The organism is Xylanimonas oleitrophica (genome assembly GCF_003244315.1).
Classification (GTDB): domain Bacteria; phylum Actinomycetota; class Actinomycetes; order Actinomycetales; family Cellulomonadaceae; genus Xylanimonas_A; species Xylanimonas_A oleitrophica.
Map to the genome: position 1 here is coordinate 1 of NZ_QKWH01000011.1, position 112915 is coordinate 112915.

Annotated in this window: 108 protein-coding genes and 5 tRNA genes (1 of these 113 cut by a window edge); 50 read left to right on the forward strand and 63 right to left on the reverse strand. The window is 74.0% G+C overall.

All coding sequences use genetic code 11. From position 1 onward, the window contains the following. Positions 1-121 precede the first annotated feature (121 nt). The 5 genes from DNL40_RS12320 to DNL40_RS16230 all read left to right on the forward strand — a co-directional run bounded on the left by DNL40_RS12320 (position 122) and on the right by DNL40_RS16230 (position 6186). Positions 122-2605, forward strand: a complete 2484-nt coding sequence (locus DNL40_RS12320; RefSeq protein WP_111251566.1) for an ATP-dependent DNA ligase — start codon at positions 122-124, stop codon at positions 2603-2605. A 79-nt stretch (positions 2606-2684) separates the two neighbouring features. Continuing rightward, positions 2685-3155: a VOC family protein gene (locus tag DNL40_RS12325; RefSeq protein WP_111251567.1), complete on the forward strand. Its 471-nt coding sequence runs from the start codon at positions 2685-2687 to the stop codon at positions 3153-3155. A gap of 52 nt (positions 3156-3207) precedes the next feature. After that, the gene (locus tag DNL40_RS12330; RefSeq protein ID WP_111251657.1) at positions 3208-4131 is read left to right on the forward strand and encodes an NADP-dependent oxidoreductase; all 924 of its coding nucleotides are present in this window, start codon (positions 3208-3210) and stop codon (positions 4129-4131) included. Between the two features lie 82 nt (positions 4132-4213). Next, positions 4214-5383 (forward strand): aminopeptidase P family protein, encoded by a 1170-nt coding sequence (locus DNL40_RS12335; RefSeq protein WP_111251568.1) that lies wholly within the window; start codon positions 4214-4216, stop codon positions 5381-5383. 191 nt (positions 5384-5574) lie between these two features. Next, entirely contained in the window at positions 5575-6186 is a 612-nt protein-coding gene (locus DNL40_RS16230; protein WP_245885896.1) for a DUF2599 domain-containing protein, read from the forward strand. A gap of 19 nt (positions 6187-6205) precedes the next feature. On the opposite strand, the gene DNL40_RS12345 is transcribed toward DNL40_RS16230, so the two are convergent. The 4 genes from DNL40_RS12345 to DNL40_RS12360 form a co-directional block, all read right to left on the reverse strand. Then, a complete protein-coding gene (locus tag DNL40_RS12345) occupies positions 6206-7198 on the reverse strand; it encodes an NAD-dependent epimerase/dehydratase family protein (RefSeq protein WP_111251658.1) in 993 nt (330 codons plus the stop codon). 75 nt (positions 7199-7273) lie between these two features. Beyond that, positions 7274-7624, reverse strand: coding sequence for a MerR family transcriptional regulator (locus tag DNL40_RS12350; protein ID WP_245885897.1), 351 nt, complete (start codon positions 7622-7624; stop codon positions 7274-7276). A gap of 61 nt (positions 7625-7685) precedes the next feature. Then, the gene (locus DNL40_RS12355) at positions 7686-8420 is read right to left on the reverse strand and encodes an SDR family oxidoreductase (RefSeq protein ID WP_111251570.1); all 735 of its coding nucleotides are present in this window, start codon (positions 8418-8420) and stop codon (positions 7686-7688) included. Positions 8421-8471: 51 nt separating this feature from the next. Beyond that, on the reverse strand, positions 8472-9764 hold the full coding sequence (locus DNL40_RS12360) for an MFS transporter (RefSeq protein WP_111251571.1): 1293 nt from the start codon (positions 9762-9764) through the stop codon (positions 8472-8474). Positions 9765-9827: 63 nt separating this feature from the next. Here DNL40_RS12360 and DNL40_RS12365 point away from each other — a divergent pair, with 63 nt between their 5' ends. Next, positions 9828-10280 carry a GNAT family N-acetyltransferase gene (locus DNL40_RS12365; protein ID WP_245885898.1) on the forward strand — a complete coding sequence of 151 codons (453 nt, stop codon included), beginning with the start codon at positions 9828-9830 and terminating at the stop codon, positions 10278-10280. 26 nt (positions 10281-10306) lie between these two features. Next, entirely contained in the window at positions 10307-10870 is a 564-nt protein-coding gene (locus DNL40_RS12370; protein WP_111251661.1) for a GNAT family N-acetyltransferase, read from the forward strand. 9 nt (positions 10871-10879) lie between these two features. Here DNL40_RS12370 and DNL40_RS12375 read toward each other — a convergent pair whose 3' ends face one another. Continuing rightward, entirely contained in the window at positions 10880-11425 is a 546-nt protein-coding gene (locus DNL40_RS12375; RefSeq protein ID WP_218926062.1) for an isochorismatase family protein, read from the reverse strand. 66 nt (positions 11426-11491) lie between these two features. On the opposite strand from DNL40_RS12375, the gene DNL40_RS12380 reads away from it, so the two are divergent. The 3 genes from DNL40_RS12380 (at position 11492) to mqo (ending at position 15111) form a co-directional block, all read left to right on the forward strand. Continuing rightward, positions 11492-12766 carry a GNAT family N-acetyltransferase gene (locus DNL40_RS12380; protein WP_179951070.1) on the forward strand — a complete coding sequence of 425 codons (1275 nt, stop codon included), beginning with the start codon at positions 11492-11494 and terminating at the stop codon, positions 12764-12766. Positions 12767-12782: 16 nt separating this feature from the next. Beyond that, entirely contained in the window at positions 12783-13448 is a 666-nt protein-coding gene (locus DNL40_RS12385; protein ID WP_111251574.1) for a pyridoxine/pyridoxamine 5'-phosphate oxidase, read from the forward strand. Between the two features lie 127 nt (positions 13449-13575). Continuing rightward, the gene (mqo, locus tag DNL40_RS12390; protein ID WP_111251575.1) at positions 13576-15111 is read left to right on the forward strand and encodes a malate dehydrogenase (quinone); all 1536 of its coding nucleotides are present in this window, start codon (positions 13576-13578) and stop codon (positions 15109-15111) included. Positions 15112-15183: 72 nt separating this feature from the next. Here the strand turns inward: mqo and DNL40_RS12395 are convergent, their stop codons facing one another. Both DNL40_RS12395 and DNL40_RS12400 read right to left on the reverse strand, forming a co-directional pair. Then, positions 15184-15792, reverse strand: coding sequence for a DUF6891 domain-containing protein (locus tag DNL40_RS12395; RefSeq protein WP_111251576.1), 609 nt, complete (start codon positions 15790-15792; stop codon positions 15184-15186). Between the two features lie 108 nt (positions 15793-15900). Continuing rightward, positions 15901-16305 carry a winged helix-turn-helix transcriptional regulator gene (locus DNL40_RS12400; protein WP_111251577.1) on the reverse strand — a complete coding sequence of 135 codons (405 nt, stop codon included), beginning with the start codon at positions 16303-16305 and terminating at the stop codon, positions 15901-15903. 160 nt (positions 16306-16465) lie between these two features. Here DNL40_RS12400 and DNL40_RS12405 point away from each other — a divergent pair, with 160 nt between their 5' ends. Next, the gene (locus DNL40_RS12405; RefSeq protein ID WP_111251578.1) at positions 16466-17041 is read left to right on the forward strand and encodes an NADPH-dependent FMN reductase; all 576 of its coding nucleotides are present in this window, start codon (positions 16466-16468) and stop codon (positions 17039-17041) included. A gap of 97 nt (positions 17042-17138) precedes the next feature. Next, entirely contained in the window at positions 17139-18170 is a 1032-nt protein-coding gene (locus DNL40_RS12410) for an LLM class flavin-dependent oxidoreductase (RefSeq protein WP_111251579.1), read from the forward strand. 18 nt (positions 18171-18188) lie between these two features. Here the strand turns inward: DNL40_RS12410 and DNL40_RS12415 are convergent, their stop codons facing one another. Continuing rightward, the gene (locus tag DNL40_RS12415) at positions 18189-19067 is read right to left on the reverse strand and encodes a LysR family transcriptional regulator ArgP (protein ID WP_111251580.1); all 879 of its coding nucleotides are present in this window, start codon (positions 19065-19067) and stop codon (positions 18189-18191) included. Between the two features lie 80 nt (positions 19068-19147). Between DNL40_RS12415 and DNL40_RS12420 the strand changes: the two genes are divergently transcribed. Together DNL40_RS12420 and DNL40_RS12425 are read left to right on the forward strand one after the other, a co-directional pair. Beyond that, the gene (locus tag DNL40_RS12420; protein WP_111251581.1) at positions 19148-19786 is read left to right on the forward strand and encodes a LysE/ArgO family amino acid transporter; all 639 of its coding nucleotides are present in this window, start codon (positions 19148-19150) and stop codon (positions 19784-19786) included. Positions 19787-19878: 92 nt separating this feature from the next. Beyond that, on the forward strand, positions 19879-20304 hold the full coding sequence (locus DNL40_RS12425) for a VOC family protein (RefSeq protein WP_111251582.1): 426 nt from the start codon (positions 19879-19881) through the stop codon (positions 20302-20304). A 15-nt stretch (positions 20305-20319) separates the two neighbouring features. On the opposite strand, the gene pntB is transcribed toward DNL40_RS12425, so the two are convergent. Continuing rightward, positions 20320-21726, reverse strand: coding sequence for a Re/Si-specific NAD(P)(+) transhydrogenase subunit beta (gene pntB / locus DNL40_RS12430; RefSeq protein ID WP_111251583.1), 1407 nt, complete (start codon positions 21724-21726; stop codon positions 20320-20322). A gap of 1 nt (position 21727) precedes the next feature. Continuing rightward, positions 21728-23356, reverse strand: a complete 1629-nt coding sequence (locus DNL40_RS12435) for a Re/Si-specific NAD(P)(+) transhydrogenase subunit alpha (RefSeq protein ID WP_111251584.1) — start codon at positions 23354-23356, stop codon at positions 21728-21730. A 209-nt stretch (positions 23357-23565) separates the two neighbouring features. Between DNL40_RS12435 and DNL40_RS12440 the strand changes: the two genes are divergently transcribed. From DNL40_RS12440 to DNL40_RS12455, 4 genes are all read left to right on the forward strand, one after another. After that, complete coding sequence (locus tag DNL40_RS12440; protein ID WP_111251585.1) at positions 23566-24339, forward strand: TetR/AcrR family transcriptional regulator; 774 nt, start codon at positions 23566-23568, stop codon at positions 24337-24339. Between the two features lie 94 nt (positions 24340-24433). Continuing rightward, on the forward strand, positions 24434-26977 hold the full coding sequence (treY, locus tag DNL40_RS12445; protein ID WP_111251662.1) for a malto-oligosyltrehalose synthase: 2544 nt from the start codon (positions 24434-24436) through the stop codon (positions 26975-26977). Further along, a complete protein-coding gene (gene treZ / locus DNL40_RS12450; protein ID WP_218926064.1) occupies positions 26974-28794 on the forward strand; it encodes a malto-oligosyltrehalose trehalohydrolase in 1821 nt (606 codons plus the stop codon). The genes treY and treZ overlap by 4 nt, the downstream gene beginning before the upstream one ends. Before the next feature lie 40 nt (positions 28795-28834). Continuing rightward, on the forward strand, positions 28835-29425 hold the full coding sequence (locus DNL40_RS12455; protein ID WP_111251586.1) for a pyrimidine dimer DNA glycosylase/endonuclease V: 591 nt from the start codon (positions 28835-28837) through the stop codon (positions 29423-29425). On the opposite strand, the gene DNL40_RS12460 is transcribed toward DNL40_RS12455, so the two are convergent. Next, entirely contained in the window at positions 29416-29898 is a 483-nt protein-coding gene (locus DNL40_RS12460) for an Lrp/AsnC family transcriptional regulator (RefSeq protein ID WP_111251587.1), read from the reverse strand. The two genes, DNL40_RS12455 and DNL40_RS12460, sit on opposite strands and share 10 nt — an antisense overlap. Positions 29899-30040: 142 nt before the next feature. On the opposite strand from DNL40_RS12460, the gene DNL40_RS12465 reads away from it, so the two are divergent. Continuing rightward, on the forward strand, positions 30041-30556 hold the full coding sequence (locus tag DNL40_RS12465; RefSeq protein ID WP_111251588.1) for a DUF2000 domain-containing protein: 516 nt from the start codon (positions 30041-30043) through the stop codon (positions 30554-30556). Positions 30557-30577: 21 nt separating this feature from the next. Here DNL40_RS12465 and DNL40_RS12470 read toward each other — a convergent pair whose 3' ends face one another. The 3 genes from DNL40_RS12470 to DNL40_RS12480 form a co-directional block, all read right to left on the reverse strand. Further along, positions 30578-31690, reverse strand: coding sequence for a hypothetical protein (locus DNL40_RS12470; protein ID WP_111251589.1), 1113 nt, complete (start codon positions 31688-31690; stop codon positions 30578-30580). 38 nt (positions 31691-31728) lie between these two features. Continuing rightward, positions 31729-32337: a DedA family protein gene (locus DNL40_RS12475; RefSeq protein ID WP_245885899.1), complete on the reverse strand. Its 609-nt coding sequence runs from the start codon at positions 32335-32337 to the stop codon at positions 31729-31731. 211 nt (positions 32338-32548) lie between these two features. Then, entirely contained in the window at positions 32549-33346 is a 798-nt protein-coding gene (locus tag DNL40_RS12480; RefSeq protein ID WP_111251591.1) for an NAD(P)H-dependent oxidoreductase, read from the reverse strand. 81 nt (positions 33347-33427) lie between these two features. On the opposite strand from DNL40_RS12480, the gene DNL40_RS12485 reads away from it, so the two are divergent. Further along, positions 33428-34369 (forward strand): AraC family transcriptional regulator, encoded by a 942-nt coding sequence (locus tag DNL40_RS12485; protein ID WP_111251592.1) that lies wholly within the window; start codon positions 33428-33430, stop codon positions 34367-34369. A gap of 134 nt (positions 34370-34503) precedes the next feature. Here the strand turns inward: DNL40_RS12485 and DNL40_RS12490 are convergent, their stop codons facing one another. Next, positions 34504-35238, reverse strand: a complete 735-nt coding sequence (locus DNL40_RS12490; protein ID WP_111251593.1) for an SDR family NAD(P)-dependent oxidoreductase — start codon at positions 35236-35238, stop codon at positions 34504-34506. A 2-nt stretch (positions 35239-35240) separates the two neighbouring features. After that, entirely contained in the window at positions 35241-35867 is a 627-nt protein-coding gene (locus tag DNL40_RS12495) for an NADPH-dependent F420 reductase (RefSeq protein ID WP_111251594.1), read from the reverse strand. A gap of 230 nt (positions 35868-36097) precedes the next feature. On the opposite strand from DNL40_RS12495, the gene DNL40_RS12500 reads away from it, so the two are divergent. After that, positions 36098-36760, forward strand: a complete 663-nt coding sequence (locus DNL40_RS12500; RefSeq protein WP_111251595.1) for a TetR/AcrR family transcriptional regulator — start codon at positions 36098-36100, stop codon at positions 36758-36760. Between the two features lie 778 nt (positions 36761-37538). Here DNL40_RS12500 and DNL40_RS12505 read toward each other — a convergent pair. The 8 genes from DNL40_RS12505 to DNL40_RS12535 all read right to left on the reverse strand — a co-directional run bounded on the left by DNL40_RS12505 (position 37539) and on the right by DNL40_RS12535 (position 42084). Further along, positions 37539-37614 (reverse strand) — tRNA-Ala (locus DNL40_RS12505). Positions 37615-37652: 38 nt separating this feature from the next. Next, positions 37653-37725: transfer RNA gene (locus DNL40_RS12510), tRNA-Ala, on the reverse strand. Between the two features lie 133 nt (positions 37726-37858). Then, on the reverse strand, positions 37859-38566 hold the full coding sequence (locus DNL40_RS12515; protein WP_111251596.1) for a histidine phosphatase family protein: 708 nt from the start codon (positions 38564-38566) through the stop codon (positions 37859-37861). Positions 38567-38574: 8 nt separating this feature from the next. Further along, positions 38575-38973 carry a ribosome silencing factor gene (gene rsfS, locus DNL40_RS12520; protein WP_111251597.1) on the reverse strand — a complete coding sequence of 133 codons (399 nt, stop codon included), beginning with the start codon at positions 38971-38973 and terminating at the stop codon, positions 38575-38577. Beyond that, the gene (locus tag DNL40_RS12525; protein ID WP_111251598.1) at positions 38970-39908 is read right to left on the reverse strand and encodes a hypothetical protein; all 939 of its coding nucleotides are present in this window, start codon (positions 39906-39908) and stop codon (positions 38970-38972) included. The genes rsfS and DNL40_RS12525 overlap by 4 nt, the downstream gene beginning before the upstream one ends. Next, complete coding sequence (gene nadD / locus DNL40_RS12530; protein WP_111251599.1) at positions 39901-40512, reverse strand: nicotinate-nucleotide adenylyltransferase; 612 nt, start codon at positions 40510-40512, stop codon at positions 39901-39903. Before nadD ends, DNL40_RS12525 begins: the two co-directional genes overlap by 8 nt. A gap of 2 nt (positions 40513-40514) precedes the next feature. Further along, positions 40515-40664 carry a hypothetical protein gene (locus DNL40_RS16490; RefSeq protein ID WP_179951071.1) on the reverse strand — a complete coding sequence of 50 codons (150 nt, stop codon included), beginning with the start codon at positions 40662-40664 and terminating at the stop codon, positions 40515-40517. A 64-nt stretch (positions 40665-40728) separates the two neighbouring features. Then, complete coding sequence (locus DNL40_RS12535) at positions 40729-42084, reverse strand: glutamate-5-semialdehyde dehydrogenase (RefSeq protein WP_111251600.1); 1356 nt, start codon at positions 42082-42084, stop codon at positions 40729-40731. 107 nt (positions 42085-42191) lie between these two features. Here DNL40_RS12535 and DNL40_RS12540 point away from each other — a divergent pair, with 107 nt between their 5' ends. Further along, positions 42192-43583 (forward strand): MFS transporter, encoded by a 1392-nt coding sequence (locus DNL40_RS12540; protein WP_111251601.1) that lies wholly within the window; start codon positions 42192-42194, stop codon positions 43581-43583. 30 nt (positions 43584-43613) lie between these two features. On the opposite strand, the gene proB is transcribed toward DNL40_RS12540, so the two are convergent. From proB to rplU, 4 genes are all read right to left on the reverse strand, one after another. Beyond that, complete coding sequence (gene proB / locus DNL40_RS12545; protein ID WP_425450781.1) at positions 43614-44768, reverse strand: glutamate 5-kinase; 1155 nt, start codon at positions 44766-44768, stop codon at positions 43614-43616. A 253-nt stretch (positions 44769-45021) separates the two neighbouring features. Continuing rightward, positions 45022-46539 carry a GTPase ObgE gene (gene obgE, locus DNL40_RS12550; RefSeq protein WP_111251603.1) on the reverse strand — a complete coding sequence of 506 codons (1518 nt, stop codon included), beginning with the start codon at positions 46537-46539 and terminating at the stop codon, positions 45022-45024. Positions 46540-46612: 73 nt separating this feature from the next. Continuing rightward, entirely contained in the window at positions 46613-46870 is a 258-nt protein-coding gene (rpmA, locus tag DNL40_RS12555) for a 50S ribosomal protein L27 (RefSeq protein ID WP_111251604.1), read from the reverse strand. A 79-nt stretch (positions 46871-46949) separates the two neighbouring features. After that, entirely contained in the window at positions 46950-47258 is a 309-nt protein-coding gene (rplU, locus tag DNL40_RS12560; protein ID WP_111251605.1) for a 50S ribosomal protein L21, read from the reverse strand. Positions 47259-47676: 418 nt separating this feature from the next. Here rplU and DNL40_RS12565 point away from each other — a divergent pair, with 418 nt between their 5' ends. The 4 genes from DNL40_RS12565 (at position 47677) to DNL40_RS12580 (ending at position 52406) form a co-directional block, all read left to right on the forward strand. Continuing rightward, positions 47677-49659: a BCCT family transporter gene (locus DNL40_RS12565; protein WP_146252099.1), complete on the forward strand. Its 1983-nt coding sequence runs from the start codon at positions 47677-47679 to the stop codon at positions 49657-49659. A 176-nt stretch (positions 49660-49835) separates the two neighbouring features. Further along, complete coding sequence (locus DNL40_RS12570) at positions 49836-50414, forward strand: protein-L-isoaspartate O-methyltransferase family protein (protein WP_111251606.1); 579 nt, start codon at positions 49836-49838, stop codon at positions 50412-50414. Between the two features lie 199 nt (positions 50415-50613). Beyond that, complete coding sequence (locus DNL40_RS12575) at positions 50614-51690, forward strand: fatty acid desaturase family protein (protein WP_111251607.1); 1077 nt, start codon at positions 50614-50616, stop codon at positions 51688-51690. A 2-nt stretch (positions 51691-51692) separates the two neighbouring features. Further along, positions 51693-52406 carry a GNAT family N-acetyltransferase gene (locus DNL40_RS12580; RefSeq protein ID WP_245885902.1) on the forward strand — a complete coding sequence of 238 codons (714 nt, stop codon included), beginning with the start codon at positions 51693-51695 and terminating at the stop codon, positions 52404-52406. A gap of 36 nt (positions 52407-52442) precedes the next feature. Here DNL40_RS12580 and DNL40_RS12585 read toward each other — a convergent pair whose 3' ends face one another. Together DNL40_RS12585 and DNL40_RS12590 are read right to left on the reverse strand one after the other, a co-directional pair. Beyond that, positions 52443-53024: a thymidine kinase gene (locus DNL40_RS12585; RefSeq protein WP_111251665.1), complete on the reverse strand. Its 582-nt coding sequence runs from the start codon at positions 53022-53024 to the stop codon at positions 52443-52445. A gap of 119 nt (positions 53025-53143) precedes the next feature. Further along, positions 53144-56359, reverse strand: coding sequence for an Rne/Rng family ribonuclease (locus DNL40_RS12590; protein ID WP_245885903.1), 3216 nt, complete (start codon positions 56357-56359; stop codon positions 53144-53146). Positions 56360-56834: 475 nt separating this feature from the next. Here DNL40_RS12590 and DNL40_RS12595 point away from each other — a divergent pair, with 475 nt between their 5' ends. From DNL40_RS12595 to DNL40_RS12615, 5 genes are read left to right on the forward strand one after another with little or no spacing between them, the layout of a single operon-like run. Beyond that, positions 56835-58343 carry a cytochrome ubiquinol oxidase subunit I gene (locus DNL40_RS12595; RefSeq protein ID WP_111251609.1) on the forward strand — a complete coding sequence of 503 codons (1509 nt, stop codon included), beginning with the start codon at positions 56835-56837 and terminating at the stop codon, positions 58341-58343. Between the two features lie 27 nt (positions 58344-58370). Continuing rightward, positions 58371-59459, forward strand: coding sequence for a cytochrome d ubiquinol oxidase subunit II (cydB, locus tag DNL40_RS12600; protein ID WP_111251610.1), 1089 nt, complete (start codon positions 58371-58373; stop codon positions 59457-59459). Between the two features lie 19 nt (positions 59460-59478). Next, a complete protein-coding gene (cydD, locus tag DNL40_RS12605) occupies positions 59479-61218 on the forward strand; it encodes a thiol reductant ABC exporter subunit CydD (protein ID WP_111251611.1) in 1740 nt (579 codons plus the stop codon). Next, on the forward strand, positions 61215-62969 hold the full coding sequence (cydC, locus tag DNL40_RS12610; RefSeq protein ID WP_111251612.1) for a thiol reductant ABC exporter subunit CydC: 1755 nt from the start codon (positions 61215-61217) through the stop codon (positions 62967-62969). The genes cydD and cydC overlap by 4 nt, the downstream gene beginning before the upstream one ends. Positions 62970-63013: 44 nt before the next feature. Beyond that, complete coding sequence (locus tag DNL40_RS12615) at positions 63014-63970, forward strand: NAD(P)-dependent oxidoreductase (RefSeq protein ID WP_111251613.1); 957 nt, start codon at positions 63014-63016, stop codon at positions 63968-63970. A gap of 6 nt (positions 63971-63976) precedes the next feature. Here DNL40_RS12615 and mutM read toward each other — a convergent pair whose 3' ends face one another. The 9 genes from mutM to DNL40_RS12660 all read right to left on the reverse strand — a co-directional run bounded on the left by mutM (position 63977) and on the right by DNL40_RS12660 (position 72209). Then, complete coding sequence (gene mutM / locus DNL40_RS12620) at positions 63977-64900, reverse strand: bifunctional DNA-formamidopyrimidine glycosylase/DNA-(apurinic or apyrimidinic site) lyase (protein ID WP_111251614.1); 924 nt, start codon at positions 64898-64900, stop codon at positions 63977-63979. Next, positions 64893-65636, reverse strand: a complete 744-nt coding sequence (gene rnc, locus DNL40_RS12625; RefSeq protein ID WP_111251615.1) for a ribonuclease III — start codon at positions 65634-65636, stop codon at positions 64893-64895. The genes mutM and rnc overlap by 8 nt, the downstream gene beginning before the upstream one ends. A gap of 1 nt (position 65637) precedes the next feature. Further along, on the reverse strand, positions 65638-65832 hold the full coding sequence (rpmF, locus tag DNL40_RS12630) for a 50S ribosomal protein L32 (protein WP_111251616.1): 195 nt from the start codon (positions 65830-65832) through the stop codon (positions 65638-65640). 2 nt (positions 65833-65834) lie between these two features. Beyond that, positions 65835-66389, reverse strand: coding sequence for a YceD family protein (locus DNL40_RS12635; protein ID WP_179951075.1), 555 nt, complete (start codon positions 66387-66389; stop codon positions 65835-65837). A gap of 142 nt (positions 66390-66531) precedes the next feature. After that, positions 66532-67083, reverse strand: coding sequence for an ATP synthase subunit B family protein (locus DNL40_RS12640; RefSeq protein WP_111251617.1), 552 nt, complete (start codon positions 67081-67083; stop codon positions 66532-66534). 19 nt (positions 67084-67102) lie between these two features. Next, on the reverse strand, positions 67103-67609 hold the full coding sequence (gene coaD / locus DNL40_RS12645; RefSeq protein ID WP_111251618.1) for a pantetheine-phosphate adenylyltransferase: 507 nt from the start codon (positions 67607-67609) through the stop codon (positions 67103-67105). 4 nt (positions 67610-67613) lie between these two features. Further along, entirely contained in the window at positions 67614-68210 is a 597-nt protein-coding gene (rsmD, locus tag DNL40_RS12650; protein WP_111251667.1) for a 16S rRNA (guanine(966)-N(2))-methyltransferase RsmD, read from the reverse strand. Between the two features lie 16 nt (positions 68211-68226). After that, positions 68227-70473 (reverse strand): ATP-dependent DNA helicase RecG, encoded by a 2247-nt coding sequence (recG, locus tag DNL40_RS12655; protein ID WP_111251619.1) that lies wholly within the window; start codon positions 70471-70473, stop codon positions 68227-68229. Then, complete coding sequence (locus DNL40_RS12660; protein ID WP_111251668.1) at positions 70470-72209, reverse strand: DAK2 domain-containing protein; 1740 nt, start codon at positions 72207-72209, stop codon at positions 70470-70472. The genes recG and DNL40_RS12660 overlap by 4 nt, the downstream gene beginning before the upstream one ends. Before the next feature lie 189 nt (positions 72210-72398). Between DNL40_RS12660 and rpmB the strand changes: the two genes are divergently transcribed. Both rpmB and DNL40_RS12670 read left to right on the forward strand, forming a co-directional pair. Next, positions 72399-72590, forward strand: coding sequence for a 50S ribosomal protein L28 (gene rpmB / locus DNL40_RS12665; RefSeq protein WP_111251620.1), 192 nt, complete (start codon positions 72399-72401; stop codon positions 72588-72590). A 220-nt stretch (positions 72591-72810) separates the two neighbouring features. Continuing rightward, on the forward strand, positions 72811-73344 hold the full coding sequence (locus DNL40_RS12670; RefSeq protein ID WP_111251621.1) for a GNAT family N-acetyltransferase: 534 nt from the start codon (positions 72811-72813) through the stop codon (positions 73342-73344). A gap of 64 nt (positions 73345-73408) precedes the next feature. Here DNL40_RS12670 and DNL40_RS12675 read toward each other — a convergent pair whose 3' ends face one another. After that, the gene (locus tag DNL40_RS12675; RefSeq protein ID WP_245885904.1) at positions 73409-74476 is read right to left on the reverse strand and encodes a thiamine-phosphate kinase; all 1068 of its coding nucleotides are present in this window, start codon (positions 74474-74476) and stop codon (positions 73409-73411) included. Positions 74477-74513: 37 nt separating this feature from the next. Between DNL40_RS12675 and DNL40_RS12680 the strand changes: the two genes are divergently transcribed. Continuing rightward, positions 74514-74981 carry a DUF3515 family protein gene (locus DNL40_RS12680; RefSeq protein ID WP_111251623.1) on the forward strand — a complete coding sequence of 156 codons (468 nt, stop codon included), beginning with the start codon at positions 74514-74516 and terminating at the stop codon, positions 74979-74981. An 18-nt stretch (positions 74982-74999) separates the two neighbouring features. Here DNL40_RS12680 and DNL40_RS12685 read toward each other — a convergent pair whose 3' ends face one another. Next, positions 75000-75413: a VOC family protein gene (locus tag DNL40_RS12685; RefSeq protein WP_111251624.1), complete on the reverse strand. Its 414-nt coding sequence runs from the start codon at positions 75411-75413 to the stop codon at positions 75000-75002. 41 nt (positions 75414-75454) lie between these two features. Next, a complete protein-coding gene (locus tag DNL40_RS12690) occupies positions 75455-76627 on the reverse strand; it encodes a D-alanine--D-alanine ligase family protein (protein ID WP_111251625.1) in 1173 nt (390 codons plus the stop codon). A gap of 110 nt (positions 76628-76737) precedes the next feature. On the opposite strand from DNL40_RS12690, the gene DNL40_RS12695 reads away from it, so the two are divergent. From DNL40_RS12695 to DNL40_RS12705, 3 genes are all read left to right on the forward strand, one after another. Further along, positions 76738-77889 carry an acyl-CoA dehydrogenase family protein gene (locus DNL40_RS12695; RefSeq protein ID WP_111251626.1) on the forward strand — a complete coding sequence of 384 codons (1152 nt, stop codon included), beginning with the start codon at positions 76738-76740 and terminating at the stop codon, positions 77887-77889. Positions 77890-78018: 129 nt separating this feature from the next. Next, on the forward strand, positions 78019-79149 hold the full coding sequence (locus tag DNL40_RS12700) for a trans-sulfuration enzyme family protein (protein WP_111251669.1): 1131 nt from the start codon (positions 78019-78021) through the stop codon (positions 79147-79149). Positions 79150-79235: 86 nt separating this feature from the next. Continuing rightward, positions 79236-79910 (forward strand): AMIN-like domain-containing (lipo)protein, encoded by a 675-nt coding sequence (locus DNL40_RS12705; protein ID WP_111251627.1) that lies wholly within the window; start codon positions 79236-79238, stop codon positions 79908-79910. Between the two features lie 55 nt (positions 79911-79965). Here DNL40_RS12705 and DNL40_RS12710 read toward each other — a convergent pair whose 3' ends face one another. Genes DNL40_RS12710 through murA form a run of 3 tightly spaced genes read right to left on the reverse strand, consistent with a single transcriptional unit; the run spans position 79966 to position 83086 of the window. Then, positions 79966-80973 (reverse strand): NAD(P)H-dependent glycerol-3-phosphate dehydrogenase, encoded by a 1008-nt coding sequence (locus DNL40_RS12710; RefSeq protein ID WP_111251628.1) that lies wholly within the window; start codon positions 80971-80973, stop codon positions 79966-79968. Further along, positions 80970-81725 carry a lysophospholipid acyltransferase family protein gene (locus DNL40_RS12715; RefSeq protein ID WP_111251629.1) on the reverse strand — a complete coding sequence of 252 codons (756 nt, stop codon included), beginning with the start codon at positions 81723-81725 and terminating at the stop codon, positions 80970-80972. Before DNL40_RS12715 ends, DNL40_RS12710 begins: the two co-directional genes overlap by 4 nt. A 44-nt stretch (positions 81726-81769) precedes the next feature. Continuing rightward, positions 81770-83086: a UDP-N-acetylglucosamine 1-carboxyvinyltransferase gene (gene murA, locus DNL40_RS12720; protein WP_111251630.1), complete on the reverse strand. Its 1317-nt coding sequence runs from the start codon at positions 83084-83086 to the stop codon at positions 81770-81772. Between the two features lie 265 nt (positions 83087-83351). Between murA and DNL40_RS12725 the strand changes: the two genes are divergently transcribed. Continuing rightward, positions 83352-84731, forward strand: coding sequence for an MFS transporter (locus DNL40_RS12725; RefSeq protein WP_111251631.1), 1380 nt, complete (start codon positions 83352-83354; stop codon positions 84729-84731). A 183-nt stretch (positions 84732-84914) separates the two neighbouring features. On the opposite strand, the gene DNL40_RS12730 is transcribed toward DNL40_RS12725, so the two are convergent. Both DNL40_RS12730 and lpdA read right to left on the reverse strand, forming a co-directional pair. Next, on the reverse strand, positions 84915-86333 hold the full coding sequence (locus DNL40_RS12730; RefSeq protein WP_111251670.1) for a PP2C family protein-serine/threonine phosphatase: 1419 nt from the start codon (positions 86331-86333) through the stop codon (positions 84915-84917). A 277-nt stretch (positions 86334-86610) separates the two neighbouring features. Then, the gene (gene lpdA, locus DNL40_RS12735) at positions 86611-88014 is read right to left on the reverse strand and encodes a dihydrolipoyl dehydrogenase (protein ID WP_111251632.1); all 1404 of its coding nucleotides are present in this window, start codon (positions 88012-88014) and stop codon (positions 86611-86613) included. Positions 88015-88164: 150 nt separating this feature from the next. On the opposite strand from lpdA, the gene DNL40_RS12740 reads away from it, so the two are divergent. After that, positions 88165-89040, forward strand: coding sequence for an LLM class flavin-dependent oxidoreductase (locus tag DNL40_RS12740; protein ID WP_111251633.1), 876 nt, complete (start codon positions 88165-88167; stop codon positions 89038-89040). Between the two features lie 40 nt (positions 89041-89080). On the opposite strand, the gene leuD is transcribed toward DNL40_RS12740, so the two are convergent. Together leuD and leuC are read right to left on the reverse strand one after the other, a co-directional pair. Next, the gene (gene leuD, locus DNL40_RS12745) at positions 89081-89722 is read right to left on the reverse strand and encodes a 3-isopropylmalate dehydratase small subunit (RefSeq protein WP_111251634.1); all 642 of its coding nucleotides are present in this window, start codon (positions 89720-89722) and stop codon (positions 89081-89083) included. Between the two features lie 25 nt (positions 89723-89747). Next, positions 89748-91223, reverse strand: coding sequence for a 3-isopropylmalate dehydratase large subunit (gene leuC / locus DNL40_RS12750; RefSeq protein WP_111251635.1), 1476 nt, complete (start codon positions 91221-91223; stop codon positions 89748-89750). Between the two features lie 82 nt (positions 91224-91305). Here leuC and DNL40_RS12755 point away from each other — a divergent pair, with 82 nt between their 5' ends. From DNL40_RS12755 to DNL40_RS12765, 4 genes are all read left to right on the forward strand, one after another. After that, complete coding sequence (locus DNL40_RS12755; protein ID WP_111251636.1) at positions 91306-92025, forward strand: IclR family transcriptional regulator; 720 nt, start codon at positions 91306-91308, stop codon at positions 92023-92025. A 111-nt stretch (positions 92026-92136) separates the two neighbouring features. Beyond that, a complete protein-coding gene (locus DNL40_RS16495; RefSeq protein ID WP_179951072.1) occupies positions 92137-92304 on the forward strand; it encodes a hypothetical protein in 168 nt (55 codons plus the stop codon). A 12-nt stretch (positions 92305-92316) separates the two neighbouring features. Next, the gene (locus DNL40_RS12760; RefSeq protein ID WP_111251637.1) at positions 92317-93258 is read left to right on the forward strand and encodes a PH domain-containing protein; all 942 of its coding nucleotides are present in this window, start codon (positions 92317-92319) and stop codon (positions 93256-93258) included. Between the two features lie 53 nt (positions 93259-93311). Then, positions 93312-93758 (forward strand): GNAT family N-acetyltransferase, encoded by a 447-nt coding sequence (locus DNL40_RS12765; RefSeq protein WP_111251638.1) that lies wholly within the window; start codon positions 93312-93314, stop codon positions 93756-93758. A 76-nt stretch (positions 93759-93834) separates the two neighbouring features. On the opposite strand, the gene DNL40_RS12770 is transcribed toward DNL40_RS12765, so the two are convergent. From DNL40_RS12770 to DNL40_RS12815, 10 genes are all read right to left on the reverse strand, one after another. Next, positions 93835-93910: transfer RNA gene (locus DNL40_RS12770), tRNA-Glu, on the reverse strand. Between the two features lie 32 nt (positions 93911-93942). Next, positions 93943-94015, reverse strand: a tRNA-Glu gene (locus tag DNL40_RS12775). A 90-nt stretch (positions 94016-94105) separates the two neighbouring features. Continuing rightward, a tRNA-Gln gene (locus tag DNL40_RS12780) sits at positions 94106-94177 on the reverse strand. Between the two features lie 165 nt (positions 94178-94342). Continuing rightward, complete coding sequence (locus DNL40_RS12785) at positions 94343-94705, reverse strand: hypothetical protein (RefSeq protein ID WP_111251639.1); 363 nt, start codon at positions 94703-94705, stop codon at positions 94343-94345. Positions 94706-94828: 123 nt separating this feature from the next. Next, positions 94829-95587: an HAD family hydrolase gene (locus tag DNL40_RS12790; RefSeq protein WP_111251640.1), complete on the reverse strand. Its 759-nt coding sequence runs from the start codon at positions 95585-95587 to the stop codon at positions 94829-94831. Beyond that, positions 95584-97008 carry a glutamate--tRNA ligase gene (gene gltX / locus DNL40_RS12795; protein ID WP_245885905.1) on the reverse strand — a complete coding sequence of 475 codons (1425 nt, stop codon included), beginning with the start codon at positions 97006-97008 and terminating at the stop codon, positions 95584-95586. The genes DNL40_RS12790 and gltX overlap by 4 nt, the downstream gene beginning before the upstream one ends. A 36-nt stretch (positions 97009-97044) precedes the next feature. Next, the gene (locus DNL40_RS12800; RefSeq protein WP_245885906.1) at positions 97045-97941 is read right to left on the reverse strand and encodes a L,D-transpeptidase; all 897 of its coding nucleotides are present in this window, start codon (positions 97939-97941) and stop codon (positions 97045-97047) included. A gap of 76 nt (positions 97942-98017) precedes the next feature. Then, positions 98018-98683: an NADPH-dependent F420 reductase gene (locus tag DNL40_RS12805; protein ID WP_111251642.1), complete on the reverse strand. Its 666-nt coding sequence runs from the start codon at positions 98681-98683 to the stop codon at positions 98018-98020. A 25-nt stretch (positions 98684-98708) separates the two neighbouring features. Next, a complete protein-coding gene (locus tag DNL40_RS12810; protein WP_111251643.1) occupies positions 98709-99494 on the reverse strand; it encodes a fumarylacetoacetate hydrolase family protein in 786 nt (261 codons plus the stop codon). 16 nt (positions 99495-99510) lie between these two features. Continuing rightward, on the reverse strand, positions 99511-100401 hold the full coding sequence (locus DNL40_RS12815) for a methyltransferase domain-containing protein (RefSeq protein WP_245885907.1): 891 nt from the start codon (positions 100399-100401) through the stop codon (positions 99511-99513). Between the two features lie 80 nt (positions 100402-100481). Between DNL40_RS12815 and DNL40_RS12820 the strand changes: the two genes are divergently transcribed. Continuing rightward, the gene (locus tag DNL40_RS12820) at positions 100482-101678 is read left to right on the forward strand and encodes a heparan-alpha-glucosaminide N-acetyltransferase domain-containing protein (protein ID WP_111251644.1); all 1197 of its coding nucleotides are present in this window, start codon (positions 100482-100484) and stop codon (positions 101676-101678) included. On the opposite strand, the gene DNL40_RS12825 is transcribed toward DNL40_RS12820, so the two are convergent. Continuing rightward, positions 101656-102540, reverse strand: a complete 885-nt coding sequence (locus DNL40_RS12825; RefSeq protein WP_218926065.1) for a PhzF family phenazine biosynthesis protein — start codon at positions 102538-102540, stop codon at positions 101656-101658. The genes DNL40_RS12820 and DNL40_RS12825 overlap by 23 nt on opposite strands. A 22-nt stretch (positions 102541-102562) precedes the next feature. On the opposite strand from DNL40_RS12825, the gene DNL40_RS12830 reads away from it, so the two are divergent. From DNL40_RS12830 to DNL40_RS12840, 3 genes are read left to right on the forward strand one after another with little or no spacing between them, the layout of a single operon-like run. Next, a complete protein-coding gene (locus DNL40_RS12830) occupies positions 102563-103573 on the forward strand; it encodes an aldo/keto reductase (RefSeq protein ID WP_111251645.1) in 1011 nt (336 codons plus the stop codon). Between the two features lies 1 nt (position 103574). After that, a complete protein-coding gene (locus tag DNL40_RS12835; RefSeq protein ID WP_179951073.1) occupies positions 103575-104660 on the forward strand; it encodes an FAD-dependent monooxygenase in 1086 nt (361 codons plus the stop codon). 20 nt (positions 104661-104680) lie between these two features. Further along, positions 104681-105586: a 3-methyladenine DNA glycosylase gene (locus DNL40_RS12840; protein ID WP_425450782.1), complete on the forward strand. Its 906-nt coding sequence runs from the start codon at positions 104681-104683 to the stop codon at positions 105584-105586. Positions 105587-105644: 58 nt separating this feature from the next. Here the strand turns inward: DNL40_RS12840 and DNL40_RS12845 are convergent, their stop codons facing one another. Next, complete coding sequence (locus tag DNL40_RS12845; protein WP_111251647.1) at positions 105645-106406, reverse strand: dienelactone hydrolase family protein; 762 nt, start codon at positions 106404-106406, stop codon at positions 105645-105647. Positions 106407-106428: 22 nt separating this feature from the next. Then, the gene (locus DNL40_RS12850; RefSeq protein ID WP_111251648.1) at positions 106429-106878 is read right to left on the reverse strand and encodes an acyl-CoA thioesterase; all 450 of its coding nucleotides are present in this window, start codon (positions 106876-106878) and stop codon (positions 106429-106431) included. 148 nt (positions 106879-107026) lie between these two features. Between DNL40_RS12850 and DNL40_RS12855 the strand changes: the two genes are divergently transcribed. Both DNL40_RS12855 and DNL40_RS12860 read left to right on the forward strand, forming a co-directional pair. Then, positions 107027-109741 (forward strand): DEAD/DEAH box helicase, encoded by a 2715-nt coding sequence (locus DNL40_RS12855; protein ID WP_111251649.1) that lies wholly within the window; start codon positions 107027-107029, stop codon positions 109739-109741. Positions 109742-109744: 3 nt separating this feature from the next. Continuing rightward, positions 109745-111220, forward strand: a complete 1476-nt coding sequence (locus DNL40_RS12860; protein WP_111251650.1) for a DUF2809 domain-containing protein — start codon at positions 109745-109747, stop codon at positions 111218-111220. A 67-nt stretch (positions 111221-111287) separates the two neighbouring features. On the opposite strand, the gene DNL40_RS12865 is transcribed toward DNL40_RS12860, so the two are convergent. Further along, positions 111288-112784 (reverse strand): MFS transporter, encoded by a 1497-nt coding sequence (locus tag DNL40_RS12865; RefSeq protein WP_111251651.1) that lies wholly within the window; start codon positions 112782-112784, stop codon positions 111288-111290. A 102-nt stretch (positions 112785-112886) separates the two neighbouring features. Here DNL40_RS12865 and DNL40_RS12870 point away from each other — a divergent pair, with 102 nt between their 5' ends. Beyond that, positions 112887-112915: the beginning of a TetR/AcrR family transcriptional regulator gene (locus tag DNL40_RS12870; RefSeq protein WP_111251652.1), read on the forward strand. It continues 529 nt past the right edge of the window; the window shows 29 of its 558 coding nt (coding positions 1-29); its start codon is at positions 112887-112889; its stop codon lies off the right edge, out of view.

Sequence of the window (112915 nt, forward strand, 5' to 3'; positions counted from 1 at the left end):
GGTCTCCTGTCGTGAGGCGGGCACGGACCGTCACCCTAGGGGCAACGCCCAGCCGGCTGCCAGGAGCCCTGTGGACGACGGGCAGGGAGCGAGCCGGGCGCCGCCGCGCCACGATGGGGCCGTGACCGCACCGCAGACCGTCACCGTCGAGGGGCACCGGATCCAGCTGACCAACCTGGACAAGGTGCTGTACCCCGCCACGGGCACCACGAAGGGCGAGGTGCTGGACTACCTCGCCCGGATCGCGCCGGTGCTGATCCCGCACGCCCGGCGCCGCCCCGCGACGCGCAAACGGTGGCCGAACGGCGTCCAGGGGCAGGTCTTCTTCCAGAAGAACGCCGACGCCTCCACGCCGTCGTGGGTGCGCACCCGCCGCATCGAGCACAAGCACTCCACCAACGACTACGTGCTGGTCGACGACCTGGCCACGCTGACGTGGCTGGGTCAGACGGCGACGCTGGAGATCCACGTGCCCCAGTGGCAGTTCGGCCGCACGGGCGACCACCTGCCCCCGGACCGGCTGGTGCTGGACCTCGACCCGGGCGAGGGAGCGGGCCTGGCGGAGTGTGCGGAGGTCGCGCGCCTGGCCCGCCCGATCCTGCAGGGCATGGGCCTGGAGCCGGTGCCGGTCACGAGCGGCTCGAAGGGCATCCACCTGTACGCGGCGATCGACGCCGGAGGGTCGGACCAGGGCGCGCGTCCGTCGTCGGCGGAGCAGGTATCCGCCGTCGCGCACGAGCTGGCTCGGTACCTGGAGGCCGAGCACCCCGACCTGGTGGTGAGCGACATGAAGAAGTCGTTGCGGGGCGGCAAGGTGCTGGTGGACTGGTCGCAGAACAACGGGAACAAGACCACGATCGCGCCCTACTCCTTGCGCGGGCGCGACCACCCCACGGTGGCGGCGCCGCGGACGTGGGACGAGCTGGACGACCCGGACCTGCGGCACCTGTCGTACACGGAGGTGCTGGAGCGGGTGGAGCGCGACGGCGACCTGCTCGCCGGCCTGGCGGCCGGTCACCTGTCCCAGCTCGAGCCGACGCCGGAGCACATGGCCCGGTTCGAGCGCCTGGAGACGTACAACGCCAAGCGCGACCCGGGGAAGACGCCGGAGCCGTTCGACTCCCCCGAGGTGGCCGCGAGCGCCGATGAGCCCTCCTTCGTGATCCAGGAGCACCATGCTCGCCGGCTGCACTGGGACTTCCGGCTGGAGCACGAGGGGGTGCTGGTGAGCTGGGCACTGCCGAAGGGCGAGCCGACGGACCCGAGGCAGAACCACCTGGCGGTACAGACGGAGGATCATCCGCTGGCGTACGGGAGCTTCGAGGGGACGATCCCGAAGGGCGAGTACGGGGCGGGCGAGGTGACGATCTGGGACTCGGGCACGTACGAGAAGGAGAAGTGGCGGGAGGGCAAGGAGGTCATCGTCACGCTGCACAGCGAGCGGCGCGGCTCGCGCCGTCTGGCGCTGATCCGTACGGGGCGGGGTGAGGACGAGAGCTCGTGGCTGATCCACCGCACCAAGGACCAGCCGCAGGGTGGGCAGCCGGTGGGCGAGGAGCCCCAGGAGGGTTCGACGGCGCCGCCGGAGGAGGCGCAGGTCTCCGCACCGGGGGTGACGGTGCGCCTGTCCCCGATGCTGGCGTCGCTGGCGGACCGGGGCGAGCAGCGCCAGCTCGCCGCGGACGGCACAGGCTCCGACGCCGAGTGGGCGTTCGAGATGAAGTGGGACGGTTACCGGGCGCTGGCTGTCGTCGAGCCGGGGCCTGACGGCGCTCCGGCGGTCCGGCTGCTGTCGCGCACCGGTCAGGACATGACGGCGACGTACCCGGAGCTCCAGGCTCTGGCGGGACAGGTCGGCGACGACCTCCCGGTGGTGCTGGACGGCGAGATCGTGGCCCTGGACGCGCAGGGCCGCCCGGACTTCCGGCGTCTGCAACGCCGCACCGGCGCCGTCGACCTCATGGTGTTCGACGTGCTGCAGGTGGGCTCGCGCTCGCTGGTACGGGTCCCGTGGGAGGAGCGCCGGCAGGTGCTGGAGAAGGTGGTGGAGGCGGCGGCGCCCGTGCACGTGCCGCCCGTGTTCGACGGCGACCTGGACGCGGCGATGTCGACGTCGCGGCGCCTGGGGCTCGAGGGCGTGGTGGCCAAGCGGCGCGAGTCCACCTACTCGACGGCGCGACGCTCCCGGCAGTGGCTGAAGATCAAGCACACCCGCATGCAGGAGGTGGTCGTCGTGGGCTGGCGGCCGCTGCACGCGGGCGAGCCGCGCGAGGACGAGCGCCGCGTGGGGTCCCTGCTGCTGGCGGTTCCGGGGCCGGACGGCGAGCTCCGTTACGCGGGCAAGGTGGGCACGGGGTTCAGCGACGCCGACCGGAAGGCGGTGGCGAGCCGCCTGACCGCCGCGGCGCGCAAGACGCCGCCGCTGGACGGTGTGCCCCGGGTCGAGGCGCGGTACGCCCGCTGGGTGACGCCCAAGCACGTGGGCGAGGTGGAGGCGGCGGAGTGGACCGCGGACCCGACGACGGACCCGGACGCCCGGCTGCGCGCGCCGTCGTGGCGGGGCTGGCGCGAGGACAAGGCCGCGGAGGACGTCGTGGTCGAGTGAGCGCCGGGTACCGATGAGTCCGGGGCCGAGGCGCCGTCGTACCGGTGACAGCACGTCCGCCCCGCCCGAGGAGCCCGCGATGACCAGCGAGACCACCACCCCGACCTTCCCTGACACGCCGGTGCCGCCGCGCCCGGCGACGCAGATCTTCGTCAACCTCCCGGTCGCCGATCTGGACGCCGCGAAGGCGTTCTACGAGGCGCTCGGCTTCGCACCCCACCCCGCGTTCACCGACGAGAACGCGGCAGGGATCGTGCTCGGCGAGAACCTGTTCGTGATGCTGCTGCGCCCCGAGTTCTTCACCACGTTCACGCACCGACCGGTCGCCACCGACGGCATCGAGGCGATCAACGCGCTCAGCTATGCCAGCCGTGAGGAGGTCGACGCCGTCGTCGACGCCGCCCTCGCGGCGGGCGGCACGGAGACCCGCGAGCCGCAGGACCTGGGCTTCATGTACTCCCGCGGCTTCGCCGACCTCGACGGCCACCACTGGGAGGCCGGGCACATGGACATGACCGCCGCGGCCGAGGCGCTCGCCGCCGCCGGCTGACCCGCCGGCCGGCCGCGGAACAATCGCGGCCGGCCGCCACGTTGCCGTGGACATGCGAGCCATCACCTACTCCCGTTACGGAAGCGCCGACGTCCTGGAGCTCACGGAGGAGCCTGACCCGCACATCGGACCGGACAGCGTCGTGGTCCGCGTCAGGGCGGCCTCCGTCAACCCCGTCGACTGGAAGATCCGCGAGGGCTACCTGGAAGGTCTCGTCGACGTCACGTTCCCGGCGATCCCGGGCTGGGACGTCGCCGGGGTGGTCGAGCAGGTCGGCCTGGACACCCCCGAGCTGCAGGTGGGCGACGAGGTGTACGGGTACGTGCGCAAGGACTGGGTGCAGCAGGGCACGTTCGCCGAGCTGGTCGCCGCGCCGGTGCGCACCCTCGCCCGCAAGCCCCGCAGCCTGAGCTTCGAAGAGGCCGCCGCGGTGCCGCTGGCCGGGCTCACGGCCTACCAGTCCGTCGTGCGGTCGAACGTCACCGAGGGCCAGACGGTGCTGGTCCACGCCGCGGCCGGCGGCGTCGGCTCCTTCGCCGTGCAGGTGGCGCGCAGCCTCGGCGCCCGCGTGATCGGCACCGCCAGCGAGCGCAACCACGAGTGGCTGCGAAGCCTCGGCGTCGAGCCGGTGACGTACGGGGACGGGCTGGTCGAGCAGGTGCGCGCCCTGGCCCCCGGCGGTGTCGACGTCGCGCTCGACTACGTGGGTGGCGACGCCGTCGCGCAGAGCGCCGCGCTCCTGGCGCCAGGCGGGGTCATCACCTCCATCACGGACGCCGCCGCGCGCGACGAGCACGGTGGCGGCTACGTGTGGGTGCGTCCGTCGACCACCGATCTGGAGGCGCTCGGCCGCCTGATCGACGACGGCAAGGTCAAGGTCGAGGTCGCCCAGGTGTTCGACCTCGTCGACGCCGCCGGCGCGCACCGCGCCAGCGAGGACGGCCACGTGCGCGGCAAGGTCGTCGTCCGGGTCTGAGCCGCCACGACGGCGGGGCGCCTGCCCGGCGCGGGCGCCCTGCCGTCTGGGACGGTGCCCCGCCGTCTGGGACAGTGGAGGCATGACGCCGTTCGCCCCGCACGTCTACGCCGACCGCCGCCGTCGCGCCGCCGCACAAGCGGCTCACGCCGGCCTCGACGGCCTGCTGGTCACCCCCGGCCCCGACATGACGTACTTCCTCGGCCACACTCCCGTGACCACCGAGCGGCTCACCCTCATGGTCGTCCCCGCCGCCGCCGGGACCGGTCAGGCCGTGGGCACGCCCGACGGCGGACCGGACGGCATCGTGCAGGCGCTCGCCGTCGTGCCGCGCCTGGAGGAGCACGACCTGCGGCTGCGCGCCGTCGGGCCGGTCGAGACGGTCGCGTGGGCCGACGGGGACGACGAGCACTCGGCGGCGGCCCGGCTGCTGCGCGCCGGGGGGCGCTACGCCGTCAGCGACTCCGCGTGGGCGCTGCACGTGCTGGGCCTCCAGCGCGCGCTGCCGGGCGCCACCTTCGAACCGTTCACGCGTGCGCTGCCGATGCTGCGTGCCGTGAAGTCGCCGGAGGAGGTGGCCCGCATGGCCGCAGCCGGCGCCGCGGCCGACGCCGTCTTCGCCGAGATCCTGCGCCGCCCGTTCGCCGGGCGCCGCGAGGCCGAGGTCGCCGCCGACCTCGAGGCGCTGCTGCGCGAGCACGGCCACGAGCAGGTCGACTTCACGCTCGTGTGCGCCGGACCGAACGGCGCCGACCCGCACCACGAGCCCGGTCAGACGGTGATCCGCGAGGGCGACACGGTGGTGCTCGACTTCGGTGGTCTCGCCGACGGCTACGGCTCCGACACCAGCCGCACCGTGCACGTGGGAGAGCCCACCGCGCTGGAGCGGGAGGTGCACGACGTCGTGCGGGCGGCGCAGCAGGCCGGTGTCGACGCGGTGCGCCCGGGCGCCACCTGCCAGGACGTCGACCGGGCCGCTCGCCGGGTGATCGAGGACGCCGGGTTCGGCGAGCACTTCATCCACCGCAGCGGCCACGGCATCGGGCTCACCACCCACGAGCCGCCGTACATGGTCGAGGGCGAGGAACGCCCGGTCGAGCCCGGCATGTGCTTCTCCGTCGAGCCCGGCGTCTACCTGCCCGAGCGGTTCGGAGTGCGCATCGAGGACATCGTGGTCGCGTTCCCGCAGGACCTGCCGGGCGAGGCCCGCCGCCTGAACGTGTCCTCGCACGAGCTGCAGATCGTCGGATGAGCGGCCGCTCACGACGCCGCCTGGTCCCGTCGGCAGTGCTGGCGAGCGCGCTGGCTGCCCTGATGGCCGGCGGGTGCGGGCTCGGGTCGGGGTCGGACGGCGCCGTGCAGGCTTCGCCACCGGTCACCGCGGCCCCGGAGACGGCCCCGGACGCACCGAGCGAGCCCACGGCACCCGCGGATCAGGCCCGCGTGCCCGTCGCCGCCGGCCCGGTGCTGCTCGAGCTCGCCGTCCCGCCCTCGGCCGTGCCCGGTGTGACGGTCTCCCCCGAGGACGACGGCGTGACCACCGTGACGATCGACCCGTCCGGGATCCCGCCCGGTCAGCCGGTCCTCATGGCGCTCGGCACGCCCGGGTCGCTCGCCGAGCAGGCCGACGGCAGCGTGACCGTGCGCGACGTCGACGGGACGGTCGTGGCCGGGCTGACCGCTCCCACCGGCGAGGCGAGCATCAGCGTCGTCGACGACGTGCACGCGCAGCTGCACCTGCCGGCCGCGGCGGGCCCGGTGGAGACCACGCTCGGCACCCGAGCCCTCGCCTCCACCGACTGGGGTCAGCGCGAGGGTGGCCGCTCGGTCGCCGTCGTCCCGACCGACTGGGCCCGCACGGCGGGTGCCGCGGGGTGGGAGCTCGTGTGGGCGCAGCTCGTGTCCGCCGAGCCCGAGGTGGACTCGACGACGATGCACGACCAGCTCGTGTGCCACGCCGTCGGCGCACCTGACAAGGCCGCCTGGAACCTGGAGCCGTGGCGTCCCGCCGTCGGGCTGCTGGAGACGATGGCGGCCCGCTGCAACCCCACCTGACCGGCCGCCCGGGACGGGGTCACGCGCCGCGGACCGCGGCGAGCACCTGTGCCTCCTCGGCGGCGGTCAGCCCCGTGACGGCGGCGTCCGGAGTCGCCCGCAGCCACGCGAGGGTGTCCCGGGCGGTCTCGGCGACGGAGCGGGTCACGAGCCCCGCAGCGGCGGCGGGGGCCGGGTCGTGCGCGAGCATCCCGTCGAGGTCGGGCCGCGGCAGCCACAGCGGCACCGAGCGCTCCCCCGCCCACGGCCGCACGTCGGCGGCCTCGAGCGCCGCCCGTGGCGTCCACCACCAGGTCGGTTCGGCGCCGACGCCGGCGGCGACCTCCCCGAGAAGGTCACCGACCGGCGTCACCGGTCCGACGCCGTCGAACGTGCCGGCCGTGCGCCGCTCGGCCAGCGTGACGATCCAGGCGGCCAGGTCGCGCACGTCGATCACCTGCACGGCGTCGCCCGGGGCGCCCGGGGCGAGCACGTCCGCCTCACCCTCCCGTACCCGGGCCATCCGCGCCGGCCAGTAGGCGAACCGACCGCTCGGGTCCTCGGGGCCCACGACCAGCCCGGGCCGCACGACCGCGGCCCCGGCCGCTGCGTCGCGCACGATCTGCTCGCACGCCACCTTCATCGGCCCGTACGCCTCCGGCGAGACGGCCAGGTCGACGTCCTCGGCGGCGGGCTCGTGGACGGGCCCGGTCTGCGGCGTCTGGCCTGGCGTCGCGCCGTCGGCGTACACGCTCACCGTCGAGACGAAGACCCAGTGCGCGCCGGGCCACGCCGCCACCGCGCGGCGCACGTGCGAGGGCGTGCCCGAGACGTCGACGACGGCGTCGAACGTCTCCTCGATGAGGGCCGCGGGGAGCGCCTGCGCCCGGTCGGCCACGACATGTCGCACGCCGTCGGGCACCGTGCCGGAGACGCCACGGCTCACGGCGACGACGTCGTGACCCCGCGCCACCGCCTCCACGGTCACGGCGCGGGAGAGGAACACGGTGCCACCCAGCACGAGGAGCTTCACGAGCACCACCCTGGCCGCTCCCTGGGTCCCGGGCGAGCGCTTCCGCTCAGGGCGGAGACGCCCGCCCGGGAACCGTCAGGGGTGGCCGTCGGTCGCGGCGATGAGGCGGTCCAGCCGTTCGACGACGGACCGGAGCTCCTCCAGCCGGGCGCGCAGCCGCTCGCGCTGCTCGTGGAGCATCCGCCTCTGCTCAGCGTCGGTGTGCCCGGAGTCGATGCACGGCATCAGCTGGGCCACGTTGCTGCTCGTGAGGCCGGCGGCGAAGAACGCCCGGTAGACCCGGACCCGCTCGACGTCGGCCTCCTGGTACACCCGTTGACCGCCGGGGGTGCGCTCGGCCCGCAGCAGGCCCTGCTCCTCGTAGTAGCGCAGGGCGCGCACGCTGACGTCGGCACGTTCGGCGACCTGGCCGATCTTGAGGGTCACACCTGGCCTCAACCGCGCGCCCGGTGCGCCGATTCCGTGGCAGCCCACGCGCGTCACCGGCTCAGTCCTGAGGAGCGGCCGGCCGCAGAGCCTGGGGGTACAGGGACTCTGCCGGCTCCCCGAGCCTGGCGTGCCACTCGCGCGTCATCTCGTCGCCGTACACCTCGAAGGCGCCGGCCTCGACCCCGTCGAGCGCCGTACGGGCCATGACCGCCGGGTCGGTGAGCGACCAGCCGTCCTCCGGCTTGGCCCAGGCCGCCATGTCGGTGTCCACGAGCCCCATGGCCAGCCCCGTGACCTGCGTGCCCTGGGCCGCGAGCTCCAGGCGCACCCCGTTCGTCAGGTGCCATGCCGCAGCCTTGGAGGCCCCGTACGCGTCGGCGAGCCCGAAGGCGCGGAACGCGGTCTGCGACAGCACGTTGAGGATCGCGCCGCCGCCGTTCGCCCCGAGGATCGGGGCGAACGCCCGCACCGTGCGGAGCGTGCCCCAGTAGTTCACCTCCATCTCGTGCCGGATGGCCTCGATGTCGCCACCGGTGTAGGAGCCGAGCGACGAGAACCCGGCGTTGTTGACCAGCAGGGTGACGTCCGACGCCTCGGCGGCGGCCTGCTCCACGGAGGCGTCGTCCGTGACGTCGAGACGCAGGGGCACGGCGCCCGGGACGTCGACCGACTCGGGCCGCCGGGCCGCGGCGTAGACCTTCGACGCCCCGCGGGCCAGCAGCTCGGTGACGAGGTGCCGACCGAGCCCACGGTTTCCCCCGGTGACCAGGGCGATCTGGTTCGTGATCTCCATGTCGGCGACGCTAGGACCTGACGCCAGCGTGAGCTTCAAGGGTGATCCCCGTCACGCCGGCGCCGGGTCGGCGACCTCGTTCCCCACGCCGTTGACCTGGGGGCTCACCCGCCTCTCCAGGGCCAGCGCGAGGCCAGTCAGCGCCAGGCACCCGGCCACGATCACCGCGACGAACACCCACGAGAGACCGTGCTCCAGGAGGAACCCGGCCACCACCGGTCCCGCGACGGTGCCGGCCTGGAAGGCTCCGGAGGAGACGGCGTTGTACCGGCCGCGCAGGTGGTCGGGCGCCATGTCGTTGGTGATGGCGGGCAGCGCGGACTGCAGCAGGGTCTCGCCCAGGCCGAAGACCGCGTGGAAGACCAGCACCCCGGCCGCCGCGGCGAGACCGCCGGGCACGAGGCCCGTGGCGCCGAGCACCAGCCACGCCACGGCCCAGATGCCGCCCATCGCGGCGAGCACGCGGGTGCGGCGGCGCCCCTGGGCCCGGTTCATCACCCAGAACTGGAGCCCCACGATCACGGCGGTGTTGACCACGAACGCGAACCCGATGACGCGGGTGGAGACCTCCGCGGCCTGGCGGGCGAAGGCCGGGAAGCCGCCCTCCATCTGCCCGTACCCGACGAAGGACGCGAGCAGCGCCAGCACCGTCAGCCACAGCACCTCAGGGCGGCGCAGGATCTGCAGGTAGCCGGCCCCCGGCCCTTCGCCGGGGACGACGTCGGGCCGTGCCGCCCGGCCGTGCAGGCGCCGCAGCGGGCCGAGCAGCACCACGACCGGCACCGCGAACGTGGCGGCGTTGGTGAGGAAGGCCGCCATGAACGTGCCCGGGCGGTCGACGTCGACGAGGAAGCCGCCGACGATCCCGCCCACGCCGATGCCGAGGTTGAGCAGCGCGAAGTTCACCCCGTAGTACCGCTGGCGCAGAGGGCCGTGCACCACGGTGGCGACGAGCGCGTTGATGGCGGGCCAGGCCACGCCGAGCTGGACGCCGAACAGCGCGAGGGCGACGCCGGCCACCACCGGCGTCGTCGCGAAGGCGAGCAGAGCCAGGCCGCTGATCCCGCACGCCAGGCCGGCGAGGATCACGCGGCGAGCACCGTACCGGTCCACCAGGGCGCCGGCCGGGCCGGTCACCGCCAGCCCCACCACGGCGATGAGCCCCATCAGCGTGCCGGAGAGCCCCAGGGGGATCCCGCGCACCTCGTGCAGGTAGATGATCGTGAACGGCAGGGTCAGGCCGCGGCCGAAGAACTGGACGACGACGGTGGACAGCAGCCATCGCCCGTCGCGGGGCAGCTCGTCCCAGAACGCGAGGGCGCCGGAGCGCGAGAGGGTGGGCACGGCAGGATCCTGCGCCTCGGCACCCACACGGCGCTAGCGGATACCGGACGCTACGGTGCGCGGGTGAGCAGCACCGTGACCTTCCGTACCGCCACCTGGGACGACCTCGGGCGCGTCGTCGAGCTCATCGCCGACGACGCCGTCGCCGCCTCTCGCACCGGCGCGTACGGCGCGGCGCACGAGGCCGGGTTCGCGGCGATCGAGGCGAGCCCCAACGACGAGCTGGTCGTCGCCGAGCTCGACGGGCAGGTGGTGGGCTGCATGCAGCTCACCTTCGTCCCCGGCATCTCGCGGAACGGGGCCACCCGCCTGCTGGTCGAGGCGGTGCGTGTGGACGCGCGGCTGCGGGGGCAGGGCGTCGGGCGGGCGATGATGGAGCATGCCCACGCCCGAGGCCGGGAGCGGGGCTGCGCCCTCGCCCAGCTGACGAGCGACAAGCAGCGGCCCGACGCCCACCGCTTCTACCGGTCCCTCGGGTACGCCCAGTCCCACGAGGGGTTCAAGCTCGCGCTGTGACAGCCGGCGCGCGTACGGTGCGGCGCGTGAGCTCCTCTACGACGGTCCGGGACGCCCGGCTCGACCCCGCCGGGCTGGCGGCGGACGCGGCGGCCTGCGCTGCCGTCTACTTCCCGTACGTCACCGGTACCGCTGCGACGTTCGAGGAGGTGCCGCCCTCGGGCGCACAGATGGCCCAGCGCGTGGAGGCGTACGCCGCGAGCCACGCGTGGCTCCTGGCGGAAGCAGACGGCATGGTGCTCGGCTACGCGTACGGGTCCTCCTACCGGCCGCGGCCCGCCTACCGGTGGACCGCCGAGGTCAGCGTGTACCTCGCCGTCGACGCCCCCCGACGTACCGGCGCAGGGCGCGCGCTGTACGCGGCACTCCTCGAACGGCTGGCGCAGCGCGGCTACCGCACGGCGATCGCTGGCATCACGCTGCCCAACGATGCCAGCGTGGGGCTTCATCAGGCGTTCGGGTTCACCGAGGTGGGCGTCGAGCGGCACGTCGGCTGGAAGCTCGGTGCCTGGCACGACCTGCTGCGGATGCAGCGCACGCTCGCCCCCGACACCGAGCCGCCCGGCAGTGCCCCGGCGGAACCGGCCTGACATCGACGGTCAGACGAGCGCGACCTCTGCGTGGCCGGCGACGTCGAAGCTGCCGCCCGGGTAGCGCAGACCGGCGAAGTAGTGGTTGGTGTGCGCGACGATCTGCTCGCCGGTCATCGACACGCCGCCCCACGAGGATCCGGTAGTGGTGTGCGCGTCCGCCACGAGCGTGACGTCGTACCCGAGGGCTGCCGCGGCCTGGGCCGTGGTGCGCACGCAGTAGTCGGACTGCGCGCCCGCGACCACGATGCGCTGGACGCGGCGCGTGTCGAGCACCTCCTGGAGGTCGGTCGCGGCGAAGGCGTCGCGGTAGGCCTTGCGGACCACCGGCTCGTCGCCCGACGCCTCCAGGCCGCCGGCGAGCCGCCAGGCGTCGGTGCCCTCCTCCAGCCCCGGCTCCGAGTGCTGCACCCACACGACGTCGGTGCCCGCCGCCCGGGCGCGCTCGACGAGCGTGCGGGTGCGTCGCAGCACGCCGTCGGCGTCGTGGCAGCCGGCCACCACTCCTTCCTGGAGGTCGATCACGAGCAGGGCGGAGCGCGGCACGACGGGCATGGCCTCCATCCTGCTCGACGGCGGTGTGCCGCCACCAGGGACCACCGGCCCGTTAACCTCGGGACCGTGAGCCTGCCCACACCGGCGGTCGTCCGCCGTGCCACGTTCGACGACGCCGAGGCGGCGCGCCGCCTGGGTCACGAGGGGTTCGGCGTCCCGGCCTCGCCCCTGCCGGGCCCGACGGCGGACGCCTTCCCCGGCCCGCACACCCGCCCGTGGGTCGCCACGGACGGTGACGAGGTGGTGGCCACGCTGCGGGTGCGGTCCCACACCACGTGGTTCCACGGCGCACGCCTGCCCACGGCGGGCATCGCCGGGGTCACGGTCGCCGCCGAGCACCGCGGCCGGGGGCTCCTGCGGCCCCTGTTCGAGGCGGTGGTGGGCGAGGCGCTGGAGCAGGGCGAGGTGGTCTCGACGCTGTTCCCCAGCTCGGCCGGCATCTACACCGGCCTCGGGTACGCGGGCATCGCCTCGCACGACACCGTGCGCATCCCCCTGGCGGCGCTGGACCGCGTGCCCCGCCCAGGGACGACCACCCGGGCTCGCCGGGCCACCGTCGAGGACCTGCCGGCGATCGTCGCGGTGTACGACGCGTGGGCCTCGGCGCAGAACGGCACGCTGACACGCCAGGAGGACCCGTTCCGCCTCACCGCCGAGGAGCTGTTCGGGCCCGACGCGGAGAGCACCGCGGTGACGGTGGCGGTGCAAGGCCCGGCGGACGGTCCAGAGGCCGGCCAGGTGGTGGGTTTCTGCACGTGGGCGCGCGGCACGGGTGGCTACCGTCACGAGGCTCCGCCGCTGCAGGTCTCGGACCTGGTGGCGCTGACGCCCGACGCCGCCCGCGCCCTGTGGCGCGTCCTGGGGTCCAGCGCGTCGGTGGTGCGCGAGGTGGACCTCCAGACCTCCGGCTCCTGGACGCACCCGGACCCGGCGAGCCTGGTGCTGCCCGACCGGACCGCCGCCCTCGTGGACGCCAACCCGTACATGCTGCGCGTCCTCGACGTCCCGGCGGCGCTGGGCGCCGCCCGGGTCGCGCCGGTGGAGGCCCGGGTCCGGTTCGCCGTCGCCGGGCCGGGCGACGACCTCGGGCCGGGAGGGGCGCGGCTGCGCGGTGCCTGGCTGCTCGAGACCTCAGGCGGGGCCGTGCAGGTGGTCCGTGACGGCGACGACCTGGACGGCCGCCCGGTGCTCACGCCCGCGGGTCTCGCGGCCTCGTACGCGGGGGCGACGTCGACGGCGAACCTGCGCGTCGCCGGGCACCTGAGCGGCCCGGACACCCACGACCTGCTCTGGGACGCCCTCTGGGGCGGCCGTGACGTCCATGTCCGCGACGCCTTCTGAGCCTGCGAGGAGAACCATGAGCCTGCGCGACCGCCTGCGCTCCCTGCCCGCCTTCCCGCCCGGGCTGCCGGCCCTCGACCCCGCGACCACGCCGCCCGAGCCGCTCGCCCTGTTCACCACGTGGTTCGACGAGGCGGTCGCGGCAGGTGCGAGCGCCCCGCACGCCACCACGCTGTCGACGGCGGACGCCGCCGGGCGGGTGCACGCGCGCACGCTCCTGCTCAAGGACGTCACCGCCGACGGGTTCTGGTTCGCCTCGCACGCCCGCTCCCCCAAGGGCCGGGACCTCGTGGAGAACCCGAACGCGTCGATGACGTTCTTCTGGCCGGTGCTGGGCCGGCAGGTACGGGTCACGGGGGCGGCCCGCCGTGGGTGCGCGCAGGACAGCGCGGCCGACTTCCTGGCTCGCCCCGAGGCGTCCCGGGCGTCGGGGCTCGTGGGCCGTCAGAGCGAGCCGCTCCCCCACCTGGACGACCACGCGGCCGCGTTCGCCGGCGCCCTCGACCGGGTGCGGCAGGACCCAGGGCTGGTGGCACCGGACTGGACGGCCTACGTGCTGGCCCCGCGCAGCGTGGAGTTCTGGCAGGCGCGGGAGGCCGCGGGGCCGGTGCGGCTGCGGTACCGCGCCGGGCGCGGCGGGGGTGGTGCCACCACGTGGGAGCGTGGCCTCCTCTGGCCATGAGCAGGGCCGACGTCGCTGAGCAGGTGACGTTGGTCCCGCGGAACGAGGGCCTCGGCCTCTGTGATGTGCGCCATAGATGGGCCCGTGGCTTCGTGAGGGTTTTCACGCAGTCCTAGACTCGGGGCTCATGACTGCCGTTTCGAACAGCGCCTCGGACCAGGTCGACGTCGTCCTGATCGGCGGCGGCATCATGAGCGCGACCCTCGGCACGCTGCTCCAGCAGCTCGAGCCGAGCTGGAGCATCCGCCTCTACGAGCGCCTGGACGACGTCGCGCTGGAGTCCACCAACGCGTGGAACAACGCCGGCACGGGGCACGCCGCGCTCTGCGAGCTCAACTACACGCCGGAGCGCAAGGACGGCACGATCGACATCACCAAGGCGGTGAAGATCAACGAGCAGTTCGAGGTGTCCCGCCAGCTCTGGCAGCACCTGCAGGCCAAGGGTGAGCTGAAGGACACCTCGTTCATCAACCGCACCCCGCACATGACGTTCGTGCGTGGGGCCGAGAACGTCGACTACCTGCGCCGCCGCTTCGAGACGCTCTCGGCGCACCCGCTGTTCAAGGGCATGGAGTTCTCCACCGACCCGGCGACGATCGCGCGCTGGTCGCCCCTCCTGGTCGAGGGCCGTGACCCCTCCGAGCCGGTCGCCGCCACCCGCGCCGCCGCCGGGACGGACGTCGACTTCGGCGCCCTCACCCGCCAGCTGGTCGACGCGATGGTCGAGCGCGGCGCCCAGGTGCGCCTGCAGCACGAGGTCAAGAGCCTCAAGCGCACCAAGGACGGCCGCTGGCGCCTCAAGGTCAAGGACCGCTCGTGGAACGCCGAGCAGCGCACCCACCACGTCTCGGCCCGGTTCGTGTTCGTGGGCGCGGGCGGCGGCGCCCTGCCGCTCCTGCAGTCGGCCGGCATCCCGGAGATCAAGGGGTTCGGCGGCTTCCCCATCTCGGGCGAGTTCCTGCGCACCTCCAACCCGGAGATCGTGGCCCGCCACCAGGCCAAGGTGTACGGCAAGGCCGACGTCGGCGCCCCGCCCATGTCGGTGCCGCACCTGGACACCCGCGTGGTGGACGGCAAGACGTACCTGCTCTTCGGCCCCTACGCCGGGTTCAGCCCCAAGTACCTCAAGAAGGGCAAGTACCTGGGCCTGATCACCTCGCTGCGCCTCGACAACCTCACGTCGATGCTCGGCGCGGGCCTGAAGAACATCGACCTCACCCAGTACCTGGTGGGCGAGCTCGTGGCCCGGCCGGAGACCAAGTTCCGCACCCTGCAGGCGTTCTTCCCCGACGCGATGCCGCACGACTGGGAGAAGATCGTGGCCGGCCAGCGCGTGCAGGTCATCAAGCGGGACAAGGACGGCAAGGGCGTGCTCGAGTTCGGCACCGAGGTGGTCGCCGCCGCGGACGGCTCCATCGCCGGCCTGCTCGGCGCCTCGCCCGGCGCCTCGACGGCGGCGTCCGCGATGGTGGACGTGCTCAACCGCTGCTTCCCCGACCGCGCCGCCCAGTGGCAGCCCCGGCTCGCGCAGATGATGCCCAGCCTGGCCGACAGCGACTCCGCCGCCCCCGGCACCATCTCCGGCGAGCGGCACGCCGACGCGCACGGCATGGTGCGCGACGGCGAGGCGTACGCGGCGGTCGACGCCGACGTCCGCGCCTGACCGACGCCACCAGCACCACAGAGGGCGGGGCACGTCACCTGACGTGCCCCGCCCTCTGGTGTCCCCAGGTCGCTACGCCGCGGCAGGCAGGCGCCGCCGCCAGTCGGCGACATGGACGACGACGCCCGCGCCCTCGACGTCGGCGCGCAGACCGTGCTCCGCCAGCGCGGCCACCACCTGCTCGACGACGCGCGAGACGTCGGCGTCGTGGGGAGCCCCCACGGCCAGCCGCAGCCGCCCCCCGGTCAGCCCCTCGACCGCGTCCTCCGGGAAGAAGACCCACCCGGCGCCCGGCCGTGCCAGCGCCCGGGCCTCGCGCTCCCCGCACTCCTCGCAGTCCCCCAGGCTCGCCCGGGCCAGCAGGCCCTGCCGCTGGAGGGTGGCGAACGCCGCGTCGAGCCGCGCGTCGTCCGACGCGCCGTCGCCGCCGTGGGCCGCGAGGGCCGCCGCCCGGGCGTCCCACTCGTGGCGCACGACCCGCTCGACGGTGCCCGCCCGCGGCGCGTCGTCGGCCAGGGCCGCGAGCTCCAGGCAGCGCGCGAGCACGTCGTCGTACGCCAGGAACCCGCCGCGCACCAGGGCGCGGGCCGCCGAGCGAACCTCGTGCAGCACGTCGTCGGCGGAGAGGCGCTCCAGCGCGTCGGTACCGTCCCCGCCCGTGAAGGTCGTCTGCGTGCTCATGGTCCCCACGCTAGGCCGACCCACCGACACCGGCCGGGCGAACGGACCGGCGTGCCCGGCCGCACCAGGAGGTCCACCCACGTGACCAGGGGGCGTGCCCCGCGGCGCTCAGCGTCCACCCGCGTCGTAGCGGGCCCGCGCCGCCACGATGTCCTCCTGGTGCCGCTGCGCCCACGCGATGAGCGCCTCCACGGGCTCCAGCACGGCACGTCCCAGGTCGGTCAGCGCGTACTCCACGCGTGGCGGCACCTCGGCGTAGGCGGCACGGCTCACCAGCCCGTCGCGCTGGAGCTGGCGCAGCGTCACGGTCAGCACACGGTGGGAGATGCCCGGGAGGCGCTCCTGGAGCCGGCCGAACCGGGAGGGGCCGTCGGCCAGCCGGTCGATCGTCAGGAGGGACCACCGGTCTCCCACCCGGCTCAGCACGTCGCGCACCACGGCCTGGGTGTCCGGGGCGTCGCAGGCCCGCCTCGCGTCGGGCGTGGCGGCGGTCTCCAGGCTGGTCTGCGTCATCGCGCAAGTCGTCCCTTCAGGTGCGTCACGCACCTGAAGGTGCGTGTGCCAGACCCGGAATCACCGGGCATGCGACGGCCTTGAGGCTGTCGTCAACTGGGAGAACAGGGGCGCGCCGCCGTCCTCTTCCCGCCGCACGAGAGACCTCTGGAGCACCTCCATGACGAAGATCGGCATCATCCTCGGCAGCACCCGTCCGGGCCGCAACGGCGAGGCCGTGGCCCGCTGGGTCCTGGAGCTCGCCTCCCAGCGCGGCGACGCGCAGTTCGAGCTGGTCGACCTGGCCGACTTCCCCCTGCCTCACCTCGACGAGGCGATCCCGCCGTCGCTCGGCCAGTACACCAACGAGCACACCAAGGCCTGGGCGGCCAAGGTGGCCGAGTTCGACGGGTACGTCTTCGTCACCCCGGAGTACAACCACTCGACGTCGGGCGTGCTGAAGAACGCGCTCGACTTCGTGTACGCCGAGTGGAACAACAAGGCGGCCGGCATCGTGTCCTACGGGTCGGTGGGCGGCGCGCGCGCCGCCGAGCACCTGCGCCTGATCCTCGCCGAGCTGCAGATCGCGACCGTGCGCCAGCAGGTGGCCCTCTCGCTCGCCACGGAGTTCGAGAACTACTCGGTGTTCAAGCCCGGCGACTACAACGAGCCCGCGCTGACCACGCTGCTCGACCAGCTCGTGGCCTGGGCCGGCGCCCTGGCCCCGCTGCGGCAGCCGGCCGGCGTCACCGCCTGACGCGCGCGCACGCACGGCGGGGGTGCGCCGCCGTCGGGCAGACTGGCCACGGCGGCGCACCGCCGCTCCCCTCCCCGCGACCCCCGGAGACTCCCGCATGACCCTCGAGCTCGGCATCGACACCTTCGGTGACGTCACCTTCGACGACGACGGCGCCCCGAAGCCGCAGGCGCAGGTGCTGCGCGACCTGGTGGAGCAGGGGGTGCTGGCCGACCAGGTGGGGCTCGACGTCATCGGGGTGGGCGAGCACCACCGGGAGGACTTCGCCGTCTCGGCACCCGACGTCGTGCTGGCGGCGATCGCCGCGAAGACCGAGCGCATCCACCTGGCCTCGGCGGTCACGGTGCTCAGCTCGGACGACCCGGTGCGCGTGCACCAGCGGTTCGCCACCCTGGACGGGCTCTCGGGCGGCCGCGCCGAGGTGGTGCTGGGCCGCGGCTCGTTCATCGAGTCGTTCCCGCTGTTCGGGTACGACCTGGCGCGGTACGAGGACCTGTTCGAGGAGAAGCTCGAGCTGTTCGCCCGCCTGCTGCCGCAGGAGCCGGTGCGCTGGGAGGGGCGGCTGCGCCCGTCGATCGACGGGCTGAGCGTCTACCCGCGCGTCGAGGGCGGCTCGCTGCGCACCTGGGTGGGCGTGGGCGGCAACCCCGAGTCCGTGGTGCGCGCGGCCCGGTACGGGCTGCCCCTGCAGGTGGCGATCATCGGTGGCAGCCCTGCGCAGTTCGTCCCGCTGGTGGACCTGTACCGGCGGGCGCTGGACCAGCTCGGCAAGGAGCCGCAGCCCGTCGCCGTGCACTCGCCGGGGCACGTGGCCCCCACCGACGAGGAGGCCAAGGAGCAGCTGTGGCCGCACTACGAAGTGGTGATGAGCCGCATCGGCCGCGAGCGCGGCTGGGGTCCCACGAACCGTTCGCAGTTCGAGGCGGCGGCGTCGCGGGAGGGGTCGCTCTACGTGGGCTCCCCGGAGACGGTGGCGCGCAAGATCGCGGCGACGGTCCAGCGTCTGGGCATCCAGCGGTTCGACCTCAAGTACTCCAACGGGACGCTGCCGCACTCGGCGATGATGCGGTCGCTGGAGCTGTACGGCACACAGGTGGCCCCGATGGTGCGGGAGCTGCTCGCACGGTGAGCCCCTTCCGGGCCCTCGTCACGGGAGCAGCGCCTCGCGGGCGGCCTCCCGCACGGCCTGGGCGACGGCGTCGAGCACCGGGGTGCGCAACGACCACTGCTGCCAGTGCAGCTCGACGTCGACGTGGCTGCCGGGGGCGAGGTCGACCAGCTCGCCGGCAGCCTCCGCGGCCTCGGAGTGCTCGGCGGGCAGCAGGCCCCAGCCGATCCCGAGGCGGATGGCGCGGGCGTAGTCGGCCGAGGACGGCACGTAGTGGCGTGGTGGCTCGACGGCGGCACCGGCCTGCTCGCGCAGGTAGCGGTCCTGCAGGTCGTCCTTGCGGTCGAACATCATGACCGGCGCCTGGGCGAGCGCCTCGGTGGTGAGCCCGGCGGAGAACCACCGCTCGGCGAACGCCGGCGTGGCGAACGGGCGGTAGCGCATCACGCCGAGGCGCACCGCAGCGCAGCCCTGGACCGGCGTCGCCTGCGTGGTGACAGCGGCCATCACCTCGCCCTGGCGCAGCAGCTCGGCGGAGTGGTCCTGGTCCTCCCGGTGGACGTCGAACACCGCCAGGTGACCCACGGTGGCGAGGGCACGCAGCGCCCACGTGTTGAGCGAGTCGCCGTTGATCGCGAGCGGCACCCGGGGCAGGTCGCTCGCCTCGGACCGCACACGCGGGAGCCCTGACTCCCGGACGACGGCGAGCACCTGCCGGGCCGAGCGCACGACGTCGACGCCCGCCGCCGTGGCCGCGACGGGGCGGGTACGGCGCAGCAGCACGGTGCCCGCCGCCGTCTCGAGAGCCTTGATGCGCTGGCTCACCGCCGACGGCGTCACGTGCAGCAGGCGGGCGGCGGCGTCGAACGACCCCTCGTCGACCACGGCGACGAGGGCCTCGAGCTGGGCGAGCTCCATGCCTCGATCTTAAGCGTCGCTGTTCGAGGCTGAGAAACATTCGTTGGACTGCATCGCAGCGCGTGCCTAGCGTCGTCGCCGTGAACCTCTCCCCCGCCGCCTCGGCCGCAGCGCTCGACGCGCTCACCGGCCTCGGCTTCGGCCTCTCCCTCATCGTCGCCATCGGCGCGCAGAACACCTTCGTGCTGCGCCAGGGGCTGCGCCGTGAGCACGTCGGTGCCGTGGTGGCGGTGTGCATGCTCTCCGACGTCGTCCTCATCTCGGCAGGCGTCGCCGGCGCCGGGGCCCTGCTCGGTGCGGTGCCGTGGCTCGCCACCGTCATGCGGTGGGGCGGGGCGGCGTTCCTCCTCGTGTACGCGGCGCTCGCCGCACGCCGGGCCCTGCGCCCCACCGGCGCCGCGCTCGACGCTGACACCGGGCGGGTCCCCGCCGGGCTCGGGTCCGCCGTCGGCACCGCCATGGCCCTGACCTGGCTCAACCCGCACGTGTACCTCGACACGCTCGTGCTGCTCGGCTCGGTGGCCGGCGGGCACGGCGACGGACGCTGGTGGTTCGGCGCCGGGGCGATCCTCGGCAGCGTCGTGTGGTTCACCGCCCTCGGGTACGGCGCCCGCCTCCTGCGGCCGCTCTTCGCCCGGCCCCGGGCGTGGCGGGTGCTCGACGGCGCCATCGCCGTCGTCATGACCGCCATCGCCGTGGGGCTCGTCGCCGGGGCGTGAGGTCGCGGCGACCGGTCCGCTCGCCGGGCGCGCGTTCCCCGCAGGTGACCGTCAGCGGGTGACCGTCGGCGGGCCGGCGTAGCGTCGCCCGTATGAGCGACGAAGCCATCCCTCCCCGCCCGAGGCTCGACCTCGTGATCCTGGACTGCCCCGACGCCCTGGAGCTGGCCCGGTTCTACGGGCAGGTGCTCGGCTGGGAGCTCGAGGACGGCTCCACGCGCGACTGGGCCACCCTCCAGCCGCCGCGCGGCGGGCTCAGCCCCGAGAACCCCGACGGCGGCCCGTCCCTCGCCTTCCAGCGGATCGATGACTACGCCACCCCCACCTGGCCCGGCGGCGCCCACCCGCAGCAGATGCATCTCGACCTGTGGGCCGGGGACATCGACGCCGCCGAACCCGCCGTGCTGGCCGCCGGAGCACGGGTGCACGAGCACCAGCCCTCCGAGAACGGGTCGTTCCGCGTCTACACCGACCCCGCCGGGCACCCTTTCTGCCTCATCGGGCGCCCTAGCGCCTGACCGGCTCCACCGGCGTCAGAGCGCCTGGACGATCTTCTCGACCTGCTCCTTGGCGTCTCCGAAGAGCATCGCGGTGTTCTCGCGGAAGAACAGCGGGTTCTGCACGCCCGCGTACCCGGTGGCCATGGACCGCTTGAACACGACGACCTGCTTGGCCTCCCACACCGTGAGCACGGGCATGCCCGCGATCGGCGAGGCCGGGTCCTCCAGCGCCGCGGGGTTGACGGTGTCGTTGGCCCCGATGACGAGGACGACGTCGGTGTCGGCGAGATCGTCGTTGATCTCGTCCATCTCGAGCACGATGTCGTAGGGCACCTTGGCCTCGGCGAGGAGCACGTTCATGTGGCCGGGCAGCCGGCCGGCCACGGGGTGCACGCCGAACCGGACCTGGACGCCCCGGCCGCGCAGGCGGGAGACGAGCTCGGCCACGGGGTACTGCGCCTTGGCGACGGCCATGCCGTAACCGGGGGTGATGACCACTGTCTTGGCGGTGCGCAGGAGGTCGGCGACCTGCTCGGCGAGCATCTCGCGGTGCTCGCCCTGCTCGCCGCTGCTGGCCGTGGCCGCGGGGCTGCCGTCGGACCCGAACCCGCCGAGGATGACGGAGACGAACGAGCGGTTCATGGCCTTGCACATGATGTAGCTGAGGATCGCGCCGGAGGATCCCACGAGCGCCCCGGTGACGATGAGCAGGTCGTTGCCGAGCATGAACCCGGCGGCAGCGGCGGCCCACCCGGAGTAGGAGTTGAGCATCGACACGACGACGGGCATGTCGCCGCCGCCGATCGCCGCGACGAGGTGGAGGCCGAGGGCGAGCGCGATCACCGTCATGAGCAGGAGCGGCACGATCCCGGTGGCGGGGTCGGCGAGGAACCATGCCAGGAGGGCAAAGGACGCCACGAGCGCCCCGAGGTTGAGCCGGTTGCGTCCGGGCAGCGTGAGCGGTGCGGACTTCATGCGGCCGCTGAGCTTGAGGAAGGCGACGACGGAACCGGTGAACGTGACGGCACCGATGAGCACGCCGAGGAACACCTCGACCAGGTGCACGGCGCCGCCGGCGCCCTCGTGGGCCCGCTCGGTGAGGTAGGAGTTGTAGCCGACGGCCACGGCGGCCAGGCCCACGAACGAGTGCAGGATGGCGATGAGCTCGGGCATCTGCGTCATCTCGACGCTGCGCGCCCGCCAGGAGCCGACGAGCGCCCCCACGAGCAGCACGGCCACGATCAGAGCGAGCGTCACGCCCACGGGCCGCTGCGACTGCTCGACGGCGAGCAAGACGGTGGCACCGAGGGCGAGCGCCATGCCGATCATGCCGAGGGTGACTCCGCGGCGGGCGGAGGTCTGCTTGGCGAGCCCGGCCAGGGAGAGCACGAACAGCACGGCGGCGACGACGTAGACGGCCTGGGCGAGGGAGGTGAGCACGTCAGACGTCCTTCCGGAACATGGCGATCATCCGCCGCGAGACGAGGAACCCGCCGAAGATGTTGATGCTCGCCACGCTGGCCGCGAGGAGTGCCAGCACCGTCACCACGAGGTTCTCGTTCCCGAGCTGGAGCAGCGCGCCGACCAGGATGATCCCGGAGATGGCGTTGGTCTGGGCCATCAGCGGCGTGTGCAGGGAGTGGCTCACGTTCGAGATGACGTAGAAGCCCACGATCACCGCGAGGGTGAACACGGTGAAGTGCCCCACGAACGACGCGGGGCTGAGGGTGAGCGCGAGGACGACGAGCACGGCGCCGAGCGCCCCGCCCACCGCGAGCCGCTGGCGGCGCAGCCGAGCCCTGGCGGCCTCGTCACGGGAGGCGGTGCGCGCCGCAGCCTCCTGCTGGGCCGGCGTCGGCCCGGCGGGAGCCGCCCCGGCAGGGGTCGCGGAGACGTGGACGGGCGGCGGGGGCCACAGCACCTCGCCGCGCCGCGCCGCACCGCCGCCATCACCGCCGTGCCGGCCGTCGCCTGCGGGTGCGGGTGCCAGGGTCACGGTCATGCCGCGCTGCACCGGGTCGTCGAGGTCGAGGGCGAGCACGCCGTCCTCGCCCGGGGTGAGCAGGGCGAGGAGGTTGGCGATGTTGGTGCCGTAGAGCTGGGAGGTCTGGGCGGGCATGCGGCCGGGCAGGTCGGTGTAGCCGAGGACGACGACGCCGCCGTCGGTGACGACCCGCTCCCCCGGCACGGTGGGCTCGGCGTTGCCGCCGCCCGAGGCGGCGAGGTCGACGATCACGGAGCCGGGCCGCATGGCGGCGACCATCTCGGCGGTGACGGTGCGCGGCGCACGCCCTCGCACCAGGGCGGTGGTGATGACGATGTCGGCGCGGGCCGTCTCCTGCGCGTAGGTGCGCATGGTGGCGGCCTCCTGCTCGCCGGTGAGCTCGCGGGCGTACCCGTCGGTGCTGACCTCCTGCTGGGCGCCCTGGGCCTGGACGAACGTGGCACCCATCGACTCGATCTGCTCTCCCGCCTCGGGGCGCACGTCGAACGCCCGCACGTCGGCGCCGAGGCTGACGGCGGTGCCGATCGCGGCGAGCCCGGCGACGCCGCCGCCGATGACGAACACCTTGGCGGGCGGCGTCTTGCCGGCGGCGGTGACCTGGCCGGCGAACATGCCCTGGTACTCCGCCGCCGCCTCGATCACGGCACGGTAGCCGGCCACGTTGGACATGGTGGAGAGGGTGTCGAGCGCCTGGGCGCGCGAGATGCGTGGCACGGCGTCGAGGGCCAGGGCGGTCACGCCACGGTCCGCGAGCGCCTCGAGGAGGTCGGGGCGGGTGGCGGGGGCGAGCTGGGCGACGAGGACGGCACCGGGGCGCAGGAGGTCGAGCTGCCCGGGTCCGGGGGCGTCGACGGCGACGACGACGTCGCTGGTCCACACCTGGGTGGCGTCACCGAGGGTGGCGCCGGCCTCGGTGTAGGCGGTGTCGGTGAGGTGGGCGGCGGTACCGGCGTCGTGCTCGACGACGACGTCGTAGCCGAGCCTGCAGAGCCGGGTCACGGTGGCAGGGGTGGCGGCGACGAGGCGCTGGCCCTCCCGGGACTCGCGGGGCACGCCGATGCGCATGGGACCTCCACTGTCGGTGGGACGGTCGCAACCTATCGGCTCTGATGCCTGACCACACGGTCTCGGGACCTGGCGCGTGCCAGGTCGGGACCTAGGTCCCGCGACGAAGGGGCCGCTCCACCGTGGGAGCGGCCCCTTCGTCGCGTCTTGTGGTCTCGGACCTCCTGCCCCCTGCGCAGCAGGTCCGACGCGTTACAGTGTGACACAAGATGTCACGTCGTCACGCCGTCTCGGCGCCCCTCGACGCCTCCCCCGACGCCGGTCCGGAGGCGTCGTCGCGCGCGCTCGAGGACCCGTCGGCAGGCGCGCTCACTGCCCGTGCGACACCCGAGGAGCCGGGCGACGGAGGGCCGGTGGCGGCGTCCGACCCGGCGTCTGACGTGGTCAGCGCGCTGGAACGGGTCAACGCCCTGCTGCACGAGGACGACGAGACGGCACAGCGCGTCCTGGAGCTGGCGGAGGCGCGGGTGGCCGCGCACGGCACCGCGGGTCTCAACATCGCGGAGCTCGCCCGTGCCGCGGGCGTGAGCAGGCCCACGCTCTACCGTCGCTGGGAGGACGCCGACGCGATCCTCCAGACCATCCTGCTGCGGCGGCTCATCGGGTGCGTGGACGCCGTGGGCGGCCCGGTCGCCGAGTCCCGGGCCGAGCTGACCAGCAAGCTGGTCGCCTACGCCGACGCGTTCTTCGCCGACCCCGTGCTCAGCCGGCTCGGCGAGACGGAGCCGGAGGTGTTCAGCCGGTTCCTGCTCGAACGGTTCAGCCCGATCCAGCTCCTGCTGGTGGGCTGGATCGCCGCCGCCGTGGCCGGTGCGCAGGCGGACGGCAGCGTGCGCGCGGCAGACCCGCACCGCACCGCGGTGATGCTGCTGCTGGTGATGCAGTCGACGATCCTGTCGTACCGCACCGTGGCCCCGCTCATCGACCCCGAGCACTGGAGCACCGAGCTGCGGTTCCTGGTGGACGGCTACCTGCGCCCCTGAGCCGTGGGGCCTGGCACGAGGCGCCGCCGAGGCGCGCGCGGTCACGGGGTCCCGTGACCTGCGAGAAGGGGGCGCCCGTGGCAGCGTGGTCGCCGTGCACCCCCACCTGCCGCACGCCGGCCGCCGTCTGCCGCTGAGCACGTACCGGCTCCAGCTCGGGCCTGGCTTCGGCTTCGCCGACGCCGAGGCCGCGCTGCCCTATCTCGACGCCCTGGGCGTGACCGACCTGTACCTGTCCCCCGTGCTCCAGGCGGCGCCAGGATCCACGCACGGCTACGACGTCGTTGACCACGCGCGCGTCAGCGACGTCATGGGCGGCAGGGAGGGCCTGGAGCGCCTGGCTGCGGCGGCGCACGCCCGAGGCATGGGCGTGGTGGTCGACGTCGTGCCCAACCACATGGCTGTGCCCACCCCGGCCTGGCACAACCGGGCGCTGTGGTCGGTGCTCAAGCACGGCCCCCGGTCGCCGTACGCGCGCTGGTTCGACGTCGACCTGGACGAGGACCCGGACGCCGACCCGGCGGGCGGGCTGCTCATGCCGGTGCTGGGCGCGCGGATCGGCACGGTGCTGGCCTCGGGCGAGCTGACCCTGGACCACGTGGTGGTGCCCGGCGAGGAGACCGAGGGCGAGCAGCCGGTGCTGCGCTACTACGACCACGTGCTGCCGGTGCGCCCGGAGACGGAGCACCTGCCGCTGGCCGAGCTGGTGGGCCGCCAGCACTACCGCCTGGCGTACTGGCGGGTGGCGGACGAGGAGCTCAACTACCGCCGGTTCTTCGACGTCGGCACCCTGGCCGCGGTCCGGGTGGAGGACCCGGAGGTCTTCGACGCCACGCACGCCCTGCTGCTCGAGCTGTTCGAGGCCGGCGTGGTGGACGCGTTCCGCATCGACCATCCGGACGGCCTGGCCGACCCGCGCGGCTACCTGCGCCGCCTGCACGAGGCGACCGGCGGTGCGTGGGTGGCGGCGGAGAAGATCCTCGAGGGCGACGAGGACCTTCCCGACGACTGGCCCGTGGCCGGTACCACGGGGTACGACGCCGCGTGGCGCCTGCACGCGCTCCAGGTGGACCCGGCCGGGTCGGCGGCCCTCGCCCGGCTGCAGGCCGAGCTCACCGACGAGCCTGCCGCGTTGTCCGCCGTCGTCGACGCCGCCAAGCGGCAGGTGGTCTCGACGTCGCTGTACGCGGAGATCCACCGCCTGACCACGCTCCTCGCGGAGATCTGCCACGACGACGTGCGGCTGCGCGACCACACGTTCCGGTCCCTCGAGGACTGCGTGGTCGAGCTGGTGGTGGCGTTCCACCGGTACCGCGCGTACGTGGTGCCGGGCGAGCCGGTGACGGCCGAGGCCGAGCGCACGCTGCGCGAGGCCGCCGCCGTGGCACGCGCCCGGCTGGAGCCCGACCGGCACGACACCCTCGACGTGGTGCTCGACCTGCTGCTCGGCGCCGAGGTGGGCAGCGCGGGCCGCCGCGGCGAGGAGCGGCGCGCCGAGCTGGTGGTCCGGTTCCAGCAGACGTGCGGGGCCGTGACGGCCAAGGGTGTCGAGGACACCGCCTACTACCGCTGGACGCACCTGGTGAGTCTGACGGAGGTGGGCGGCGACCCGGGCCGGTTCGGGGTGGGGCCGGACGAGCTGCACGCGTTCGCGCAGCGCACCGCGCTCTCCTGGCCGGCCACGATGACGGCGGGGACGACGCACGACACCAAGCGTGGTGAGGACGTCCGCTCACGCATCGGTGCCCTGAGCGTCCATGCCGAGGAGTGGGTGGCCCTGGTGCACCGCCTGCGCGAGGCGACAGCGGACCTGCGCCCCGCGGACCTGGACGGCACCACGGAGAACCGCGTCTGGCAGACGCTCGCGGGCACGTGGACCCCTGCCGGGCCGATCGAGCCGGAGCGGCTGAGCGAGTACCTGCTCAAGGCAGCCCGGGAGCAGAAGTCGTGGACCACGTGGACGGCCTCGGACACGGCACGCGAGGAGGCCATGACCGCCTACGCCGTCGCGCTGACCAGCCACCCCGCCGTCGTCGAGGGCTTCACCGCCTGGGTGGCCCACGTGACGCCGACGGTACGGCGCTCGGTGCTGGCCACCAAGGCGCTGCAGCTGACGGTGCCGGGCGTCGCGGACGTCTACCAGGGCACGGAGGTCACGGGCACCTCGCTCGTCGACCCGGACAACCGCCGCCCGGTCGACCTCCCGGGGCTGGCGGAGCGGCTCGCGCGGCTCGACGGCGGTCGCGCACCCGCCGACCTCGCCGAGGAGAAGCTCGCGCTGACCGCGGCCGCGCTGCGCCTGCGGCGCCGTCACCCGGGTGCGTTCGTGGGTCCGGACGCCAGGTACGAGCCGCTGCCCACGACGACGGGTCACGCGGTGGCGTTCGTGCGGTCCGAGGGTGACGCGCCGCGGGCGGTCACGGTCGCCGCCCGCCTGGCCGAGGCCGCCACGCGGGGCACGCACGAGGCCACGGTGGTGCTCCCCGACCCGGGCGAGGGCCACGTGTGGCGCTCGGTGCTCACAGGGACGACGCACGCCGGCGGTGCCCGGACGCTCGGCGAGCTGCTGGGCTCGTGGCCCGTGGCGCTCCTGGAGGCTGCCACCGCGCCCCAGGTCAGGACGGAGGAGGAACCGTGACGCAAGAGCACGTGCGGGTGTGGGCACCGGTGGCGCAGAGCGTGGAGCTGGTGCTCCCGGCGGTGGGCTCGATCGACGTCCGCAGCGTGATGCGCGCCGAGGCCGGCGGCTGGTGGCGTTCGGACGAGACACTGCCGGCCGGCACCGACTACCTGTTCTCGATCGACGGCGGGCCCGGGCTCCCGGACCCGCGCAGCCCGTGGCAGCCGGCCGGCGTGCACGGCCCCTCGCGCACCTTCGACACCGGTGCGCACGCGTGGTCGGACGCCGGCTGGGCCGGCCGCGACGTGCGCGGCGCCGTCGTCTACGAGCTGCACGTGGGGACCTTCACCGCGGAGGGCACGCTCGACGCCGCGACCGGCCGCCTCGACCACCTGGCCGCGCTCGGCGTCGACGTCGTCGAGCTCATGCCCGTCAACGCCTTCCCGGGCCGGCACGGCTGGGGGTACGACGGCGTGGCCCTGTGGGCCGTGCACGACCCGTACGGCGGCCCCGCCGCCCTGCAACGCTTCGTGGACGCAGCCCACGCCCGCGGCCTGGCCGTGTGCCTCGACGTCGTCTACAACCATCTGGGACCGTCGGGGAACTACCTCGGTGCGTTCGGCCCGTACTTCACCGACCGGCACCACACCCCCTGGGGCCAGGCGGTCAACCTCGACGGCGCCGACGCGCGCGAGGTGCGGGCGTTCGTGGTGCAGAACGCGCTGCGCTGGCTGCGCGACTTCCACGTGGACGCCTTGCGGCTGGACGCGGTGCACGCCCTCGTGGACGACTCGCCCCGGCACCTGCTCGCCGAGCTCGCCGACGCCGTCGCGGACCTCTCCGCCGAGGTGGGGCGGCCGCTGTCGCTGATCGCAGAGTCCGATCTCAACGACGCCCGCATGGTCACGCCCACGTCCGCCGAGCTCGACGGGCGCTCGGGCTGGGGCATGACCGCCCAGTGGGCCGACGACGTGCACCACGCCCTGCACGCGCTGCTCACCGGCGAGCGCCAGGGCTACTACGGCGACTTCGGCTCCCCCGAGACGATGGCCAAGGCGTTGCGGCACGTGTTCGTGCACGACGGCGGCTACTCCTCGTTCCGCGAGCGGGAGTGGGGCGCCCCGGTGCCGGACGGCGTGGACGGGCGGCGGTTCGTCGTGTTCTCCCAGGATCACGACCAGGTGGGCAACCGTGCGCTGGGCGACCGCCCGTCCCGGGTACTCTCCCCCGGGCAGCTCGCCGTGGCCGCCGCCGTCGTGCTGCTCGGTCCCGGCACGCCGATGCTGTTCATGGGCGAGGAGTGGGGAGCCACCACCCCGTTCCAGTACTTCACCGACCACGCCGAGCCCGACCTCGCCGAGGCGGTGCGCCAGGGCCGCGCGGAGGAGTTCGGCACGCACGGCTGGGCCGAGCTGTACGGGCACGACGTCGAGGTGCCGGACCCGCAGTCGCCCGGCACCGTGGAGGCGTCCCGTCTCGACTGGGACGAGCACGAGAGCGGGCACCACGCCCGGCTCCTCGCCTTCTACCGCGAGCTGGCCGCCCTGCGGCACGCCGAGCCCGCCGTCGCGTCCGGGGACCGCACGCTGCTGGAGGTGCGCACCGGGGACGGGTGGCTCGTGATGTCGCGGCGTGCGCCCGAGGGCGACGAGGTGCTCGACGTCGTCGTCGCCTGGGCCGAGACCGGCGCGTCCGTGCCGCTCCCCGGCGCGGGCGACGGTGGCAAGGGTGGCGGCGGCGCCGCACCACGGGTGGTGCTCTCCTGGGACGACGTCGCCCCCGAGGGCGGTGCCGTCGCGCTCCCGGGGCCGGGCGTCGTCGTGCTGCGGCGCTGAGCGCGGCCGTGGCGGCAGGTCGACCGGTGGCAGGCCGCCGGTGAGGCTGTGGTCCCTGGACCCCGCGTACCTGGACCGGCAGGGCCTGACCGCGTGCTGGCGGGAGGCGCTCCTGGCGCAGGCCGTGCTCGCCGAGCGCACGCGCGGCTACCGGCACCACCCCCAGCTCGAGCGCTTCCGTGAGCAGCCCGACCCGCTCGCCTCCGTGGGCGCCTACCTGGCCGGCGTCGCGGACGAGGCCGGCCGGCGCGGCTACCGGTTCGACCGCAGCAGGATCGGCCGGCCGCCGGGTGGCTGGGGCCAGACGGGCGCGCCCGGCGACCCGAGCCGTGACCCGACCGGCACGCAGGCCAGGGAGGTGACCGGCCACGCACCGGGAGTGCCGCGGATCCCCGTGACCGACGGACAGCTCGACCTCGAGTGGCGCGTGCTGACCGACCGGATGCGGCGGCGCAGCCCGGGGCACGCCGCACGGGTGGTCGCCGAGACGCAGCAGCCACGGCCGCACCCGCTGTTCACCGTCGTGCCCGGACCCGTCGCCTCGTGGGAGCGGGCCGTCGCCCCGGGGCCGGCGTCCTCTCCGCCGGCCGTTGGGCGGCAGCGACCGGAGCCGGAGCCTCGTCAGCGGTGACGACGCCGGGGCGCAGGCGGCTCGACGGCCCGCGTCTGCAGGTGCTCGTACACCACCGACGTGCGGACGTCGGCCACCTCGCGCCGCTGCGTCAGCCCGTCGATGACGAACGAGTAGAGGGCGTCGTTGTCGGGCACGGCCACGTGGATGAGGAAGTCCTCGGTGCCGCTCGTGACGAACACGCCCAGCGTCTCCGGGAGTCCGGCCGCCCACGTGCGGAAGCCCTCGATGTTGGCGCGCGAGGGCGGCCGGATCCGTACGGCCACGAGAGCCTGCACCGGGCGGCCGATGGCGCCCAGGTCCACCTCCAGGCGTGCGCCCGTGATGACGCCGCGCTCGCGCAGCGCCCGGGTGCGGTCGAGCGCCGTGGTGGGCGCGACCCCCACCGCTGCGGCGACGTCGCGGTTGGTACGGCGGGCGTCCTTCTGCAGCTCCCGGAGGATCGCGAGGTCGAGCGAGTCGAGGTCCGGCATGATCCGAGCATAGGCGGACGCTGCACGGCATTGCCTCTCCTCTGCCGTACATCGTCCGCGCGAGCGGACGCTGGACGCCGGCCTGCCGTCGATCGCTCGGATCGGCCGCCGTCCGTCCGGTCCCGTGCCTACGCTCGCCGTCATGACCACTGCCACGCCCGCTGCGGCGGCCGCCGCCGAGACCACCCCCGTCGCCGAGCCCGTGGGCTTCGAGCCGCACGAGGTCCGCACCGACACCAGCACCCGCGACGCCCGCCTCAAGTGGGTGGTGGTCGTGGACGAGTCCCTGCCGCCCGGGCGGGCCGTCAACGCCGCCGTGTGCGTGGCCGCCGCCACCTCCGGCGAAGTGACCGGGCTCCGCGGCCCGTCCGTCACCGACGCCGACGGCACCCTGCACCCCGGGCTGCCCTGGATCGGCTGCACCGTGCTCGCCGCCCCTGCCTCCGAGATCGCGCGGCTGCGCGCCAAGGCCGTCGCCAGCCTCGGCGTCCACGTCGCCGACATGCCGGCCGTCGGCCAGCAGACCCGCGTCTACGACGAGTACCTCACCGCCGTCTCCACGACACCGGCCGACGAGCTCGCACCGCACGCGGTCTCGATCGTGGGGCCGCGCAACCGGGTCGCCAAGATCGTGGGCCGGCTGCCGCTCATGGCCTGACACCGGCGCCGGTCAGGCGGGCTAGTCCCGCGCCGGGGCCCAGGCGTCGCGCTCCCTGTCGTAGCGCCACCCGACCGCCGGGCCCTCCTCGACGACGTCCCGCAGCCACCAGGTGGTGTCCGGGGACCAGCCGGCGGGCACGCTGGTGACGCCGTCGGCCACCGGCACCGCCCGCCCGGCGGTGGCCAGGTACCCCGCCACCGACACGTGCACGCCGTCGGCCACCTCCGCCACCGCCGCCCAGTCGGGCAGCACCCACCGCCCTTCGCCCCGGCCCGTGGTGCGGAACCAGTCGTGGCGACGCGACGCCGTGACCTCCAGCGGGAAGCGGCGGCACAGGTCCGCCCACTCCTGGGGCCCGTCGACCTCGATCACGCGAGCCCCCTCGGGCAGCGTGACCGCAGCGACGAGCGCCGCGTCCGGCCCGTACGAGTCCTCCGCCAGCCAGAGGCTCGCGGGACCGAACCCGTCGACATGGCGCGTGGTGCGTGCGAGACCGTGCGGCGGCGAGGACCACCACTCACCGCTCGTGCCCTCTCCCAGGGGCACGCCCCGCTCGGCAGGCCACCGCTGCTCGGTGCGCCGGGTGGCCCGGCGCCACGCGTCCAGCACCCGCGCCGCCCCGTCCACCGGGGCCTGGACCACCCCCCGCTCCGGCCACGCCGCGTCGGCGTCGTACGGGGACACCCGCACGGCCGACTGCTCAGCGGTGGCGCACGGCGCCGACCACCACCGGGTGTGTGGCGAGGTGACGACGGCGTCCGCGACGGGCCGCAGCGCGGCGCAGACCTCCGGCGTCGCCGCGAGCACGTCCTCGCCGTCCGGTGGCTGCCAGTAGCGGGCGTGGTCGACGGCGGCCGCGAGCGCCAGGAGCAGCCGCCGGGCGTCCACGGCGGGCACGCCCGCGGCGTCGATCGCGCGGGCGACGTCGGTGGGCGAGACCCGTGGGGTCCGCGACGCGTGCCGGTGCCCGCCCGCCCCCAGCCTCATGACCGTCGTCCCACGGCCGGGGTCCAGCTCGTACGCGGCGTCGCGCACCGCCTCCCGGACACCGTCGTCAGCGTCGACGACCAGCGCGAGGCAGAGCCGCCGCCCCCGCGGGCCGGCGAGCAGATCGTCGGCGTCGAAAGTCATGCGCCGACCCTAGGGGCCGGCGTCGTACCGGGTCACCGTCATTGAGAAGCAGGCCCCGAGGCCGACGTCGCCTCCCGGCGATGTTCCCGCACGCGCCGCACGACCAGCACCGCCACCGCCACGGCGACCGCCGTGTAGACGACGTAGTCGACGTACCCGAGGTACTGGTGGAGCCGCTCGTGCTGGGTACCGAGGGCGGCGCCCAGCGAGATGAGCACCGTGTTCCAGATCCCGCTGCCGAGCAGCGTGAAGGCGCTGAAGGAGAGCAGGTTCATCCGCGCCGCCCCAGCGGGCAGCGAGATCACGCTGCGCACGCCCGGGATGAGCCGCCCGACGAACACCGCCCCCCCACCGTGCCGCTCGAACCAGGCGGCGCCCCGCTCGAGGTCGGAGCGGCTCACGAGGCGGGTGGCGGCCAGCAGCCGCACGGCCCGCGCCATACCCACCGCCCGGCCGATCCCGTAGTAGACCAGCGAGCCCAGCCAGGCGCCGACGGTGCTCCACACGCACAGCCACGGCAGGCTCAGGTCACCTGCCTGCGACAGGTACCCGGCGAACGGGAGCACCACCTCGCTGGGGATCGGGGGGAAGACCATCTCCAGCAGCACCAGCAGGCCGACACCGACGTCGCCCATGCTCGTGAGCACGTCGGCGGCGAAGCCGCTCAGGCCCGTGAAACCGTGACCGGACTCGGTGAACAGGGTGACCTCCCGCTGGCGGTGGGGCCCGCACCGGGCCGGGCTCAGGCTACGACCCTCACCTGATGCTCACCTGATGCTCACCGCACCACGGTGCAGGCGCCGTCGTGCTGCGCGTCGCCTGGTCCGCGGGTCCCTCTGCGCCGGAGCGGGCGGGGCTTCAGTCCGCGTAGTGGATGGCCAGATCCGTGCGGCCGGGGTGGATGTCTGGGTCCAGGGTCCGGGTCTGCCGGCCGTAGTCCCCGTCCAGCAGACGGCGGTAGGGCCGGCCGCGCTCCTGGGGCAGGCCGGAGATCCTCGTGACGAGACGCTCGGTCTCGTGCTCCCGGCCCGCGCGGTCGATGCCGTCGGCGTCGTAGACCACGTGGAGGTCCAGCGCCTCGATCCCCACGTACCAGAGGGCACCGTGCGTCAGGGGGAAGAGCAGCGAGTCGAGGTCGCCGCTGACGCCACGCGGACCCAGCGTGCGCTGGTCGTCACCGGCGGTGACGACGATCAACGCCCTTCGGCCCGACAACCGACCGTCCCCGTACCGGCGCGGCAGCCCCGTCGCCGCATCGAGGTCACCCTGGGCGAACCCGGTCTGCAGCACGCGGTCGATCCAGCCCTTGAGCATCGCCGGCGGCCCGTACCACCACAGCGGAAACTGGAGCACCAGCAGCTCGGCAGCGGCGAGGTTCTCCTGCTCACGCCTCACCTCGGGCTCGACCTCTCCCCGCGCGTAGGCCTGCCCTGTCAGCTCGGCGAGGTTCCCGGGGTGCCCGGCGAGGCTGCCCAGGTCACGCTCGCCGAGCGCAGGGCTGAACCCCTGCGCGTAGAGGTCCGAGACCGTCACCTCGTACCGCTCCGCCAGCGCAGCCCGCCCGGCGTCGAAGAGGTGCCGGTTCAGCGAGTCGGGTCGAGGGTGGGTGTAGACCCAGTGGGCACGACCTGGTGTCGGTTCATGGAACGAGCTCATGCTCCCCATCCCACCCGAACCCGTCGAGACGATGAATCGCCGTCAGTCTCATCAAGATGCTCCACCGTCTAACCTGACGCCGTGGACGCTCTGACCGATGTGCTCAACCACATCCGATCCTCCGGGGCGCTGCTGGGGCGGACGCTGGCGAACCCTCCGTGGTCGGCCGCCTTCGAGGAGCAGGCCTCCCTCTCCCTGGTGGCGATGCTCCGCGGCGACGCCTGGATCATCGACGACGGCGCGGCCCACCACCTCGCACCCCGCACCGTCGCCGTCGTCGTGGGGCCCGCCCCCTTCAGCGTGACCAGCGACCCGGAGACGAGCCCGGAACCCCTGTATGTCCAGACGGAAGCAGGGGTCTGCCTCGACGCTGCGGGCAACCCGGCGGACAGCATCGCGCTGGGCACCCGGACCTGCGGCACACAGCTCGACGCCGACGACGTCATGCTGACCGGCTCCTTCACCGTGACGGGACGCGTCGCCGATCGCCTGCTGAGCGCGCTCCCGCGCGTGCTCGTGGTACCGCAGGCCGCCCAGCGCATGGCTGCACTGGAACTGCTCGAGGCTGAGACGCTCCGTGACGAACCCGGCCAGCAGGCCGTCCTGGACCGGCTGCTGGACCTGGTGCTGGTCGGCGCACTGCGTGACTGGTTCGCGCTCCCGGGGGCGAAGTCCCCCGGCTGGTACCGGGCCAGCTCGGACCCGATCGTGGGAGCCGCGCTCGCGGCGATCCACGAGGCGCCTCACGAACCGTGGACCATCGAGCTGTTGGCCCGGCAGGCGCACGTCTCGCGCGCCACGCTGGCGCGCCGCTTCACCGACCTGCTGGGAGAGCCACCGATGTCCTACCTGACCGGCTGGCGGCTGTGCGTGGCCGCCGACCTCCTCGAGCGTGGCGACGCCACGGTGCAAGAGGTCGCGCGCCAGGTCGGATACTCCAGCGCCTACGCCCTGAGCACCGCCTTCCAGCGCGAGTACGGCGTGCGCCCCAGCCGATACCGCAGGAGTTTGACGGCGGCCTGAGGGACGGAGTGCGCCGGCTGCTGGCCGTGCACTTCGCTGTCGCAGCGGGGCGAAGGCGGCTTCTGTTCAGCAAGTCGTGGCCGGTGATGCTCACTGCTGGATGCGAGCGGTGAGCATCACCGGCGTTGTCGCGGTCAGATCACGGTGGTGCCGCCGTCGGCGACCAGTTCCATGCCGTTGACGTAGCTCGAGTCGTCGGAGGCGAGGAACAGCGCGGCCGATGCGATCTCTTGTGGGTGTCCCATCTCTCGCCGTGGGATCACGGATTCGAACATCGCCTTCAGCTCTGGGCTGAGTACGTCACCCATCATCGGCGTGGCGACGGAGCCCGGCGTCAGCACGTTCACGCGGATCTTCCGGTCTCGCAGTTCGGCCACCCACACCCGGGCGTACGCGGCGAGCACGGCTTTGCTGCCGGCATACACGCTCCAGGCGGGGTACCCCCGGAGCGAGGCGTTCGAGCCGGTCATGAGGATCGAGCCGCCGTCGTTGAACAGCGGCAGCGCCTTCTGGACCGTGAACAGCGTTCCCTTCGCGTTGAGATCGAAAGCGGCATCGAACTGCTGCTCGGTGATCTCGCCCAGTCCGCTCTGCTCGCCGCCTCCTGCGCTCGCCCAGAGGACATCGATCGCGCCCTTCTCCTGCGCGACCCTCTCGAAGAGGCGGTCGAGATCATCGAGCTTGGACGCGTCGGCCTGTACGCCGGTCACGTTCCGGCCGATAGACTTCACGGCTTCGTCCAGGGCGCCCTTCCTCCTGCCCGTGATGAAGACGTGGGCCCCTTCCTCGACGAACAGTCTGGCGCCGGCGAGCGCCATCCCGCTCGTCGCGCCTGTAATGACCGCAACCTTGCCATCGAGCTTTCCCATGACTACTTTGCCCCTCCGAAGTCGATGCCGAGGGAGAGGGTGAACCCCAAGCCGTTGCGGGCAAGCCCCATCTCCAGCAGGCTCGCGCCCTCCAGCCAGTGCGCCATGCTCAGCGCACCGACGTCCCGCGGGCGATGCCCGAGGCTCGTGATGAACGCGGACAGGCTCGCCTTCGCCTGCGCGTCATCGCCGGCCATGAACACGTCCCGCGGGCCGCCCGACGCCAGGACGTCGCGGAAGAGGGTGTTGAACGCCTTGACGACGTGCGCGGACGCCGGAGCGACCTCCGCCACCATCTGCGCGATGGACGTGTCGTCAGGGATCGCCAGTCCGCTGCCGGTGGGGCTGAAGGGGTTCGTGATGTCGACGATGATCTTGTCGACCAGCGCGTCCCCGTACTCGCGGACGATCTCCACGGCACTCTCGAACAGCACGGCGAGGATGACGATGTCTCCGGTAGGGACGGCGCCCCAGGCGCCGATCGTGGCATCGCCACCGAGCGCTCGGGCCAGTGCGACCGCCTTCGCCCGGTCTCGGCCGATGACCTCGACTGTGTTGCCGCCCTTGATGGCCAGGGCTCCGATGGCGCTGGCCATGTTCCCCGTTCCGATGATGCTGATCCTGCGCATCCTGCGCTCCTTCGTGATGTGTATCGGTTGGCCGGGGGGCTCTCAGCGGGCTGGGTGACCGAAACATAAGCTGAGGCACCCCTCCGGTTGTTCGACTTAACCGGAGGGGTGCCTCACCTATTCCGAACGGCGATGACGGACTTGCGACAGGACCTTCCTCATCCTGCTGCTGCAGCGCTCCCGGACCAGAACCGGAGGACTCCCTCAGTTCCCGGGGTAAAATCGGCTACGTGAGTACCAGCGACGTCGAGCCGACGCGAGGGCCCTGGCGCCGCGACGCGCAAGACCGTCATGACCGGCTCCTTGCCGCGGCACGGCGAGAGTTCGCCGCACGAGGCGTGGAAGCTTCCCTGGAAGGGATCGCGCGCGACGCAGGCGTCGCCATCGGAACCCTGTACCGCCACTTTCCGACACGCCTGGATCTGCTCCTGGCCGCCCTCGAGCCTCGACTTCGGGAGTTCGCCGACGGATCGAAGAAGGCACTCGAGATCGACGACCCGTGGGACGGATTCGTCTCCTACCTGGAGAACCTGTTCCGCGTGCAGGCTGGAGACCGAGGCTTCAACGACTTCCTCTCTCGCCGCTTCCCGGGCAACGCTGACACCGAGCGCATCCACGACCAGATGTGCCAACAGATCGAAGACGTGCTCACCCGCGCCCAAGACGCCGGGCAGGTGCGTCCGGACATCACGCTGGCGGACATCGTCAACCTCATCTGGTCCAACGGCCGGATGATCGACGCCACCACCGCCACCGCGCCGACCGCCTGGAGACGCAGCCTCTACCTCATCCTCGACGCCTACCGGGCCGAGCGGGCACATCCGATCCCCGAGCCACCCATGACGGAAAAACAGCTCTACGACGCGATGGTCCACCTCAGCACGACGGCGTGAAAGACCGCCACGATGATCCTCACATACCTGCAGGTTCCCGGCGGAGATGGCATCGGGGCCTGCTGAAGGTTCTGACTCCGTTCCTCATGCCGCGCTCGAGCCGGATGACGCGGTCGGCCGCGGCGATCGCGTCGCCGTCGTGCGTGACGCACAGCACCGCCGCCCCCGGCCGATTCCTCGGCCAGCGCATACGTACGACATCGGCGACGCGTCGGGCACATCGGGGCGCTGCACGACGAAGGCGAGCGGTCCACCCCGCTCGATCACGCCCGCGAGCAGCCCGACGAGCGCCGACTCGCCCGATCCACTCGGGCCGCACAGCGCCGTGACGAAACCGCACGGCAGCTCGAGGGAGACGGCATGGACGACGTCGGCGCCCTCGTACGCGAAGCGCACCTCACACGCGCCCACAGCGGCGGGAAGGAGGCGCGGCGGAGCGGATCGGGACGCATGCCATGCTCGGACACGCCCACCACTCTACGTTTTTGATAATCGTTCTCATCTGGGTACCGTCGGGAACCATGTCGTGGATCACCGGGCCGTTCGCTGCCGACTTCATACAGCCGACGTCATGCAGCCGAAGCCGCGTACCGGGCCGCGGTCGCCGAGCTCGACCAGGAAGCCATCCGCCGTCAACACCCGGCCGCGTTCGCCCTGGGCCACACCAAGCGCAAAGAGACCGCCCCGGAGGGCGGTCTCTTTGATGACAATCCACGTGCGACAACGGGAGACACTCTTCAACGGCAGTTCCTCGGATGCCGTTCGAGTAAGCCTCTCATGGTGGAGCTGAGGGGACTCGAACCCCTGACCCCCTGCATGCCATGCAGGTGCGCTACCAGCTGCGCCACAGCCCCGAGGGCGGAATCCGCCCGTCGGATACATCTCGATCCGGTGGAGCTGAGGGGACTCGAACCCCTGACCCCCTGCATGCCATGCAGGTGCGCTACCAGCTGCGCCACAGCCCCGCGGAGCGCGACCGTCAGGTCCGTTCCGGGGTTCCCCGCGGGCCTCAGGCCCGAAGGAACGTCCGTGATCCTATGCGCTGGGCACCGCCACCACCAAATCGGCGGCCCCGGGAGTGGCCTGCGCCACCGCTGGTCAGTGCGTGCTCAGCCCGGCGGTGTCGGACTCCTGCTCCGCTCCCGTCTCAGGTCCTGCGTGCCAGGCCTCCGGCGTGTACGCGGCGCCCACGTTGTGGGCCACGACGCGCCACGCCGGCTCGGCGTCGCCCCCGGACCGCCGCAGCTGCGACCAGTGCGCGTTCGTCAGCCCCACGACGCCGCGCCACCGCTGCGGGTCCAGGCCCAGCATGGCGGTGACGCCCAGGGTGATGGCCGCCCCGTGCGAGACCACGACGAGCGTGCCGTCGTCCGGCACGGACGCCGCGTGCTCCTCGACGGCCGCGTGGAAGCGGGCCGCGGCCTCGCGCCGGGTCTCGCCGCCGGGCGGCACGCCGTCCTCGTCGTGCCCGGCCCGCCAGGCCGCATACTGTTCCGGCCACCGCGCGGAGATCTCCGCGCCGGTGAGCCCCTCCCACTCCCCGAAGGCGCGCTCGCGCAGACGAGCGTCGGTGACGACGTCCAGCCCGAGCAGGCTCGCGTAGGCCGCCGCCGTGTCCGCCGCTCGCGCGAGGTCGGAGGACACCACGAGCGACGCCCGGTGCGTGCGCACCAGGCACGCCGCCGCCTCGGCCGCCTGCCAGCGCCCCACCTCGTCGAGGTCGATGTCGGTCTGCCCCTGCAGACGCTCCCCCACGTTCCAGGAGGTGCGCCCGTGCCGGAGCATGACCACGGTGCCGGCAGCCACGGCGGGCCTCAGGAGGTGTGGGTCGGCTCGGCCGACGGGGCCTGCGTGACGTCCTCGGGCAGCGGCACCACGGGGCAGTCCTTCCAGAGCCGCTCGAGCGCGTAGTAGACGCGGTCCTCGGCGTGCTGCACGTGCACCACCACCTCGCCGAAGTCGAGCAACACCCAGCGCCCCTCGGCCTTGCCCTCGCGACGGATCGGCTTGGCACCGGCCTTGTGCATGGCCTCCTCGACGGCGTCGACGATCGCCACGACCTGGCGCTCGTTCGTGCCCGAGGCGATGAGGAACACGTCGGTCAGGACGAGCTGCTCGCTCACGTCGAGGGCGATGATCTCCTCGGCCTTGAGGTTCGAGGCCGCACGGGCGGCGACACCCGCCAGCTCGACGGCGCGCTCGGTAGCGGTCACAGAAGTCCTCCGGAGTGCTCGTGGACGGTCGTCGCGCTCACGGGGGCGCTCTGCGGCTCGAAGCTGGGGCTCTCGTTGTCGAGGAGCTTCCACAGCAGCAGGCCCAGCACGAAGGCGACGACGACCAGGATGATGTAGTGCAGCCAGGTGTAGGAGGCCGAGGGCTCGTCGTACTCGTCCTCGTCCGGTTGGGCCGCCTCCCGCGCGCGCACCGGCTGCTCGGGCGCCACGAACGAGTCGAACGGCGACCCCTGGGGCCGCGAGGGCGGCAGCGACCCCGGCCGGGGGGCCGTGGCGGGCGGCTGCGCGGGAGACGCGGCGGAAGGCTGGGCGGGCCCGGAGGCCGGGGCCCCGGTGATCGCCCCCCAGCTCGGCGTGGCGCCCCCCTGTCGCGATGGAGCGGCCGGGGCCGAGCCGGTCGTGGGCGGGAACGCCGTCGGCGCGGCCGCACGGGCGTCCGCCCCGCGCGAGGCCGCGGGTGCCGCACCCGTGGGCGGCTGGGTCCGCGTGGGAGCGGACGCCGGGGCCGCGGTGGACCACGGGGAGGCGGGACGCTGCGCGGGCTGCTGTCCGAACGAGGGCGCCGCCGGTGCTGCCTGCTGGCGGGACGGCATCCGCGTGGGAGCGCCAGGTGCCGGGGTCGACGGCACGTGCCCCTCGGGCGCGCTGCGCACGGGCGTCAGCCGGCCGGTCTCGTCCAGGCCGCGCATGCCACCCGACGCCGTCGGCGGGCGCACCACGGGAGCCTGCGGCGCCGACGGCTGGGAGGGCGCGTGCATGGTGCGGCGCGACGGCGGCTGCGCAGGGGCGGCGTACCCGGCGGCCTGGTGGCCCGCCGGGGCGGCACCCGCCGCGCGTGCTGCGGCGGCCGCCTCACGCTCCCGGATCTCACGGCGCGTCAGCGGGCGGCCCGTGCTGGGGTTGTTCTCACTCATCGCTTGTGTCGTCCCTGAGACCTCGATACAGACCGTGCTTGGCGATGTACTGGACCACACCGTCCGGCACGAGGTACCACACCGGCTGACCAGCCTCCGCGCGCCGACGGCAGTCGGTCGAGGAGATGGCCATGGCGGGCACCTCGAGCGTCGTCACGGCCCCCTCCGGGATGCCGTCGATCTGCATCCGGTGGCCCGGCCGTGTGACGGCGACGAAGTGTGCCATGTCCCACAGCTGCGCCGCATCCTTCCAGGCCAGGATCTGCGCGACGGCGTCCGCCCCGGTGATGAAGAACAGCTCCGCGTCGGGCCGTGCGGCCTGCAGGTCCCGCAGGGTGTCCACGGTGTACGTGAGGCCCGGACGGTCGATGTCGACCCGGCTGACCTTGAACCGCGGGTTGGACGCCGTCGCGATGACGGTCATCAGGTAGCGGTGCTCGGCCGGCGAGACCTTCTGGTGCTGCTTGAACCCCGGCTTCCCCGTGGGCACGAAGACGACCTCGTCGAGGTCGAAGCTCGAGGCGACCTCCGAGGCTGCCACGAGGTGGCCGTGGTGGATGGGGTCGAACGTCCCACCCATCACGCCGATCCGGGGACGGCGCATCGTCAGTGACGGTTCCAGACGTTGCGGAACGCGTACGTGACCACGAGGGCGAAGACGAGCCCGCCGAAGGCGATGAGGCCGAGGGCCACGGGGTGCACGCCACCCGCGTGCTCGACGGTCTCCTGCGCGGCCTGGACGGCGGTCTGCAGCACGGTTCTCCTCCTGTGGTCACTACCAGTCGTGGCGGCCGAGCGATCGGCACGCCCGCCCAGTCTCTCACGGCCGGACGTGCCCCTGGCCGCGCACCACCCACTTGGTGGTGGTGAGCTCGGCCAGGCCCATGGGACCGCGCGCGTGCAGCTTCTGCGTCGAGATGCCGATCTCCGCCCCGAGCCCCAGCTCGCCCCCGTCGGTGAAGCGGGTCGACGCGTTGACCATGACGGCGGCCGAGTCGATCTCGGCGACGAACCGGTCCGCGGCGGTGAGGTCGTTGGTGAGGATCGCCTCCGTGTGCCCGGACGACCAGGTGCGCACGTGCTCGATCGCCTCGTCGAGCGAGCCCACGACCCGGACGGCGAGCTCGAGCGCCAGGTACTCGGTGGCCCAGTCGTCGTCGGTGGCGGGGACCACCTCGACGGCCTCCGGAGCGAGGGCGACCGCCCGCTCGTCGCCGTGCAGCACCACGCCGGCCCCGTGCAGGGCAGCCAGGGCACGGGGCAGGAACGCCTCGGCCACGTCCGCGTGCACCAGCAGCGTCTCCGCGGCGTTGCAGGCCCCCACCCGCTGCGTCTTGGCGTTGAGGACGATGTCGACCGCCTGCGCGACGTCCGCGCTCGCGTCGACGTAGACGTGCACGTTGCCCACGCCGGTCTCGATGACCGGCACCGTGGACTGCTCCACGACGGTACGGATGAGGCTCGCGCCACCACGCGGGATCACCACGTCCACCAGCCCGCGCGCCCGCATGAGCGCGACCCCGCCCGGGCGGCCGTAGCGGTCCACGCTCTGCACCAGGTCCGCAGGCAGCCCCTGGGCCTCGAGCGCCTCGCGCAGCACCCGCAGGATCACCTCGTTCGACCGCGAGGCGGCCGAACCGCCTCGCAGGATCACCGCGTTGCCGCTCTTGAGCGCCAGCCCCGCGGCGTCGACCGTCACGTTGGGCCGCGCCTCGTAGATCATGCCGACCACGCCCATCGGCACCCGCAGCTGGGTCAGCCGCAGGCCGTTGGGCAGGGTCTGACCGCGCACCACCTCGCCGACCGGGTCGGGCAGCGCCGCGACGTCCCGCAGGGCCGCGGCGATCCCGGCGACCCGCTCGGTGGTCAGCGCCAGCCGGTCGAGCAGGCCCGAGCTCATCCCCCCGGCCCGCTCGCGCTCCAGGTCCTCCGCGTTCGCCGCCACCAGCTCGTCCCCGGCAGCCACCAGGGCGTCCGCCAGCGCGTGCAGGGCCGCGTCCTTGACGCCGCGCGGCGCCGTCGCGAGCGCCCGGGCCGCCACCTGGGCGCGGCGGGCGACGTCCTGGACGGCGGTCTCGACGTCGGGCTCGGCGGCGCCCGGCACGGCCGGTGTCGGCGCCGCCGCAGCGGCCGTCTCGGCGTCAGGGGTCACGGCAGGTCCGGTGGCGGCGGTCATGCCACCGAGCCTACGACCGCCTCCCCGGCGGCCGCAGCCGGCGTCCGGCACGCGGGCGGCGGTGCGCCGCGCCGCCGGCCAGCACCAGGAACGGGCACAATCCCCGCATGACCACGCCTCCGCCGGGCGCCCCGGCGCCCGCCCCGACGCGCACCGAGCGTCTGGACCGCCTCCCCTTCACCCGCGCCCACCGCCGGCTTCTGGTCGGCTCCGGGGTGGGCTGGGCCCTGGACGCCATGGACGTCGGCATCATGTCGTTCGTCCTGGTCGCCGTCGCCGAGCAGTGGGCCCTCACCACGGGCGAGCGGTCGCTGCTCGCCTCAATCGGGTTCGCGGGCATGGCCGTCGGGGCCGCGCTCGGCGGGCTGCTCGCCGACCGGGTCGGGCGGCGCCAGGTGTTCGCGCTGACCCTGCTGGTCTACGGCCTGGCCACGGGCGCCTCCGCGCTCGCCGGTGGCATCGCCGTCCTGCTCGTGCTGCGGTTCGTCGTCGGCCTCGGCCTCGGCGCCGAGCTGCCCGTCGCCTCCACCCTCGTCAGCGAGTACGCGCCCGCACGCATCCGCGGCCGTGTCGTGGTGATCCTCGAGTCGTTCTGGGCCGTCGGCTGGGTCGCCGCCGCCGTGGTCGGGCTCCTGCTCGTGCCGACGTCCGACGACGGCTGGCGGTGGGCGTTCGCCATCGGGCTCGCCCCCGCCGCGTGGGCCCTGTACGTGCGGGCACGCCTGCCCGAGTCCGTGCGGTTCCTCGAGCACCGGGGCCGGCACGCCGAGGCCGAGGCGGCCGTCCGTGCGTTCGAGGAGTCCGCCGGGGTGCCGGCACCCGCGACGCCCGACGGCGGACGGGAGCGCGCGCGGGGCGCCCTGCCCGACGCCGGCCCCGCCCGGCGCGTGCCCGTCCGTGCACTGTTCACCGCCGCGCTGCGCCGCCGCACCGTCGCGCTCTGGCTCACCTGGTTCGGCGTGAACTTCGCCTACTACGGCGCCTTCACGTGGATCCCCACCCTGCTGGTCGAGGACGGCTTCAGCATGGTGCGCTCCTTCGGGTACACCCTCGTCATCACCCTCGCCCAGCTCCCCGGGTACGCGGTGGCCGCCTGGCTCATCGAGGTGTGGGGCCGCCGCGCCGTGCTGGTCACGTTCCTCGCGGGCTCGGCCCTGTCCGCCGTCGGGTTCGGCCTCGCGTCCTCCGTGCCCGCCATCCTCACCGCCGGCATCGCCCTGTCGTTCTTCAACCTCGGCGCGTGGGGCGCGCTGTACGCGGTGACGCCGGAGAGCTATCCGACGTCGGTGCGCGCCACCGGCTCGGGCAGCGCCACGGCGTTCGGTCGGCTCGCCTCCATCCTGGCTCCGCTCCTGGTGCTGCCGCTGCGCGAGGTGATCGGCACGGCCGGGGTGTTCGCCGTGTTCGCCGCCGCGTTCGTGCTGGCGATGGTCGGCTCCGCGATGCTCGTGGAGCTCAAGGGGCGCCGTCTCGAGGAGGACGTCCCCGCCTCCGCCTGACCTCGCCCGGCGCTCACCGCGGGCCGGCGCTCAGCTCGACGTCCGGCGCGGACGGGCTGCCCGAGGCTCGAGCACCAGGTCGTCGCGGTGCACCACCTCGCGGTCGTAGCCCTCCCCCAGCTCCTCCCGCAGGTCCGCGGTGTGCCGCCCGAGCAGAGCCGGCAGCTCCTGGGAGTCGAACGCGACCAGGCCCCGCGCCACCACGGTGCCGTCCGGGGCCACCAGGTCCACCGGGTCGCCGGCGTCGAACTCGCCCTCGACCCGTGTGATCCCCGCGGGCAGCAGCGACGCCCGCCCGCCCAGCACCGCCCGGGCCGCGCCGTCGTCCACGTGCAGCTGGCCGCGGACGCCCGCGGCGTGCGCGATCCACAGGCGCCGCGCGGACGCCCGGCGGCCGGTCGCCGCGAAGAACGTCCCGACGTCGTCGCCCCCGAGCGCCCCCGCGGCGTTGCGCGCCGCGGTCAGCACCACCGGGATGCCCGACGCCGTCGCGATCCGCACCGACTCCAGCTTGGTCACCATGCCGCCGGTCCCGAGCGCGCTGCCCCGGGCCGTGACGGGGACGTCCGCCACCTCCGCCAGGTCACCGACGTACGGGATGCGCCGTGCGCCGGGGTGCGACGGCGGCGCGTCGTGCAGGCCGTCGACGTCGGTCAGCAGCACCAGCGCGTCAGCCCGCACCAGGTGGGACACGAGGGCCGCCAACCGGTCGTTGTCCCCGAACTTGAACCCGTCCGTGGTCACGGCGTCGTTCTCGTTCACCACGGGCACGACGCCGAGCGTCAGCAGCCGGGACAGCGCCCGCTCCGCGTTCTTGTAGCGCACCCGCCGCACCGTGTCCTCCGCGGTGAGCAGCACCTGCCCGACGCCGAGACCGTGGTGGGCGAACGCCTCGGTGTAGCGCGCCACGAGCAGCCCCTGCCCGACCGAGGCGGCCGCCTGCAGGGTCGCGAGGTCCCGCGGGCGCGTGCTCAGCCCCAGCGGCCCCACACCCGCCGAGACGGCCCCCGACGTCACGAGCACCACCTGGGTCCCCGCCGCACGGCGCGCAGCCAGCACGTCGACCAGGGAACGGAGCGCGTCGACGTCGAGACGCCCGTCCGGTCCTGTGAGGGACGAGGAGCCGATCTTGACGACCACCCTGCGGGCGACGGGGAGCGCGGAACGGGAGACGGGCAGGTTCACGCCCACATCATGGGCCAGCCGCGGGGCTGGCGTCGCCCCGTTTCGTCCCGTGGGCCCCGTCGGCTCGGTGGGTCTCATGGGCCTTGTGGCTCCCGGTGGCCCCTGCCTCGAAAGCCGGTGTCAGGCCGGCGGTGGCATCTGCCGCCTGCTCGCCCAGACGCCACCGGGGGCGGTCGTGCCGAGCCGCGGGGACGGCGAAGGCGCCGCACGCCAGAGCGTGCGGCGCCTCCCGGCGGCAGCCTCGACGGCGAGCTCAGTCGGCGTCGGGGTCCGTCCAGTGGCCGGCCTCGCGCTCGGTCCACAGCTCCCGGCGCGCCTCCGTCTTGGCGTCCATGCGCTCCTGGAACTCCCGGCGACGGTCGGCACGCGACGGCCGGGCGCTGGAGTCGAGCCGCAGGTCCGTGCCGCGCGCGCCCAGCAGCTCGGGGCCCGTCATGAGCGTGGGCTCCCAGTCGAAGACCACGGCGTTGCGCGGGTCACCGATGCGCACCTCGTCACCGGCCACGGCCCCGGCCTTGAACAGCTGCTCCTCGACACCCAGCTTGGCGAGCCGGTCGGCGAGGAAGCCCACGGCCTCGTCGTTGTTGAAGTCCGTCTGGCGCACCCACCGCTCGGGCTTGGCACCCCGGACCTCGAAGTAGAGGCCGTCGTGGTCGTTCTTGGGCGTGACGGTGAAGCCCGCCTCGTCCACGGCCTTGGGCCGCAGCACCACGCGCGTCGGCTCCGGCGCGGGCGCCTGGGCGCGGGCCTCGGCCACGATCTGCGCCAGCGCGAACGTCAGGGGGCGCAGGCCCTCGTGGCTCGCGGTCGAGATCTCGAACACGCGCAGCCCGCGGCCCTCCAGCTCAGGGCGCACCAGGTCGGCCAGCTCGCGCGCCTCGGGCACGTCGATCTTGTTCAGCACCACCAGGCGCGGACGCTCGGTGAGCGGCACACGGCCGCCCTCGATCCCGAGGTCCCCGGCGTACGCCGCCAGCTCGGCCTCGATGACGTCGAGGTCGGTGATCGGGTCGCGGCCGGGCTCGAGCGTGGCGCAGTCGAGCACGTGCACGATGACGGCGGTGCGCTCGATGTGGCGCAGGAACTCCAGCCCCAGGCCCTTGCCCTCGCTCGCCCCCGGGATGAGGCCCGGCACGTCGGCGACCGTGAACCGGGTGTCGCCGGCCTCGACCACCCCGAGGTTGGGCACCAGCGTCGTGAAGGGGTAGTCGGCGATCTTGGGCCGCGCGGCCGAGACGGCCGCGACGAGCGAGGACTTGCCGGCGCTCGGGAAGCCCACGAGGGCCACGTCGGCGATCGTCTTGAGCTCGAGCACGACGTCGGCGACCTCGCCGGGCTCGCCCAGGAGGGCGAAGCCGGGCGCCTTGCGCTTGGGCGAGGCCAGGGCGCGGTTGCCCAGACCGCCGCGGCCGCCCTGGGCGACGACGTACTCGGCACCGGCTCCCACGAGGTCGGCCAGGACGTTGCCGTCCATGTCCTTGACGACGGTGCCGTCCGGCACGCGCAGCACCAGGTCGGGACCGTTGGCGCCGTCCCGGTCGTCGCCCATGCCCTGGGTGCCGTTCGTGGCCCGCCGGTGCGGCGAGTGGTGGTACTCCAGCAGCGTGGTGGTCTGCGGGTCCACCACGAGACGCACGCTGCCGCCGTCACCGCCGTTGCCGCCGTCCGGGCCGGCGAGCGGCTTGAACTTCTCACGGCGGATCGACGCGACGCCGTGGCCACCGTCACCGCCGGCGGCGTGGAGGACGACTCGATCGACGAAGCTCGCCATGGTCAGATCCTTTCGAAGCAACGCGAGGGGCGCACCGTCGTGCGGTGCGCCCCTCGCGAGAGAGTGGTGAGGCTCAGGCCTCGGCCGACACGATGTCGACGACCTTGCGGCCACGACGCGTCGCGAACGCCACCGAGCCGGCGGTCAGCGCGAACAGGGTGTCGTCGCCGCCGCGGCCGACGTTCTGGCCAGGGTGGAAGTGGGTGCCGCGCTGGCGGACGATGATCTCGCCGGCCTTGACGACCTGGCCGCCGAAGCGCTTGACGCCGAGCGACTTGGCGTTCGAGTCACGACCGTTGCGCGAGGAGCTCGCGCCCTTCTTGTGTGCCATCTGGGGCTACCTGCTTTCGTACGGAAGAACGGGGATCAGACCTGGCGGAGCGGGGCGGGGCCGTCGCTCCGGCGGGAAGTCACTTGATGCCGGTGACCTTGAGGCGGGTCAGGCTCTGGCGGTGACCCTGGCGCTTGCGGTAGCCGGTCTTGTTCTTGTACTTGAGGATCGTGATCTTCGGGCCCTTCTCGTCCCGGACGACCTCGGCGGTGACCTTGACCTTCGCCAGCTTGGCGGCGTCGGTGGTCACCTTCTCCCCGTCCACCAGGAGCAGCGCGGGCAGCTCGACGGTGTCGCCGGCCTTGGCCTCGACACGGTCCATGACGACGATGTCCCCCACGGACACCTTCTCCTGACGGCCACCGGCCTTGACGATCGCGTAAACCACGTTGCATCTCTCCTGGTCTGGGCGTGCCGCACGGCGTCCTACACCGTCTTGGTCGGCAACTCGGTCCGCCGCGGCGGTCGAGTGCGGTGCGTCCGCGAGGCACACGGGACAGGCACGCCGATGGGCGCGCCGACGTCCAAGACTACACGAGACCTCGCGGACCCCGAACGTGAGGTGGCACACGGGCGCCGAGCGGGCCGCGCCGCGTTCCTCTTGCCGACAGCCAGACGCAGGCCGATCGTAGAGCGACAGCGCCGCGCGCGTGCGCGTGCACGCGCGATTCTTATGGTCCAGGGCGCGACCTGGTCAAGGATTCCACCTCCACGAAGGGACCTTCTGCTAGCCTCGTTGGTCGTTTCTTGACGGTTCAATGCTGTTCAGCTCTTCTCCACACCCTTTCGACGAGAGGACAGGCTCCATGGCGAGCACCCGCACCACGTCGTCCGGCGGCGAGGCCAGTCATACCGACGGCGCGCAGCGACACCGCATCAAGCAGGCGTTGCGCGAGGTCACCGACCCCTCGACCGCCGAGGGCGTGCACCCCGCGCTCCTGCCAGGGCTCGGTGTCGAGCGCGCCGGACGGTCCTTCGGGATCGACAAGATCGTCTTCAGCATCGCCGCCGTCCTGGTGGTCGGCGTCATCGCGTGGGGCGTGCTGAGCCCCACCTCCCTCTCGGCCGCGTCCGGGGCCGCGTTCACCATGGTCACCGTCGACTTCGGGTGGCTCTTCAGCCTCCTGACCGTGGTCGTCTTCCTCTTCATGATGTGGATCGGCTTCGGCCGGTACCGTTCCGTCCGCCTCGGCATGGACGACGAGGAGCCCGAGTTCTCGACCGTCTCGTGGGTCGCGATGCTCTTCTCCGCCGGCATCGGCATCGGGCTCCTGTTCTACGGGCCGCTGGAGCCCATGACGTTCTTCCAGACCCTGCCGCCGACGTACTCCGACGTCGAGGCCGGCAGCAACGAGGCGATGCACGTCGCCCTCGCCCAGACCCTCTTCCACTGGGGCCCCGTGGCGTGGGCCTACTACGCGCTGGTGGGTGGCGCCGTCGCCTACGGCGCGTACCGCAAGGGCCGCTCCCCCCTCATCTCTGCGCTGCTCGAGCCGATCTTCGGCAAGCGCACCGAGGGCGCGCTGGGTGCCGTCGTCGACGTGTTCGCCATCGTCGTCACCCTGTTCGGCACCGCCGTCTCGCTCGGCATCGGCGCGCTGCAGATCGGCCGCGGCGCCGAGATCGTCACCGGTGTGGGCCCGCTGGGCAACGGCGCGATCGTCGGCATCATCGCCGTGCTCGCCGTCGCCTTCGTGTTCTCGGCCGTCTCGGGCCTCAAGCGCGGCATCCGAGCCCTGTCGAACATCAACATGGCCGTGGCGGGCCTGCTCGGGATCTTCATCTTCGCCGTGGGCCCCACGGTGCTGCTGCTGAACCTGATGCCCGGCGTGATGATGACGTTCCTCGGCGATCTGCCGCAGCTCATGGCGCAGTCGGCCGCCACCACTCCGGACGCCCAGGGCTTCATGAGCTCGTGGACCACCTACTACTGGGCCTGGTGGGTGTCGTGGACGCCGTTCGTGGGCCTGTTCATCGCGAAGATCAGCCGTGGCCGCACGCTGCGCGAGTTCATGATGACGGTGATCGTCGTCCCGAGCGCCGTGTGCCTGATCTGGTTCACGATCGTGGGCGGCACCAGCATGTGGTTCGAGCAGACGGCCGGCGCGCTGAGCTCCGCGCAGTCCGGCGAGGACATGCTGTTCACGCTGCTGCACAACCTGCCGTTCGGCGCCGTCACCTCGGTGCTGGCGATGATCTCGATCGTCATCTTCTTCGTCACGAGCGCGGACTCCGCCTCCATCGTCATGGCCAGCCTGTCCGAGCGTGGCAACCCGGCGCCCCGGCGCTGGAACACCGTGGTGTGGGGCATCGCCCTCGCCACGATCGCCGCGGTGCTGCTGGTGGGCGGTGGCCAGGTGGCTCTCTCCGGGCTGCAGAGCCTCATGATCGTCTCGGCCCTGCCTTTCGCCGTCGTCGTCGTGCTGATCATGGTGGCCTGGGCGAAGGACCTGGCCCGCGACCCGCAGACCATCCGCCGCCGCTACGCCCGCGAGGCTCTCGTCCAGGGCGTGCGCACGGGCATCGAGGAGCACGGCGACGACTTCGTCATCGGCGTCGTGCCCGCCGAGCCCGACAAGGGCGCCGGTGCATGGCTCGACACGGAGGACCCCGCGCTCACCGACTGGTACACGCCCGAGGAGCCCGCCGACGGCGAGGAGGACGCACAGGATGCCGAGTCCGGGGAGCCCGGCGAGAAGGCCGCCCGCCGCGACGGTGCTGCTGACCAGCACGAGGCCGGTGACGGCGGCGAGGGAGCCGAGGGCGAGCTGACGGCCCCGCGCGCCTGAGCCCACGCACGCCCCGGTGCCGGCGACACGCGGGCCGGCACCGCACGCTGAGGCGCCCGCCCCTCAGGGCGGGCGCCTCAGCGCGTACGGGGCTGCGGCACCGGGCGAGCGCGCACCAGGGTGCGGCGTCGGGGCGAGCGCGTGTGAGCACGCGCCCGACGACGGACGATGACGGCATGGACGACGCCGAGGACGCGGTCGCCGCGGCCGTCCGGGCGGTCGACCGCCGCGGGTTCCTCCCCCGGGCGCGCCGCGCGTACGCCGACCAGGACCGGCCGCTGGAGATCGGGCACGGGCAGACGTGCTCGCAGCCCAGCACGGTGGTGGCGATGCTGCGCCTGCTCGACCCGCACCCCGGGCAGCGGGTGCTGGACGTCGGCTCCGGCTCGGGCTGGACGACGGCGCTCCTGGCGCACCTCGTGGGGCCCGAGGGTGAGGTGCTGGGCGTCGAGCGTCACGCCGACCTCGCCGCGTGGGGTGCGGAGAACGTCGCCCGCGCCCGCACGCCGTGGGCGCGGGTCGTGGCCGCGACACCTGGGGTGCTCGGCGCTCCGCGTGCCGGCGGCTGGGACCGCGTGCTGGTCTCGGCGGCCGCGGACGCGCTGCCCGGTGCGCTGGTCGACCAGCTCGCCCCGGGCGGCCGCCTCGTGGTTCCCGTGCGCCAGACGATGGTGCTCGCGACCAGGGCCGACGACGGCACGGTGGCCGTCACCGAGCACGGCACCTACTCCTTCGTGCCGCTCGTCGAAGACTGAGCGGTCCGGCCCGGACCGCCACAGACCTGTGCGGCCCTGGGAGGCGGTGCCGGCAGGCGGGCCGCCCGCACCTGCGCGAGAGATTCACATCGAGTGCTCGCGCCGCAACCTACGGTCCCGTAGGGTCGAGGCATCCGCACCAACGAGCGTCCGCTCATCTCCTCGGCTGGGAAGTCGGCCCGACCCCCTGCGAGGCACCGTGCCCCCTGTCGCACCCACCACCCTCCGCCCGAACCGGACCACCAGCACCTACACGGCGCTGTCCCAGACGGTCCGTGAGGCGGGTCTCCTGACCCGCGCCTACGGCTACTACGCCTGGACGGGTGCCGCTCTCGCGGTGGCCCTCGGCGGCCTGGTCACCGGGTTCGTGCTGCTGGGCCACTCGTGGTTCCAGCTGCTGATCGCCGCCGGGCTCGGCATCGTGCTCACGCAGCTCGCCTTCCTGGCGCACGAGGCCGCGCACCGGCAGGTGCTCGCCTCCGGCCCCGCCAACGACCGGCTCGGGCGGGCGCTGGCGAACGGTGCCGTGGGCATCAGCTACTCGTGGTGGATGACCAAGCACTCCCGGCACCACGCCAACCCGAACCGCGTGGGCAAGGACCCGGACATCGAGAACGACACCGTCGTGTTCACCCCGGAGGGTGCCCGTGCCCAGCACCGGCTGCTGCGACCGCTGACGCGGGTGCAGGGCTGGGCGTTCTTCCCCCTCCTGACGCTCGAGGGGCTGAACCTGCACGTCACCTCCGTGCGCTCCCTCCTCCAGGGCGACAGGTCCGACCGGCGCACGCGCATGACCGAGCTGGCCACGATCGCGTTGCGCCTGGGCCTGTACGTCGCGGTGGTGTGCTGGGCGCTCCCCCTCGGCATGGCCGCGGCGTTCCTGGGCGTCCAGCTCGCCGTCTTCGGCGTGTACATGGGGGCGTCGTTCGCCCCGAACCACAAGGGCATGGCCATCATCCCGGCCGAGAGCCGGATCGACTTCTTCTCCAAGCAGGTGCTCACGTCCCGCAACATCCGCGGCGGGCACCTGATGAGCGTGCTCATGGGCGGCCTCAACCACCAGATCGAGCACCACCTGTTCCCGAGCATGCCCCGCCCGCACCTGGCGCGGGCGAGGGAGCTGGTGCGCGCCCACTGCGCCCGCACGTCGACGCCGTACGTGGAGACCAGCCTGGTGCGCTCCTACCTGATCGTGGTGCGCTATCTCAACGAGGTTGGCCTGGCCGCCCGCGACCCGTTCGACTGCCCCGCGTACCACCGGCTCCGGGGCGTGTGAGCGTGCGGCGTACCGGCGTGCCGGCACGCCGGCCACGACTGCTGCGCACCACGGCGTGGGAGCCGGTCGTGGTGCCCGGGGACGCCGCGACGCAGGCGTTCCCGGACGCAGTGGCGGCCTCTCCGCTGTTCGACGCCGCCGAGCCGCCCGTGCTGACCGGCGCCCGCGTCGAGGGCGTAGGACCGCTGACGCTGCGCCCCTGGACGCCCGACGACGCCCCGGCCGTGCAGGCTGCGTACTCCGACGGGGCGATCCAGCGCTGGCATGCGCGCCGCCTCGGCACCGTGGCTGAGGCTCGTGGGCTGCTGGCGCAGTGGCGTGCGCGCTGGGACTCCCGCTCGGGAGCGTCGTGGGCGGTCGTCTCGGCGGACGGCACCCTGCTGGCCCGCACCGAGCTCAACGCGTTCGACCTGCGCGACGGCGTGGCCGGTGCCTCGTACTGGGCCGTGCCCGCAGCCCGCGGCCAGGGCGTGGTGCCCGCGGCCCTGCGGGTCGCCGTCAGCTGGGCCTTCGCAGCGGGGTTCCACCGTCTGGAGCTCGAGCACTCGACCCGCAACGCGGCCTCCTGCCGGGCCGCGGTGCGCGCGGGTCTCGACGCCGAAGGCGTGCGCCGCGGTGCGGTGCGGCACGACGACGGCTGGCACGACATGCACGTGCACGCGCTCGTGAACCCCTCGGGCACCGCGGAGAGCGCCCCCCAGCCCGTCTGGGCGTAGACCGCTGCAGGCCGGCAGGTCACGCGGGCCGGCAGGTCACCCGTGCCGGTGCCGGCGGCAGCGGGCCTGGTAGGTCTCGGCCCCGCCCACGTGCGCGGACGTCGGCACCAGCGCCCCTTCCCCGCCGTCTCCGCCGCTCTCCGGCCCGGGCAGGCGCACGTGGTAGGCGGCGTCGCGCCCGCAGACGGCGCACACCGCGGTCAGCTTGTCGACCCGTTCCGCCACGGCCATGAGCGTGGGCAACGGCTCGAACGGGCGCCCGTCGAAGGTGACGGACAGCCCTGCCACCACGACGACGAGCCCGGTGTCGGCGAGCCCCAGCACCACGTCCGCCAGGTCCGGCCCGAAGAACTGCGCCTCGTCGACCGCGACCAGCTCCGTACCGGGCACCACCAGGCCGGGCACGTCGCCCGCGCTGGCCACGGAGTGCGAGGCTGTGGTGAGTCCCGAGTGCGACGCGACCCGACCGCTGCCCGAGCGGGTGTCGAGCACGTGGTTGACGACCACGACCCCGCGCCCGGCGAGCCGTGAGCGGTGCACCCGGCGCACCAGCTCCTCGGACTTCCCGGCGAACATGGGGCCGGCGACCACCTCGATGCGCCCCGTAGCGACGTCCATGCCCCCAGTCAACAGCGCGGCGACCGTGACGGCCCGCAGGAGCTGACGGCACGGCAGCACCGCGACGACGGACGGCCCGGTCCCCCGCAGGGAACCGGGCCGTCCGTCGTCGCGACCGGTCAGGCGTCAGCGGGCTCCGTGGGAGCCTCGGCCGCAGGGTCCGCGGCGACGTCCGTCTCGTCGGCCGCAGAGCGGGGAGCCTCGGTGGCCTCCTCCGACGCGACCTCGTGCTCCGCGCCGACCGGGGCGGCGACGTCGTCGTCCTTGTGGTCGTGAGCGTGCGCCGCGGCGGCGGCGATCGTGGCCAGCGTGGCCTTGACGGCCTCGCGCGCCTCGGACCTGTCCTCGGGCAGCTTGGGCACGTCCGCGTGCGGCGTCGCCTCAGACTGCTTGGCGCGCTTGCGGCGCGAGCGCTTCGACTCGCCCTCGGCCTCGACGGGCTCACCGTGGTGGTGGTTGCCACCCTTCTCGACCGGCTCGGCGTGCACCACGAAGCCGCGGCCCTTGCAGTGCTCGCAGGTCTCGCTGAACGCCTCGACCAGGCCCTGCCCCACACGCTTGCGGGTCATCTGGACCAGGCCGAGCGACGTCACCTCGGCGACCTGGTGCTTGGTGCGGTCGCGGCCCAGGCACTCGACCAGGCGACGCAGCACCAGGTCGCGGTTGGACTCGAGCACCATGTCGATGAAGTCGATGACGATGATGCCGCCGATGTCGCGCAGGCGGAGCTGGCGGACGATCTCCTCGGCCGCCTCGAGGTTGTTGCGGGTGACGGTCTCCTCGAGCGTGCCGCCGGCGCCGGTGAACTTGCCGGTGTTGACGTCGATGACCGTCATGGCCTCGGTGCGGTCGATGACCAGCGAGCCCCCGGAGGGCAGCCAGACCTTGCGGTCCATGCCCTTGGCGAGCTGCTCGTCCACACGGTTCGCGGCGAAGACGTCGCCGTTCTCGACCCACTTGGACACACGCTCACGCAGGTCGGGCGCGAGCTCCTCGACGTAGGAGGAGATCTCCTGCCACGCGCCGTCGCCCTGGACGACGAGCGACGAGAAGTCGTCGTTGAAGATGTCGCGCACCACGCGGATCGCGAGGTCCGGCTCGCCCTGCAGCAGCGCCGGGGCGCTGGTCGAGGACTTCTCGGCCTTGGTGGTGATGGCGGTCCACTGCGACTCGAGCCGCTGGACGTCGGCGCGCAGCTCCTCCTCGCTCGCGCCCTCGGCGGCGGTGCGCACGATGACTCCGGCGCCCTCGGGGACGACGTCACGCAGGATCTTCTTGAGGCGGTTGCGCTCGACGTCCGGCAGCTTGCGGCTGATGCCGGTCATGCCACCGCCGGGCACGAACACCAGGTACCGGCCGGCGAGCGTGATCTGCGAGGTGAGCCGGGCGCCCTTGTGGCCGATCGGGTCCTTGGTGACCTGGACGAGCACGGAGTCACCCGACTTGAGGGCCTGCTCGATGCGGCGCGGCTGACCGCCGTCGAGGCCCGCGGCGTCCCAGTTGACCTCACCGGCGTACAGGACCGCGTTGCGGCCCTTGCCGACGTCGACGAACGCGGCCTCCATGGACGGCAGCACGTTCTGCACGCGGCCCAGGTAGACGTTGCCGACCATCGAGGACTGCGACTGCTGGGACACGTAGTGCTCCACGAGCACGCCGTCCTCGAGCACCGCGATCTGCGTGCGGCCGTTCTTCTCCCGCACGATCATCGAGCGGGAGACGGACTCGCGGCGAGCGAGGAACTCCGCCTCGGTGATGATCTGGCGGCGGCGCCCGGCGTCGCGACCCTCGCGGCGGCGCTGGCGCTTGGCCTCCAGGCGCGTCGACCCCTTGAGGGCGGTGACCTCGTCCCGCTCGCGCGGGCGGGAGGACTCGGCGCGCTCGGCGCGCGAGCCCCGACGACGGCGGCGACGACGGCGCGACGAGCCTGACTCGTCGTCGCCGTGCTCGTCGGTGCCGTCCTCGACCGCGTCCTCCTGCTGGTCGGCGTCCTCGGGCTCGTCCCCCTCGTCGTCCTGCTCGTCGGAGACCTCGTCGCCCTGCTCGTCCGAGCCGTCTCCACGACGTCCCCCGCGGCGGCCGCGGCCACCACGGCGACGACGACGGCGCGGGCGGTCGTCGGCCTGCTCGATCTCGGCGTCCGCGGCCTCCTCCAGGAGGTCCTCGGGGGCCAGGTCGACCAGCTCGACGCCGTCGGCCACGAGCTCGGCCTCGATGGCGGCGACCTCCTCGGCCGCGGCGACGTCGTCGTCCGTGAGAGCGGCGACGGCCGGCTGCTCCGCCGTCTCCTCGGTGCTCGTGCCGGGCTCGACGACCTTCTCCTGTGCGCGGGCGGGCGCCTCGCCGCTCTTGCCGCGGCCACGCCGCGAGGACCGGCGGCCGCCCTGGGCGGGGGCCTCGGCCGTCTCGGCGGCGGGCTCCGCCGCCTCCGTCTGCGTCTGCTGCGCCTCGGCGGCATCGTCATCGTGCGGGCGCGGGGGCCCGGCGGGCGCCTGCGCACGCCGCGGGCGGCGCGAGGCGGACAGGTCGGGGGCCTGGAACAGCATGGCCGTGGTGGCCAGGCGCGGGGTGGTGGATCCGGGGGCGGTGGCGGCGGGCGTCTCGGCCGGCTTCTCCGCCTGCTCGGCAGCAGCGGCGACAGCAGGCTCGGGCGCGACGGCAGCACCGGCGGTCTCGGGCTTCTTGCGGCGCGAGCGCGTCGCCTTCTTCGGCGCGGCGTCGGCCGCGGCGGGGGCAGGCTCGGCGTCGGCCGCGGCGGGCGCGACCGGCTCCGGGGTCTCCGCGGCAGCCGGCTCGGCAGCGACCGGCTCGGCCGGCTTCTCCGTGCGGGCGCGACGCGAGCGGCTGGCCTTCTTGGGCGCCTCCTCGGCCGGGGCGGCGGCCTGCTCGGCCGGCTGTGCGGCGTCGTCGTCGCCGCCCGGGAGCACGATGTCGTCGAGGGAGCGCACGGCCCGGCGGGAGCCGGTGCCGCTGGAGCGGCCGGCGGTCACCTTCACGGGCGGGGCCTCGGCGGCGGGCGCCGGGCGCTCGGGCAGGAGGATGTCGTCGAGGCTCAGGCCCTCGGCGGGCGCCGGGGTCGACGTCGGCCGCGAGGCGCGGCGGCTGCGACGCGCCGGGGCGGCGGGCGCCGGCTCCGCGACGGGCGCGGGGGCGACGGCGGCCGGGTCGGCCGTGCCGGAGACGGGAGCCTCGTCACGGCTCGGGAGGGTGATGCCCAGGTCGGGGGCGGGCGTCGCGACGGGTCCGCCGGCGGCGCGGGTGGCCCGGCGGCGGGCGGGCTTGCGCGAGGCGGTGCCCTCGGCGTCGGTCGCGTCGTGGGTGCTGTCAGAGGTCACGTGGCGTGCTCCTGCTGCCCTGCCGCCCACCCCACACCTGTGGACCGCCGGGCGGTCGTCGTCCGGACCGCGCTCCTGAGCGCGGCGCCGGACGGAAGTCTCGGTCGCGGCCGGCGGCTCCATCGTCTTCGCGGACGCCGGGCGGCCGGGGCTCCGTTCGAGTCCTGGCCGCGGCACCGCGTGCGGACGCGGGAGCTGCGGGCTCGTGGCTGCCTGGGTGATGTGGCCCCGGCGGCTGCGCCCCAGTATCGCACCCTCTGGGCCCTCCGGCGTCGCCTCGCCACGCCGCAGCCTCGCGCGCCCTGCTCTCCGACCGCAGATCGCCTGTCGGGGGATGCGGTCAGACCGCGCCGAGATGGAGGTCACATCGCGTCATATTGACTTGTGAAAGTCTTCACGAGCAGTCTGGTCCCGCGCCCCGACGTGCGGAGACTCACGTGCCGGCGCACCACTCGCCCGAGACCAGGAGAAGCACGTGGACGCTCTCGACCTCGCCCGGTGGCAGTTCGCCATCACGACGGTGTACCACTTCATCTTCGTCCCGCTCACGATCGGCCTGGCGCCCATCGTGGCCGGCATGCAGACGGCGTGGGTCGTGACAAAGAAGGAGAAGTGGCTCCGGCTGACGAAGTTCTTCGGCAAGCTGCTGCTCATCAACTTCGCGCTCGGTGTCGTCACCGGCATCGTCCAGGAGTTCCAGTTCGGGATGGCCTGGAGCGAGTACTCACGGTTCGTGGGCGACGTCTTCGGCGCACCGCTCGCCATGGAGGCGCTCGCCGCGTTCTTCGTCGAGTCGGTGTTCCTCGGCCTGTGGATCTTCGGCTGGGACCGGGTCTCCAAGAAGGTCCACCTGACGGCCATCTGGCTCTTCGCCGTGGCCGTGAACCTCTCCGCGTACTTCATCCTGGCGGCCAACTCCTGGATGCAGCACCCGGTCGGCGCCGTCTACAACCCCGAGACGGGGCGCGCCGAGATGGAGTCCATCGGGGCGGTGCTCACCAACAGCACGCTCCTGGCCGCGTTCCCGCACACCATCACGTCGGCGTTCCTCGTGGCCGGCACGTTCGTGTGCGGCATCGCCACGTGGTGGATGGTGCGGCTGGTCCGCACCCGCAAGCCCGAGCTGGTCGACCTCGCCCGCGCCACCTACCGCCCCGCCGTGGTGCTCGGCGCCGTGGTCACGATGGTCGCCGGCGTCGGCGTCATCGTCTCCGGCGACATCCAGGGCAAGATCATGTACCAGCAGCAGCCGGGCAAGATGTCCGCCGCCGAGGCGCTGTGCGAGGGCCAGGAGGGCGCCGCCTTCTCGATCCTGACCATCGGCCCCCTCGACGCCACGTGCGACGAGCTCGTCCACGTGCTCGAGGTCCCCGGCGTCGCGAGCTACCTCGGCACCGGGCACTTCTCCGGCCCCGAGTCCTACCTCCCGGGCGTCAACGACGTGCAGCGCGAGTACACCGAGCGGTTCGGCGACACCACCGCCTCGGGCGAGCCCGTGCGCTATACCCCGCCGCTCGCCATCTCCTACTGGGCCTTCCGCCTCATGATCGGGCTCGGCGTCTTCTCCGCCGCCCTGGGCACCTGGGCGCTGTGGGCCACCCGTCGTGGCCGCACCTCCGACAACCTGTGGCTCTCGCGCCTGGGCCTCCTCGCCATCCCCATGCCGTTCGCCGCCGCGTCCTTCGGCTGGATCTTCACCGAGGTGGGCCGCCAGCCCTGGGTCGTGGTCCCCAACCCCACGGGCATCGACGACATCCGCCTCCTCACCGAGCGCGGCGTGTCCACCGTGGTCTCCCCCGGCGTGCTGCTCGCCTCCATGGTGATCTTCACCCTCGTCTACGGCGTGCTCGCCGTCGTCTGGTACCGCCTCATGCACCGCTACGCGGTCGAGGGCGTGCCCGAGGTCCACGACGAGTCGCCCGAGGCCCGCGCCGAGCAGGGCTCCGACGACGACGCCGACCGCCCGCTGTCCTTCGCGTACTGACGGACCCACGAGACCTGGAGACCTGACATGGACCTTGCGATCCTCTGGTTCGTCATCATCGCCCTCCTGTGGACCGGCTACCTGGTGCTCGAGGGCTTCGACTTCGGCGTCGGCATGCTGATGTCCGTGCTGCCCCGCGGCAGCAAGGAGGAGCGGGAGACCGAGCGGCGCGTCCTCGTCAACACCATCGGCCCCGTCTGGGACGGCAACGAGGTGTGGCTCATCACCGCGGGCGGTGCCACCTTCGCCGCGTTCCCCGAGTGGTACGCCACCCTCTTCTCCGGCTTCTACGTGCCGCTCCTGCTCATCCTGCTCGCGCTCATCGTGCGCGGCGTCGCGTTCGAGTACCGCGGCAAGATCTCCGACCCCGGCTGGGCCCGCCGCTGCGACTGGGCCATCCAGGCCGGCTCCTGGCTGCCCGCGATCCTGTGGGGCGTCGCCTTCGGCAACCTGGTCCGCGGGGTCGCGCTCGACGCCGACCACCAGTACGTGGGCGGGTTCTGGGCGCTGCTCAACCCGTTCGCGCTCGCCGGCGGCCTCACCACGCTCGTGCTGTTCCTGCTGCACGGTGCGGTCTTCGTGGCGCTCAAGACGGACGGCGACATCCGCCACCGGGCCCGGCGCGTGGCCGGCGGCCTCTCGGTCGCTGCCCTCGTGGTCGCGGGCGGCTGGGCCGTGTGGGCGCAGGTCGCCTACTCGGTGACCTGGACGTGGGGCGCGGTGGCCGTGGCGGCGGCCTGCCTGGTCGGCGTCGTCGTCACCAACGCCCGCGGCCGCGAGGGCTGGGCGTTCACGCTCTCGGCCGGTGCGCTGGTCGCCGCCGTCGTGCTGATCTTCGGCTCGATGTTCCCCGACGTCATGCCCGGCCTCGACGGCGGCAGCTCGCTGAGCATCGCCGAGGCCGCCTCCACCCCGTACACCCTGACGGTGATGACGTGGGTGGCCGTGTTCCTCACCCCCGTGGTGCTCGCCTACCAGAGCTGGACGTACTGGGTGTTCCGCCGCCGCCTGAGCACCGCGCACATCCCCGCCCCCGCCGGCCTGACGTGGAAGAAGGTCAAGGACGCCGCGTTCGGCCACAGCGTCCCGGCGGTCAAGCCGTCCGACCTCGTCTGACGGCAGGGGTGACCCGCTCGTGAAGCCCCTCGACCCCCGCCTGCTGCGCCGGGCCCGCGCCGCGCGCCGCTACGTCGTCCTGACGGCCGTGCTCGGCGTGGCCTCGGCCGGGCTGATCGTCGCCCAGGCGGTGCTCGTGGCCGGGCTGCTCGCGACCCTCGTGCGCGACCGCACGGTGGACGGCACGGTCGCGACCACGACCCTGACCGCGCTCGTCGCCGTCGCGGCGGCGCGGGCCGTCGTCGCGTGGGCGCAGGAGCGGTGGGCGCAGCGGGCCGCGGCACGCACGGTGGCCGAGCTGCGCGAGCAGGTCGTCACCCACGCCGTCGCGCTCGGCCCCCGCTGGGCCACCGGCGCCCGGCGGGCCGAGGTCGCCACCCTCGCCACCCGCGGCCTCGACGACCTCGAGCCGTACCTGGTGCGCTACCTGCCCTCCCTGCTCCTGACCGCGCTCGTGACCCCCGCCGTCCTGCTGGTGGTGCTCGGGCTGGACTGGGTCTCGTTCCTCGTCTGCGTGGTCACCCTGCCGCTGGTGCCGCTGTTCATGTGGCTCGTCGGCGTCATGACCGCCGGCACCTCCGAACGACGCCTCGCCGTCGTGCAGCGGCTCGGTGCGCAGGTGCTCGACCTCCTCGCGGGGCTGCCCACCCTGCGCGCGTTCGGCCGCGAGTCCGGGCCCGGCGCACGCGTCCGCGCCCTCGGGGACGCCTCCCGGCGGGCCACGATGGGCACGCTGCGCGTCGCGTTCCTCTCCGGCATGGTGCTCGAGCTGCTCACCACCCTCTCCGTCGCGATCGTCGCCGTCGGGGTGGGGCTGCGGCTCGTCGAGGGGTACATGACCCTCCAGGCCGGGCTCACCGTGCTCATGCTCGCGCCCGAGGTGTACCTGCCGCTGCGGCAGGTGGGCGCCCAGTTCCACGCCTCCACGGACGGGCTCGCGGCGGCCGAGAAGGCGTTCGCCGTGCTGGAGACGCCGGTCGCCGCGGGTGGCGAGGGCGCGGTGGCCGGGCGGGTCGGGGCCGTCGTCCTGGAGGGCGTCACGGTGCGGGCCGGGGACCGTGCCGTCGAGGCGCCGTCCGGGCTCACCGCCCGGATCCCGCTCGCGCCGGACCAGGCCGGGCGGGGACGGGTGGTCGCGCTCCGGGGCCCCAGCGGCTCCGGGAAGTCGACGGCGGCTCTCGTGCTGCTGGGGCTGCTGCGTCCGGACGCCGGGCACGTGGCCGTCGAGCCCGCCGACGGCGGGCCGCCCGTCCGGCTGGACGACCTCGACCACGCGTGGTGGTGGTCGCAGGTCGTGTGGGTCCCCCAGCGGCCCGCCATCGCCCCAGGGCGGCTGCGCGATGTCGTCGGCGGGGGCCCGGTGAGCGACGAGGACCTGCGGGCCGCCGCGCGCACCACCGGTCTCGACACCGTCGCCGCCACGCTGCCGGCCGGGTGGGACACGCCCGTGGGCCTGGGCGGCGTCGGCCTGTCGGTCGGCCAGCGCCAGCGCGTCGCCCTCACCACCGCCCTCCTGGCCGGCGGGGACCGGCCGCTCGTCGTCCTCGACGAACCCACCGCGCACCTGGACACGGAGGGTGAGCGTGTCGTGCTGGACACCGTGCGGGCCTGGCGCGACACCGGCCGCACCGTCGTCGTGATCGCCCACCGCGCGTCCTTGCTCGCGCTGGCCGACCAGGTGGTCGACGTCGTCTCCCACGAGCTCACGGCCACCCCGGCGCCGCGCCCGGCGCTCGACGGCGCGGAGGTGCTGCGGTGAACGACCCCCTGCTGCGGGTGCTGCCGCTGCTCGAGGTCAGCCGTGCCCGCGTGGTCCGTGCCGTGCTGCTCGGGTCGCTCGCGCTCGGCTGCTCCGTCGGCCTGGCGGCCGTCTCGGCCTGGCTCATCGCCCGCGCGTCCCAGATGCCTCCCGTGCTGTCCCTGTCGGTCGCGGTGGTCACGGTCCGCGCCTGCGGCATCGGCCGCGGCGTCTTCCGGTACCTCGAGCGCCTCGCCTCGCACGACGTCGCCCTGCGCGGCATGGCGGCGCTGCGCGCCAACCTCTACGACGCGATGGCGCGGGGCCCGGTCACCGGTGTGGTGGCGCTGCGCCGCGGCGACCTGCTCGCCCGGGTCGGGTCCGACGTCGACGCCGTGGGCGACGTGGTGGTGCGGGCGCTCGTGCCCGCCGGCGTGGCGCTCGTGGTGGGGCTCGGCTCCGTCGCGCTCGTGGGGGCGTTCCTCCCGGCCGCGGGGCTCGCCCTGCTCTGCTGCCTGCTGCTCACCGGCGTGCTCGCCCCGTGGCTCGCCGCCCGCGCCGCGGCCACCACGGAGGTGCAGGGCACCGCCGCCCGCGCCGACGTCACCACGCGCGCCCTGGGCATCCTCGAGGAGGGCCAGCAGCTGCGCGTCGCCGGGCGCCTCGACGCCGAGCTCGCCGCGCTGCGCGAGGCCGACGCCCGTCTCACCACCGCGGGGGACGACGGCGCCCGCACCGCCGGCGTCTCCGCCGCGATCTCGGCGGGCGTGCAGACCCTCTCGGTCGTGGCCGCGCTCGCCCTGGGCATGGGGGCGGTGCAGGTGGGCGGCTCGCTCGCCCCGGTCGAGCTCGCCGTCGTCGTCCTGACCCCGCTGGCCGTGTTCGAGGTGACGAGCGTGCTGCCCGCCGCGGCGGTGCAGCTGCGCCGCTCACGCGAGGCCGCCCGGCGGCTGACCGACCTGCTCCCCGACGCGCTCCCCGAGGTGGCAGGACCAGAGCGAGGTGTGCCGGGCGCCGACTCTGGCACGCCGCCCGTGGTAGCCGAGACGGGTGGAGCGGTGCTCGGGCTCGACGGGGTGGCCGCCGGGTGGCCCGGGTCGCGGCCCGCCGTCGTCGGGGTGGACCTGGAGCTGCGGCCGGGCGGCGTCGTCGCCCTGGTCGGGCCCTCGGGCGTCGGCAAGACGACGCTCCTCATGACGGCAGCGGGGCTGCTGCCCGCCCGCGCGGGCGCCGTGCGCACCGCCACCGCCTCTCCCACCCTCTTCGTCGCCGAGGACGGCCACGTCTTCGACACCACCGTGCTGGAGAACCTGCGCGTCGCCCGCGGGGACGTGACCCCGGACGACGCCCGGGCCGCGCTCGAGGCCGTCGGCCTCGGCGGCTGGCTCGACGCCCTGCCCGCCGGCCTCGACACCGTGCTCGGCGGGGACGCCACCACCGTCTCGGGCGGGGAGCGCCGGCGCCTGCTCGTCGCCCGTGCGCTGCTCAGCCCGGCCCGCGTGCTCCTCGTGGACGAACCCGGCGAGCACCTCGACGCCACCACGGCCGACGCCGTCGTCGCCGCCCTCGCCCGTCACGCCCGCGCCACCGGCCGCGCCGTCGTCGTCGCCACCCACCGCCTCGCCTCGGCCCGCGACGCGGACGAGGTGCTCCTGCTCGAGCAGCCCGAGCACGACGACGGCGCCCCCGCCCGCCTCGCTGCCCGCGGGCGGCACGCCGACCTGCTGCGGGACGTGCCGGCCTACGCCTGGGCGGCGAGCCAGGAGGCCTAGCGCGGGGCGTCGCACCCGCCGGGCGTGGAGTAACGTGCCGACGCGTGAAGATCCTCGTGCCCGGCAACGTCCCGTTCGACAGCGCGCCTGTGCTCGACGACCCCGACGACGTCGTCGCCACCTACGTGATGCGCGACGAGATCCCCGCCGAGCACCTGGACGCCGAGGTGCTGGTCACGTGGGCGAGCCCCGGACGTGTGCTCGAGGACGCCGCCCGGCGGCTCACGCACCTGCGGTGGGTGCAGACGCTCTCGGCCGGCCCCGACGCCGCGCTCGCGGCAGGCTTCTCCCCCGACGTCGTCATCTCCTCGGGCCGCGGCCTGCACGACGCCACGGTGGCCGAGCACACCCTCGCCCTCGTGCTGGCCACGGTGCGGCGTCTCGACCGCTCGTTCGCCGCCCAGCGCGAGCACGTGTGGGACCGCGGGCTGGGCAAGGAGCAGGCGTCGGCCGAGGCCGGACCCACGTTCACGCTCGACGGCGCCCGCGTGACGGTGTGGGGGTTCGGGTCGATCGCCGCCCGGCTGGCCCCGCTCCTGGCCGCCCTGGGTGCCGAGGTCACCGGGGTGGCGAGCAGCCGGGGCGAACGGCACGGGTTCCCCGTGGTCACGCGCGACGACCTGCCGCAGGTGCTGCCGCGCACCGACGTACTGGTCTCGCTGCTGCCGTCGACCGAGGCCACCCACCACGCGCTCGACGCCGAGACCCTGGCCCTGCTGCCCCCGCACGCCCGGTTCGTCAACGTGGGGCGCGGCGCCACGGTGGACGAGGCCGCGCTGGTGGCCGCGCTGACCGAGGGCAGGCTCGCCGGGGCCGCGCTCGACGTCACCGAGACCGAGCCGTTGCCGCCGGGATCCCCCCTGTGGGACGCGCCGAACGTCATCATCACGCCGCACGTGGCCGGAGGCCGCCCCCAGCGGGCGCAGGAGTTCCTCACCGCGCAGGTGCGGGCGTGGAAGTCCGGCGGGGCCGGCGCGCTGCGCAACGTCGTCGAGCGCTGAGGCGACCTACCAGCGGCCGCTGCGCGGGCGCGGCTGGCACCGGGGGCACGTGAACGCCGAGCGGTTCATGAAGGCGTCGCGGCGCACGAGCGTGCCGCAGCGCGGGCACTGGCGCCCCTCCTGCCCGTAGACGGCGAGCGAGCGGTCGAAGTAGCCGGACTCGCCGTTGACGTTGACGTACAGGGCGTCGAAGCTCGTGCCGCCGTGCACCAGCGCCTCGCGCATGACCTCCTCCGCCGCGTCCAGCACACGGCGCACCTCCACGGGCCGGAGCCGGTCGGTGGCGCGCGCGAAGTGGAGCCCGGCACGCCACAGGGCCTCGTCCGCGTAGATGTTGCCGACGCCGGAGACGACCGTCTGGTCCAGCAGCGCCCGCTTGATGCCGGTGCGGCGGCGGCGCACCGCCGCGACCACGGCCTCCCGGGCGGCGCCGCCAGGCGCCATCACGGGGTCCAGGAGGTCGCGGGCGACGTGTGCCACCGGCTGGGGCACGGCGGCCTCCTGCGCCCCGAGGCCTCCGGGCTCGCCGTCGGGCGTGGGCACCAGGTCGACGACGGCGAGGTGGCCGAAGGTGCGCTGGTCCACGAAGTCGAGGGCCGTCGCCTGCGACGGCGCCCCCTCGAGGTGCATGCGGACCCGCAGGTGCGGATGCCGCCACGGGTCGTTCCCGTCCCGCACCAGGAGCTGGCCGGACATGCCGAGGTGCGCCAGGAGGGCGGCGTCCTGACCCAGCGGCATCCAGAGGAACTTGCCGCGCCGTGCGGCCGCGGCGAGCGTGCGCCCCCGCAGCTGGTCCGCGAAGGAGAGCGGCCCGCCGTCGTGCCGACGCACGCTGTAGTCGCGGAACACCTCGACGTCGCGCACGCGCGCACCGACCACCAAACGGTCGAGGCCGTCACGGACGGTCTCGACCTCGGGAAGCTCAGGCACCGGCGGCGGGGGCCTCGACGGGCGGCGCCGGCAGCTCCTGCAGACCCCGGTACGCCTGCTCGGCAGCCGCCTGCTCGGCGTGCTTCTTCGCGGTGCCCCGGCCGATGCCGACCACGGGGCCGACGATCACCTTGGCGTGGAACACGCGGGCGTGCTCGGGCCCCTCCCCCGCGACCTCGTACACCGGGGCGCCGTAGCCGTGCTCGGCCGACGCCTCCTGCAGGGAGGTCTTCCAGTCGAGGCCGGCGCCGAGGTCGGCGGCTGCCTCCAGGGTCGGGTCCACCAGGCGGTGCACCAGCTCGCGGGACGCCTCGAGCCCGTGGGAGAGGTACGTGGCCCCGATGAGCGCCTCGACGGTGTCCGAGAGGATCGAGTCCTTGTCGAACCCGCGGGTGCGCATCTCACCCTTGCCCAGCAGCACGTACGAGCCGAGGTCGAGCGTGCGGGCGATCGCGGCCAGCGACCGCTGGGAGACCGTGGCGGCGCGCATCTTCGCCAGCTCGCCCTCGGACTGGTCCGGGTGGCGGCGGTAGAGCGCCTCGGTGACGACCAGCCCCAGCACCGTGTCGCCCAGGAACTCCAGGCGCTCGTTGGTCGGCAGCCCGCCGGCCTCGTGCGCGAAGGAGCGGTGCGTCAGGGCAAGCACGAGAAGCTCGGGATCCAGATGGACCCCGAGCTTCTCGAGAAGAGCGGTCGGCGCCGGCATCGATGATGCAGCCGTGCCGTTCGCAGGCATGTCAGCCCGCGTGCTCGGTGCGCAGCGCCTCGGCGTACTGGCGGCCCTTGTAGGTACCGCAGGTCGGGCAGGCGGCGTGCGACAGCTTCTGACCCTTGCAAGCGGGGCAGGTGGTGAGGGTCGCCGCGGTGGTCTTCCACTGCGAGCGGCGCGCCCGGGTGTTGCTGCGCGACATCTTGCGCTTCGGAACAGCCACGGCTAGCTCTCTTTCGTCTCGTCGGTCACGCTCGAATCCTCGAGCATGGCTTGCAACGCCGACCAACGCGGGTCGACGACGTCATGATGGTGGTCCGGGTCGTCCGCCAGGCGTGCCCCGCACTCGGAGCACAGGCCCGGGCAGTCCGGACGGCACAGTGGTTGAAATGGTAGTGCAGTGACGACGGAATCCCGAACCGCGGGCTCGATGTCCGCCAGATCGCCGTCCAGCACCGACTCCTCGTCCTCCAGCTCGTCGTCCCCGGACTCGACGGCGGCCTGCTGGCGCTCGGGGTACGCGAACAGCTCCTGGACCCGCACGGTGACCTCTCGGGTCACCGGGTCCAGGCACCGCACGCACTCCCCGACCGCCGTGCCGCGCACGACGCCGGAGACCAGCACGCCCTCCATGACGGCCTCGAGGCGCAGGCCCACGGTGAGGTCCGCCCCCTCGGGGATGCCGATGACCGCCGTGCCCAGGTCGGCAGGCGCCGGGACGACGCGCGCGACCTCCCGCATGGTGCCGGGACGCCGCGTGAGCTCGTGCGTGTCGAGCACGAGCGGCGAGGTCGGTTCGGTGGCGATGACGATCTCCGAGGAGTGGGAGGAAGAAGGAAGTCGGCCCGTTGCCGGGCCAGCGGACAAGTCTATGCCATGCCCGCCGGGAGACCAACGGCCCCTCGCGTGACGCACGCCACCGTCAGGCGCCGCGCTCCTGCGCCCGTCCGCTCTCGTCCTCGCCCCACCCCGCACGCCCCTCGGCGTCCTCGAGCCGCTCGGCGAGCCGCGCGCGCCCGGCACGGACCTGGGCGGTCAGGGCCTCGAGGTCGTCCTCGAACGCGGCCAGCCGCCGGTCGCAGTACTCGTCGGCGTCGACCTTGAGCTTGTCCGCCTCGCGCTGCGCCTCGGCCACGATGTCGGCGGCGCGCGCCTTGGCCTGCGCCACCACCTGCTCGCGCTCGACGAGCTCCATGGCCCGCTGGCGCGCCGTGGCGATGATCTCCTCGCTCTGGCGCCGCGCGTCCTCCAGCTCGGCGCGCGCCTGCTCGAGGGTCTCGTCGGCGCGCTCGACGGCGCTGGGCAGCCCGTGCCGCAGCTCGTCGACCAGCCCCAGGACGGCGTCGCGCTCGACGCGCACGTCCGAGGACATGAACACCGGCCGCGCGTCCTCCACGAGCGCCGCCAGCTCCTCCAGCACGTCGATCAGCGCCGACGGCGAGAGCGTCCCCGTCTCCTGCTCGGCCTTGGTCATCGCTGCTCCTTCTCTCGCACTAGCTGCCCTGCCGGCCCGTCTGCGCGGCCAGGGCGGCACGCACCGCCTCCGCCACACCGCCGGGCACCAGGTCCTCGATGGGTCCGCCGTGCCGGGCGACGTCCTTGACCAGCGACGACGCCACGTGGCCGAGCGCCGGGTCGGCCGTGACGAAGACGGTCTCGACGCCGGTCAGGTGCCGGTTCATCAGCGCCATGGGCGCCTCGGCGTCGAGGTCGCCGCCGCCGCGGAGCCCCTTGACGATCGCCGTGGCCCCGACGTCACGGCAGAAGTCGACCACCAGGCCGGGCACCACCTCGGCACGCACGTCCGCGGTGGCCGGGTCCGCGGCGAGCGCCTCGCGCACGAGCCGGACGCGCTCGTCGAGCGACAGCAGCCCCGACTTGCCGGGGTTGCGGGCCACGCCCACCACGACGACGTCGAACAGGGTGCGGGCACGGCGCACCACGTCGAGGTGGCCGAGGGTGAACGGGTCGAACGACCCGGGGCAGACGGCGACTGTCACGCGGTCACGCTATTCCCGCGCCGGGCTCACCCGGCGCATTTGGCTCGGCGTAGTACACGGCGGTCTCGCCGTAGTCCTTGCGGGCGAGCAGCTCGAGACCGGCGGGCCAGACGGGCTCGGGGCTGCGGGTGGAGCGCTCGACGACGACGACGGCGTCGGCGGCGAGCACCCCTGGGGCCGCGAGGTCGGCCAGCACGCGCCCGAGCGCCTCCTCGGACAGGTCGTAGGGCGGGTCGAGGAGCACCAGGTCGAGGGGGTCACCCGGGGCCGCGGCGAGGCCGGCGGCGTACCGCCCGGCATCCTCGGCGACGACGCGGGCCGCGGCGCCCAGCCCGAGCGCGGCCACGTTGCGCCGGGCGACCTCGACGGCACCGCGCGCGGAGTCCACGAGGGTCACGTGGGTGGCGCCGCGCGAGACGGCCTCGAGCCCGAGGGCCCCCGAGCCGGCGTAGAGGTCGAGCACGCGCGCCCCGTCCACGACGCCGTAGTGCTCCAGGCGGGAGAACAGCGCCTCGCGGACGCGCTCGCTCGTGGGCCGGGTGCCCTTGGGAGGCACCTGCAGGGTGCGCCCGCCGTGGGTGCCGGCGACGATCCTGGTCATGGCCGCCGAGCCTACGTCAGGCACGCTCGAGGAACTCCTCCTGGTCCGGGGCGAGCTGGGCGGCGATCGCGTCGGCGAGCCGCGGGTGCTCCGCGAGCTCCGGGTCGGCGGCCACGACGGCGGCCGACTCCTCGCGCGCCTCCTCGATGAGGTCGGCGTCCTTGACGACGCGCAGCAGGCGCAGCGAGCTGGTGCGACCCGACTGCGCCGCCCCCAGCACGTCTCCCTCGTCACGCTGCTCCAGGTCGAGCTGCGCGAGGCGGAACCCGTCGGTGGTCTCGGCGAGCGCCTCGACGCGCGCGGCGGCCGGGGTGCCGGGCTCGGCGGTGGAGACCAGCAGGCACAGGCCGGGGGCGGAGCCGCGGCCCACGCGTCCGCGCAGCTGGTGGAGCTGCGAGAGACCGAAGCGGTCGGCGTCGAGCACCACCATGACGGTGGCCTCGGGCACGTCGACGCCCACCTCGATCACGGTGGTGGAGACGAGCACCTGGGTCTGCCCGGAGGCGAAGCGGGCCATCACGGCGTCCTTCTCCGCCGGGGGCATCTGCCCGTGCAGCACGCCCACGTCCAGGCCCGCGAGCGCCGGGGTGGCCCGCAGCTCGTCGGCAACCTCGAGGACGGCCCGCAGGGGCTGGCGGTCGGTGCCCTCGGAGGGGTCGAGGAGGTCCGGCAGGTCGTCGTCCCCGGCCTTGCCGCCCTTGCCGCCGGCGCTCGCGCCGTCGTCGTCGGGGTGGATTCGGGCGCAGACGACGTACGCGCGGTGGCCGGCGTCGACCTCCTCGCGCACGCGCTGCCAGGTGCGCTCGAGCCAGCGGGGGTTGGCGGCGGGCACCACGTGGGTGGTGATGCCGGAGCGGCCCGTGGGGACCTCGGTGAGGGAGGAGACCTCGAGGTCGCCGAACACGGTCATGGCCACGGTGCGCGGGATGGGCGTGGCGGTCATGACGAGCAGGTGGGGGGCGACGCGGCCCTTCGCGCGCAGGGCGTCCCGCTGCTCGACGCCGAAGCGGTGCTGCTCGTCGACGACGACGAGGCCGAGGTCGGCGAACTGGACGTGCTCGCCGAGGAGGGCGTGGGTGCCCACCACGATGCCGGCCTCCCCGGAGGCTGCCTGGAGCAGCGCCTCCTTGCGGGCGGCGGCCCCGAGCGACCCGGTGAGCAGGGCGACCCGCGTGCCGTCCTCCGCGCCGCCGAGGAGCCCGCCCTCCGCGAGGGGGCCCAGCATGGCGCGCAGGGTGCGGGCGTGCTGGGCGGCGAGCACCTCGGTGGGTGCCAGCAGGGCGGCCTGACCGCCGGCGTCGACCACCTGGAGCATCGCGCGCAGCGCCACGACGGTCTTGCCGGAGCCGACCTCGCCCTGCAGCAGCCGCTGCATGGGCTGGGGCCGGGCGAGGTCGGCGGCGACCTGCTCCCCCACCGTGCGCTGCCCCTCGGTGAGCGTGAAGGGCAGCCGCGCGTCGAAGCGGGCCAGCAGGCCGGGCTGGTCGGCCGGGCGCGGCGGGCGCGCCGTCGCGTCCTCCTGCGCGGCGCGGGCCCGGCGCTGGGCGAGGGCCGCCTGGAGCACGAACGCCTCCTCGAAGCGCAGGCGGTGGCGGCCGCGGCGGTAGTCGGCGTCGCGCTCGGGGCGGTGCACCAGGCGCAGGGCCTCGTACCGCGTGGGCAGGCCCTTGCGGGCGAGCACGGCGGCGGGCACCGGGTCGGGCACGTCGTCCTCGGTGAGGGTGTCGAGCACGGTCCGCACGGCCCGCTGGAGCTTCCAGGTGGGCATGCTGGCCGTGGCGGGGTAGATCGGGATGGGCAGGCTCGCCTCGTACATCGCCTCGTCGGCGTCGTCGACGTCGCTGCCCACCAGCACGTAGTCGGGGTGGGTGAGCTGCCGCTCCCCGCGGTAGGCGGAGACGACGCCGGAGAACACGCCCGTGGCGCCGGGGCGCAGCTTGTGCTCGTGGACGCGCAGCGCCCCGGCGTGCCTGGCGAAGAACGTGAGCGACAGGCGGTGGCGCCCGTCGGTCACGACGACCTGCATGAGCGCGCCACGGCGGTTGCGCATGGGCCGCACGGTGGCCTCGAGCACGCGCGCCAGCACCGAGACGTGCTCGCCGGGGGTGAGCAGCTCGATGTCGGTGAGCTGGCCCGGGTCGGCGTAGCGCCGCGGGTAGTGGCGCAGCAGGTCGTCGACGGTGACGAGCCCCATCTTGGTCAGGGCGGGGGCGGTGCGCCCGCCGATCGCCTTGCTCAGCGGCTCCTGCAGTCGCCCGGTCATGCGTCCCCTCCCGCGTCTGCCCCTGCGTCTGCCCCCGCACCCGTCCTGGCGCCCTCGGCAGCGGTTCGCCCGGCGGCCTCGACGCCGAGGGCCACGCCGGTGCCGGGCCGCCCCGTGGGCAGCGGCACCAGCTCCGCGCCGGCCGCGACCGCCACGGGCTCGAGCGCCTCGACCACCTCGGGGGGCACGTCGTCGTCGGTGAGCACGGTGACGACGGCGGCGCCCGGCCCTCCGTCCAGGAGCCTGGCCAGCGCGGCCGGCGCCCTCCCGGCGTCGGTGGAGGCGGTGCGCAGGCCGCGCAGCGCCCGGCGCACCGCGGCGGCGAGGTCGCCGCGCTCGCCTCGCTCGTCCCGCTCGTCAGTGGCCTCGGCGAGGGCCGCGAGGGCGACGGCGGTGTGCACGTCGCTGGGGACGTCGAGCACCTGCACCTGGGTGGCGGGCCCCTCGTCGGTGTCGAGCGCGAGGACGCCCAGCTCGGCGTCGACCCCGGCGGCGTCGGCCCCCGCGCCGGCCAGCACCAGCGCGCGGCGTGCCCCGGATGCCAGCGCGGCCTGCGCCAGGTCGCGCGGCCCGACGACGGCGCCGGCCGCCGGGACGAGCACGACGGCTCCCGCGCGGGCGAGCTCCGCGGCGAGCACCGGGGCGGTCGTCGCCGCCACCACCGCCTGGTCACCGTCCGGGACGGCCAGGTGCCGCACGTGGACCGCCTCGACCGTGCCCTGCTCGGCCCAGGCACGCGCGACGGCGAGGCCGGCCCCGAGGTCTGCGGTGTGCACGTGCGCCTGCCAGGCCGTGTCCTCCTCGCCGTCGGCGGGGGCGTCGTCCACCGCCCCGCCGACCACGACGACGGAGCCGCCGACGGCGTCCAGGTCGGCGCGCAGGGCGTCGGCGACCCCGCCGGCGGAGAAGCCCACCGCCGCGGCGGGCCGGCGCAGCACGAACATCAGCTCGAGCTCGTCGTCGTCGGAGTGCTCGTGGTGCCCGGCGGTGCCCGCGGCGGCGGGGTCGGCGTCGTGCCCCGTGAGGTCCAGGCCCAGGGTCACGGGAGCCTCGGGCACCACCGAGGCGACGTCGAGCACCGTCGGCCCCGCGGGGCCCGTGGCGGTGCCGCTCACGCTCCGGGCGACCCGGAGGGCGTCGAGGACCAGCACGAGCCCGCACGCCCCGGCGTCGAGCACCCCGGCGCGCGCGAGCTGGGCGAGGGTCGCCACCGAGGAGAGCGCCGCCTCCCGCGCCCCGCGGACGGCAGCCTCCAGCACGTCGTCGGCGGTGGCCCCGGGCCGCGCGGCGGTGTCGCGCGCCGCCGCGGCGGCGACGTCGGCGGCCGTGAGGATCGTGCCGGGCTCCGGGTGCGCGACCGCGGAGCGCGCCGAGCCGGCCGCGACGTCGAGCGCCCGGGCCAGCTCGTCGCCGCGCGTCGCCGCGACGGCCACGCCACGCAGCCACTCGCTCAGGATCACCCCGGAGTTGCCGCGCGCCCCGAGCAGCGCCCCGCGAGCGAGGCGGCGCAGCAGGGCTGCCGCGCCGGCGTCGGCCGGGGCGGCCCCCACGGCCCGGGCACCCTCGCGCACCGTCAGGTGCATGTTGGTGCCGGTGTCGCCGTCCGCCACGGGGAACACGTTGACGCTGTCGATGGCGGCGCGCTCGCGCCCCAGGGCGCCGACGGCGAGCAGCGCCCAGGTACGCACGCCACGGGCGTCGAGGACGTCGGTGACCTGCGCGGCTGCATCGTGCACGGCGACCACGGTAGCGTCGCCCCCGGGGCGCGCCCGGCCGCAGCGCCAGGTGACCGACCCCACGTTGGAACCCATCCCCACGGTCGGGTATCCTGTCGTGGTTGCCTGGCCAGTTCCGGGCCCCAGACCTTTCCATCCACCACGTCTGTGCTGCCCTGCGGCCGGACGTCACGACCCACAGGAGACACCGTGGCTGCCAACTGCGACGTCTGCGGCAAGGGCCCGGGCTTCGGGCACAGCATCTCGCACTCCCACATCCGCACGAAGCGCCGCTGGAACCCCAACATCCAGCGCGTGCGCGCCGTGGTCGCGGGCACGCCGAAGCGCGTGAACGTGTGCACCTCGTGCCTCAAGGCCGGCAAGGTCACGCGCGCCATCTGACGCAGCGCTGACCGGCCTCTCGGCCGCATCGAACGAGCCCGTCGGGTCCTGCCCGGCGGGCTCTTTCGTGCGCCCGGCGGCCCCTGCTCGCCCCTGCCCGGGCGCGAGGCACCCGGTGCCCACCCTGCGGCACGCTCTCGCCCTCGCCCGTGCCAAGAGTTCGTGAAGGGTTCACCAAAACCACTTGGTATCTGGGCCGAGCGGTGGCACCCTGGAGAGCATGACGGTGGATCTCGAGGGCGTGACCATCCGCCCGGCCACGGCGGCCGACGCGGCCGACATCGCACGCGTGCACGTCGCCTCCTGGCAGAGCGCCTACGGCGCCATCCTCCCCGAGGCGTTCCTCGCCGGGCTGGACCCCGCGGTCCGCGCCCAGCAGTGGGACTCGATCCTCTCCGGCGCCGACGGCGGCCTCGAGACCGGCACCCGCGTGCTGGTCGCCGAGGCGGAGGGCGACCCGCTCGGCTTCGCCGCGTTCGGCCCCTCCCGCGACGAGGACGGCGACGGCGGCACCTACGAGCTGTACGCCATGTACCTCGAGCCCGGATCCTGGGGCCGCGGCGTGGCCCGCGAGCTCATGCGCTCCGTGCTCGCCGAGCTGCCGCAGGGCACGCCCATGACTCTCTGGGTGCTGGCCGGCAACGAGCGCGCCCAGCACTTCTACCGCCGGCACGGGTTCGCGGCCGACGGCGTCGAGCGCATCGACGAGATCGGCGGCACCCCCGTCACCGAGCTGCGCTTCCGCCGCCCCTGACCCGACCACCCCGCGCAGACGGACCGGCCGCGGGCCAGCGGCCGGCCTGCGGGCAGAACGGGCCTCAGCGGGAGAAGTGGTCCCAGCCGGGCCCCACGGTGGGCTCCTGCCCGTCCACGGTGGCACGGGCAGGCTCGCCGTCCGCGACGGCGCGCACCCACCCGACCGGCACGAACGGCTCGGGCAGGGCGGCCCCCGCGGGGAACACCGCCAGGAGGCCGTGGTCCTCTCCCCCGGACAGCACCCACGCCTGCGCCCGACGGTCCGGGTCCGGCTCGCCCTCCCGGCGCCCGGCCGATCGTCCAGCCGGCACGTCTGGCGGCCTCGCCGCGTCCAGCACGCGGGCGGCGGGCAGCAGCTCCTCGACGTGCGGGCGCAGCGCCGTGGTGGCGAGGTCGACGACGACGCCGCTGGCGCGGGCGATCCGCCCGGCGTCGCGCAGCAGCCCGTCGGACACGTCGAGCATGGCGGTGGCCCCGGCGCAGGCCGCAGCGGGCCCGGCCAGGAGCGGCGGCTCCGGCCGGAGGAACCCGGTCACGAACGGCGCGAGCGGGCCGGTGGCCCCCGGGGCGCCGTCGTCGGGCGCGGCCACGCCCGCATCCAGCAGGGCGAAGCCGGCCGCGGACCGTCCGCGCACCCCCGCGTGCGCCACGACGTCACCCGGCCGAGCGCCCGAACGCACCACGGGAGCACGCCCCTCGAGGTCGCCGTGCACCGCGACGGAGACCACGATCGCCTCGCTGCCCGAGAGGTCCCCCCCGACCACTGCCGCCCCCGCGCCAGAGCACACCGCGGCGAGCCCGCGGGCGAAGCCCTCGACCCACGCCACCTCGAGGTCGCCCGGCACCCCGAGCGAGACCACGAGCGCGGTGGGCCGGGCGCCCATCGCGGCGACGTCGGCGAGGTTCTGCGCGGCAGCCCGCACCCCGACGTCGTACCCGGTCGACCAGCGCCGGCGGAAGTGCCTGTCCTCCACGAGCATGTCGGTCGAGACCACCACCCGGCCGTCGGGGGCCGCGACGACGGCGGCGTCGTCGCCCGGGCCGAGCAGCGTGGCCGCCCCCGGGGGCAGCAGCGGGAAGATGCGGGCCAGGAGGGCCGTCTCGTCGAGGTCACGCACCAGCTCGGTCACGGCCCCGACCCTAGCGGCGCCCGGGTACCGTGGGCGCGTGCTCCGCCGTTCCGTCCCTGCGCTCCTCGTGCTCGCCGTGCTCCCCGCCCTCGCGGCGTGCACGCCCACCATCGCCGTCGACGCGGCGCCCGACGCCGCCGACCCGGCCTGCGCCCCGGTGATGCTGGCACTGCCGGACGTCGTCGCTGGCGACCTGGAGAAGGCCAAGACCACCTCGCAGGCCACCGCCGCGTGGGGCGAGGGCGGTGCCGCGGTGACGCTGCGCTGCGGCGTGACCCCGCCCGGCCCTTCGCCGGACTGCCAGCGGGTCGAGTCGTCCGGGGGCACCGTCGACTGGATCGTCGAGTCCAACGACGAGGGCACCTGGCGCTTCACCACCTACGGCCGCGAGCCGGCGGTCGAGGTCGTCATCCCCGCGACGGTGCGCGAGACGCACTCGTCGTCGTTCGTGGCGGACCTGGCCCAGGCGGTCGGCCGGGTGGAGGCCACGAAGAGCTGCACCTGACGGCGCCGCGGCCCCCGGTCAGGGGATGAGCGTCGCGCCGATCGGCCCGGGGTTCCAGGCGATCTCCCAGCGGAAGCCGTCGAGGTCGCTGAAGTAGCCGGAGTACCCGCCCCACGCGCGGTCCTGCGCGTCGCTCACCACGGGGGCACCGGCGCGGGCGGCCAGCGCCAGCACCTCGTCCACCTCCTCGCGGGTGGCGAGGTTGTGGGCGAGCGTGACGGGCGGCGTGCCGCCCCGCGTCACGGTGCCGATCTCCTCGGCGGCGCGCTCCGCGTCCCAGAGCGAGAGCAGCGTGTGCTGGCCCACCCGGAACATGACCACCTCGGCCGGGTCGTCGAACTCGGGCCGCCACCCCAGCCCTTCGGCGTAGAAGCGGCGCGAGGCCGACAGGTCGTCGACGACGAGGGTCACCAGGCTCAGACGCTGTTCCATGGACCGACCCTCTCAGACCCCGCCGACAGCACGGCAGGGCGTCAGCGCAGACCGGTGGGGCGCTCGAGCGCCAGCTGCACGAGCTCGTCGACCAGCTCGGGGTAGCTCAGGCCTGACGCCGCCCACATGCGCGGGTACATCGACAGCGGCGTGAAGCCGGGCATCGTGTTGATCTCGTTGACCACCACGCGCTCGTCGGGGGTGACGAACACGTCCACGCGCGAGAGCCCCTCGGCGCCGACGGCGTCGAAGGTGCGGACGGCGAGCTCGCGCACCTCCTCGACGAGGTGGTCGGGCAGGTCGGCCGGGCAGCGCAGGTCCACGTGGGACTCGTCGAGGTACTTCGCCTCGAAGTCGTAGAAGACGTGGGAGCCGTGGTCCACGACGATCTCGCCGGGCAGGGAGGCGCGCGCCGGCCCGCCGTGGCGGCCGCCCAGCACGGCGCACTCGATCTCGCGACCCTCGATGCCCTGCTCCACGATCACCTTGGGGTCGTGCCGGCGGGCCTCCTCGACCGCGGCGGGCAGGTCGGCCAGGTCGTCCACGCGGGTGATGCCGAGCGAGGAGCCGGCGCGGGCAGGCTTGACGAACACCGGCAGCCCGAGGGCCTCGACGGCGGCGGTGCACGCCTCGCGTCGGGTGTCCCACTCCCCTGGGCGGATCACGGTGTACGGCCCCACGGGCAGGCCCTGGCCGGCGAGCACCAGCTTCATGAAGTGCTTGTCCATGCCGACGGCGGAGGCGAGCACCCCGGCGCCGACGTAGTGGACGTCAGCGAGCTCGAGCAGGCCCTGGACGGTGCCGTCCTCGCCGAACGGCCCGTGCAGCACGGGGAACACGACGTCGACCTCACCGAGCAGGCCCGGCACCTGGCCGGGCTCCAGCACGCGCAGGGTGCGCTCGCCGGCGGTGAGGGAGAGCACCACCTCGGCGCCCGACTCCGCCGTGACCTCGGGCAGCCTGCCGTCGGTGATCTCCCAGCGCTCCGGCTCGTCCGCGGCGACGACCCAGCGGCCCTCGCGCGTGATGCCGACGGGGACGACGTCGTACCTGCTGCGGTCGATCGCCCGCAGCACCCCGGCGGCGGTGGCCGCCGAGATGGCGTGCTCACCGGAGCGGCCGCCGAAGAGGACGGCGACGCGGGGCCGCCGCCCGGCCTCGGCGGGCGCGACGGCGGGCACCTGGGCGGTGGCGGGGCTGGTCTGCTCGGACATCGGCCCGACCCTACCGGAACGTCACCCGCCTGCCGACGGCCTCCGGCGCCGTCCGCACGGGCTGCCGCGCACCGCTCTGCGGCTGCCCGGCCAGGTGGTAGGAAGGGCTCATGCCCACGCAGATCCTGGACGACGACCTGCTCCTGACGATCCGCGGCCGGGCCGCGATCCTCGACCGTGACAACGGCTTCTTCGACGACGACCTGGCCGACCTGCGAGCCGCCGGTTACCTGGGTGCGATGGTGCCCCGGGAGATGGGCGGGGCGGGGCTGGGGCTGCGCGAGCTCGCGCACGAGCAGGCACGCCTGGCGGGTGCTGCGCCGGCCACCGCGCTGGCGGTGAACATGCACCACGTGTGGGTCGGTGTCGCGCGCTACCTGCACGACCGCGGGGACTCGTCGATGGACTGGCTGCTGGAGGAGGCCGCCGCCGGGGAGGTGTTCGCGTTCGGCTACTCCGAGGCCGGCAACGACCTGGTGCTGCTGGGCTCGCGCACGCAGGCCCGGCCGGACGGCGAGGGCGGGTACACGTTCCACGGCCGCAAGATCTTCACGTCGAACTCCCCCGGCTGGACCCGGCTGGGCGTGATGGGCCTGGACTCCACCACCGACCCGGAGAACCCGGTGATCGTCCACGCGTTCGTCACGCGCGACGGCGGCGGGTTCGAGATCCTCGACGACTGGGACACCATCGGGATGCGGGCCTCGCAGTCGCGCACCACGGTGCTCGACGGAGCCCACGCACCAGCCGACCGCGTGATGCGCACGATCGCGCCGGGTCCGAGCCTGGACCCGTACGTGATGGGCATCTTCACGTCGTTCGAGATGCTCCTGGCCAGCGTCTACGCCGGGATCGCGGACCGCGCGCTGGAGCTCGCCGTCGAGACGGTGCGCAAGCGCACGTCGATGAAGACGGGCAAGCCGTACTCCCAGGACCCGGACATCCGGTGGCGGGTGGCGTCCGCCGCGCTGGCGCAGGACGGGATCTGGCCGCAGATCGACCAGGTCGCGGGCGACATCGACGCGGGCGTGGACCGGGGCGCCGCCTACTTCCGGGCGACGGCGGGTCTCAAGGTGCGTGCCACGGAGACGGCCCGGTACGTGGTGGACGAGGCGATCCGCGTCTCGGGCGGCTCCACGTACTTCAACCGCTCGGAGCTGGGGCGTCTGTACCGGGACGTGCTGGCGGGCATCTTCCACCCGTCGGACGACGAGTCGGCGCACTCGACGGTGGCGCAGTCGCTGCTGGGCCCGCTCGAGTGACCGCTGCCAGGGCGCGCGCTCTGACGCTCGTGGGCGGCACCGTGGCCACAGGTCGAGGCTGCGCCGCCGGTACGAAGGCGTCCTGAGACACCCGGCTCACGTGCCCCGGTGCCGTCGTACCCTGCGGCCATGTCGCACGAGCACCTCGCCCCCGCCACCGTCGCCGTCACCGCTGGCCGTCCGGAGCGTGTCCAGGGCGGACCGGTCAACCCGCCGGTGGTGCTGAGCTCGACGTACGTCTCCCAGGGCGTGCCGGGCCCTGAGCTGCTGTACACGCGCTCGGGCACCGAGACGTGGCAGCCGTTCGAGGAGGCGCTGGGGCGACTCGAGGGCGCCGTGCTGCCGGGGATCGTCTTCGGTTCCGGCATGGCGGCGGTGGCCGCCGCGCTCTCCCTCGTCCCCGACCGGGGCGTGCTCGTGGTGCCCCGGCACGCCTACCAGGTCAGCCTCGGCTACGCCGACGACCTGACCGCCCGGCACGGGGTCGAGGTGCGCCGCGTCGACATCGCCGACACCGACCAGGTGGTCGCCGCGATGGACGGCGCCGACGTCGCGCTGCTGGAGTCGCCCACCAACCCCATGCTGGAGGTGGCCGACCTGCCCGTGCTGCTGGCCGCCGCTCGCGAGCGCGGTGTGCGCACGGTCGTCGACAACACCTTCGCCACCCCGCTGGGGCAGAACCCCCTGGCGCACGGCGCCGACGTCGTCCTGCACTCGGTGACCAAGTACCTCGCCGGCCACTCCGACGTCGTGCTCGGTGCCCTCGTGACGGACGACCCCGAGCTGGACGCCGCCCTCCGCGGCTACCGCACCCTGCACGGCGCCATCGCCGGCCCGCTCGAGGTGTGGCTCGCCCTGCGCGGCCTGCGCACCCTGCACCTGCGGGTCGAGCGCGCCCAGCAGAACGCCGTCGAGCTGGCCGGCCGGCTCGCCGACCACCCGGCGGTGGCCGAGGTGCGGCACCCCTCGCTCCCCTCCGACCCGGGCCACGAGCGGGCCACGCGGCTCATGAACGGCTACGGCGCCATCCTGGGGCTGCGGCCCCACGGCGGCGCGGCGGCCGCCGACGCGCTCGTCGCCGCGGTGGACCTGTGGGTGCCGGCCACCTCGCTGGGCGGGGTCGAGTCCTCGCTCGAGCGCCGCCGGCGGTTCGCCACCGAGTCGCCCACCGTCCCCGAGGACCTGCTGCGCCTGTCGGTGGGGGTCGAGGACGTCGAAGACCTGTGGGCCGATCTCGACCGAGCGCTCCGTTCCCTCTGACCAGCCGTGTCGCACCAGCCGTGTCGCACTGCGCCACGGCCCGTGGCCGTCTAGGGTTTCGAGCCAGACGACACGAAGGGGACGACATGCGACGCACGACCCGGATCGGCCAGGCAGGCACCACCGCGACCGCGGTCGCCGCCGTCCTCCTCCTCGCCGCGTGCGGCGGGGGCACGACGGCCGACGACCGCCAGGAGACCGCCGACACCAACCCGTCGGCCGGGAGCCCCTCGACGCCCGCTGCGTCGCCCTCGACCCCCGGTGTCACGCCGGGGTCCTCCCCCACGGCCGGCGCACCCGCCGACGACCCGACCGCCGAGACCCCGTTCGCAGGTTCCGACGCGGCGAGCGCGGACCCGAGCTCGGACGCCATGCTGACCGTCACCAACGTCCGCGTGGCCGAGCACGACGGGTTCGACCGCGTCGTCTTCGACCTCGACGGCACGGGAACGCCGGGCTGGGAGGTCGAGTACGTCGACCAGGCCACCGACGGCGCCTCCGGCCAGACGGTGGACGTCAACGGCGACGGCGTGCTCCAGGTGCGCATCTCCGGCACCGGCATGCCCACGGACACCGGCGTCGAGGAGTACTCGGGCGACACCGTGCGCTTCGACGGCGACGCCGTCGAGGAGGTCGTCTACCGGTTCGTCTACGAGGGATACACCACGGCGTTCATCGGCGTGGACGAGAGCGACCCCAAGCCGTTCCGCGTGTTCACCCTCGAGAACCCGACGCGCGTCGTCGTCGACGTCGAGGACTGACGAGCGGCCGGCGAACAGCCGCGAGCACCGAGACCCCCGGAGGCGGAGGGCGTCGCTAGACGCCCTCCGCCTTCTGCGGCCGGGCCAGGAGCGCGGGCGCGAGGTCCGCGATGGGCATCGAACCGTCGAGCACCGCCACCACGCCCGCCGTGATCGGCATCTCCACGCCGTGCTTGGCGGCCAGCTCCAGCACCGACTGCGACGACTTCACGCCCTCGGCGGTGCCGCCCGTCGCCGCCAGCGCCTCCTCCAGGCTCATGCCGCGGCCCAGGTGGCTGCCCAGCGTGTGGTTGCGGCTCAGCGGGGAGGCGCACGTCGCCACCAGGTCGCCCATGCCGGCCAGGCCCGCGAACGTCTCCGCCTGCGCGCCGAGCGCCAGACCCAGACGGGTGATCTCCACCAGGCCGCGCGTGATCAGCGTGGCCGTGGTGTTCCAGCCGTAGCCCATCCCCTGGCCCATACCCACGGCCAGCGCGATGACGTTCTTCACCGCACCGCACAGCTCCACGCCCACCACGTCGTCGTTGGTGTACGGGCGGAAGTACGACGTCGTGCAGGCCGCCGAGACCAGGCGTGCCGTCTCCTCGCTCGCGGAGGCGATGACCGTGGCGGTCGGCTGCCGGGCTGCGACCTCCTTGGCCAGGTTCGGCCCCGAGGCGACGGCCACGCGCTCGAGCGGGATGCCGAGGGACTCCGAGACCACCTCGCTCATCAACCGGTCGGTGGACAGCTCCACGCCCTTCATGAGCGAGACCACGACGGCGTCCGGCTCGACCAGGTGCGCCAGGGCACCGAGCGTGCGACGCGCCACCTGGGACGGGACGGCCGCGACGACGATGCCGGCGCCCTGGAGCGCCTGCGCCGCGTCCGTGGTGCCGGTGATGCCCGCGGGCAGCTCGACGTCCGGCAGGTACTTCTCGTTGCGGTGACGCTCGGTGACCGCGCGGGCCACGGCCGCGTCACGGCCCCACAGGCGCACCTCGCACCCGGCGTCCGCCATGACCATGGCGAACGTGGTGCCCCAGGAACCGGACCCGAGGACGGCGACGACGGGGGCGCTCACGGGCGCTCCACCGGCGGGTAGCTGCGGCGCTTGGCCTCGTACTCGGGGTGGCGGCGGAGGTCGAAGCGGTGCTCCGGCGCCTTCTCGCCGCGCAGCGTCTCGAGCTGGGCGGTGATGGCGTCCATGACGCGGGAGGTCGCCTCCCGCAGCGTGACGGAGTCGAGCGGCCGGTCGTACAGGTCGGACAGGTCGACGGCGGGGCCCGCGACCATCCGGACCCGCTTGCGCGGGAACGGGCGCACCATGCGGCCGTAGCGGGGCAGGATCTCGTGCGCGCCCCACTGCGCGATCGGCACCACGGGGAGCCGCGTGGTCAGTGCGATCCGGGCCAGGCCCGTCTTGCCCTCCATCGGCCACATGTCCGGGTCCCGCGTCAGGGTGCCCTCCGGGAAGATCGCCACGCAGGCACCGTCGCCGAGCTGCTCGCGCGCCGCCTCGAGCGACCGGCCCGCCCCGGCGCTGCCACGGTCCACGGGGATCATCCGGGTGGACCGCAGCACCCAGCCGACTCCGGGGGCCGTGAACAGGCTGCGCTTGGCCAGGATGCGCGGCTCGTACCCGTGGTCGAACAGGTAGTGCGCGAACGACAGCGCGTCGAGCTCGGTCACGTGGTTCGCGGCGGCGATGAACCCACCCTTCTTGGGGAAGTTCTCCGCCCCTGACCACTCGTACCTGGTCATGGCGAACATGAGGTGGCGCACGAGCCAGGCGATGGCTCGGAACGCGCGGGAGTCTGGTCGGGCGACTGGCACGGGCCAGAGCCTAGACCACCGCCACCGGCCGCCCGCAGGGGGCGTCAGTCGCGGGAGACGTCCGCGCCCAGCGCCACCAGCTTGTCCTGGAAGTTCTCGTACCCGCGGTCGATCAGGCTGATCCCGCGCACCGTCGAGGTGCCCTTGGCCGCCAGCGCCGCGATCAGGTGCGAGAACCCGCCGCGCAGGTCCGGCACCTCGATGTCGGCGGCAGCGAGCGGCGTGGGCCCGGAGACGACGGCGGAGTGGTGGAAGTTGCGCTGGCCGAACCGGCACGCGCCGCCGCCCAGGCACTCCTTGTAGACCTGGATGGTGGCACCCATGCTGCGCAGCGCGTCCGTGAAGCCGAAGCGGTTCTCGTACACCGTCTCGTGGACGATCGACAGGCCGGTGGCCTGCGTCAGCGCGACGACGAGCGGCTGCTGCCAGTCGGTCATGAAGCCGGGGTGCACGTCGGTCTCGAGCACGATCGAGCGCAGGTCGCCGCCCGGGTGCCAGAACCGGATGCCGTCCTCCTGGACGTCGAACTGGCCGCCGACCTTCCGGAAGGTGTTGAGGAACGTCATCATCTCGGGCTGCGAGGCGCCCTTGACCGTGATGTCGCCGCCGGTCGCCAGCGCCGCCGAGGCCCACGAGGCGGCCTCGATGCGGTCGCCCAGGGCGGTGTGCGTGTAGCCCTCGAGGCGGTCGACGCCCTCGATGCGGATGACGCGGTCGGTGTCGACCGAGATGATCGCGCCCATCTTCTGCAGCACCGCGATGAGGTCCATGATCTCGGGCTCGGTGGCCGCGTTGGTGAGCTCGGTGATGCCCTCGGCCCGCACGGCGGTCAGGAGGAGCTGCTCGGTGGCGCCCACCGACGGGTAGGGCAGCGAGATCTTGGTGCCCTGCAGGCGGCGCGGGGCGCGCAGGTGGATGCCGTTGGGGCGCTTGTCCACGACGGCGCCGAACTGGCGCAGGATGTCGAGGTGGTAGTTGATCGGCCGGTCGCCGATGCGGCAGCCACCCAGGTCGGGGATGAACGCCTCGCCGAGGCGGTGCAGCAGCGGGCCGCAGAACAGGATCGGGATGCGGCTGGAGCCGGCGTGCGCGTCGATGTCGGCCATGTGGGCGGACTCGACGTTGGACGGGTCCAGGTCGAGGATGCCGGCGTCGGTGTCGTACTTGACGTTGACCCCGTGGAGCTCGAGGAGCCCGGAGACGACCGCGACGTCACGGATCTGCGGCACGTTGCGGAGCGTGCTGGCCGTCTCGCCCAGCAGGGAGGCGACCATCGCCTTGGAGACGAAGTTCTTGGCGCCTCGCACCGTGATGGTGCCCTCGAGCGGGGTGCCGCCGTTCACGTACAGCAAGTCGTTCATCTGCTCGTCGTCGTCCTGTCGTCGGGAGTCGCCGTGGGACCGGCGCGGTCGATCCTCCCCCTGGGGATCCGGTGGTGCCAACACGCTGGCACCCGCCGTTGTTTCCGTTCACCACACCTTCACTCGCCCTCCGCCGCCCCGCGCGCCGACACGCCGCTCTCCGCCCGGCGACGTGGCGGCACGCACACCGGCACGCCGTCAAGGCTCCGACCACATGCCGAGACAGTTCTTCCACCATCCGGACGGCGTGCTTAACGTTCACTCCATGTCCACCACCGCTGCCCCGGGAGCCGACGCCCCCGCGAGCGCCGCCGGTCCCGCCGCCGAGAACTCGCGCGGCCGGGTCGTCGTCGCGAGCCTCGTCGGCACCTCCATCGAGTTCTACGACTTCTACGTCTACGCCACCGCGGCCGTGCTCGTGTTCCCCGCGCTGTTCTTCCCGAACGCGCAGGACCCGACCACCCAGCTGCTCTCGTCGTTCGCCGTGTTCGGTGTCGCGTTCGTCGCCCGCCCGCTCGGGTCGATCGTGTTCGGCCACTTCGGTGACCGCGTCGGCCGCAAGGCCACCCTCGTCGCCTCGCTGCTGACGATGGGTGTGGCCACCGTGCTCATCGGCCTCATCCCGCCGGCCGCCACACCGGGCTGGGCCGTGGCCGCCCCCGCCGCGCTGGTGCTGTGCCGGTTCGCACAGGGCCTGGGCCTGGGCGGCGAGTGGAGCGGTGCCGCCCTGCTGGCCACCGAGAACGCCCCCGAGGGCAAGCGCGCGATCTGGGGCACCTTCCCCCAGCTCGGCGCCCCGATCGGCTTCATCCTGGCCAACACCGCGTTCATCGGCCTGGCCGCAGCGCTCACCCCCGAGCAGTTCTCCTCCTGGGGCTGGCGCGTGCCGTTCCTCGCGTCCGCCGCGCTGGTCATCGTGGGCCTGTGGGTGCGCCTCAAGCTCATCGAGACCCCCGCGTTCCGCAAGGTGCAGGAGGCCGACGCCGTCGTGACCGTGCCGCTGGCCCGCGTGTTCCGCACCTCGTGGAAGCAGCTGATCTCCGGCACGTTCATCATGCTGGCGACCTACGTGCTCTTCTACCTGATGACCACGTTCACGCTGACCTACGGCACCAAGCCCGTGGCCCCGGAGGACGGCTCCCCCGGCGGCCTCGGCTACGAGCGGGTCGAGTTCCTGTGGATGCTGATCCTGGGCGTCGTGTTCTTCGGCATCTTCACCGTGGTCTCCGGCCCCCTCGCCGAGCGGTTCGGGCGCCGCAAGCACCTCATCGCGGTCACCCTGGCGATCATCGTGTTCGGCGGCCTGTTCGTGCCGCTGTTCTCCGCCGGCACCGTAGGCGTGCAGTCGCTGCTCATCCTCGGCTTCGTGCTCATGGGCCTGACGTTCGGCCCCATGGCCGCCGTGCTGCCCGAGCTGTTCGCCGCCAACGTGCGCTACACCGGCTCGGCCGTGGCCTACAACGTCTCGTCCATCCTCGGTGCGGCCGTGGCCCCGTTCGTCGCCGTGTGGCTGTGGGCGCAGGCCGACGGCTCCCCCGTGCTGGTCGGCGTCTACCTCTCGGTCATGTCGGTGCTGACGCTCGTCGCGCTGATCATCGAGAAGGAGACCAAGCACGTCGACTACACGGAGAACACCGGCGTCTGACGCCGTCGTCTCCGTACGAGAGGCCGGTCACCCTGCGGGGCGGCCGGCCTCGGCCGTGCTCCGGTCGCGCGCACCGTGGCACGGGACGAAGGCATCACGGGACGACGACGGCGCTGCGGACGGCGACGACCTGCCCCTGCGCCGTCGGGCACCTGGCAGCGCGCGATCCGAGCGACCGGACCGTCAGCCCTCGGCGTCCGGCACGTCCGGCGGCACCCGGTTCGGCCCGGCCGCCGCGGGCCGGGGACGGTCCTGCAGGTGCAACCGCACACCCACCAGCGCGACGTCGTCCTCCGCCGACTCCGCGGCGAGCTGCGCCAGCAGCACGTCGCACAGCGTGTCCAGGTCGGCGCCGCCGACGCGCCTCAGCAGCGCCTCCAGCTCCGCCAGCCCCTCGCGCAGCGGGCGCGTACGGCTCTCCACCAGCCCGTCCGTGTACAGCAGCACCGTGGCGCCACGTTCGAGCACCACCACGTCCTCGCCCCGCGGGGACTCCGGGAGGATGCCGACCAGCGGTGCCGGGCTGCTCGGCACCAGCGCCCGCACGCTGCCGTCGGCGTCGACCACCATCGGCGGCGGGTGCCCCGCGCTCGACCAGCGCAGGCGCGTCACCCCGCGCCCCCGCTCCTCCTCCGTCTGCTCCAGCCGCGCCACCAGCACCGTCGCCATCACAGGGATCTGCAACGTGCGCAGGGCGCTGTCCAGCTGGGCGAGAACCTGTGCCGGGCCCTCCTGCGTCACCACCGCGATCCCCCGCAGCATCGGCCGCACCTGCGCCATGAGCGCCGCCGCCTCGATGTCGTGCCCGACGACGTCACCGATCACCAGCACTGCGCTGCCGTCCGGCTGCATGAAGGCGTCGTACCAGTCCCCACCCACCTGGGCGGCCTCCGGTGCCGGCTGGTAGCGCACCACGATCTGCACGTGGTCCGGCTGCACCGGCTCCGTGAGCAACGACCGCTGGAACGTCTCGGCCACCACACGCTGACGCCGGTACAGGCGCGCGTTGTCGAGCACCACGGCCGCGTTCGCGACCGCGTCACGCACCGTCGCCAACGACTCGCTCGAGATGACCCCGCGCTCTGGACCGTTGAACAGGCTCAGCGCCCCCAGCGTCCGCCCGCGACTCACCAGCGGGATGATCGTGACCGACTCCGGGGCCAGCCGGGCGATCAGGTCCCGCGCCGCCCCCGGCGCCAGGACCCCCTGGATCGCCCCCGTCGCCCCTCGCGGCACCTGCAAGGGCTCCGTCGTCCGCAGCGCCCGGGCCAAGAACGACTCCTCCGAGAGAGCGGCGATGCGGTGGGCCGCGTACTCCTGCACCACAGGACGCTGGGCAGGGTCCGTGTGCCACCACCCCACGTCCCGCAGACGACGCCTCGACGGGCGCGACTCGTCGTCCTCCACCAGCGTGACCACGCACCAGTCCGCCATCGCCGGCACCAGCAGGCGAGCCAGCCGACCCACCGCGACGTCCGGGTCCATCGTCCGCGCCAGCTGCGCGGTCACGTCAGCGAGGAGCAGCGCACGAGCCAGGGAACCCCGGTCGGCCGCAACAGCTCCGGCGGGGGCGTCCGCCGACCCGTCCTCGTCCTGCACCATCGCCACAAGGGCAAAGTACGTCATAGTGCGCGACGACGGTCCGTCGACGCACCCGACCGCCCCCGATGCCCCGTCCGGGAGCGTCGGAGCAGACGCGCATGCCGAATCCGGCGGGCCGGGGTGGACGGCTCGCGGACGGGGCGGCGCACGGCCGGCGCCGTCTGAGCCTCCCATCAGCGCCGCCGGCACGCCCTCGGACGCAGAGAGGCCCGGACCTGCGCTACGCGGGTCCGGGCCTCTCGTCACACCTGCCGTCCTCTGACGACCGTGAGGCGGATCAGAAGTTGATCATGTGCCCGGCGATGCCGTGGATGGACTCCTGGATGGCCTCCGACAGCGTCGGGTGCGTGTGCACGTTGCGGGCGACCTCGTCGGCGGTGAGGTCCCACTTGGCGGCCAGCGTGAGCTCGGGCAGCATCTCGGAGACGTCCGGGCCGATCATGTGGGCACCGAGCAGCTCGTTGTACTTGGCGTCGGCCACGATCTTGACGAAGCCGGTCGGGTCGCCCAGGCCGTGGGCCTTGCCGTTGGCCATGAACGGGAAGGACGAGACCTTGACGTCGTAGCCGGCGTCCTTGGCCTGGGCCTCGGTGAGACCGAACGAGGCCACCTGCGGGGAGCAGAACGTGGCGCGCGGCATCATGCGGTAGTCACCGAGGGTCATGGTCTCGGCGCCGGCGATGGTCTCGGCGGCGACGACGCCCTGCGCCTCGGCCACGTGGGCGAGCATGAGCTTGGCGGTGACGTCGCCGATGGCGTAGACGCCGGGCACGTTGGTGCGCATGTGGTCGTCGATGGCGATGGCGCCGCGGTCGGTGAGCTCGACGCCGGTCTTCTCGAGGCCGTAGCCCTCGACGTTCGGGGCGAACCCGACGGCCATGAGCACCTTGTCGACGGTGATCTCGCCCGGCTTGTCGTCCTTGACGCCCTTGTAGGAGACGGTGACCGAGTCGCCGTTGTCCTTGACCGTCTGCACGGCGGTCGAGGTGAGGATGTTGACGCCGAGCTTCTTGTACTGCTTGGCGATCTCCTTGGAGACGTCGGCGTCCTCGTTCGGCAGAGCACGGTCGAGGAACTCGATGATCGTGACGTCCACGCCGTAGTTCTTCATGACGTAGCCGAACTCCATGCCGATGGCGCCGGCGCCCACGATGGCGATCGACTTCGGCAGCTCGCGCGTCATGATCTGCTTCTCGTAGGTCACGACGTTGTCGGAGAGCTCGACGCCCGGCAGCAGGCGCACCTTGGAGCCGGTGGCGATGATGACGTTGTCCGCGGTGACGGTCTCGGTGCCGCCCTTGCTGAGCGCGACCTCGATGGTCTTGGCGTCGACGAACGTGCCACGGCCCTCGTACTCCGTGATCTTGTTCTTCTTCATCAGGAAGTGGACGCCCTTGGTGCGACCGTCGGCCACGTCGCGCGAGCGGTCCCACGCCTTGCCGAAGTCGAACGTGACGTCGCCGGACATGCCGAAGAAGTCGGCCTGGTGCTGGAAGATGTGCGCCAGCTCCGCGTTGCGCAGGAGAGCCTTCGAGGGGATGCAGCCCACGTTGAGGCACACACCACCCCAGTACTTCTCCTCGATGATCGCGACCTTCTTGCCGAGCTGGGCGGCACGGATGGCGGCGACGTAGCCACCGGGGCCCGCGCCGAGGAGAACGACGTCGTAGTGGGAAGCCATGGCGCAAGCCTATTCGCCCCGGCAAACCCAGGGGACGTGAGGTGCGTCTCTGCGTGTCGGTGGCCGCTCGTACGGTGAGCGGGTCGGGACGACGACGGCGCGGACGGCGGTGCGCGCCAGGGTGGCGGCACCGCAGGAGGAGGTCGGACGATGCGGTTCGGGTTCGTGGGCAGCTACGGCACGCCCGCCGAGATGGTGCGGCTCGCCCAGGAGGCGGAGCGGCACGGCTGGGACGGGTTCTTCACGTGGGACGGGGTGAGCCTGGCCGAGGAGGGCTTCGACGCCGCACCCACGTGGGACCCGTTCGGGGTGCTGGCCGGGGCTGCGGTGGTGACGGAGCGGATCACGCTGGGCGCGATGGTCTTCGCGGTCCCCCGGCACCGGCCGTGGGAGCTGGCGCAGCGGGTGCTCACGGTGGACCACCTCTCGGGCGGCCGGCTGGTGCTGCCGGTGGGCGTCGGCGTGCCCACCGACCGTGCGTTCACCTCGGTGCCGGGGCAGCCGACCTCGCTCAAGGACCGTGCGGCGCTGCTGGACGAGGTGCTCGCGTGGCTGGAGCGCTCGTGGTCCGGCGAGGAGCTCGCGTTCGACGGCGAGCACCTGACCACGGGTCCGTTCCGGTTCCCGCAGCCGCCGGTCCGCGGCCGCGTGCCCGTGTGGCCGGTGGCGGTGTGGGACGCCGAGCGCCCGCCGCTCAAGAGCCTGCGGCGCGCGCTGCGGTGGGACGGCGTCGTGCCCCAGGTGCGGGGCGAGTCGCCGGAGGACGCCGAGGCGGGGCCGGAGCACGTGCGTGAGCTGACGGCGTGGCTGCGCGAGCAGCGCAGCGCGGACGCGGCGGGTGACGGCACGGCGTTCGACGTCGTCGTGCAGGGCCGCCTCGATCCCGACCCCTCACGCGCGGCGGAGCAGGCCCGGGCGGCCGCGGACGCCGGGGCCACGTGGTGGGTGGAGTCCTGGTGGGACCCGGCCACGGTGACGGCGGAGTCCCTGCTGGAGAAGGTGCGGCAGGGGCCGCCCGCGCTGTGAGCGCGAGCGGCCCCTGGGCCGTGCCGAGGTACGACGCCGGTCAGGCACGCACCGGACGCGCCGGCTCCACCGGCACGGTGGGCAGGTGCTTGGCCGGGAGGGTGCGCGGCCGCCACGGCTCACGCTGCGCCTCGAACGCCGCGATGTCCTCCTCGTGCGAGAGGGTCAGGCCGATGTCGTCCAGCCCCTCCATGAGGCGCCAGCGCGTGTAGTCGTCGATCTGGAACGGCACGGTGACGTCGTCGGCCTGCGCGGTGCGGTGCTCGAGGTCCACCGTCACCTCGGTGCCCGGCTTGGTCTCCAGCACCTTCCACAGGAGCTCGACGTCCTCCTGCGCCACGATGCCGGCCACCAGGCCCTGCTTGCCCGAGTTGCCGCGGAAGATGTCCGCGAACCGCGAGGCGAGCACCACCTTGAAGCCGTAGTCCTTGAGCGCCCAGACGGCGTGCTCGCGCGAGGAGCCGGTGCCGAAGTCGGGGCCCGCCACGAGCACGGAGCCCGTCTTGTAGGCGTCCTGGTTGAGCACGAACGAGGGGTCGCCGCGCCAGGCGGCGAACAGCGCGTCCTCGAACCCGGTGCGGGTGATCCGCTTGAGGTAGACGGCGGGGATGATCTGGTCGGTGTCGACGTTGCTGCGTCGCAGCGGCACCCCGACGCCCGTGTGGGTCGTGAACTTCTCCATGACGGTTCCTTCCGGGTGCTGCGGGTCAGACCAGCGAGGGCTCGGCCAGGGGGGCGAGCGGCGAGCCGTCGAACGTGGTCAGGTCCACGCCGTCAGGCAGGTCCAGGTCGGCCACCGAGGAGAGGGTGCCGCGCACCGCCGTGGCCGCCGCCACGAGCGGCGAGACCAGGTGGGTGCGCCCGCCCTTGCCCTGACGCCCCTCGAAGTTGCGGTTCGACGTCGACGCCGCCCGCTCCCCCGGTGCGAGCTGGTCGGGGTTCATGCCCAGGCACATGGAGCAGCCGGCGTTGCGCCACTCGGCGCCGAACTCCTTGAAGATGACGTCCAGGCCCTCGGCCTCGGCCTGCAGGCGCACGCGGGCCGACGACGGCACGACGAGCACGCGCACGCCGTCCGCCTTCGTGCGGCCCTGCAGCACCTTGGCGACCGAGCGCAGGTCCTCGATGCGCCCGTTGGTGCAGGAGCCGATGAACACGGTGTCGACGGCGATGTCCCGCAGGGGGGTGCCGGGCTCCAGCCCCATGTACTCCAGGGCGCGCTCGGCGGCGACGCGCTCGTTCTCGTCGGCGATCTGGGCCGGCACGGGGACGTTCGCGGACAGCGGCAGGCCCTGGCCGGGGTTCGTGCCCCAGGTGACGAACGGCTCGAGGTCGGCCGCCTCGAGCACCACCTCGGCGTCGAACGTGGCGTCGTCGTCGGTGCGCAGCGTGCGCCAGTACTCGACGGCGGCGTCCCAGTCGGCGCCCTCGGGGGCGTGCGGGCGGCCCTTGAGGTACTCGAACGTGGTCTCGTCCGGGGCGATCATGCCGGCGCGGGCCCCGGCCTCGATGGACATGTTGCAGATGGTCATCCGCGCCTCCATCGACAGGCTGCGGATGGCCTCGCCGCGGTACTCGAGCACGTAGCCCTGGCCGCCGCCGGTGCCGATCTTGGCGATGATCGCCAGGATGATGTCCTTGCTGGTGGCGCCGGGCGGCAGCTGGCCGTTGACGGTGATCGCCATGGTCTTGAAGGGGGCGAGCGGCAGGGTCTGGGTGGCCAGCACGTGCTCGACCTCGGACGTGCCGATGCCGAACGCGAGGGCGCCGAACGCGCCGTGCGTGGACGTGTGCGAGTCGCCGCAGACGACGGTCAGGCCCGGCATGGTGAGGCCGAGCTGGGGGCCCACCTGGTGCACGATGCCCTGGTCGGCGTCGCCGAGGGAGTGCAGGCGCACGCCGAACTCTCGCGCGTTGGCTCGCAGGGTCTCGATCTGCGTGCGGCTGGTGAGGTCCGCGATGGGCAGGTCGATGTCGAGCGTGGGGGTGTTGTGGTCCTCGGTGGCGATGGTGAGGTCGGGGCGGCGCACGGGGCGGCCGGCGAGGCGCAGGCCCTCGAACGCCTGGGGGCTGGTCACCTCGTGCACGAGGTGGAGGTCGATGTAGAGGAGGTCGGGCTCTCCGTTCGCGCCACGGCGCACCAGGTGCGCGTCCCAGACCTTCTCCGCCAGCGTGCCGGCCATCGTGATCCCTCCTCGGGTCCCTCTCACAGGGCTTCGGTGCGTCGACTTGCAATCTCACTAGCCGAGACGGCAATATCGCCTTATGGACGATACTAGCGGAGTCGGCGTTCTGGACAAGGCCGCGTCCGTGCTGGGCGCGCTCGAGGCCGGACCGGCCACCCTGGCCCAGCTCGTGGCCTCCACCGGGCTCGCACGCCCCACGGCCCATCGCCTCGCGGTCGCGCTCGAGCACCACCGCCTCGTGGCACGCGACATGCAGGGGCGGTTCATCCTCGGGCCGCGCCTCAACGAGCTCGCCACCGCGGCCGGCGAGGACCGGCTGCTGGCCGCCGCGAACCCGGTGCTCACGGCGCTGCGCGACCACACGGGCGAGAGCGCCCAGCTCTACCGCCGCCAGGGCGACCACCGCGTGTGCGTCGCCGCAGCCGAGCGTCCCGTCGGGCTGCGCGACTCCATCCCCGTGGGCGCCACCCTGACGATGCACGCCGGCTCGGCCGCGCAGATCCTGCTCGCCTGGGAGGAGCCGGACCGCCTGCACCGCGGACTGCGGGAGGCCGTCTTCACCGCCACGATCCTCTCGGGCGTGCGCCGCCGCGGCTGGGCCCAGTCCGTCTCCGAGCGCGAGCTCGGCGTCGCCAGCGTCTCCGCCCCGGTGCGCGGGCCGTCGGGCAAGGTCGTGGCCGCGGTGTCGGTGTCCGGCCCCGTCGAGCGCCTCACGCGCCAGCCGGGCCGCCTCCACTCCGCTGCCGTCGTGGCCGCCGCCAACCGCCTCACCGAGGTGCTGCGCCGCGCCGGCGAGTGACCTGCGGGCAGTGACGCGCCGGGGAATGAACCGGGCGAACCGCCCGGCCGTCACTACCCTGCTCCGAGGTGCGACTCCCCGCACCCCCGCCCCGACCTGCGTGAGGACCCGATGCCGGCGAAGGCCAAGACCCTGCTGATCTGGGTCGTCGTGATCTTCCTGATCTACGCGATCGTGCAGAGCCCCGACCGGGCGTCGGACATCGTCAAGGCGGTGTGGGACGTCGTGACCAACGCATTCTCGAGCTTCGGCCAGTTCTTCGCCGGCCTGACGGCCTGACCCGGAGCGCTCGTGCTCCCGGAGCCACGCGTCCCCGCCCTCGGGAACCCGGACCTGCGCCGCTACGTCCTCGACTCCGAGGAGGTGGTCCTGGCCACGCGCAAGCACTGGGCCTCCCTGCTGGAGCCGGTGGCGACGACCGTCGCGGCCTTCCTCGTGGTCGGCAGCATCGTGGCGGCGGTGCCGCCCGGCCTCCAGGAGGCGGCGGGCTGGCTGTGGGTCGCGTGGTTCGTGGCCCTGGGCCGCCTGGCCTTCAAGTGGCTCGAGTGGCGGCACGTGTGGTTCGTGGCCACCGACAAGCGGCTCCTGCTCCTCTACGGCCTCGTGATCCACAAGGTCGCGATGATGCCGCTGCGCAAGGTGACCGACATGGGCTACAGCCGCACGCCCGTCGGCCAGGTGCTCGGCTACGGGCGGTTCGTCATGGAGTCGGCCGGGCAGGACCAGGCGCTGCGCCAGGTCGACTACGTGCCCCGTCCCGACGCCACCTACCGCACCCTGTGCGCGGAGATCTTCCTCCCCAGCGGGAGCGACGTGCACGACGACGGCACCCCCGTGGAGCAGAGCGCTCCCCCGCCCCGGCAGCAGACACCGCGCTCCCGACCCCTGCAGCGGGCGGTCCAGGCGCCCGCCCGGCCCGCACCCGCCCCTCGGGACGGGGCGCGGTCGGTGGTCGTGGTGCCCGGCCGCGCACGCCGCGAGGGCCCGCGCCCGACGACGCAGCACATCGCGGTCCCCCCGCCTCCGCCGGCACCGCCGGGGCACGACGACGAAGCACCGATCGTCGGCCCCCGTCCTGCCGACGCACGCTCGGTCGACCCACGTCCCGCGAGCCCGCCAGCCGACCAGCACCTGGCCGACGAGCACCTGGCCGACGAGCACCCGTCGACGCCGCCGGAGCAGCCCGGCTGGACCACGCCGCCGCCGTGGGCTCCTCGCCCGCCCCGCGACTGACCAGTCCGCGTGCAGCCGACCCGCTCGGCCCGCCCGCATGGTTCACTGCCGTCATGTCGACGCCCACCATCGCGCTCCCCGCGGGGTACGCCTTCTCCGCCGACCCTGCCCGGCTCGACCACCCGCGGGTCCACGAGCTGCTCACCTCGTACGCCTTCTGGGCGGCGGACCGGACGCGTGCCGTGCAGGAGGCGGTGATCGCCGGCTCGCGCAACTACGGCGTGTACAGCGAGGCGGGCGAGCAGGTGGGATACGCCCGCGTGGTCACCGACGCCGTGACGTTCGCGTGGCTGGCCGACGTCGTCGTCGACCTGGCTCACCGCGGGCGGGGTCTCGGCCACGCCCTCGTGGCCGGGGTGGTGGCCGACCTGGAGCCGCTGGGACTCCGCAGGGTGGCGCTCAAAGCGTCGGACGAGGGCCGGCGCGTGTACGAGAAGCTGGGGTGGACACCGCTCGTCGAGGCGGAGACGTGGATGGAGCGCCGGGCGTCGACGTCCTGATGCTCCCGCGCCCCTCCGGCCTTCCACGCCCCAAAAGACGACGAAAGCCCGGTCCGTGTGGACCGGGCTTCTCGCGTGGTACCCCCAGCGGGATTTGAACCCGCGTTACCGCCGTGAGAGGGCGGCGTCCTAGGCCGCTAGACGATGGGGGCCAGGACATCCTGCTCCCGAAGGAACCGATGCGTACCCCCAGCGGGATTTGAACCCGCGTTACCGCCGTGAGAGGGCGGCGTCCTAGGCCGCTAGACGATGGGGGCCTATGACTCGTCGATCCTTGCGGATCGGCGTGCCGGAGAATCCTATCCGATCGCCATCAGTGCTGATGACCATCGGAGATGGATGCTGCGCTGGGGTACCAGGACTCGAACCTAGACTAAGTGAACCAGAATCACTCGTGCTGCCAATTACACCATACCCCATGGTGTCTGACCTTCAGGACAAATCCGACTTTCACCGGCGCGTCCCGTGGGGGCCAACGGCTGAGAACATTACCGGACGCAGGGCCGGGGACCAAAACGAGGCGCGACCTGCGGCGGGTGGTCTCCGTCACGCGGACGGCTCGGCCTCCCCGCTCCTCCCTCCGCTCACCTCCAGGGCACGGTCCAGACCATGTGGTGGGCCACGGCAGCGAGCACGACGAGCACCGCAGCGGACGCCCCGGTGACGACCGTGCGCCGCTGAGGGCGAGCGAACGCCCACGCTGCGGCCCCCAGGTAGACCGCCGCCAGGATCGCTGTCCAGGCGACGGCCAACGGGAGGCGCGCGCCGCCGTCGCACCCGGGCGGCGGCGGCAGGGGCAAGGAGCACACCGTGCCGGGCGGGTGCGGCACGATCAGGTTCCAGATCCTCACGAGCGCGACCGCGAGCGCCACGGTGGCCACCACCGCGGCCGCGGCCGTCCCCCAGCGTCCGAGGGACGAGCCCTCGCGCTCCTCGACCCGTTCCACGCCGCCGACCCTACCGAGCGCCCGGACGCACCAGGGCGCGCCGCGAGCACACCGCGAGCACGCCGGGAGCGCACCAGGACGGCACCAGGAGAGCGGCCACGGCCGCACCGCGGTGCGGCGGTCTCAGGCCAGGCCCAGCACCCCGTGCAGCTCGTGGAGCCCGGTGATGCGGTGCACCCCTGGCAGCGCGGCGTCGTCGGGCGATCCGGCGGAGGGGCCCTCGCGGCGGATCCCCGGCCGGTCCAGCCACACCCCTACGAGGCCGGCCTCCGCGGCGGCGCGAGCGTCGACGTCGGGCTCGTCTCCCACGTACGCCGTGCGCGCGGGGTCCGTGCCGAGCAGGCGGCACGCCTCGAGGAACACGCGCGGGTCCGGCTTGCCGAACCCGAGCGTGTCGACGCCCACGAGCACCGGCACGCCGTCGATCCCGGCGGTGGCCAGCTTGGACTCCTGGAGCGCCACACGGGCGTTGGTCACCGACCCGATGCTGACACCGGCCGCCACGAGGGCGCCGAGGGTCGCCGCGACGTCGTCGTGCGCCTCCCAGGAGCGTTCGAAGGCACCCCAGAACACCTCCACCCACCGCGGGTAGAGATCCACGTCCACGCGGGGGCCGCCCAACGCGACGTGCAGCTCGTCGGCGCGCAGGCGCCGCTGCTCGTCGAAGCCGAGCTCGCCGCGGGTGTAGGCGCGGTAGTGCCCGTGGACGTCGTCACGCCAGACGGCGAGCATCTCCGGCTCGCGCGCGGCGGGTACGTGCGGCAGGAACTCCCGCCGCACGGCCGCGACCGCCTCGCCGAACGCCGCACGCGTGTCGACCAGCGTGTCGTCGACGTCGAACAGGACGCCGTCCACCACCGGCGCGCCGGCCGCGCCGGTCACCGCAGCTTCTCGATCGCGGCGTCCACGCGTGCCAGGGTCTTCTCCCGCCCCAGCACCTGCAGCGACTCGAACAGCGGCAGGCCCACCGTCCGGCCGGTCACCGCCACGCGCACCGGCGCCTGGGCCTTGCCGAGCTTGAGGCCGTGCTTCTCCCCCACCGCGGTCACCGTCTCCTTGAGCGGCTCCGCCTCCCAGGGGTCGAGCGCCGCGAGCGCCTCGCGGGCGTCGGCCAGGAGCGCGGCAGCCGGCTCCTTCATGGCCTTGTTCCACGACTGCTCGTCGAAGACCGGCTCGTCGAGGAAGAGGAAGTCCACGTTGTTGGTGATCTCGCTCAGCAGGGCCACGCGCGTCTGGGCGAGCGGGGCGACGGCGGCGAACACCTCGGCGTCGAACTGTTCCTCGCTCCACGGGGCACGGGGCGCGTGCAGCCACGGGTCGCACGCCGCCACGAACTCCGCCTCCGACAGCGCACGCACGTACTCGCCGTTGAAGGCGGTCAGCTTCTTGATGTCGAAGAACGCCGAGGAGCTGTTGACGTCCGCGATGTCGAAGCGCGAGACGAGCTCCTCGAACGGAAGGATCTCCTCGTCGTTGCCCGGCGCCCAGCCCAGCAGCATGAGGTAGTTGACCATCGCCTGCGGCAGCACGCCGTCGGCCAGGTAGTCCTCGAGGGCCACCTTGTCACGACGCTTGGAGAGCTTCTGGCGCTTCTCGTTGACGATGACGGGCAGGTGGGCCCACACGGGCGGCGTGGCGCCCAGCGCCTCCCACAGCAGCTGCTGCTTGGGCGTGTTGGGCAGGTGCTCCTCGCCGCGGATCACGTGCGTGATGCGCTCGTCCATGTCGTCGACGACGTTGGCGAGCAGGAACACCGGCGAGCCGTCGCCGCGCGCCACCACGAAGTCCTCGATGGCGTCGTTCGGGAAGGACGGGTTGCCGCGGATCAGGTCGACCACCTGCGTCTCGCCCTCGTCCGGGGTGCGGAAGCGCAGGGCACGACCGGCCTCGTACGCCAGGCCGCGGTCGCGGCAGTAGCCGTCGTAGCCCAGGTGCTGCGACCCGGTGCGCGCCACGACGTCGTCGCGCGTGCAGTCGCAGTAGTAGGCGCGCCCCGCCTCGAAGAGCCGCGCCGCGGCCTCCTGGTGCAGGGCCACGTTCTGGGACTGGAAGTACGGGCCCTCGAAGGTCGGGTCCTGCTCGTGCATGCCGAGGGACGCCATCGCGGTGAGGATGCCCTCGACCCACTCGGGCTTGTTGCGGGCGGCGTCGGTGTCCTCGATGCGCAGCACGAACGTGCCGCCGGCACGCTTGGCCACCGCCCAGTTGAACAGCGCCGAGCGCGCACCGCCCACGTGGAACATGCCCGTGGGGGACGGGGCGAAGCGGACACGGACGTCGGAAGAACCAGCAGCGGGGATCACGGGCAAGAGCCTAGTTCGCCCGCGGGCCGGCCACCGTCAGGCGCGGACGGTCACCGGGGTGCCCTCGGGCAGCTCGGCGAGCCGGGCCAGCGCCTCCGCGCCGAGCCGGATGCAGCCGTTGGAGACCGGCCCCGTGCGCACGTCGTGGTAGTGGAACGCGGTGACCGCGACGTCGGCCCCGCTGAACCCGTCGAGCGTCGGCGACTGGACGCCCAGGTAGACGATGGGGTGGCCGCGGGTGAACGCGAACGACCGGTCGACGCGCGTGGTCATGACGAACGTGCGGCCCACCGGCGTCGGGGTGGCCGCGGTGCCCCACGCGAAGCCGTCGGACACGCGCTCGCGCTCGCCACCACGCACGACGTCGACCGTGCGGGCGGTGAGGTCCACCTCGACCTGCGCCACCGCGGGCGCCACCTCGACGTCCGCGGCCCGGACCCAGCCGGTGAGCTGACCGGGGTCGCCCGACGACGGCGGGGCCTGCCGCCCGGGCAGCAGCACCCGTAGCCAGTGCTCGTGCTGAACCACGACCGGCACGGTGGTCCCGCCGAACTGCAGCGTCCGCGGCAGCCGTGCCACGGGCGCGGTCCCGGGCTCCGCGAACACGGGGGCCGCGGCACCGCTCGGGTGCGCCACCAGACCGGTCAGGTCGCCGCCCGGGTCGTCGTCCACGGGCAGCTCCGGGCGCACCGCGAACACGTCGACCACGGGCAGGGCCGCGAGGTCGTAGCGCGTGCCGTCCACGGCGGGCTCGCGCGCCCCGGGCGCGGGCGGCGTTCCCTTGGCGACCGCGACGACCGGCGCGACCGTCACGGTGGCGGCCGGCACGGCTGCCGGTGGTGGCGAGCCCAGCGCCACCGGCCCTGCGGCGAACCCCGCGGCCATCGCCGCCACGGCGGCCAGCCCCGCTCCCACCGCCTGTCGCCCGTTCACGCGCCCATGCTCCCGGAGGGCGCCTCACCAGCGCAATCGTCTCGTGGCCGCCGGCGGCGCGTCAGGTGGCGGCGTGTCAGGCGGCAGCTTCCGCCTCGGCCCGCGCCAGGGCCCGCAGCCCGGCCGCCGTGAGCAGGGTGCCGAACACCGGCCCGCCGGCGTCGAGCAGCCGCCCGGCGGCGAGCGGTCCGAGCTCCACGGGGTCGAACCCGAGGGAGTCCACCAGCTCGGCCGCCACCGTCCGCGCACCGGCGTCGTCGGAGGCGACGCCCACGGCCAGGCGGTCGGGAGCGCCCGCCGGGCGCGCCGCCTCCTCGACGTCGTGGTACCCGAGGTGGTTGAGCGTGCGCACCCAGCGGGCACCGGGGCTGCGACCGGCCACGTGAGCGCTCGTGCCGGCGGCGTGGTCGGCGGCGGGCAGCACGGACTCGATCGGCCCGTCCACGGGCTCCCAGTGGTTCATGAGGTCCACCACGACCCGGCCCTCGAACGCGGCGTACGGCAGGTCCGCCGAGCGGGAGAGCGGCACCGCCAGCAGCACGACGTCGGCCCAGGCCGCGACGTCCGCGCCCGCGTCCGAGCCCACCGCGGTGGCTCCGGGCACCATCGACCCCACGATGAGCCCGAGCGTCAGCGGGTCCTGCCGCGGCGAGCCCACGACGCGGACCTCGTGCCCGGCGTCGACGGCGCGGCGCGCCAGCACGGTCCCGATCTTGCCTGCCCCGAAGAGTGCGATCCTCACGGCAGGCGCAACGCGCGACCCGGCGTCAGTAGTCCCGGCGCACCACGGGGTTGCGCAGCACGCCGATGCCCTCGACCTCGCACTCGACGACGTCGCCGGACTCGATGCGACCCACCCCGGCCGGGGTGCCGGTGAGCACCACGTCGCCGGGCAGCAGCGTCATCGCCTGGGACACGTAGGACACGATGTAGTCGACGTCGAAGATCATGTCGGCCGTGCGGCCGTCCTGCTTCGCCTCGCCGTTGACGCGCGAGCGCACGGCGACGTCCTCCGGGTCCAGGTCGGTGTCGATCCACGGCCCGATCGGGCACGAGGAGTCGAAGCCCTTGGCTCGGCCCCACTGGCCGTCGGTGCGCTGGGCGTCACGGGCCGTGACGTCGTTGGCCACGGTCCAGCCCAGCACGTAGGAGCGCGCCGACTCGGGCGTGACGTCCTTGCAGACCTTGGCGATCACGATGGCCAGCTCGGCCTCGTAGCTGACCTCCTGCGTCCAGTCGGGCAGCACGATCGGGTCGTCCGGGCCCACGACGGCCGTGTTCGGCTTGAGGAACAGCATCGGCTCGGTGGGCACCTCGTTGCCCATCTCGCGGATGTGGTCCATGTAGTTGCGGCCCACGGCCACGACCTTGGAGCGCGGGATGACGGGGGCGAGCAGCCGCACGCCGTCACCGAGCTCGATCCGCTCGCCCGTGGGCATGGCCGGCATGTACAGCGGGTCACCGCCCAGCACGGCGAGGTAGGTGCGGTCGCCCTCGTGCTGCACGAGGGCGAAACGGGGGTCGTCTCCGGTGGTGAACCTAGCGATGCGCACGGATGAAGGGTACGCGTCAGACGCGGGCCAGCACCTCGCCGTGCAGGATCGCGAACCAGCCGTCGGGCGCCTGCGCCCACGCCAGCCAGTCCTGCGCGAGCTGCTCGAGCGCGACGTCGTCGGCCAGGCCCGACTCCTGCGCCTGCACCGCGAAGTTGGACTCGACGCAGCGCTCGGCCCAGACCTGGCCCCACCACTGCCGGTCGGTGGGCGTGGCGTAGCACCAGGACGAGGCGCTGGGCACGATCTGGGCGACGTCGAACCCGGCCTGCTGGGCCCAGGAGAAGAGACGGCGCCCGGCGTCGGGCTCGAACCCGTAGGCGTGCGTGACCTCGTGGTAGAGGGTGTTCCACTCGTCGAGGCCGGGCGAGTCCGGGTACCAGGCCATGGCCGCGTAGTCCGCGTCCCGCACCGCCACGAGGCCGCCGGGCCTGGCGACGCGCTTCATCTCGCGCAGCGCCGCCACCGGGTCGGACAGGTGCTGCAGCAGCTGGTGGGCGTAGACGACGTCGAACGTGTCGTCCTCGAACGGCAGCTCGTAGGCGTTGGCCTCCTCGAACCGCACGTTGGGGAACCCGAGCGCGTCCGCGTGCTGCCGGGCGGCCTCGAGCACCTTCTCCGAGGCGTCGACGCCCACGACCTCACCACCGGCGAGGATGCGCGCAAGGTCCACCGTCACGGTACCGGGCCCGCAGCCGACGTCCAGCAGCGACATGTCGTCGCGCAGGTGCGGCAGCAGGAACCCCGCCGAGTTCTGCGCCGTGCGGGCGCGGTGGGCGCGCAGCACCGACTCGTGGTGGCCGTGCGTGTAGGACTCCGACTCCTTGCTCGGGACGGTGTGCTGCGAGCTGGGCGCCTCGATCGCGTCGGTGAGATCGGCGCCTGCGGGAGTCTCCGGAACGGTCATGGCGCACACGCTAGCCACGGTCGCCCGCCGTTTCACGCCCGGTCCCACGCAGCGGACCGGTGCGTGGAAGGATCGCGGACATGGTCCGTGAGCGCCGTCACCTCGCCGAGCGCCTCCTCGGCGGTCCCGGCCGCGTGGCCGGCGTGGACGTGGCGCGCGGCCTGGCGGTCCTGGGCATGTTCACGGCGCACGTGGGCGTCACCAGCGGTGACCTCGGCACGGTCGAGGGCTGGCTGTCGCTGGCGCACGGGCGTTCCTCGATCCTGTTCGCCACGGTGGCGGGCGTGTCGCTCGCGCTCGTGACGGGTGGCCGCACGCCGCTCGACGGCGAACCCCTGGTGCGCGCCCGGCTGCGCCTGCTGGTGCGTGCGCTGTGCCTCCTGGCCGTGGGGGCGGTGCTGGACGCCCTGGGCACACGCGTCTTCGTCATCCTCGGGTTCTACGCCGCCTACTTCGTGCTGGCGCTCCCGGCGCTGCGCCTGCCGGCGCGCCGGCTGGCGGCGATCGCCGTCGTGGTCGCCGTCGTCGGCCCCGTGCTGGCCTACTGGGGACCGGAGGCGATGGCCCGCGCGGGCCTGCGCCTGCCTCGTGACGGCGACGGCGCCGTCACGTACTTCCTCCTGACCGGCCACTACCCCGCCGTGGTGTGGATGGCGTTCGTGCTCGCGGGCCTGGCGGTCGGCCGCTGCGACCTGGGCTCGGACCGGTTGCGCACCGGCCTGGTGGTCGGCGGGTTCAGCGCCTGGTCGGCCTCGGCCCTCGCGTCCGCCGCGCTCACCGCGGCCGCCGGGGGCCGGGCGTCGATCGAGCAGCAGGTGACGGCGGCCTCGAGCCTCGAGCGCTCGCAGCCGTGGGCGTGGGACGCCCCGTGGCCTCCCGTGGCCGGGCTGCTGCTGGACGGCCCGCACGACGACACCACGCTCGAGGCGCTGGGCTCGGGCGGGTTCGCTCTCGCCGTGCTCGGCCTGTGCCTCCACGTGGGACGCCCTGCCGCGCGGGTGCTGGCCCCGCTCGCCGCGACCGGAGCCCTGGCCCTGACCGTGTACACCGCGCACATCGTGGCCGTGTGGGGGCTGCGGCTGCTCGGTCTCGACCTGCTGGTGCCCGAGAGCAACGTGCCGCTGGCGGTCATGGTGCTGGTCACGCTTGCCGCGGCCACCACCTGGCGGGCGCTGGTGGGGCGCGGTCCGCTCGAGCGGCTGGTGGGCTGGGTGGCGGCCCGTGCCGCGAGCGCCCGGCCTGCGCGCGGTGGTGCTACAGGGTCACCGAGCCCCTGACGGTGGTGAGCGTGGAGCCGCCGACCCACACACGGCCGTCGCGCTCCAGGTCCACGTGGACGCGGCCCCGCCGGCGCAGCGCCGTGCCCTGGGACGCGACGTAGCTCGCGGGCAGCACGCTGCCCGCCAGCCACCGGCCCAGGCCCGCGTTGAGGGAGCCGGTGACGGGGTCCTCGCGGTCGGGCAGGAACGCGCGCACCTCGACGTCGGCGTCGCCCGGGTTCGCGGGGTCCTCGTCCACCCAGGGGCCGACGACGCCGATCTCCAGGTCCTCCTCGCCGGGGGCGCGGAACCGCTCCAGGTCGGGCTCGAGCGCGAGCACGGCCGCGGCGTCGCGCAGGCGCACCGCCACCCACCGCGGGCCGTTGGACACCCACTCCGCGTCCACGACGTCGTCGGGCGCCACCCGCAGCGCCGCGGTGACACGCTGGAGCTGCGGCGGCGTCAGCGGGCCGGAGCGCGTGGGAGGCGGGGCGGCGAACGCCAGGCGCACCCCTCCCCCGCTCACCAGGGTCTGGCGCACGGTCACGAGCCCGACACCGCACTCTTGCACCACGTCGGTGCTGGTCGGTGCACCGAAGGGCTTGTTGCCGGCCTCGAGCCAGGCGTGGGCGCTGCCCAGCGTGGGGTGCCCGGCGAACGGCAGCTCGCCCGTGGGGGTGAAGATCCGCACCCGGTAGTCGGCGCCCGCCACGGTGGGCTGCAGGAGGAAGGTGGTCTCGGAGAGGTTGGTCCAGCGGGCGAACGCGGCCATCTGCTCCTCGGTGAGGCCGTCGGCGTCGTGGACGACGGCGAGCGGGTTGCCGAGCAGCGGGCCCGAGGCGAAGACGTCGACCTGTCGGAAGGGCAGGGTGCGGGTCACACGCCCACGGTAGCCTCCGGATATGGCGTCGACCACAGGATCACCAAATCCGCACCAAGCCTCGGACGGGACGGCCGTCGGCCTCCGCCGGGTCGGCAGCAGCGGGCTCGTCGTCTCCGCCGTCGGCCTCGGCTGCAACAACCTGGGCCGCCCCGGCAGCGCGAGCGAGTCGGCGCAGGGGGCTGCCGCCGTCGTCCACGCCGCGATCGACGCCGGGGTGACCTTCTTCGACACCGCCGACATCTACGGCGGCCGGCCCGGCCTCTCGGAGGAGCTGCTCGGTGGGGCGCTGCGCGGCCGCCGCGACGACGTCGTGGTGGCCACGAAGTTCGGCGGCGACATGCGCGGGGCCAACGGCGAGGACTTCGGCGCCCGCGGCTCGCGCCGCTACGTCGTACGGGCCGTCGAGGCCTCGCTGCGCCGCCTGGGCACCGACTGGATCGACCTGTACCAGCTGCACCGCCCCGACCCGCTCACCCCGGTCGAGGAGACGCTCGCCGCGCTCGACGACCTCGTCACCGCCGGCAAGGTGCGGTACGTCGGTCACTCCAACCTGGCCGGATGGCAGGTGGCGGACGCCGAGCACGCCGCACGTCGCCTGGGCACGACCCGGTTCGTCTCCGCCCAGGACCACTACAACCTGATCGAGCGCGGCATCGAGAAGGAGACGATCCCCGCCGCCCGCGCGTTCGGGCTCGGCGTGCTGCCCTACTTCCCCCTCGCCAGCGGGCTGCTCACCGGCAAGTACCTGGGAGGACGACGGCCTGCCGGCTCGCGCCTGGCCGAGCGCGACGCCCAGCTCGCCGCCGCACCGTGGGACGCCCTGCGAGCCCTCCACGCCTTCGCCGCCGAGCGCGGTGTGCAGGAGGTCGACGTCGCGTTCGGCTGGCTGCTCGCCCAGCCGCAGGTCGCCAGCGTCATCGCCGGGGCCACCACCCCGGAGCAGGTGCAGCGCAACGCCCGTGCCGGCACCTGGGAGCCCAGCGCGGCCGACCTCGCCGAGCTCGACACGATCTTCCCGCCGGGAGCCTGAGGTGCAGCACCTGCGGGTAGGCATCGTCGGCGCGGGGATCGCGGGGCTCGCGCTCGCGGCAGGGCTGCGGCGTGACGGGCACGACGTCGACCTGTTCGAGCAGGCCCCGAGCCTGCTGCCCGTCGGGGCCGGCATCTCGCTGTCCCCGGACGCGCTGCGAGCGCTGGGCGACCTGGGGCTGGACGACGTCGTCGCCGCCGTCACCGGCGGCGAGCGCGCCACGTCGGCGGCGCTGCTGCGGCCCGACGGCCGCCAGGTGCTCTCCGTGCCGGCCCGCCGCCTGGGCCTGACCACCTTGTCGCGCGCCGAGCTGCACCAGGCTCTGGCCGGCGCGGCCGGCGAGGTGCGTCTCGGCACCGAGGCCCGCGTGCCCACCGCGGGTGGCCCGCGCGTGCTCCTCGGCGACGAGGAGCACGCGTACGACGTCGTCGTCGCCGCGGACGGCGTGCGCTCGCGGGCCCGTGCCGCTCTGGGCCTCGACCCCGGCCTGCGCTACGCGGGCTGGACGAGCTGGCGGGGCGTGACGCGCGAGCCGTTCGACCTCGGAGGGCGTATGAGCGAGAGCTGGGGCCACGGCGCGATGGTCGGTCTCGTGCCCCTGCTGGACGGGCGGGCCTACTGGTTCGCCGCGGCCAAGGCCCCGGCCGACGGCCGTGTCCCCGAACCTCGTACCGAGGCGCTCGCCCGGTTCGGCACCTGGCACGCGCCGGTCCGTGCCGTGATCGAGGCCACCGGCGCCGTGGTGCGCACGGACGGCTATGACCTGGCTCGTCCCCTGCCCACGTTCGTGCGCGGCCGTGTCGCCCTGGTGGGCGACGCCGCCCACGCCATGACCCCGAACGTCGGGCAGGGCGCCACCCAGGCGCTCCTGGACGTCGCGGCCCTCGCACGGGGCCTGCGGGAGCTGCACGGCGTGGACGAGGTGCTGCGCACCTACGACCGCCGACGGCGGCGGCACGCCCAGTCGGTCGCACGCGCCTCGCGCCTGATGGGGCGCGTCGCGATGGCGGACGGTACCGCGGGGCGGGCGCGCGACGGCGCGCTGCGCCTCGTGCCCCGGCACCTCGCCCGGCGTGAGGCCCCCTGAGCGCCACCTACCCTGGAGGCGTGTCCCTCTCCGACCCTGCCGTGCGGCCCGACGCCCTCGGCGAGCCCTCGTGGCGTGCGGCGGCGGCCGCCCACGCCGAGCGGGCGGACGCGCTGACGGCCGTCTGGCGCCAGGCGCACGACGCCGGGCGCAAGCACGCGATCGAGGACTTCCTGTTCACCTACTACCCCACCCGGCCGGGACAGCTGCGACGCTGGCACCCCGGCCCCGGCGTGGTGCTCGAGGTGGCACCCGACGACGAGCGTCTCGGCTGGCGCTGGTACCGGCGGGTCGAGACGGCGGGCGGCGCTGGGGTCACGCTCGACGTCGAGGCCTTCGTGGCCGCCCGGGGCGAGACGGTGCGCTACGTGCGCTCCCTCGTGGGGGCGACGGCCTCGCGTCCCGGCACGTTCGGCTGCTTCGGCCTGCACGAGTGGGCGATGGTGTACCAGGACGCCGAGAAGGGCCGCGACCACCGCCACCCCCTGCCGCTGCGGCTGGGCGGGTCAGGCACGGACGCCGTCGTCGAGTCGCACCGCATCACCTGCTCCCACATCGACGCCTTCCGGTTCTTCACGCCCGAGGCCCGGGACCGCAACCAGCTCCGGCCCACCCGCGAGCGCCAGGTGGCGATGGAGCAGCCGGGCTGCCTGCACGCGAACATGGACCTGTACAAGTGGTGCCTCAAGCTGGGCCCTGCTGCCCCCGGCGACCTGCTGCTGGACGCGTTCGAGCTGGCACGGGACATCCGGTACACGGACATGCAGGCATCGCCCTACGACGTCACCTCGTACGGGCTGGAGTCGCTGGCGATCGAGACGCCGGAGGGCAAGGCAGAGTACGTGCGCCGGCAGCGGCAGTTCGCCGAGCGCGCCCAGACGCTGCGGCGGCGTCTCCTGGTGCTGTGCGAGGCGCTGCCGGCCTGACCGGTGCGCCGGTACCGCCAGCCGTCGCGGGTTCGCGCCGCGACCGTGCTCGGGGCGCCTAGGCCGCGGGCCGGGACAGCGCGTCGTCGAGGAACGCCAGCAGCCGCCGCCACGCGTCCGAGGCGGCGTCGGCGTGGTAGGCGCGGCTGTTGGTGTCGTTGAAGAACGCGTGCCCGGCGCCGTCGTACACCGTGGCCTCGAAGTCGACGCCGGCCTCGCGCATGCCCGCCTCGACCTGCGGCAGCCCCTCCATGAGGCCCGGGTCCTCACGTCCGTAGAAGGCCCGCACCGGGCAGGCGATGCCCGCGTAGTCGGTGGCTGCGGGCGGCGCCCCGTAGAACGGCGCCGCCGCGCGGACACGCTGGTCGGCCGCTGCCAGGGCGAACGTGTAGCTGCCACCGAAGCAGAACCCGGTCACACCCACCCGGCCGTCCACCCCGGGCTCGGTGAGCAGGTGGTCGACCACCCGGCGCAGGGCACCCACCGCCCACGCCCCGTACTCCGGCTGGTTCGCCACGGTCAGCGCCTCACGCATGCGCGGCTGCAGGCGCGTGCGCTCCTCCTCGTCGCCGGACTCCCGCAGCCGCTCCAGCTCGGCACCCACCTGCGGGGTGACCCCGCCGTGGCTGAGCACGTCCGGTGCGACGACGACGTAGCCCTGCGCCGCCAGGCGCGCGGCGACGTCCTTGATGTGCTCCACCAGGCCCCAGATCTCGTGCACCAGCACGAGCCCGCCCTTGATCGGCGCTCCCTCTGGCGGGACGGCACGGTAGGCGCTGAAGCCGTCGAGGTCGATGGTGCGGGCGCTGACGTCGGTCATGGCCGGAAGCCTCGCGGCCGTGTCAGCCGTCCGCAACCGCCCGGTCCAGCACGTCACGGTGCCGCTCCGGGATGCGGTTGCGCTCGAACGTGATGGTCGAGTATCCGTGCGGGGCCGGGCGCCCGTCCGGGCCCAGGTGCACGAACACCATCTTCTCGATCACGAGGATCTGCTCCCGGGTGAACAGGTTGCGCACCTCGGCACGCATCGTCAGCGACGTGCGCCCGAACCGCGTGGCCCGCAGGCCCATCTCCACGATGTCGCCCTGCCGGGCCGAGTTGACGAAGTTGATCTCCGAGACGTACTTGGTCACCACGCTCTCGCTGCCGAGCTGGATGATCGCGTAGATCGCGGCCTCCTCGTCGATCCAGCGCAGCAGGCTGCCGCCGAAGAGGGTCCCGTTGGCGTTGAGGTCCTCGGGCCGCACCCACTTGCGGGTGCGGAAGATGATGCCGTCGTCTTCCTCGCTCATGCTCCCCATGATCCGCGCCCCCTCCCCGGTTCGCCGCGCGGTCGGCACATGTCACAGCCGGCGCACGTCACGGTCGTGACCGTGCTCCACGGTTCCGCCACGCGCCGGGCGAAGGACCCGCACGGGGAGGCTGGAAGAATGGCCGGCGATGACCACCACCACGGCCTCCGCCGCTCCTCGCCCCGCGGGCACCCTGATCCCGTTCCTGCCCGCCCCCACGGGCAAGGACCCGGACCCGGACGCCCTCTTCGAGGCCTACTCGGCGTGGGCGGCCGAGGGCGGCAGGCCGCTGTACCCGCACCAGGAGGAGGCGCTCCTTGAGGTGATGACCGGGTCGCACGTGGTCCTGGCCACCCCCACCGGGTCGGGCAAGTCGATGGTGGCGATGGGGGCGCAGTTCGCGGCGCTGGCCGCCTACCGTTCCGGGCGCGGCGGGCGCACGTACTACACGGCCCCGCTCAAGGCGCTGGTGAGCGAGAAGTTCTTCGACCTGGTGGCGGCGTTCGGGTCCCGGAACGTGGGCATGATGACGGGCGACTCGGCGGTCAACGCGGACGCCCCGATCATCTGCTGCACCGCGGAGATCCTGGCGAACCTGGCGTTGCGGCGCGGCGGCGAGCCCGCGGACCCGCAGGACGCGATCGCCCAGGTGGTGATGGACGAGTTCCACTACTACGGCGACCCGCAGCGCGGCTGGGCGTGGCAGGTGCCGCTGCTGGAGCTGCCGCGCACCCAGCTCGTGCTCATGTCGGCGACCCTCGGTGACACCACCCGGCTGCGGGAGGACATCGAGGCGCGCACCGGCCGCCCCGTCGCGGAGGTGGCGGGGGCCGAGCGTCCGGTGCCGCTCACGTTCGACTACGTCGTCGAGCCGCTCACCGAGGTGATCGAGGAGCTGGTGACCACGCACCGCGCCCCGGTGTACGTGGTGCACTTCACTCAGAAGGACGCCGTCGAGCGGGCGCAGTCGCTGCTGAGCATGAACGTGGCCAGCAAGTCGGAGAAGGAGGCCATCGCGGCCGAGATCGGCGCGTTCCGCTTCGGCACGGGGTTCGGCAAGACCCTCAGCAAGTTCCTGCGGCACGGGGTGGGCGTGCACCACGCGGGCATGCTGCCCAAGTACCGCCGCCTGGTCGAGCGCCTCACCCAGCGGGGGCTGCTCAAGGTGGTGTGCGGCACCGACACCCTCGGCGTGGGCATCAACGTGCCGATCCGCACGGTGCTGATGACCAGCCTGGTGAAGTTCGACGGCGAGCGCATGCGGCACCTGACCGCGCGCGAGTTCCACCAGATCGCAGGCCGGGCCGGCCGGGCGGGGTACGACACGGTGGGCGAGGTCATCGTCATGGCCCCCGACCACGTGATCGAGAACCGCCGCGCCCTGCAGAAGGCGGGCGACGACCCGAAGAAGCTCAAGAAGATCGTGCGCAAGAAGGCGCCGGCCGGGTCGGTCAACTGGACGGACTCGACGTTCGAGCGGCTGCGGGACGCCGAGCCCGAGCAGCTCACGTCGCACTTCAAGATGTCGCACGCCATGGTGCTCAACGTGCTCGCCCGTACGCGCGGCGGCGAGAGCGGCACGGACCCGGTGGACGCGCTGCGGCACCTGCTGACCGCGAACCACGACCCCGACGGTGCCAAGGCCCAGCACGTGCGCCAGGCGTTCCGCATCTACCGCTCGCTGCGCCAGGCCGGTGTCGTCGAGAAGGTGCGGGTGCCGGACTCCTCGCGGCCGCAGGGCTGGCGTCCCAGCGTGCGGCTCACGGTGGACCTGCCGCGCGACTTCGCCCTCAACCAGACGCTGTCGCCGTTCGCGCTGGCGGCCATGGACCTGCTCGACGTCGAGAGCCCCACGCACGCCCTCGACGTCGTCTCGGTCATCGAGGCCACGCTCGACGACCCGCGGCAGATCCTGTACGGCCAGCAGAACGCCGCCCGCGGCGAGGCCGTCGCGGCGATGAAGGCCGAGGGCATCGAGTACGAGGAGCGCATGGCGCTGCTCGAGGACGTGACGTGGCCGCGCCCGCTGGCCGAGCTGCTCGAGCCGGCGTTCGCCACGTACAAGCAGAGCAACCCGTGGGTGGCCGACGCCGAGCTGGCCCCCAAGTCGGTGGTGCGGGACATGGTCGAGCACGGCATGACGTTCGCCGAGCTCGTCTCCCGCTACCAGCTCGAGCGCACCGAGGGCGTGGTGCTGCGGTATCTGGCCGACGCCTACCGGGCGCTGCGGCAGGTGGTGCCTGACGAGCACCGCACCGAGGAGGTGCAGGAGATCGTCGAGTGGCTGGGCGAGCTGGTGCGCGGCGTGGACTCCTCGCTGCTGGACGAGTGGGAGCGCCTCGCCAACCCGGTCGACGACGACGCGGACACGGTGGTGGACGGCGAGCTGGCCGAGGCCGGTGCCGAGGCTCCTGCCCGCCCCCTGACGGGCAACCCGCGCTCGTTCCGCCGTCTGGTGCGCAACGCGACGTTCCGCCTGGTGGAGCTCGCGGCGCGGGAGGACTACGCCGCGCTGGCTGTGGCGTCGAGCACGCCCGGCTGGGATGCCGAGGCGTGGGAGGACGCGCTGGACCCGCTGTTCGTGGCGCAGGGCGACGACGCGATCGGGGTGGACGCCGCGGCCCGGGCGGCGGGCCTGCTGACCATCCTGGAGCCGGGCGCCGCGGTCCCCGCCGCACCTGGCGGCTCCGACAGCCCCGCCGACGGCGGCACCGTCCCGCCCGGCACGTGGTGGGTGCGGCAGGTGCTGGACGACGCCGACGGCGACCACGACTGGGCGATCACCGTGCTGGTCGACCTCGCGGCGAGCGACGAGGCCGGAGCCGTGGCGCTCACGGTGCTCGGCGTCGGCCCGATCGGCTGACCGGTGCTCGCTCTGACCGGGCCGCGCCGCACGACGACGGCGCTGCTCGCCGTCGTGGTCGCGCTGGCCGGCCTCGCCGCCCGGGCCGCCCTGCCGCCTGCCGTCGGCGGCCCTGCCGGAGACGCCCTGTACGCCACCCTCGTGGTGCTGCTCGTGGTGCTGGTGCGGCCCCGGACGACGGTGGTGGTCGCGGCGGCGGCCGGGTTCGCCGTCAGCGCCGCGGTGGAGCTGGCCCAGCTCACGCCCGTGCCCTCCGCCGTGGTCGCGGCGTTCGAGCCCGCTCGCTACGTGCTCGGCACGACGTTCACCGCCACGGACCTGGCCTGGTACGCCGTCGGGGCGGCCGTGGGCGGCGGCGTCGTAGCGCTCGCGACGATCGGGAGCCTGGGCCGCGAAGACCGTGTGCGGCACGGCCGCCGGCTCACCGGGCGCCGCCCGGGGCGGGCAGCCGTGCTCGTGGGCGTCCCCGTGGCGGTGGTGGGGCTGGCCACAGGTGGCCTGGCGCTGACGATGCACACGGAGGCGCAACGGCTGGCCTCCGAGGTGGCCACGGCCCGTGCCGCGCTGGAGGACTCCGCGGGCAAGGTGGCGGACGACGCCGTGCGGGGCTCCCTCGCCGCCTCCGTGGACCGTGCGGAGGCCGTGCTGGCCCGCACGCCGCTGATCCAGCGGCGCCCCGGGGACGCGGACGCGGCACGGCAGCGGGTCGAGGCGGACGCCGCGGTGGTGCAGGCTGCCCGGCTGGAGCACGCCCGCGCCGAGGCCGGCGTCGCGCTCGACGCGCTCGGGCCGGCCACGGGCCGGGGCGAGCAGGTCTACGCCGCGACCGACGGCCTGGGCGCCGACGAGGTCGTCCGGGGGGCCGTGCGGGCCGCGCTCGACGAGGCGGGCAGGACTGCCGCCACGGTCGGTAGCGCCGCAGCCGGGCAGGTCTCCGACCCGGTGCGGGTCGAGCAGGCCACGAGCGAGCTCACCGCGCGCCACGCCGCCGTCGAGCGCGCCACGGCGGACCTGATGACGGCGCAGGACGCGATCACCTGCCCCGAGCCGGACCAGCTCTGGTTCCCGGAGGCGGGGCGGCTCGATCCCGCGCTGCTGGCACCGATCCCCTGGGCACCGCGCTTCTCGCTGCGTGCTGACGTGCTCGACGACCTGGTGGCGCTGAACGAGGCCTACCGCGCGCGGTTCGGCCAGGACCTGACCATCACCTCGGCGTACCGGACGTACGAGCAGCAGCTCGCGGTGTACAACCCGGCGAACCCCAACCCGCTGGCAGCTCCTCCGGGCTGCTCGAACCACGGGCTGGGCACCGCCGTGGACCTCGGCGGTGGCGTCGCCTCGTTCGACAGCCCGCAGTACGCCTGGCTCAAGGAGAACGCGGAGCAGCACGGCTGGACGCACCCGGACTGGGCCGAGCCGGGCGGGCGGCTGCCGGAGCCGTGGCACTGGGAGTCGGTGCTGACCCCGGTCTCCTACTGAGCACCCTGTCGTCTGCCTGCGTGCCGGCCTGCGCGTCAGCCTGGTCTCAGCTTGTGTCAGCCCGCTCTCAGACCCGGTCCGCCGGGACCACCCGCCAGGCGACGACGGCGGCGACGGCGGTGAGGGCAGCGGCCACCAGGCAGGTGGTCTGCAGCGCACCGACGAACGCCTCGCGCGCGGCCTCGGCCACCTCCGGGTGGTCGGGGGCCGCGACGAGCGCTGAGGCCAGCGAGTCCTCGATGCGGTCGCGGACACCCTCGGGCAGGTCGGCCGGGGCGGTCAGGCGCAGGCGGTAGCCGAGGGTCACGAGCGACCCGAGCAGCGCGACGCCGAGGGCGACGCCGAGCTCGTAGGCGGTCTCGGAGATGGCCGAGGCAGCACCGGCCTTGGCGGGCGGCACTGCCGAGACCACGGCATCGGTGGTGAGCGTCATGGCGAGCCCGACGCCGAGGCCCACGGGCACGAGCGCGAGGCCGAGCCACACGTACTGCTCGGCGCCCTCGGCGGCCGCGACGGCGACCATGCCCACCGCGGTGACGGCGAGCCCGGTGCCGATCGCGGGGCCGCGGCCCAGGCGCCGCACGGCGAGCCCCACCAGCGCCACCACCACGATGGAGGCCACGGTGGCGGGCAGCTCGGCGAGCCCGGCGCGCAGGGGCGCGTAGCCGCGCACGAGCTGCAGGTACTGGGAGAAGAAGAACAGCAGCCCGGTGAGGGCGAAGACGGAGATGAGGTTGGCGAGCACCGCCCCGCTGAAGGCGGGCACACGGAACAGGGCGACGTCGAGCAGGGGCGCCTGGGACCGTCGCTGGAGCAGGCGCTGGCGGCGCACGAACGCGGTGCCGGCGAGCACGGACAGGGCCACGGCGCCCGCCGTGACGAGGTCGAGGCCGTCCGCGACGGCGTGCTTGACGCCGTAGACGAACGGCATGACGGCGGCGAACGACATCGCGGCCGAGAGCAGGTCGAGCCGGCCCGGCCGTGGGTCGCGCGACTCGGGCAGCAGCACGGAGCCGGCGACGAGCAGCACGACCACCACGGGCACGTTCACCAGGAACACCGAGCCCCACCAGAAGTGCTCGAGCAGCGCACCGCCCACCAGCGGCCCGACGGCGGCGCCACCGCTGGCCGCGGCGGACCAGACGGCGATGGCGCGGGTGCGCTCGCGGGGGTCGGTGAACAGGGCGCGGATGAGGGAGAGCGTCGAGGGCATGATCGTCGCCCCTGCGACGCCGAGCAGGAGCCGTGCGGCGATCAGCACCTCGGGGGTGGGGGCGAACGCCGCGAGCGCGGAGGCTCCGCCGAAAGCCACGGACCCCACCAGGAGCAGGCGCTTGCGTCCTACGCGGTCGGCGAGGTTGCCCATGGTGACGAGCAGGCCCGCGATCGCGAGGGAGTACACGTCCCCGATCCACAGGATCTGGGTGGCCGTGGGCGCGAGGTCGCGCGTGAGGGAGGGCACCGCGAGGTAGAGCACGGTGGCGTCGATGGCGAGCAGGCCGACGGCGAGCACGAGGACCGCGAGCGCGGCCCAGCGGCGGCGGGGTGACAGCGGGGTGGGCACGAGGCAGAACTATACCGTCCAGTCGGTACAGTTTCGGGGTGGCGTGTGGCATCGTGAGGCCGCCAGACACCGACCGCCAGGCACCGACGAGCAGGAGGACGCATGGGCAGGACCGCGGGACGCGACCCTGA

Bases quoted from the DNA above. Each gene is read 5' to 3' on its own strand.
- DNL40_RS12335 (WP_111251568.1), top strand. From the start codon at position 4,214: ATGACGCCGTTCGCCCCGCACGTCTACGCCGACCGCCGCCGTCGCGCC.
- DNL40_RS12385 (WP_111251574.1), top strand. From the start codon at position 12,783: ATGAGCCTGCGCGACCGCCTGCGCTCCCTGCCCGCCTTCCCGCCCGGG.
- DNL40_RS12405 (WP_111251578.1), top strand. From the start codon at position 16,466: ATGACGAAGATCGGCATCATCCTCGGCAGCACCCGTCCGGGCCGCAAC.
- DNL40_RS12410 (WP_111251579.1), top strand. From the start codon at position 17,139: ATGACCCTCGAGCTCGGCATCGACACCTTCGGTGACGTCACCTTCGAC.
- DNL40_RS12695 (WP_111251626.1), top strand. From the start codon at position 76,738: ATGCCCACGCAGATCCTGGACGACGACCTGCTCCTGACGATCCGCGGC.
- DNL40_RS12465 (WP_111251588.1), top strand. From the start codon at position 30,041: ATGACCACTGCCACGCCCGCTGCGGCGGCCGCCGCCGAGACCACCCCC.
- DNL40_RS12440 (WP_111251585.1), top strand. From the start codon at position 23,566: ATGTCACGTCGTCACGCCGTCTCGGCGCCCCTCGACGCCTCCCCCGAC.
- DNL40_RS12740 (WP_111251633.1), top strand. From the start codon at position 88,165: ATGCGGTTCGGGTTCGTGGGCAGCTACGGCACGCCCGCCGAGATGGTG.
- DNL40_RS12375 (WP_218926062.1), bottom strand. From the start codon at position 11,425: ATGCCCGTCGTGCCGCGCTCCGCCCTGCTCGTGATCGACCTCCAGGAA.
- DNL40_RS12470 (WP_111251589.1), bottom strand. From the start codon at position 31,690: ATGACTTTCGACGCCGACGATCTGCTCGCCGGCCCGCGGGGGCGGCGG.
- DNL40_RS12355 (WP_111251570.1), bottom strand. From the start codon at position 8,420: ATGGAGATCACGAACCAGATCGCCCTGGTCACCGGGGGAAACCGTGGG.
- DNL40_RS12640 (WP_111251617.1), bottom strand. From the start codon at position 67,083: ATGACCAAGGCCGAGCAGGAGACGGGGACGCTCTCGCCGTCGGCGCTG.
- rpmA (WP_111251604.1), bottom strand. From the start codon at position 46,870: ATGGCACACAAGAAGGGCGCGAGCTCCTCGCGCAACGGTCGTGACTCG.
- DNL40_RS12540 (WP_111251601.1), top strand. From the start codon at position 42,192: ATGACCACGCCTCCGCCGGGCGCCCCGGCGCCCGCCCCGACGCGCACC.
- DNL40_RS12525 (WP_111251598.1), bottom strand. From the start codon at position 39,908: ATGAGTGAGAACAACCCCAGCACGGGCCGCCCGCTGACGCGCCGTGAG.
- rnc (WP_111251615.1), bottom strand. From the start codon at position 65,636: ATGCCTGCGAACGGCACGGCTGCATCATCGATGCCGGCGCCGACCGCT.
- DNL40_RS12815 (WP_245885907.1), bottom strand. From the start codon at position 100,401: ATGACCGTTCCGGAGACTCCCGCAGGCGCCGATCTCACCGACGCGATC.
- DNL40_RS12725 (WP_111251631.1), top strand. From the start codon at position 83,352: ATGTCCACCACCGCTGCCCCGGGAGCCGACGCCCCCGCGAGCGCCGCC.
- rsmD (WP_111251667.1), bottom strand. From the start codon at position 68,210: ATGACCAGGATCGTCGCCGGCACCCACGGCGGGCGCACCCTGCAGGTG.
- cydB (WP_111251610.1), top strand. From the start codon at position 58,371: ATGGACCTTGCGATCCTCTGGTTCGTCATCATCGCCCTCCTGTGGACC.
- murA (WP_111251630.1), bottom strand. From the start codon at position 83,086: ATGAACGACTTGCTGTACGTGAACGGCGGCACCCCGCTCGAGGGCACC.
- leuD (WP_111251634.1), bottom strand. From the start codon at position 89,722: ATGGAGAAGTTCACGACCCACACGGGCGTCGGGGTGCCGCTGCGACGC.
- DNL40_RS12845 (WP_111251647.1), bottom strand. From the start codon at position 106,406: ATGACCGACGTCAGCGCCCGCACCATCGACCTCGACGGCTTCAGCGCC.
- DNL40_RS12330 (WP_111251657.1), top strand. From the start codon at position 3,208: ATGCGAGCCATCACCTACTCCCGTTACGGAAGCGCCGACGTCCTGGAG.
- DNL40_RS16495 (WP_179951072.1), top strand. From the start codon at position 92,137: ATGCCGGCGAAGGCCAAGACCCTGCTGATCTGGGTCGTCGTGATCTTC.
- obgE (WP_111251603.1), bottom strand. From the start codon at position 46,539: ATGGCGAGCTTCGTCGATCGAGTCGTCCTCCACGCCGCCGGCGGTGAC.
- DNL40_RS12820 (WP_111251644.1), top strand. From the start codon at position 100,482: ATGGTCCGTGAGCGCCGTCACCTCGCCGAGCGCCTCCTCGGCGGTCCC.
- lpdA (WP_111251632.1), bottom strand. From the start codon at position 88,014: ATGGCTTCCCACTACGACGTCGTTCTCCTCGGCGCGGGCCCCGGTGGC.
- DNL40_RS12755 (WP_111251636.1), top strand. From the start codon at position 91,306: ATGGACGATACTAGCGGAGTCGGCGTTCTGGACAAGGCCGCGTCCGTG.
- DNL40_RS12495 (WP_111251594.1), bottom strand. From the start codon at position 35,867: ATGCGCAGGATCAGCATCATCGGAACGGGGAACATGGCCAGCGCCATC.
- DNL40_RS12585 (WP_111251665.1), bottom strand. From the start codon at position 53,024: ATGGACGTCGCTACGGGGCGCATCGAGGTGGTCGCCGGCCCCATGTTC.
- nadD (WP_111251599.1), bottom strand. From the start codon at position 40,512: ATGCGCCGTCCCCGGATCGGCGTGATGGGTGGGACGTTCGACCCCATC.
- DNL40_RS12855 (WP_111251649.1), top strand. From the start codon at position 107,027: ATGACCACCACCACGGCCTCCGCCGCTCCTCGCCCCGCGGGCACCCTG.
- DNL40_RS12830 (WP_111251645.1), top strand. From the start codon at position 102,563: ATGGCGTCGACCACAGGATCACCAAATCCGCACCAAGCCTCGGACGGG.
- recG (WP_111251619.1), bottom strand. From the start codon at position 70,473: ATGACCGGGCGACTGCAGGAGCCGCTGAGCAAGGCGATCGGCGGGCGC.
- DNL40_RS12535 (WP_111251600.1), bottom strand. From the start codon at position 42,084: ATGACCGCCGCCACCGGACCTGCCGTGACCCCTGACGCCGAGACGGCC.
- DNL40_RS12570 (WP_111251606.1), top strand. From the start codon at position 49,836: ATGGACGACGCCGAGGACGCGGTCGCCGCGGCCGTCCGGGCGGTCGAC.
- DNL40_RS12400 (WP_111251577.1), bottom strand. From the start codon at position 16,305: ATGACGCAGACCAGCCTGGAGACCGCCGCCACGCCCGACGCGAGGCGG.
- DNL40_RS12435 (WP_111251584.1), bottom strand. From the start codon at position 23,356: ATGCGCATCGGCGTGCCCCGCGAGTCCCGGGAGGGCCAGCGCCTCGTC.
- mqo (WP_111251575.1), top strand. From the start codon at position 13,576: ATGACTGCCGTTTCGAACAGCGCCTCGGACCAGGTCGACGTCGTCCTG.
- DNL40_RS12765 (WP_111251638.1), top strand. From the start codon at position 93,312: ATGTCGACGCCCACCATCGCGCTCCCCGCGGGGTACGCCTTCTCCGCC.
- DNL40_RS12850 (WP_111251648.1), bottom strand. From the start codon at position 106,878: ATGAGCGAGGAAGACGACGGCATCATCTTCCGCACCCGCAAGTGGGTG.
- DNL40_RS12425 (WP_111251582.1), top strand. From the start codon at position 19,879: ATGAGCGACGAAGCCATCCCTCCCCGCCCGAGGCTCGACCTCGTGATC.
- DNL40_RS12670 (WP_111251621.1), top strand. From the start codon at position 72,811: ATGACGGTGGATCTCGAGGGCGTGACCATCCGCCCGGCCACGGCGGCC.
- DNL40_RS12395 (WP_111251576.1), bottom strand. From the start codon at position 15,792: ATGAGCACGCAGACGACCTTCACGGGCGGGGACGGTACCGACGCGCTG.
- DNL40_RS12460 (WP_111251587.1), bottom strand. From the start codon at position 29,898: ATGCCGGACCTCGACTCGCTCGACCTCGCGATCCTCCGGGAGCTGCAG.
- DNL40_RS12685 (WP_111251624.1), bottom strand. From the start codon at position 75,413: ATGGAACAGCGTCTGAGCCTGGTGACCCTCGTCGTCGACGACCTGTCG.
- DNL40_RS12700 (WP_111251669.1), top strand. From the start codon at position 78,019: ATGTCGCACGAGCACCTCGCCCCCGCCACCGTCGCCGTCACCGCTGGC.
- DNL40_RS12730 (WP_111251670.1), bottom strand. From the start codon at position 86,333: ATGGTGCAGGACGAGGACGGGTCGGCGGACGCCCCCGCCGGAGCTGTT.
- DNL40_RS12415 (WP_111251580.1), bottom strand. From the start codon at position 19,067: ATGGAGCTCGCCCAGCTCGAGGCCCTCGTCGCCGTGGTCGACGAGGGG.
- DNL40_RS12325 (WP_111251567.1), top strand. From the start codon at position 2,685: ATGACCAGCGAGACCACCACCCCGACCTTCCCTGACACGCCGGTGCCG.
- leuC (WP_111251635.1), bottom strand. From the start codon at position 91,223: ATGGCCGGCACGCTGGCGGAGAAGGTCTGGGACGCGCACCTGGTGCGC.
- DNL40_RS12480 (WP_111251591.1), bottom strand. From the start codon at position 33,346: ATGAGCTCGTTCCATGAACCGACACCAGGTCGTGCCCACTGGGTCTAC.
- DNL40_RS12690 (WP_111251625.1), bottom strand. From the start codon at position 76,627: ATGTCCGAGCAGACCAGCCCCGCCACCGCCCAGGTGCCCGCCGTCGCG.
- DNL40_RS12565 (WP_146252099.1), top strand. From the start codon at position 47,677: ATGGCGAGCACCCGCACCACGTCGTCCGGCGGCGAGGCCAGTCATACC.
- DNL40_RS12490 (WP_111251593.1), bottom strand. From the start codon at position 35,238: ATGGGAAAGCTCGATGGCAAGGTTGCGGTCATTACAGGCGCGACGAGC.
- DNL40_RS12705 (WP_111251627.1), top strand. From the start codon at position 79,236: ATGCGACGCACGACCCGGATCGGCCAGGCAGGCACCACCGCGACCGCG.